Annotated in this window: 99 protein-coding genes and 4 pseudogenes (2 of these 103 running past the window's edge); 41 read left to right on the plus strand and 62 right to left on the minus strand. The window is 53.0% G+C overall.

Translation table 11 applies throughout. The features are described 5' to 3' along the window. Positions 1-779, minus strand: partial view of a fructokinase gene (gene mak, locus HV311_RS18910; RefSeq protein ID WP_047501951.1) — the 5' portion only. 130 nt of this gene lie to the left of the window's left edge; 779 of the gene's 909 nt are visible here — the first part of the coding sequence; its start codon is at positions 777-779; its stop codon lies off the left edge, out of view. Positions 780-870: 91 nt separating this feature from the next. Between mak and rdgC the strand changes: the two genes are divergently transcribed. Continuing rightward, the gene (gene rdgC, locus HV311_RS18915) at positions 871-1782 is read left to right on the plus strand and encodes a recombination-associated protein RdgC (RefSeq protein WP_003021479.1); all 912 of its coding nucleotides are present in this window, start codon (positions 871-873) and stop codon (positions 1780-1782) included. Between the two features lie 50 nt (positions 1783-1832). On the opposite strand, the gene ppnP is transcribed toward rdgC, so the two are convergent. From ppnP to HV311_RS18940, 5 genes are all read right to left on the minus strand, one after another. Next, the gene (gene ppnP, locus HV311_RS18920) at positions 1833-2117 is read right to left on the minus strand and encodes a pyrimidine/purine nucleoside phosphorylase (RefSeq protein ID WP_016152010.1); all 285 of its coding nucleotides are present in this window, start codon (positions 2115-2117) and stop codon (positions 1833-1835) included. 71 nt (positions 2118-2188) lie between these two features. Continuing rightward, positions 2189-2866, minus strand: coding sequence for an AroM family protein (locus HV311_RS18925; RefSeq protein ID WP_016155840.1), 678 nt, complete (start codon positions 2864-2866; stop codon positions 2189-2191). 247 nt (positions 2867-3113) lie between these two features. Next, a complete protein-coding gene (yaiA, locus tag HV311_RS18930) occupies positions 3114-3305 on the minus strand; it encodes a protein YaiA (protein WP_016155839.1) in 192 nt (63 codons plus the stop codon). 26 nt (positions 3306-3331) lie between these two features. Then, positions 3332-3877: a shikimate kinase AroL gene (gene aroL / locus HV311_RS18935; protein WP_016155838.1), complete on the minus strand. Its 546-nt coding sequence runs from the start codon at positions 3875-3877 to the stop codon at positions 3332-3334. Positions 3878-4062: 185 nt separating this feature from the next. Continuing rightward, positions 4063-4518 carry a YaiI/YqxD family protein gene (locus tag HV311_RS18940; RefSeq protein ID WP_016155837.1) on the minus strand — a complete coding sequence of 152 codons (456 nt, stop codon included), beginning with the start codon at positions 4516-4518 and terminating at the stop codon, positions 4063-4065. A 148-nt stretch (positions 4519-4666) separates the two neighbouring features. Between HV311_RS18940 and proC the strand changes: the two genes are divergently transcribed. Beyond that, positions 4667-5476 (plus strand): pyrroline-5-carboxylate reductase, encoded by an 810-nt coding sequence (gene proC / locus HV311_RS18945; protein WP_191220304.1) that lies wholly within the window; start codon positions 4667-4669, stop codon positions 5474-5476. Positions 5477-5493: 17 nt separating this feature from the next. On the opposite strand, the gene adrA is transcribed toward proC, so the two are convergent. The 5 genes from adrA to HV311_RS18970 form a co-directional block, all read right to left on the minus strand. Continuing rightward, a complete protein-coding gene (adrA, locus tag HV311_RS18950; protein ID WP_191220305.1) occupies positions 5494-6594 on the minus strand; it encodes a diguanylate cyclase AdrA in 1101 nt (366 codons plus the stop codon). A 106-nt stretch (positions 6595-6700) separates the two neighbouring features. Then, positions 6701-7021, minus strand: a complete 321-nt coding sequence (gene psiF / locus HV311_RS18955) for a phosphate starvation-inducible protein PsiF (RefSeq protein ID WP_003830956.1) — start codon at positions 7019-7021, stop codon at positions 6701-6703. Positions 7022-7118: 97 nt separating this feature from the next. Further along, on the minus strand, positions 7119-8534 hold the full coding sequence (phoA, locus tag HV311_RS18960; protein WP_019076143.1) for an alkaline phosphatase: 1416 nt from the start codon (positions 8532-8534) through the stop codon (positions 7119-7121). Positions 8535-8638: 104 nt separating this feature from the next. Continuing rightward, positions 8639-8881 carry a sigma-S stabilization anti-adapter protein IraP gene (locus HV311_RS18965; protein WP_016152002.1) on the minus strand — a complete coding sequence of 81 codons (243 nt, stop codon included), beginning with the start codon at positions 8879-8881 and terminating at the stop codon, positions 8639-8641. A gap of 249 nt (positions 8882-9130) precedes the next feature. Beyond that, the gene (locus tag HV311_RS18970) at positions 9131-10327 is read right to left on the minus strand and encodes a multidrug efflux MFS transporter (protein WP_191220306.1); all 1197 of its coding nucleotides are present in this window, start codon (positions 10325-10327) and stop codon (positions 9131-9133) included. A 301-nt stretch (positions 10328-10628) separates the two neighbouring features. Between HV311_RS18970 and ddlA the strand changes: the two genes are divergently transcribed. Continuing rightward, positions 10629-11723: a D-alanine--D-alanine ligase gene (gene ddlA / locus HV311_RS18975; protein WP_103766482.1), complete on the plus strand. Its 1095-nt coding sequence runs from the start codon at positions 10629-10631 to the stop codon at positions 11721-11723. A gap of 25 nt (positions 11724-11748) precedes the next feature. Here ddlA and HV311_RS18980 read toward each other — a convergent pair whose 3' ends face one another. Continuing rightward, positions 11749-11970 (minus strand): DUF2754 domain-containing protein, encoded by a 222-nt coding sequence (locus tag HV311_RS18980; protein WP_019076140.1) that lies wholly within the window; start codon positions 11968-11970, stop codon positions 11749-11751. A 264-nt stretch (positions 11971-12234) separates the two neighbouring features. On the opposite strand from HV311_RS18980, the gene HV311_RS18985 reads away from it, so the two are divergent. After that, positions 12235-12558, plus strand: a complete 324-nt coding sequence (locus HV311_RS18985; protein WP_016151998.1) for a DUF2755 family protein — start codon at positions 12235-12237, stop codon at positions 12556-12558. Here HV311_RS18985 and HV311_RS18990 read toward each other — a convergent pair. Together HV311_RS18990 and sbmA are read right to left on the minus strand one after the other, a co-directional pair. After that, positions 12543-13646 (minus strand): DUF1615 domain-containing protein, encoded by a 1104-nt coding sequence (locus HV311_RS18990; protein WP_153690679.1) that lies wholly within the window; start codon positions 13644-13646, stop codon positions 12543-12545. The genes HV311_RS18985 and HV311_RS18990 overlap by 16 nt on opposite strands. Positions 13647-13662: 16 nt before the next feature. Beyond that, complete coding sequence (gene sbmA, locus HV311_RS18995; RefSeq protein ID WP_016155831.1) at positions 13663-14883, minus strand: peptide antibiotic transporter SbmA; 1221 nt, start codon at positions 14881-14883, stop codon at positions 13663-13665. Positions 14884-15267: 384 nt separating this feature from the next. Here sbmA and ampH point away from each other — a divergent pair, with 384 nt between their 5' ends. Next, complete coding sequence (gene ampH / locus HV311_RS19000; RefSeq protein ID WP_191220307.1) at positions 15268-16425, plus strand: D-alanyl-D-alanine-carboxypeptidase/endopeptidase AmpH; 1158 nt, start codon at positions 15268-15270, stop codon at positions 16423-16425. Between the two features lies 1 nt (position 16426). Here ampH and iprA read toward each other — a convergent pair whose 3' ends face one another. After that, entirely contained in the window at positions 16427-17050 is a 624-nt protein-coding gene (iprA, locus tag HV311_RS19005) for a hydrogen peroxide resistance inhibitor IprA (protein WP_191220308.1), read from the minus strand. 89 nt (positions 17051-17139) lie between these two features. After that, positions 17140-20064 (minus strand): autotransporter adhesin EhaB, encoded by a 2925-nt coding sequence (gene ehaB, locus HV311_RS19010; protein WP_047416945.1) that lies wholly within the window; start codon positions 20062-20064, stop codon positions 17140-17142. A gap of 511 nt (positions 20065-20575) precedes the next feature. Here ehaB and hemB point away from each other — a divergent pair. After that, on the plus strand, positions 20576-21550 hold the full coding sequence (hemB, locus tag HV311_RS19015) for a porphobilinogen synthase (RefSeq protein ID WP_191220309.1): 975 nt from the start codon (positions 20576-20578) through the stop codon (positions 21548-21550). Positions 21551-21628: 78 nt separating this feature from the next. On the opposite strand, the gene tauD is transcribed toward hemB, so the two are convergent. Genes tauD through tauA form a run of 4 tightly spaced genes read right to left on the minus strand, consistent with a single transcriptional unit; the run spans position 21629 to position 25048 of the window. Beyond that, positions 21629-22480 carry a taurine dioxygenase gene (tauD, locus tag HV311_RS19020; RefSeq protein WP_049042258.1) on the minus strand — a complete coding sequence of 284 codons (852 nt, stop codon included), beginning with the start codon at positions 22478-22480 and terminating at the stop codon, positions 21629-21631. Beyond that, on the minus strand, positions 22477-23307 hold the full coding sequence (gene tauC, locus HV311_RS19025) for a taurine ABC transporter permease TauC (protein ID WP_016155826.1): 831 nt from the start codon (positions 23305-23307) through the stop codon (positions 22477-22479). The genes tauD and tauC overlap by 4 nt, the downstream gene beginning before the upstream one ends. Continuing rightward, the gene (gene tauB / locus HV311_RS19030) at positions 23304-24071 is read right to left on the minus strand and encodes a taurine ABC transporter ATP-binding subunit (RefSeq protein ID WP_103928963.1); all 768 of its coding nucleotides are present in this window, start codon (positions 24069-24071) and stop codon (positions 23304-23306) included. The genes tauC and tauB overlap by 4 nt, the downstream gene beginning before the upstream one ends. Positions 24072-24085: 14 nt before the next feature. Then, the gene (gene tauA, locus HV311_RS19035; protein WP_049042255.1) at positions 24086-25048 is read right to left on the minus strand and encodes a taurine ABC transporter substrate-binding protein; all 963 of its coding nucleotides are present in this window, start codon (positions 25046-25048) and stop codon (positions 24086-24088) included. A gap of 256 nt (positions 25049-25304) precedes the next feature. Here tauA and HV311_RS19040 point away from each other — a divergent pair, with 256 nt between their 5' ends. From HV311_RS19040 to fbpC, 6 genes are all read left to right on the plus strand, one after another. Continuing rightward, positions 25305-25934: a response regulator transcription factor gene (locus HV311_RS19040; RefSeq protein WP_029139427.1), complete on the plus strand. Its 630-nt coding sequence runs from the start codon at positions 25305-25307 to the stop codon at positions 25932-25934. After that, on the plus strand, positions 25934-27475 hold the full coding sequence (locus HV311_RS19045; protein ID WP_137366564.1) for an MASE1 domain-containing sensor histidine kinase: 1542 nt from the start codon (positions 25934-25936) through the stop codon (positions 27473-27475). The genes HV311_RS19040 and HV311_RS19045 overlap by 1 nt, the downstream gene beginning before the upstream one ends. Before the next feature lie 85 nt (positions 27476-27560). Next, a complete protein-coding gene (gene uhpC / locus HV311_RS19050) occupies positions 27561-28865 on the plus strand; it encodes an MFS transporter family glucose-6-phosphate receptor UhpC (RefSeq protein WP_049042254.1) in 1305 nt (434 codons plus the stop codon). Next, the gene (locus HV311_RS19055; protein ID WP_191220310.1) at positions 28862-29893 is read left to right on the plus strand and encodes an ABC transporter substrate-binding protein; all 1032 of its coding nucleotides are present in this window, start codon (positions 28862-28864) and stop codon (positions 29891-29893) included. Before uhpC ends, HV311_RS19055 begins: the two co-directional genes overlap by 4 nt. A 69-nt stretch (positions 29894-29962) precedes the next feature. After that, complete coding sequence (locus HV311_RS19060; RefSeq protein ID WP_191220311.1) at positions 29963-32041, plus strand: ABC transporter permease; 2079 nt, start codon at positions 29963-29965, stop codon at positions 32039-32041. A gap of 11 nt (positions 32042-32052) precedes the next feature. Further along, positions 32053-33099: a ferric ABC transporter ATP-binding protein gene (gene fbpC / locus HV311_RS19065; RefSeq protein ID WP_019076130.1), complete on the plus strand. Its 1047-nt coding sequence runs from the start codon at positions 32053-32055 to the stop codon at positions 33097-33099. Positions 33100-33168: 69 nt separating this feature from the next. Here fbpC and mmuM read toward each other — a convergent pair whose 3' ends face one another. The 9 genes from mmuM to HV311_RS19110 all read right to left on the minus strand — a co-directional run bounded on the left by mmuM (position 33169) and on the right by HV311_RS19110 (position 43336). Then, positions 33169-34110, minus strand: coding sequence for a homocysteine S-methyltransferase (mmuM, locus tag HV311_RS19070; RefSeq protein ID WP_191220312.1), 942 nt, complete (start codon positions 34108-34110; stop codon positions 33169-33171). Beyond that, positions 34097-35500 carry an S-methylmethionine permease gene (gene mmuP, locus HV311_RS19075; protein ID WP_191221204.1) on the minus strand — a complete coding sequence of 468 codons (1404 nt, stop codon included), beginning with the start codon at positions 35498-35500 and terminating at the stop codon, positions 34097-34099. Before mmuP ends, mmuM begins: the two co-directional genes overlap by 14 nt. A gap of 274 nt (positions 35501-35774) precedes the next feature. Continuing rightward, positions 35775-36986: a 3-(3-hydroxy-phenyl)propionate transporter MhpT gene (mhpT, locus tag HV311_RS19080; RefSeq protein WP_191220313.1), complete on the minus strand. Its 1212-nt coding sequence runs from the start codon at positions 36984-36986 to the stop codon at positions 35775-35777. 68 nt (positions 36987-37054) lie between these two features. Further along, complete coding sequence (gene mhpE, locus HV311_RS19085) at positions 37055-38068, minus strand: 4-hydroxy-2-oxovalerate aldolase (RefSeq protein ID WP_016151976.1); 1014 nt, start codon at positions 38066-38068, stop codon at positions 37055-37057. Next, positions 38065-39015, minus strand: coding sequence for an acetaldehyde dehydrogenase (gene mhpF, locus HV311_RS19090; RefSeq protein WP_191220314.1), 951 nt, complete (start codon positions 39013-39015; stop codon positions 38065-38067). Before mhpF ends, mhpE begins: the two co-directional genes overlap by 4 nt. Then, positions 39012-39821 (minus strand): 2-keto-4-pentenoate hydratase, encoded by an 810-nt coding sequence (gene mhpD, locus HV311_RS19095; protein WP_016151974.1) that lies wholly within the window; start codon positions 39819-39821, stop codon positions 39012-39014. Before mhpD ends, mhpF begins: the two co-directional genes overlap by 4 nt. Positions 39822-39830: 9 nt before the next feature. Next, a complete protein-coding gene (gene mhpC / locus HV311_RS19100) occupies positions 39831-40697 on the minus strand; it encodes a 2-hydroxy-6-oxonona-2,4-dienedioate hydrolase (RefSeq protein WP_016151973.1) in 867 nt (288 codons plus the stop codon). 28 nt (positions 40698-40725) lie between these two features. Continuing rightward, positions 40726-41670: a 2,3-dihydroxyphenylpropionate/2,3-dihydroxicinnamic acid 1,2-dioxygenase gene (gene mhpB / locus HV311_RS19105; protein WP_046275617.1), complete on the minus strand. Its 945-nt coding sequence runs from the start codon at positions 41668-41670 to the stop codon at positions 40726-40728. Between the two features lies 1 nt (position 41671). Continuing rightward, entirely contained in the window at positions 41672-43336 is a 1665-nt protein-coding gene (locus HV311_RS19110) for a bifunctional 3-(3-hydroxy-phenyl)propionate/3-hydroxycinnamic acid hydroxylase (protein ID WP_191220315.1), read from the minus strand. A gap of 193 nt (positions 43337-43529) precedes the next feature. Between HV311_RS19110 and HV311_RS19115 the strand changes: the two genes are divergently transcribed. Both HV311_RS19115 and HV311_RS19120 read left to right on the plus strand, forming a co-directional pair. Next, positions 43530-44342: a DNA-binding transcriptional regulator gene (locus HV311_RS19115; RefSeq protein WP_181629113.1), complete on the plus strand. Its 813-nt coding sequence runs from the start codon at positions 43530-43532 to the stop codon at positions 44340-44342. Between the two features lie 135 nt (positions 44343-44477). Next, positions 44478-44786, plus strand: coding sequence for a putative quinol monooxygenase (locus tag HV311_RS19120; RefSeq protein ID WP_046275619.1), 309 nt, complete (start codon positions 44478-44480; stop codon positions 44784-44786). 127 nt (positions 44787-44913) lie between these two features. Here HV311_RS19120 and HV311_RS19125 read toward each other — a convergent pair whose 3' ends face one another. From HV311_RS19125 to HV311_RS19140, 5 genes and pseudogenes are all read right to left on the minus strand, one after another. After that, entirely contained in the window at positions 44914-45390 is a 477-nt protein-coding gene (locus tag HV311_RS19125) for a cold-shock protein (RefSeq protein ID WP_016151966.1), read from the minus strand. Between the two features lie 86 nt (positions 45391-45476). Further along, positions 45477-45722, minus strand: coding sequence for a DUF2543 family protein (locus HV311_RS19130; protein WP_019076120.1), 246 nt, complete (start codon positions 45720-45722; stop codon positions 45477-45479). A gap of 392 nt (positions 45723-46114) precedes the next feature. Beyond that, a pseudogene (locus HV311_RS28295) lies at positions 46115-46705 on the minus strand (hypothetical protein); the annotation flags it as partial. Positions 46706-46713: 8 nt separating this feature from the next. After that, complete coding sequence (locus HV311_RS27875) at positions 46714-46965, minus strand: hypothetical protein (protein WP_220131806.1); 252 nt, start codon at positions 46963-46965, stop codon at positions 46714-46716. Beyond that, a complete protein-coding gene (locus tag HV311_RS19140) occupies positions 46962-47741 on the minus strand; it encodes a hypothetical protein (RefSeq protein ID WP_191220316.1) in 780 nt (259 codons plus the stop codon). Before HV311_RS19140 ends, HV311_RS27875 begins: the two co-directional genes overlap by 4 nt. Before the next feature lie 440 nt (positions 47742-48181). Between HV311_RS19140 and HV311_RS19145 the strand changes: the two genes are divergently transcribed. Continuing rightward, the gene (locus HV311_RS19145; RefSeq protein ID WP_103765927.1) at positions 48182-48367 is read left to right on the plus strand and encodes a SymE family type I addiction module toxin; all 186 of its coding nucleotides are present in this window, start codon (positions 48182-48184) and stop codon (positions 48365-48367) included. Between the two features lie 55 nt (positions 48368-48422). On the opposite strand, the gene HV311_RS19150 is transcribed toward HV311_RS19145, so the two are convergent. The 9 genes and pseudogenes from HV311_RS19150 to HV311_RS19190 form a co-directional block, all read right to left on the minus strand. Continuing rightward, positions 48423-48674: a MafI family immunity protein gene (locus tag HV311_RS19150; protein ID WP_059180798.1), complete on the minus strand. Its 252-nt coding sequence runs from the start codon at positions 48672-48674 to the stop codon at positions 48423-48425. Between the two features lie 10 nt (positions 48675-48684). Then, complete coding sequence (locus tag HV311_RS19155; protein WP_317985458.1) at positions 48685-49386, minus strand: EndoU domain-containing protein; 702 nt, start codon at positions 49384-49386, stop codon at positions 48685-48687. A 256-nt stretch (positions 49387-49642) separates the two neighbouring features. Further along, on the minus strand, positions 49643-49912 hold the full coding sequence (locus HV311_RS19160; protein ID WP_181626424.1) for a hypothetical protein: 270 nt from the start codon (positions 49910-49912) through the stop codon (positions 49643-49645). Continuing rightward, positions 49899-50225, minus strand: a pseudogene (locus HV311_RS19165) (VENN motif pre-toxin domain-containing protein); the annotation flags it as partial. The pseudogene HV311_RS19165 and the gene HV311_RS19160, both read right to left, overlap by 14 nt. A gap of 355 nt (positions 50226-50580) precedes the next feature. After that, on the minus strand, positions 50581-50952 hold the full coding sequence (locus HV311_RS19170; RefSeq protein WP_225622988.1) for a DUF6911 family protein: 372 nt from the start codon (positions 50950-50952) through the stop codon (positions 50581-50583). Between the two features lie 13 nt (positions 50953-50965). Then, positions 50966-51883: pseudogene (locus tag HV311_RS19175) on the minus strand (cytidine deaminase-like fold-containing protein); the annotation flags it as partial. A gap of 117 nt (positions 51884-52000) precedes the next feature. Continuing rightward, complete coding sequence (locus HV311_RS19180; protein WP_103765924.1) at positions 52001-52300, minus strand: hypothetical protein; 300 nt, start codon at positions 52298-52300, stop codon at positions 52001-52003. Between the two features lie 11 nt (positions 52301-52311). Then, positions 52312-63837: a hemagglutinin repeat-containing protein gene (locus HV311_RS19185; RefSeq protein WP_191220319.1), complete on the minus strand. Its 11526-nt coding sequence runs from the start codon at positions 63835-63837 to the stop codon at positions 52312-52314. Positions 63838-63849: 12 nt separating this feature from the next. After that, a complete protein-coding gene (locus tag HV311_RS19190) occupies positions 63850-65487 on the minus strand; it encodes a ShlB/FhaC/HecB family hemolysin secretion/activation protein (RefSeq protein ID WP_196406172.1) in 1638 nt (545 codons plus the stop codon). 413 nt (positions 65488-65900) lie between these two features. Between HV311_RS19190 and HV311_RS19195 the strand changes: the two genes are divergently transcribed. Next, on the plus strand, positions 65901-66152 hold the full coding sequence (locus HV311_RS19195) for a hypothetical protein (protein ID WP_223307928.1): 252 nt from the start codon (positions 65901-65903) through the stop codon (positions 66150-66152). Positions 66153-66155: 3 nt separating this feature from the next. Here HV311_RS19195 and HV311_RS19200 read toward each other — a convergent pair whose 3' ends face one another. After that, entirely contained in the window at positions 66156-66764 is a 609-nt protein-coding gene (locus tag HV311_RS19200; RefSeq protein WP_115190915.1) for a class I SAM-dependent DNA methyltransferase, read from the minus strand. Between the two features lie 164 nt (positions 66765-66928). On the opposite strand from HV311_RS19200, the gene HV311_RS19205 reads away from it, so the two are divergent. The 4 genes from HV311_RS19205 (at position 66929) to HV311_RS19220 (ending at position 72950) form a co-directional block, all read left to right on the plus strand. Beyond that, on the plus strand, positions 66929-68011 hold the full coding sequence (locus tag HV311_RS19205; RefSeq protein WP_047497888.1) for a LacI family DNA-binding transcriptional regulator: 1083 nt from the start codon (positions 66929-66931) through the stop codon (positions 68009-68011). A 121-nt stretch (positions 68012-68132) separates the two neighbouring features. After that, positions 68133-71216, plus strand: coding sequence for a beta-galactosidase (locus tag HV311_RS19210; protein WP_191220320.1), 3084 nt, complete (start codon positions 68133-68135; stop codon positions 71214-71216). Positions 71217-71268: 52 nt separating this feature from the next. After that, a complete protein-coding gene (locus tag HV311_RS19215) occupies positions 71269-72522 on the plus strand; it encodes an MFS transporter (protein ID WP_094761422.1) in 1254 nt (417 codons plus the stop codon). Between the two features lie 155 nt (positions 72523-72677). Further along, on the plus strand, positions 72678-72950 hold the full coding sequence (locus HV311_RS19220) for a YceK/YidQ family lipoprotein (RefSeq protein ID WP_016151950.1): 273 nt from the start codon (positions 72678-72680) through the stop codon (positions 72948-72950). A 44-nt stretch (positions 72951-72994) separates the two neighbouring features. Here HV311_RS19220 and prpE read toward each other — a convergent pair whose 3' ends face one another. From prpE to prpB, 4 genes are all read right to left on the minus strand, one after another. Next, entirely contained in the window at positions 72995-74881 is a 1887-nt protein-coding gene (prpE, locus tag HV311_RS19225; protein WP_047357650.1) for a propionate--CoA ligase, read from the minus strand. 39 nt (positions 74882-74920) lie between these two features. Then, positions 74921-76372 carry a bifunctional 2-methylcitrate dehydratase/aconitate hydratase gene (locus HV311_RS19230; protein ID WP_191220321.1) on the minus strand — a complete coding sequence of 484 codons (1452 nt, stop codon included), beginning with the start codon at positions 76370-76372 and terminating at the stop codon, positions 74921-74923. A gap of 38 nt (positions 76373-76410) precedes the next feature. Then, complete coding sequence (prpC, locus tag HV311_RS19235) at positions 76411-77580, minus strand: bifunctional 2-methylcitrate synthase/citrate synthase (protein WP_016151947.1); 1170 nt, start codon at positions 77578-77580, stop codon at positions 76411-76413. An 80-nt stretch (positions 77581-77660) separates the two neighbouring features. Beyond that, positions 77661-78542 (minus strand): methylisocitrate lyase, encoded by an 882-nt coding sequence (prpB, locus tag HV311_RS19240; RefSeq protein WP_016151946.1) that lies wholly within the window; start codon positions 78540-78542, stop codon positions 77661-77663. A 252-nt stretch (positions 78543-78794) separates the two neighbouring features. Here prpB and prpR point away from each other — a divergent pair, with 252 nt between their 5' ends. After that, positions 78795-80405 carry a propionate catabolism operon regulatory protein PrpR gene (gene prpR, locus HV311_RS19245; RefSeq protein ID WP_181220780.1) on the plus strand — a complete coding sequence of 537 codons (1611 nt, stop codon included), beginning with the start codon at positions 78795-78797 and terminating at the stop codon, positions 80403-80405. 32 nt (positions 80406-80437) lie between these two features. Here prpR and yahO read toward each other — a convergent pair whose 3' ends face one another. Beyond that, complete coding sequence (yahO, locus tag HV311_RS19250; protein ID WP_016151944.1) at positions 80438-80713, minus strand: DUF1471 family periplasmic protein YahO; 276 nt, start codon at positions 80711-80713, stop codon at positions 80438-80440. Positions 80714-80986: 273 nt separating this feature from the next. Here yahO and HV311_RS19255 point away from each other — a divergent pair, with 273 nt between their 5' ends. From HV311_RS19255 to HV311_RS19270, 4 genes are all read left to right on the plus strand, one after another. Further along, complete coding sequence (locus tag HV311_RS19255; RefSeq protein ID WP_065554254.1) at positions 80987-81619, plus strand: LysE family transporter; 633 nt, start codon at positions 80987-80989, stop codon at positions 81617-81619. Positions 81620-81698: 79 nt separating this feature from the next. Then, on the plus strand, positions 81699-83087 hold the full coding sequence (locus HV311_RS19260; protein WP_016151942.1) for a diguanylate cyclase: 1389 nt from the start codon (positions 81699-81701) through the stop codon (positions 83085-83087). A gap of 219 nt (positions 83088-83306) precedes the next feature. Next, positions 83307-84401, plus strand: a complete 1095-nt coding sequence (locus tag HV311_RS19265; RefSeq protein ID WP_032931024.1) for a 4Fe-4S binding protein — start codon at positions 83307-83309, stop codon at positions 84399-84401. Positions 84402-84584: 183 nt separating this feature from the next. Then, positions 84585-85094, plus strand: coding sequence for a hypothetical protein (locus tag HV311_RS19270; protein WP_223307927.1), 510 nt, complete (start codon positions 84585-84587; stop codon positions 85092-85094). 106 nt (positions 85095-85200) lie between these two features. Here HV311_RS19270 and foxA read toward each other — a convergent pair whose 3' ends face one another. The 8 genes and pseudogenes from foxA to pepT all read right to left on the minus strand — a co-directional run bounded on the left by foxA (position 85201) and on the right by pepT (position 94586). Beyond that, positions 85201-87309, minus strand: coding sequence for a ferrioxamine B receptor FoxA (gene foxA / locus HV311_RS19275; protein WP_191220322.1), 2109 nt, complete (start codon positions 87307-87309; stop codon positions 85201-85203). Between the two features lie 121 nt (positions 87310-87430). After that, entirely contained in the window at positions 87431-88414 is a 984-nt protein-coding gene (locus HV311_RS19280) for a helix-turn-helix transcriptional regulator (RefSeq protein ID WP_191221206.1), read from the minus strand. Positions 88415-88700: 286 nt separating this feature from the next. Then, positions 88701-89501 (minus strand): methyl-accepting chemotaxis protein, encoded by an 801-nt coding sequence (locus HV311_RS28300; protein WP_441549293.1) that lies wholly within the window; start codon positions 89499-89501, stop codon positions 88701-88703. Positions 89502-89540: 39 nt separating this feature from the next. Then, positions 89541-90269: pseudogene (locus tag HV311_RS28305) on the minus strand (Tar ligand binding domain-containing protein); the annotation flags it as partial. Between the two features lie 208 nt (positions 90270-90477). After that, complete coding sequence (locus HV311_RS19290) at positions 90478-90717, minus strand: hypothetical protein (RefSeq protein WP_016151936.1); 240 nt, start codon at positions 90715-90717, stop codon at positions 90478-90480. Positions 90718-90808: 91 nt separating this feature from the next. Then, on the minus strand, positions 90809-91366 hold the full coding sequence (locus HV311_RS19295) for a DUF2913 family protein (protein WP_326928871.1): 558 nt from the start codon (positions 91364-91366) through the stop codon (positions 90809-90811). 605 nt (positions 91367-91971) lie between these two features. Beyond that, complete coding sequence (dcuC, locus tag HV311_RS19300) at positions 91972-93333, minus strand: C4-dicarboxylate transporter DcuC (RefSeq protein ID WP_016151934.1); 1362 nt, start codon at positions 93331-93333, stop codon at positions 91972-91974. Continuing rightward, complete coding sequence (gene pepT, locus HV311_RS19305; RefSeq protein WP_094761428.1) at positions 93330-94586, minus strand: peptidase T; 1257 nt, start codon at positions 94584-94586, stop codon at positions 93330-93332. The genes dcuC and pepT overlap by 4 nt, the downstream gene beginning before the upstream one ends. Before the next feature lie 1318 nt (positions 94587-95904). Here pepT and HV311_RS19310 point away from each other — a divergent pair. Then, entirely contained in the window at positions 95905-96162 is a 258-nt protein-coding gene (locus tag HV311_RS19310) for a YjhX family toxin (RefSeq protein WP_016151932.1), read from the plus strand. A gap of 13 nt (positions 96163-96175) precedes the next feature. Continuing rightward, positions 96176-96922, plus strand: coding sequence for an SAM-dependent methyltransferase (locus HV311_RS19315; protein ID WP_047417017.1), 747 nt, complete (start codon positions 96176-96178; stop codon positions 96920-96922). 49 nt (positions 96923-96971) lie between these two features. Here the strand turns inward: HV311_RS19315 and HV311_RS19320 are convergent, their stop codons facing one another. The 3 genes from HV311_RS19320 to HV311_RS19330 all read right to left on the minus strand — a co-directional run bounded on the left by HV311_RS19320 (position 96972) and on the right by HV311_RS19330 (position 100894). Beyond that, the gene (locus tag HV311_RS19320; RefSeq protein ID WP_016151930.1) at positions 96972-97535 is read right to left on the minus strand and encodes a DJ-1/PfpI family protein; all 564 of its coding nucleotides are present in this window, start codon (positions 97533-97535) and stop codon (positions 96972-96974) included. A gap of 165 nt (positions 97536-97700) precedes the next feature. Then, on the minus strand, positions 97701-99089 hold the full coding sequence (locus HV311_RS19325; RefSeq protein ID WP_191220324.1) for an APC family permease: 1389 nt from the start codon (positions 99087-99089) through the stop codon (positions 97701-97703). A 386-nt stretch (positions 99090-99475) separates the two neighbouring features. Beyond that, on the minus strand, positions 99476-100894 hold the full coding sequence (locus HV311_RS19330; RefSeq protein WP_046276299.1) for a glutamine synthetase family protein: 1419 nt from the start codon (positions 100892-100894) through the stop codon (positions 99476-99478). Positions 100895-101105: 211 nt separating this feature from the next. Between HV311_RS19330 and puuD the strand changes: the two genes are divergently transcribed. The 14 genes from puuD to HV311_RS19400 all read left to right on the plus strand — a co-directional run bounded on the left by puuD (position 101106) and on the right by HV311_RS19400 (position 114691). Then, positions 101106-101870 carry a gamma-glutamyl-gamma-aminobutyrate hydrolase gene (puuD, locus tag HV311_RS19335; protein WP_016151914.1) on the plus strand — a complete coding sequence of 255 codons (765 nt, stop codon included), beginning with the start codon at positions 101106-101108 and terminating at the stop codon, positions 101868-101870. 25 nt (positions 101871-101895) lie between these two features. Beyond that, positions 101896-102453 carry an HTH-type transcriptional regulator PuuR gene (puuR, locus tag HV311_RS19340; protein ID WP_016151913.1) on the plus strand — a complete coding sequence of 186 codons (558 nt, stop codon included), beginning with the start codon at positions 101896-101898 and terminating at the stop codon, positions 102451-102453. Positions 102454-102590: 137 nt separating this feature from the next. Continuing rightward, on the plus strand, positions 102591-104078 hold the full coding sequence (puuC, locus tag HV311_RS19345) for an aldehyde dehydrogenase PuuC (RefSeq protein WP_016151912.1): 1488 nt from the start codon (positions 102591-102593) through the stop codon (positions 104076-104078). A 2-nt stretch (positions 104079-104080) separates the two neighbouring features. Then, entirely contained in the window at positions 104081-105361 is a 1281-nt protein-coding gene (locus HV311_RS19350) for an NAD(P)/FAD-dependent oxidoreductase (RefSeq protein ID WP_191220325.1), read from the plus strand. A 208-nt stretch (positions 105362-105569) separates the two neighbouring features. Next, the gene (hyaA, locus tag HV311_RS19355) at positions 105570-106697 is read left to right on the plus strand and encodes a hydrogenase 1 small subunit (RefSeq protein ID WP_046276297.1); all 1128 of its coding nucleotides are present in this window, start codon (positions 105570-105572) and stop codon (positions 106695-106697) included. Beyond that, positions 106694-108487 (plus strand): Ni/Fe-hydrogenase large subunit, encoded by a 1794-nt coding sequence (gene hyaB / locus HV311_RS19360; protein ID WP_016155782.1) that lies wholly within the window; start codon positions 106694-106696, stop codon positions 108485-108487. The genes hyaA and hyaB overlap by 4 nt, the downstream gene beginning before the upstream one ends. 18 nt (positions 108488-108505) lie before the next feature. Beyond that, the gene (gene hyaC / locus HV311_RS19365; RefSeq protein WP_016155781.1) at positions 108506-109240 is read left to right on the plus strand and encodes a Ni/Fe-hydrogenase b-type cytochrome subunit; all 735 of its coding nucleotides are present in this window, start codon (positions 108506-108508) and stop codon (positions 109238-109240) included. After that, positions 109237-109818 (plus strand): hydrogenase 1 maturation protease, encoded by a 582-nt coding sequence (gene hyaD / locus HV311_RS19370; protein ID WP_046276295.1) that lies wholly within the window; start codon positions 109237-109239, stop codon positions 109816-109818. The genes hyaC and hyaD overlap by 4 nt, the downstream gene beginning before the upstream one ends. Positions 109819-109823: 5 nt before the next feature. Then, positions 109824-110231, plus strand: coding sequence for a hydrogenase-1 operon protein HyaE (gene hyaE / locus HV311_RS19375; RefSeq protein ID WP_191220326.1), 408 nt, complete (start codon positions 109824-109826; stop codon positions 110229-110231). Further along, complete coding sequence (locus HV311_RS19380; RefSeq protein ID WP_191220327.1) at positions 110224-111081, plus strand: hydrogenase expression/formation protein; 858 nt, start codon at positions 110224-110226, stop codon at positions 111079-111081. Before hyaE ends, HV311_RS19380 begins: the two co-directional genes overlap by 8 nt. Before the next feature lie 89 nt (positions 111082-111170). Next, positions 111171-112715 carry a cytochrome bd-II oxidase subunit 1 gene (gene appC / locus HV311_RS19385; RefSeq protein ID WP_080859982.1) on the plus strand — a complete coding sequence of 515 codons (1545 nt, stop codon included), beginning with the start codon at positions 111171-111173 and terminating at the stop codon, positions 112713-112715. An 11-nt stretch (positions 112716-112726) separates the two neighbouring features. Continuing rightward, on the plus strand, positions 112727-113863 hold the full coding sequence (gene appB, locus HV311_RS19390; RefSeq protein ID WP_046276291.1) for a cytochrome d ubiquinol oxidase subunit II: 1137 nt from the start codon (positions 112727-112729) through the stop codon (positions 113861-113863). A gap of 13 nt (positions 113864-113876) precedes the next feature. Continuing rightward, entirely contained in the window at positions 113877-113966 is a 90-nt protein-coding gene (gene cbdX / locus HV311_RS19395; protein ID WP_016151902.1) for a cytochrome bd-II oxidase subunit CbdX, read from the plus strand. A 416-nt stretch (positions 113967-114382) separates the two neighbouring features. Continuing rightward, a complete protein-coding gene (locus tag HV311_RS19400; RefSeq protein WP_115190929.1) occupies positions 114383-114691 on the plus strand; it encodes a hypothetical protein in 309 nt (102 codons plus the stop codon). A 42-nt stretch (positions 114692-114733) separates the two neighbouring features. Here HV311_RS19400 and HV311_RS19405 read toward each other — a convergent pair whose 3' ends face one another. Beyond that, positions 114734-115228, minus strand: coding sequence for a helix-turn-helix transcriptional regulator (locus HV311_RS19405; RefSeq protein ID WP_191220328.1), 495 nt, complete (start codon positions 115226-115228; stop codon positions 114734-114736). A 34-nt stretch (positions 115229-115262) separates the two neighbouring features. Continuing rightward, a protein-coding gene (locus HV311_RS19410) for a type I restriction endonuclease subunit R (protein WP_191220329.1) crosses the window boundary here: on the minus strand, positions 115263-115343 show its 3' portion. The gene runs 3051 nt beyond the window's last position; 81 of the gene's 3132 nt are visible here — the last part of the coding sequence; its start codon lies beyond the right edge, outside the window; the stop codon is at positions 115263-115265.

Raw genomic sequence — 115343 nt, forward strand, 5'->3', positions numbered from 1 at the left:
AGTCGGTCGACATTACTCATTCCGCCGCCCAGCACGATTACGTCCGGATCGAGAATATTCACCACATGTGCCAGTGATTTCGCCAGACGCAGCTCGTACCGACTCAACGCCTGTTCCGCCAGGGTATCCCGGGCATTAACAAGACTGATAATTTCACTGCCCTTGAGCGGCTTACCGCTCAGACGCTGGTAGTCGGTGGCAAAACCGGTTCCGGAAATGAAGGTTTCAATACAGCCTTGCTTGCCGCAATAGCAGGGCACTTCCTGCCGATAACGCAGTTCGTCTTCGTCCATCCACGGCAGCGGATTATGCCCCCACTCGCCCGCAGTACCGTTCCCGCCCGTGTGCGCCCGTCCGTTCAGCGCCACTCCAGCGCCACATCCTGTACCGATAATCACCGCAAACACGGTTTGCGCCCCCGCCGCTGCACCATCAACGGCTTCAGAAACCGCCAGGCAGTTGGCATCATTTGCCAGCCGCACTTCGCGATTCAGACGCGTACTCAGGTCTTTGTCAAAAGGTTGCCCGTTAAGCCAGGTCGAGTTGGCATTCTTCACCACTCCGGTGTAGGGCGAAATTGAACCGGGAATGCCCATCCCGACGGTTCCCGACTGCCCGGTGGCCTTTTCCGCCATCTCCACCAGCGCGGCGATGGTTTCTATCGTTTGCCGATAATCATCACGCGGCGTGGGCAGGCGATGGCGAAAAAGCTGTTCGCCTGCATCGCCAAGCGCGATAACTTCCGTTTTCGTACCGCCTAAATCGATACCTATACGCACTGTTTGCTCCTCTTCCCGATTAACAATGCAAGCATAGCGACAATTCGCTATCATGCCCGCTGGATTTAACGACAAGGCCGTGGAAATTATCATGCTGTGGTTCAAAAATTTAATGGTTTACCGTCTTAGCCGCGATGTTTCTTTGCGTGCCGAAGAGATGGAAAAACAGCTGGCATCAATGACGTTCACCCCTTGCGGTAGCCAGGATATGGCAAAAATGGGCTGGGTTCCGCCGATGGGATCGCACAGCGATGCATTAACGCATACCGCCAATGGCCAAATTATTATCTGCGCCCGCAAAGAAGAAAAAATTCTGCCGTCGCCGGTTATTAAACAGGCGCTGGAAGCCAAAATTTTCAAACTGGAAGCTGAGCAAGGTCGCAAACTCAAGAAGACCGAAAAAGACTCGCTGAAAGATGAAGTTCTGCACTCATTGCTGCCGCGCGCCTTTAGCCGTTTCAGCCAGACGATGATGTGGATCGATACCGTCAACGATCTGATCATGGTTGATTGCGCGAGTGCGAAGAAAGCCGAAGATACGCTGGCGCTGCTGCGTAAGAGTCTCGGTTCGCTGCCGGTCGTTCCGCTGACGATGGAAAACCCCATTGAACTGACGCTGACCGAATGGGTTCGTTCCGGTACAACGGCACAGGGATTCCAGTTACTGGATGAAGCCGAACTAAAAGCGATCCTTGAAGACGGCGGCGTGATCCGCGCGAAAAAGCAGGATCTGGTCTGCGACGAAATCGCCGTGCATATCGAAGCGGGCAAACTAGTCACCAAGCTGGCCCTCGACTGGCAGCAGCGCATTCAGTTCGTGATGTGTGACGACGGCTCTATTAAGCGTTTGAAGTTTAGCGACGAGCTGCGCGATCAGAACGAAGATATTGACCGCGAAGATTATGCTCAGCGTTTTGATGCCGATTTCATCCTGATGACGGGTGAACTGGCGGCGCTGATTAAAAGTCTGGTGGAAGGATTAGGCGGCGAAGCGCAACGTTAAGCCGTACTTACCGAATGGCGGCATAATGTCGCCATTCGTCATTTCTATGCTTACAGATAGCGGCAAAGATAGGATGTTGGCTCTGCCACCTGCAGATGAAACTCACTGTTGCCCGGTACGTTGAACACGTCCCCTGCGGCATACACCTTCCACTCAGTTTCCCCCGGCAGCAGCACGTTCAGTGCGCCGCTAACGACAGTCATCTCTTCAGGCGCCGCAGTACTAAAGGTATATTCGCCTTCAGCCATCACGCCAACACTGGCGCGGCCAGTACTGCTGCTGGTAAAACCGATCGATTTTACTTTGCCGGAAAAGTATTCATTACTTTGAAGCATACAACTGGCCCTATCTCGTGATTAAGTTGAGAACCAATATAGGGGGCTGACGTTCCACCTGTCACGCAAAATTACGCCAACAGCTCCGAAGCCAGTCGGGCAATCAACACATTAGACAGAAGAACCGGGACATCCAGCGATTTTTGCAGTAAATCGCGATGGCGTTGATTGAACCCCAGACAATCCAGCATGATCACATCCGCGCCTTGCTCCAGCAGTTCTTTCCCGGCATCAATCAATTGTTGTTCGGTACCTTCGATCGGATTCGCCACGGCATACACTGGTGGAGTTTGTAACACCTGCCATTTTTGCGTCTGGGCTTTGAGCAATTCGGTGACGGGGACAATAACCCCGACCTGATGCCCATCGACAATCGAGGCCACCAGCGGGGGGATAATACGTAACGGCTCCAGCAGAATGCTATTGCGGGCGGTCAGGCGAGCGATTGAGGCGGTACTCATCAGCAGGATCACGTCAAAGCCCTGGTTATCCAGCACCTCCACGATACTTTGCAGCGAGCGCTCAACCTTCTGGCGTGAGACATGCGCAAGTTGGTGGTCGCTGAGCAGCGTTAATAAAGGCTCGTCACCGGGCGAAACGCCATACTCAGCCATCACATCTTCTCGCCGCATCTGTCCAAGCAGACTGTGGTGAGTAATGTGCTGTTCATCGATATATTCCGTCAGGAGCGGTAACACCTCACACATCGGCACCACGCCAATCGTGAGGATAGCCAACGACGCACTCATTTGTTGCTCCACCGTCTTCTTACTTTGCTGTGAAATCCCGGGCAAGTGCCGGGCGCTGACCTGCGCTACAAATGCTCAAAAGCGTAGCAGCTGATCGGCGGTGTATTGTGTAAAGATTCCAAATCATTCCGGTACTGGATTGTTATTGCTTAATTTTCAATTTTAACGGTATACGGCGAAATTTAAGAAAATGTGATGAACGCCCGTCGTGGCACTTTTCAGACTCGTGCCAGGACGGTGCTTAATATCAGGTTTTATCGGGGTCTTCGTAGCGTTTTTTGGCATCCATGGCTTCCTGCGCAGAAGGATGCTCACTGATCAACGTATTCGGTTTAGGGTGATCGGCTCGAAGTTGATACCAGGTTACCGTCTGGCCTGGCGTCCCCTTTTCAACCGTAACAATGTTCGCTTGACGTGGGTAAGGTGGTTTTGTCGGCATAGTTCTTCCTTTTCACTGGATGAACATTAAGTATAGACACCGCCCTGTAACCGTGGCGCTGCCTGCGCCAGTATCTCAAGAATGTCTTCCACCACCTGCGCAGGTTTATGGGTGGCATCAACGATGTAGTGCGCAGCTTCACGGTACAGAACATCGCGCTGAGCGAGCACTTCCTGCACCTCTTCAGTCAGCGGCTTACCGGTTAAGGTTGGGCGCAATCCCTCTTCAGGCGTGGCCTCCAGACGATCAACCAGTACTGATACCGGTGCGCTTAAATAGATAACCACGCCGTGGCTGCGCATGTAATGACGATTAAATTCGGTAAGAATGATGCCGCCGCCGGTCGCAACAACCGTTGCCGGGGCTGTGACGGCCTGCAGAGCGCTCGTCTCCTGGGCACGAAACCCTTCCCATCCTTCCCTTTCGACGATCTCCGCCACGGTCATCTGCACGTGCGATTGCAACCAGCGATCGGTATCGACAAACTGGAAATCGATAGCCTTCGCCAGCGCCATACCGGTAGTTGTCTTACCACACCCCCGGGGGCCGACAAGATAAAGAGGTTGCGTCATTACAGAAATTCCCCAGGGAGCCGCGAGCGAGCGGGATCTGATGCGGTTAAAGATATAATCATATCACCAAACTAGTACATCGCCAAAACGTAAAGAAAAAATTACATACAGGGTAGAGATACCTATTAACCCCTACTATAACAAGAATTCACCATGAATAAAGTGTAAATAATAAATTACACGTTTTATTTTCTGCGCTGTACTTCCAGCCACCACTTATCAAGCTCAGCAGCAAAATGCTGCCTGTCTCGTGGTGAAAGACTGTCCGGCCCGCCGGTCTGAATACCGCTGGCGCGTAGCGTATCCATAAAATCACGCATCATCAGACGCTCACGGATCGTGGCTTCGGTATAACGTTCACCGCGCGGATTAAGCGCCGCCGCACCTTTTTCAATGACTTCCGCCGCCAGCGGGATATCCGCTGTTATCACTAAATCACCGGCACTACACTGACGTACAATCTCGTTATCCGCCACGTCAAACCCGGCGGGAACACGTAATGTGCGGATAAACCGCGAAGACGGGACGCGCAAACTTTGGTTTGCTACCAAAATAAGCGGCATCTGCATGCGCTCAGAAGCGCGGTACAAAATATCTTTAATCACATTCGGACACGCATCGGCATCCACCCATATTGTCATAATTTCTCCCCACTGATGTGCAGTTGCACATTGTCGCGTGCTTTTACTTGCAGGCAAAGTGCTGTTTATCCTTCTGCACATATTCAATCCGCGCTAAGCTTAGCTTTCCCAGGTAAAACAATGAATATCACGCATAGGGAGTGACAAAATGGACAAGAAAATCGGTTTTATCGGCTGCGGTAATATGGGCAAAGCGATACTTGGCGGCATGCTCGCCAGCGGCCAGGTTCTCCCCGGACAAATCTGGGTCTACACCCCTTCCCCCGATAAAGTCGCTGCATTGCACGACCAGTACGGTATTAATGCGGCGCAATCTGCGCAAGAGGTCGCGCAAATCGCTGACATCGTTTTTGGGGCCGTAAAACCAGGCATCATGATTAAAGTGCTGAGCGAAATTACCTCCAGCCTGAACAAAGACTCCCTGGTCGTCTCGATTGCCGCTGGCGTCACCCTCGATCAGCTCGCCCGCGCGCTGGGCCATGACCGTAAAATCATTCGCGCGATGCCAAACACGCCGTCACTGGTGAATGCCGGAATGACCTCCGTCACACCGAACGCCTTAGTCACGCCAGAAGACACGGCCGACGTGCTGAATATCTTCCGCTGCTTTGGCGAAGCGGAAGTCATTGCGGAGGCAATGATTCATCCGGTCGTTGGCGTCAGTGGTTCAGCCCCGGCCTATGTCTTTATGTTTATTGAAGCGATGGCGGACGCCGCCGTTCAGGGTGGCATGCCTCGCGCGCAAGCTTATAAATTCGCGGCGCAGGCAGTAATGGGGTCGGCAAAGATGGTGCTGGATACGGGTAAACATCCCGGAGAACTGAAGGATATGGTGTGCTCGCCTGGCGGAACCACCATTGAAGCGGTACGCGTCCTGGAAGAACGTGGTTTCCGTTCATCAGTTATTGAAGCGATGATTAAGTGCATGGAGCAGTCGGAAAAACTCAGCCGCTCCTGAGTTAACACCGCCGGACGTCAGGCCGCCGCCTCAGTGCGGTTACGTCCGGAATTCTTTGCTTTGTAGAGCGCCATATCCGCCGACTTTAACCATTCTCGATAATGCTCGGTTTCTGCGGTCAGCGGCGCAACGCCCACGCTGATCCGCAGAGCAACCTGCGGCGCGCAGGATAAACGCAGTTGGCCAAGTCGTTCGTGAACACGAGACATCGCCGCAATCGCGCTGGTTGCCGGCGTGCCACACATAATCACCGCAAACTCATCACCGCCAAAGCGCCCGATCACGTCGCTACCGCGTAAGGTCATCTGCAACTGGCGGGTCAGCGCGACAATCGCCTGGTCCCCAACGTCATGACCCCAGGTATCATTGATGCTCTTAAAATGGTCGATATCGATAATCAGTAACGTGGCGTCACGCTGGTAGCGGCGGCAATTATCAAATTCATTACGCAGTAACAGTTCCCAATGGCGGCGGTTGTACACCCCAGTCATGCCATCTCGCGTACTCATCACCTGTAAACGGCGTTTATGTTCCGCCAGCTTGATGACCGTCTGGTAGCTGACCCAGGCAAACAGCAGCGGATAAATCACCAGCACCGGCAGCGTCAATAGCACGCTAAGTTGAGTACTGCTAAAAGTGACGGAGATATCGGTTAACTGTAACGTCACCAGGCATGAAACCATCATCAAAACGGCACCTGCGATGAATATTCGCATCCCGCCTGCGCCCATCAGGTTGATGCAGATAATCATCAGCAGCGCCGTGGATGGCAACAGGTTTACGCCCATAATCCCTATCCACATACCGGCAAGAATGGCATCGGCTTTTAAGTTGGTAAATTCGCTATGCAGAGGATCGTCGGCTTTGCTGGCCAACTGCCAGGCCAAATGCGGCCAGACAAACGCCCATCCCACCAGTAATAGCCACCAGCCACCGGTAATAGGCTGAGCAACTAATACCGACGCGATAGGGAAAAACATTCCCCCCAATCCCACCGCTCGCGGCAGCCTGATTCGTCGGGCGAATCGCAGACCGGAACGTTGGTGGTCATTTTGATGAAGCGATAAAAATGCTTCATTCGGGACGACCTTCTTTTGATAAAAGTTTTCATCATTCATTGTATTTGGGAATGTTCTGAAACAAATTTCCCAAATTATAGGAAGGGGTCTGGTGGCGGAAGTATGATATTTCGGGTGAGCGATTTTACCTGCTCACCCGTAAGTGCTACGCAGATTTTTTCAGGCAAGCGCTCATAAATTTATTACGATCATCACCTTTCAGAGACTGCTCCGTCGCCTTAACGTTACATTCACGCATTTTTTGCTGCTGCGGCGTCAGGCTCTTTTCCTCCGGCGCAGATTTACTGTTTTTCAGGCAATCACTCATATATGTCTTACGCGCATCCCCTTTTAAGGTCTGCGCCGTTGCCTGCTGATTGCAGGTGGTCATACGCTGTTGTTGCGGGGTTAAAGTCTTCTCGGCAGCACCGACGGTAGTTAAAAAAATCAGACCAAAAAGCAGCGTCATTAATAATGTAATTTTCATAGCATCCTTCTTTTCTGAACGACAACACACAGGTAAGTTTGGCTGCTAACGATAAAAATACCACCCGGCGGCAAAAGTATTGCCGCCGGGCGTCGGGTTATTTCAGTCCTAACGCCGCTTTCATGGTGTAAAACAGGTCGGTTTGATCGGTCAGGCCGACCACATTCGCCGCGTGCGGGCCATAGGCTGCAATTCGCAGCTGGCTGCCGGTGTGCTCCTGAGATTCCTCTTCAGAGTTGCCGTAGCTGATGACCATGACCGCGCCATCTTTGGTGTTCAGCGCCTGGGTCAGGCCAGGTGCTTTGGTATCCGGCGCGACAATCTGGCTGGCATGTGCGTGGTCAGCGGTTACCACCACCAGGGTGTTGCCATCTTTCTTCGCAAAGGCAAGCGCGCGCTGTACCGCTTCGTCCAGATCGACCGTTTCGCCAATCTGTCCGCACGGGTTGGCGGCGTGGTCCTGTTTATCGATTGACGCCCCTTCCACTTGCAGGAAGAAACCTTTCTCATTTTTGCTTAACAACTCAATCGCTTTATCCGTCATCTGCGCCAGCGTTGGCACGCTGTCGTCACGCTTTGGATTTGGCGTACAGGTCACAACCGGCTTATCCAGATTGCCATGATAAGACGCTTTCGGACCTTCCCAGCGCACGGGCATATTGCCGTCAGAGAACAGGCCCAGCAGCGGTTTATCCTGATTAGCTTCGGTAATCGCCGCCAGCGTCGCGGTATCACTCACCATCTGATAACCGCGGGCCAGGGCTTGTTCACGCAACGTTTTACCCTGCCACTCGCCTGCCGCAGCGGTTTCCGCAAACGTTTTGGCCCCGCCGCCCAGCGTAACGTCAGCCCTGGCATTCAGTAATTGTTCGGTGATTGACCCTTTACCGCCTTTTTCCAGCGCATTGGTTGGGCATTTTTCACGTGTCACGCCAGGGCCATAGCACTTACGCGAAGTCACATGGGCAACCAGCGCCGCCGGAGTAGCATCCTGCAATTCAGCGGTAGAAACGTTGCCCGTTGCCAGCCCCGCCGCTTTTGCCATTTCAAGAATTGTGGCGTGATCTTTTTCATGAATATCAACGCCCAGCGCGCCATTATAGGTTTTCACACCGGTGGTCCACGCCGTCGCGGATGCCGCAGAATCCGTCACATAATCGGGTTTACCCGTTTTCTTATCCAACGCATAGTGCGTGTATTGTCCGGTCAACGGTAAAGCATCAATCCCTTTAAAAAAGCCGCCTGCGCCTTCGGCATAATTTCGCGCGGCCGTTATTTCTGAGTCACCCATCCCATCGCCAATCAATAAAATAATATTTTTGGCAGGTTTATCGCTCAGAGATTCGCGCAGAGCCGCCGTTTGATCGGCAGACAATCGGCGGGCGCCGCCCGGCGTGGTGATATCACCCTGAGCGGCACGATTATCCATAACCGCTATGGCAGAGGTTTCTGCATTAATAACCGGGGTAAACAGCAAAGGTAACAGGGCAATAGCGAGTGCGCTTTGTTTCACTTTATTTTCTCCATGTATAAATACGGTAAAATTAAAACAAAGCGACTATAAGTATTTGATGTGACACTTTTATGATAATTTGTGGATGACGCACCACGGATTACTCAAAACGCTTTTGGCACACTCTCGCCAGCGTTATGAACGTTGGTCAGAAACGCAGGCATACGGCCTTCTCCAGCCAAAGCCCCCTCAATTTGGCGAATAAATATTTGCCGATCGTTACACGTCATATTGCGCAGCATTTCGATGATTACCTGCTCCAGCGTTTCAACCTGCGCCGTCAGTTCTTGCGACTCTTCTTCTTTTTGGGCGAGCTTAAGTAACAACTCAGTGACGAGATTTTTCATTTACGTATTCCCTTAACCAAATATAGGCCACGTTATCATTAAGACTCACAACTGCCTAGTGGATGAAAGTTGTATTTTCATAAGAAATAAAACGTTTTGCGAAAACAATCACAACACAAAATAAGGGAGAAGGAGTCTTAGCGCAGAATTATTCCATATAAAAGGGTAAGGGGATTAATAATCACCTGGATATATAAATGCATAATGATGGATTAACAACGCTGACTGGCAGCGTTGTTAATCAGGTACTCAGCGTGCGCAGCGCCGACGTCGCAACGCGATAGCCAGTTGCCAGATGTTGATAAGCACAATGCTCGCCGTGGCAATAAACACCCAGCGAAAGCCCGCCATTGCCGAAACTGTTGCCCCCATTAATGGCCCGGCTACGTTGCCGAGGTACATAAATGACTGGTTATAACCAAAAATGCGCCCGGTTATCTGGTCGCTGGAGTATTTTACCAGCAGCGTCTGCACCGCGGGCAACATCGCGCCGTCGGCAAAGCCGAGCAGAAAACGTAAGATCCCCAACTGCAACGGCGTAGTGACCCATGACATGGCGAAAAACAACACGACGGCGAAGATTAACGTTGCCATTAAAATCCGCTCGGTCCCAATACGATCGCCTAATTTACCTAGCCGGGGCGCAGAAATCAGCGCCGAGATGCCCGGAACCGAAGCAATCAGCCCGCTGAGAAAGGCAATATTAGAACTGTCTGGGACCATTGATTTAATAAACAGCGCCAGAATCGGCCCAATTGAGCCGTTACACAACTGGATCACCATCGTAGTAAAAAACAGGCTGATCACCAGCGTCGGATAAGGCAGCGAGGCAAAGACGGCCTTCCCGCTCAGGCGTTCGCTTTTTTTGATTGTCGGGCGCACACCTTCTTTGATAAAGAACAGCGTGACCAGAAAACTCACTACCAGCAAAGCCGCGGTAATACAGAATACCGCCGGTAAGCCAACGTGGTCGGCAATAAAGCCCCCCATCAGCGGTCCGCCAATAACGCCGCTAATTTGCGCCGTCGAGAGCGTACTCAGCGCCCACCCGCTGCGTTCGCGCGGAACCTGTGAGGCAACCAGCGCCATCGCATTGGGAATATAGCCAGACGTTAACCCCATGATCCCACGCAGCAGAAAAAGCTGCCAGACGTTAGTGGCAAAGGCCTGCAGTAAAATCGCAATCGCCATGCCCAAAGAGGCCCGCAGCAGCATCAGCTTGCGTCCTTTACGGTCGGCTAAACTCCCCCACATCGGAGAGACGATGGCTGAAATCAGGAAGGTGACGCTAAACGTTAAGCCGGACCACATTGAGAGTGCTTCATGGGAGCTTACCCCCAGTTGGGAGATATAGAGCGGTAAAAAAGGCAGGATTTGGCTGATTGCCAGGCCGGTGAAAAAGCAACCGAACCATACGGAAATGAGGTTGACTCTCCAGGATTCCATAGGGACTCATAACGATAAGTAGCTAAAAACTGTGAGTAGCTTAACAAATTACTTAGCCAAATAAGGGTCCACAGGTGCGATATATCACAGTTTAGGATTTTATCTTCCCGCTCATCATATTTGTGATATACCTCACATCAACCCCACAATATCAGCAGGGGTTTATGCTCCGCGTCCGTTCTGCGCGTTTGCGCTTATCTGTTCCTCTGTTGCCCATCAAAACAATCTGCCAGAAGCCGAGGAAACCTGCGTTTTGTCGTGGTAATGTATGTGCTTTGCATTCATGGAATGGGTTTTTAAGATGGCAAAGTTGCGGGTAGGAATCGTATTTGGTGGTAAATCAGCGGAACATGAAGTGTCATTGCAATCGGCAAAAAATATTGTCGATGCCATCGACAAGACTCGCTTTGACGTTGTGCTGTTAGGTATTGATAAGCAAGGGCAATGGCACATTAGCGATGCCAGTAACTATCTGCTCAATTCAGATGATCCAGCGCATATTGCGCTGCGTCCTTCCGCGACCAGCCTGGCTCAGGTCCCGGGTAAACAAGAGCACCAGTTGATCGATGCGCAAAACGGTCAGCCACTGCCAACGGTCGATGTTATTTTCCCGATCGTACACGGCACGTTGGGTGAAGATGGCTCTCTGCAGGGTATGCTGCGCGTGGCGAATCTGCCGTTCGTCGGTTCTGATGTCCTGGGTTCTGCGGCCTGTATGGATAAAGACGTGACCAAACGTCTACTGCGCGATGCCGGATTAAACATCGCGCCATTTATTACGCTCACTCGCGCTAATCGCAACCGCATCAGCTTTGCCGAGGTGGAATCCCGCCTTGGCCTGCCGCTGTTTGTGAAACCAGCCAACCAGGGCTCGTCCGTTGGCGTCAGTAAAGTGACCAGCGAAGCGCAATACGATCAGGCCGTCGCGCTGGCATTTGAATTCGACCATAAAGTCGTGGTGGAGCAAGGGATCAAGGGCCGCGAGATCGAATGCGCGGTGCTGGGCAACGATCAACCGCAGGCCAGTACCTGTGGCGAGATCGTGCTGAACAGTGATTTTTACGCTTACGACACCAAATACATTGACGATAACGGTGCCAAAGTGGTTGTTCCGGCAGCGATCGCACCGGAAGTTAACGATAAGATCCGCGACATTGCTATTCAGGCTTATCAGGCGCTGGGCTGCGCCGGTATGGCGCGCGTGGACGTTTTCTTAACCGCAGAGAACGATGTTGTGATCAATGAGATCAACACGCTGCCGGGCTTTACCAACATCAGCATGTATCCAAAATTGTGGCAGGCGAGCGGCTTAGGCTATACCGATTTGATCACTCGCCTGATCGAACTGGCACTGGAACGTCATGCGGCGGATAGCGCGTTGAAAACCAGTATGTAAACCCGCCTGGATGCCTGATCGATAGCTATTGGGCATCCTTTGCTTCTTCTTCATCTTCCACGCGGCGACGGATAATTAATCCGGCCAGCCAAAAGCTAATCACCCACGTCACCAACCCCACCGCATAGGTCTGCCATCCCTGCGCTTCAAAACCCAGTAAGCCGACCACACCGTTCAGAATAAAGATGAGCCCAATAGCGAAGGCATAGTAGTGCCAGTCTCGGCGGATTTTAACAGGCAGGTTCATAACGGCTCCGGTGGAAATACAACGTGAAAGCGCATCCTCGCACATTTCCTCATAGACGTCTGTGGCCTGTGCGGAATTTCTGAAATGTAACTTGATTTCACTTAAGGTTACGTAATTGTGACAACCAGCAAAAAACCGAGATCCAGGAATAATCTCTACCTGAAATTACCATCATTCTGATATTGACATTGCCGATCACCTGTCAGACTCACTGTCAGTTCCAGGCATCACGTCAAAAAAAGCAGGTTATTTCCGGAGGTCTTTATGGCTGATTTTACGCTCTCAAAATCCCTGTTTAAGGGCAAGCATCGGGATACCTCCTCCCTGCCCGGCAACATTGCGTATGCCGTATTTGTGCTGTTTTGCTTTTGGGCAGGCGCGCAGGTTTTAAATCTGTTGGCCCACGCTCCCGGCATCTATGAACAGCTGATGCAGTTGCAAATGCAAGAGACAGGACGCCCACGAGTTGAAATTGGCTTAGGCGTCGGTACCCTTTTTGGGCTGGTCCCTTTCCTTGCCGGAAGTCTGATTCTTGGCGCCATCGCGGCATTCGTGCGCTGGCGCCGCCGTCATCATAACGATGACTGACCCATACATTTCGCCCGACGATCGTCCACGCGTTTCGCAAACCACGCGGTGGTCAGATTACGTGTAATCTTCGGGCTTTCCAGCTGAATGCCTGGCAGCATTTCACGGGGTAGCGCTTTCCCAGTCTTCGCTTCCGCCAGCTTATAGACCTTCTCGTACAGCGCGGTATCTTCAAAAGCCAGACTGTCACCTTTTTGCAGTTGACGGTGGATCTCACTCTCGCTCATCCCCAGCTTCCCGGCCAGTTTACGTACCGCCAGCTCGGTTTTGCCCGGCTCGCTGCTGCCGTAGAGAATCAAGTCACCATCCATCACCAGCTTCACTCCGCTGGCTTTACTGACCGCATTCTGGAAAGCTGCATTGCGGCTGGCATACCATCCCGCATTGAAATCGGCGAAACGGAAGATTGGCGCGCTGTAATTCGCCGGGTAGTTAAGCAGATGATACGTACCGAACCACAGCCCACCGCGGCGGCTGAACACTTCCTGACGAACTGTTCCGGCCATTTTCCACGGATACCCGTCGGCGTGCTGCTCGGCAAACGCGATACTGACCTGCATTGGCCCACCGGTATGTACCGGATTAAGCGAACCAAACAGCGTCTGCCCCATCGGTACCATATTGATAAAATCATCAAAAATGGCGCTAAGCTGTTTTTCCGTTTTCACCGTATCCAGACGCTCGCTGTAGCTTTTGCCCGTTGGCGAGTTAATCTTCAGTGCGGTATGCACCACAAACTGCGGGATATGCATACGCTCGGCGCGCCGGTCGATCTCTTTCCAGGCGATTTTACTTAAGTTTGGAACGGCCGGATCCGCCTGATAGTTTGACTCCTGTTGCGCGACCGCCAGCACCGAACAGATATTTTCAACCGTCGGCGCCAGCTTCTGGCTTTCAAACGTCTTCGCTAAATCCTGCGCCCATGCGTCCCGGTCTTTCACGCTGGCGGGCATTTTCTGGCGCACCACGCTCGCCACATCGACGGCTTTCTCCCCTTTTTTTAGCGGCTGCGCGGGTTGGCTACTACATCCCACCAGCACCAGAGCGGCCAGACCGGACAAGGGGTAAAGACGGGAAACCGTCGACATAACATCTCCTTTTTTATTAACTAAGCGTATGGGTAACTTCCTGAATATCCTGGCCATCAAGCTCACGTTCAAAGCTGCGCAGACGCTTATAAATAGACATCAGTTCGACTAACGTTGTCCAGGAGTTAATCAAATACTGGAACGAGCCGCGCACCTGGCCAAACACGTTGGTGATTTGCGTCATCAGGCCGAGCGTAATCGTACCGGCAACAATCGACGGAAACAGCAGGAACAAGCCGAAAACGTTATCAACCTGCAGGTATAGAATACGGGCGATATTGAAGTACATATAGTGAAAATAGAGGCGGAAGTAGTTCTGGCGCACCGCATGGAACAGTTCACGCACCGTCGGCGGGGTCGCACGATTAGCGTCATCTTCACCGTAAACCAGTTCTTTACGGTAGGCCGCTTCCACGCGCTGGTTTTTAAACTCCAGCCCCGGAAGTTTGATGCCGACTACCGCCAGCAAGCCGGTTCCCATCAACGACCAGACAATCGCGGCAATCACCAGGCCATAAGGAACATGTCCAACAATTGGCAGGTCCGGCACATGGGCTGAGAGTGTGACCAGGACAGGTAAGAAGGCAATCAGCGTCATAATCGCATTGATAAAGCTGACCCCCATATCTTCAAGCGTGGAGGCAAAACGCATGGTATCTTCCTGCACACGCTGCGCCGCGCCTTCGATATGACGCAGATGCTGCCAGTGCGCCATATAGTGTTCGTTCATTGCGGTACGCCAGCGGAATACATAGTGGCTGACGAAGAAGTTGTTCATCACCCCAATGACCACGGCAATCAGCGCAATGCCAAGAAAGATGCCTACTTCATGATAGAACTGCTCAATCTTCACCTTATGCGGCGCACTCAACGCGGATTGAATCAGATCATAGAATGGCGCATACCAGGCGTTGACGGCGACGCCAACTTCAACCAGAAACCAGGTCACGAAAATAATCAGCGACGTGCCCAGTATGGACCAGTACTGCCAGCGGTGCGGACTGTAGATAAACCAGAACAGCGCGAACACACCAACACAAAGGATGTAATACGCATAAAAAATCAGGTAATCCAGTGACCAGAATCGGGCCGCGCTAATCGGTACGTCTCCCGACGCGCCGGTAATATGCGCAACCCAGGCTCCCCCACCTCCTTGCCAGAATACAACGGCGACCAGTGCCCAAATAAATGCCGAAATAAAGAACGGCCCCGGCTTTGGGAAAAAAGACTTAAACATAGTGCTCTCCTGCTAACTTCTTATCGTTATGACGACTGCTGTGTATTTGCCACCGTGGAGTGCGGCGGCCAGACGGCTTACGCCCAAAAACACAAGCTGAAACCGACAAGTGTGACCAAAACCGCGGCACTTAGTTCGCACCCGGGTATGAAGAATTGTTTCTGTGATTTTCACACTCGACAACGTTCCAGCAACGTGCAGATTATCACAGCGTGAGATCACAAAAGCGAACATCCGTAATCCGGGAAACGCTCGCGTTTACTCATCGTTACGTTTTTCACACTATCATTGGCTGATAAGCGCTTTGCAATACGCCGATGAGTAGTATAAATACGCATACGCACGACATCCTTTTTCACTTTCTCTAACTCATGGACACCACCGTTGAAACGTAGTCTGCTTTTTTCTGCCGCGCTGTGTGCGGCGTCATTGACATCTGTCCAGGCGGCACAGCCTATAACCGATCCGGTCTTCGCCTCTGATATCGTCGATCGTTATGCCGACCATATATTTTACGGCAGCGGTGCTACGGGGATGGCGCTCGTGGTGATTGATGGTAACCAGCGCGTATTTCGCAGCTTCGGCGAAACACGCCCTGGCAATAACGTTCATCCGCAGCTGGATTCCGTTATTCGAATTGCCTCTATTACTAAATTAATGACCAGCGAAATGCTGGTGAAATTACTCGATCAGGGTACGGTTAAACTCAACGATCCATTGAGCAAATATGCGCCGCCTGGCGCGCGCGTGCCAACTTATCAGGGCACGCCGATTACGCTGGTGAATTTGGCGACGCATACCAGCGCGCTGCCGCGCGAACAGCCTGGCGGCGCGGCGAAGCGCCCGGTGTTTGTCTGGCCAACCCGTGAACAGCGCTGGAGCTATCTCTCAACCGCCACTCTTAAAGTCGCACCGGGCTCGCAGGCTTCTTATTCCAACCTGGCGTTTGACCTGCTGGCCGATGCGCTGGGAACCGCATCCGGTAAGCCTTATCCACAGCTGTTTGAAGAAAAAATTACCCGTCCGCTGGGGATGAAAGACACCACTTTTACCCCATCCCCCGATCAATGCAGACGCCTGATGGTCGCGGAAAAAGGCGCCAGTCCTTGCAACAATACCCTGGCGGCGATGGGCAGCGGCGGTGTTTATTCAACGCCCGGCGATATGATGCGCTGGATGCAGCAGTATCTCTCATCTGATTTTTACCATCGTAGCCAGCAGGCCGACCGTATGCAGACGCTGATTTATCAGCGTACGCAGTTAACCAAAGTGATAGGGATGGATGTTCCAGGTAGAGCCGATGCGCTGGGTTTGGGCTGGGTCTATATGGCGCCGAAGAATGGGCGACCGGGAATTATTCAAAAAACCGGTGGTGGCGGCGGCTTCATTACCTATATGGCGATGATCCCGCAGCAAAACGTCGGGGCATTTATCGTGGTGACCCGCTCTCCGCTAACCCGCTTTACCAATATGAGCGACGGTATCAACGATCTGGTTGCAGAGCTGAGCGGGAACAAACCGCAGGTTATTCCTGCATCCTGACTTAATACTCAAAAGGCAAACGGTTAATGCTCACCAGTTTGCCTTTATTCATTTCAATATAACCACCTTTACGCAATGCCGCGAGAACCTCAGCGACAACTGAGCGTGAAATTCGCGTGCGTTGGTGAATATAGTTCATGACGCCGATACGCGAACGCAGTACGTCGTCCCATTTCGTCATGGATATCAGCGTCGCACGGATCTGATCGTAGGAGTTATTGCCGATCAGCTGCAGATCGCGCAACTCAAACATGGAGTTTTGCCATGCCAACCAGCAAAAGGCTTCACGCCAAAGCTGGCATTGTTCAATTATATTTATCGTTTGCGAAGCAGGCAGGTGGTATCCCGTACAATTACTTTCGGTTATTAATTTGTATTGTACATCTGTTTTCATCACGCCATCAGAAAGGCCCATAATAAAAGGCGCCTGTGCAATCCCGACCAGCACGCTTTCCCCTCTACGCAAGGAAACAACACCACTTAAAATAACGAAAGTATCATCACTATTTATATCACCGGAATAAATTATTTCTTTTTCGTTCCCACACTCAAAGTGTTTACCATATTTCGCCAAACATTTATCAAGCTTACCAAACTCAAGAAGAGGTTTATTTGAAGATAGCATGTGCGCATTCCTTGCAATAAATGCCCGTCAAATCCGTGACGGGCATTATTCTAAATTAAATTACCTTTTATTTCTCTGCGAGAAAGTTGTTACCAGGTATATTTAACACCAACGTTTGCAGACCAGTCTTGATCGACATCACCACCACCGAGGTAATTAGCATCAGTGTACGCGCTGAAGTTCTTGGTGAAGCTGAACTGAGTACCCAGCCCAACGCGTACCGCAGAACCTTCTACGCCGTTGTCGATAGAATCACCGTTTACATCAGAATCGTTGTTAGAGTCGTCGTAAACGTAGGCCAGTTTGAAGTACGGGGTCAGCGCCTGGTCATCGCTGTAGGCGAAGGTATAACCCGCATCTACACCAAGTTCATAACGCATGCTGTCATAAGACTGACCGTCAACTTTCATGTCGTTGCTCAGCTTATAGTCATCACCAGACTGGAACAGACCGGATACGCTACCGTAAGGGGTTACGTAACCTGCATCACCCAGCTTCAGGTCATAACCCAGTTTCAAGCCAAAGCCCCAGGCATCAGAAGAGGTGCTGCCATCAACATACTGACCGTTGCTCATGCTGGCAGACAGATCGTTGTTGAAGTGGGAGTAGCTTAAGTTACTGTCAACAAAGATGTTGTTCGCAAAACGAGCAGAAGAGTAGATATAGGCAGTCTGGCTATCCTGATCTACCTGGCCGGTACGATCACTCATGTCACCTTTCGCAAAGCCTGCCGCAGCACCGACAATCCACTTAGCGTTGTTACCATCGATTTTGGAATCAACACCGACCATGATGCCGTTAACATCCTGATCATAGTTAATGTTGCCGTTATCCGCATCGAAGCTGCCGCCGAAGTAGCTCACCCATGCACCACCGTTATCTACCAGACCATGACGCGCGTTAGTCAGACGAGTACCAACGGTGTCTTGTTCCAGGTTCCAGATATTCGTATTGGCAGACGGAATGCTCAGCGCCATGTTCGCGTAGTCGGTCAGCTCCATCTGCTGCAGAACAACGGTGTTACCCTGCTGCTGAGCCTGATAGGTGTAAGCACCCAGGTCTGCTTTGTTGGCTGCAGAGAAAGTTGCGGTGCTGTTCGTGTCGTTAACGTAGATCAGCTCGTTACCGTTGTAATCAGCAACAGAACCTGCGCCAGTGGCGTTATCGATGCGAACTTTATAGTTACCGGTTGCCGCTGCTACGTGATCACCGTAGTTATCAACTTCAGACTGATCGCCTGAGGTGTCAGAATCGCCGTTACCGTTGATAGTCAGATGACCATCAGAGTTCATCGCGATCACGCCATAACCGTAGTTAGCCTGGCGCGTATCGTTGGTACGATCGTTGGTCAGGTCAGCATTCAACACATAGTTAGCGCTGTTGATGTCGAAAACACCCGCATTAACATGGTTGTAAGCGTCGGTGTAGCTGGTCAGATTCAGGGTATCAACCTGCAGCGCGTTCCCGGTGCTGTTGCCCACATCCAGAACGCCGTTGTTGGTGACGTTAATGGTATTGGCATACAGCGCGGCATTAAGCACATTCCAGCCAGCAGAGACATCATCAGCAATCGTTACGGTACTGTTGTCAATAGACAGCGTATTAGTCGCAACACGACCATCTTCATTGATGTTCAGTGCGGAAGCACCGGTCAGAGTGATGGAGTCAGAAACCAGCGCAGAATCACCCACGTTGACAACGGAACCGCTGTTGATGCTCAAAGTGTCAATCAGAGAAGTTTTGGTGGTATCCCACTGGGAAGCGCCGTTCAGCGTCACGTTGAACAGACCGCTCTGATAAACGGTATTGCCAACCACATGACCATTTTCGTCATAGGAGGATGTGTCGCTATCGATACCGTAGGTTGAAGAAGGCCACAGGCTGTTGGCAGCGATATCAATCAGCGTAGCGGTGGCTTCAGTGCCCTCAGCATAGCTTTCGTAAACACCATCACCATCAACGTCAACCTGATGGACGGACATTGCCGCACCAACCCACTTGCTGCCGTGGTTCAGGGTCAGATCCAGACGGTCAGTACCATCCCAGCCGTTGGTATCCAGATCGGCATCAGTATCGCGGTAAGTATCAGCACCGTTCGGGAAGAAGTTCTCATCAAAGTTGCTGGAGAACAGCACATCGCCCATCAGCGTAGCGTTATCAAACGTGGCGGTGGTCTGCATCGCGTTATCTGCATTGGGATTAGCAATAACCGCCAATGCGATATCATTCGCGTTCCAACCGTTACCGTTGTAGTCGCTCGCATTGCTGGTGTTACCAAACCAGCCGGATCTTCCTTCATCAGACCAGGAACCTGAGGTCAGGGTAGAGTCGGTAACAGCGATAGTGTTGTTAAACACTTCGCCGCTGTTTACGCCGGTGATGACGGTATTATCGTCAATATCTTCCCACTCATAACCCTGAGTCAGGGTAATACCCGCGACGTGAGAGTTGTTGGAGATAGACAGATCAACTTCTTGATCCAGAGTGATAGCCGTACCCAGGTTATAAACGTCGACAACGTGCGTATCAGCCACGTCATTATAGGTACCGTTGTAGGTATAATGTTCGTAGTTGTCATCGATAGTGGAGTTGATGACATTCATCGCCAGACGGTCGTAGTAATAGTCGGTACCCGTTCGGTTAGTACAATCCGTGGTCATACATTCGGATGTCACCATTCCGTGAATGGTACTGTTTTTAATCGTCAGGCTGTTATAATTGCCGTTAGTTGACAGTCCATCATCCAGATAATAAGTAGAAATAACGCCGTTGACAGTAGCGTTATTGATTACCGGATAAATATCACCGTTATAAATGCTATCAGTGCCGTAATTGTTCCAACCGACATAGCCATCGAAGTAAACGTCATCAACATGTGATGCGTCATTATAATGGGTGAACGTTGTGTACGTAGTTCCAGAAATATCAGTAGAAGCATTCGCCTGAGAAGTGATTGCCAAAGTACAGGCTAATGCTAATTGTGAGACTACAAGTTTCTTTTTCCAAGTGTGCATTTGTCATCCCTCCTCAGGGACGTAATATAGTTGATCCATCAATTATCAATGCAAAGAAAACATTTTATGTTTCGCGGGGACGATTATGCGGTTTCACAAAGGAAAGGTTCAATTATTCTTTGCTAGTCGTCCGAAACCGGACAACACTACGAATACTCCCGCCTCTGACACAAAAAAACAAAAATACTTATTCTTTCAATGAAATACCGCACAACACACCTCTGAAACATATAATTAATAAATAACTCACCACACACCCAAACAAATAAACAATAAATAAAGAGAAATTATCACCAGCCCTACACAAATAAACACATCGATATTTAAAATAATAAAAACAGAAACAAGCAAAATAATGAATATAAATAACTTGCCATAAATGTGAATAAATTGCTCTAATGATTCAGCCTTCCACGATGGAAAATCCAGATATAACGCCAACTTTCGTAAACCACCCACCCTCAGGTTCGGGTATACTACGGCCTTCGATTCCACAAACATCAGGCATACCATGACAGACCTAATCCAACGCCCTCGCCGCCTGCGCAAATCACCTGCGCTGCGCGCTATGTTTGAAGAGACAACACTCAGCTTAAATGACCTGGTGTTGCCGATCTTTGTTGAAGAAGAACTCGACGATTACAAAGCTATCGAGGCCATGCCCGGCGTGATGCGCATTCCAGAGAATCATCTGGCGCGCGAAATTGAACGCATTGCTAATGCAGGCATCCGCTCGGTCATGACATTCGGCATTTCTCATCACACCGATGACACCGGCAGCGACGCCTGGAAAGAAGACGGTCTGGTGGCGCGCATGTCGCGTATCTGTAAGCAGACCGTACCGGAGATGATCGTCATGTCCGACACCTGCTTCTGTGAATACACCTCGCACGGTCACTGCGGCGTATTATGCGAGCACGGCGTTGATAACGATTTAACCCTTGCCAATCTCGGCAAACAGGCGGTCGTTGCCGCCGCTGCGGGCGCAGATTTCATCGCCCCTTCCGCCGCAATGGACGGCCAGGTACAGGCGATTCGCCAGGCGCTGGATGCCGCGGGCTTTACCGATACCGCGATCATGTCCTACTCCACCAAATTTGCCTCTTCTTTCTATGGCCCATTCCGTGAAGCCGCAGGTACTGCGCTGAAGGGCGATCGTAAAACCTATCAGATGAACCCGATGAACCGTCGGGAAGCGATCCGCGAATCGCTGCTGGATGAAGCCCAGGGCGCAGACTGCCTGATGGTCAAACCGGCTGGCGCATACCTCGATATTCTGCGCGATATCCGCGAGCGCACCGAGCTGCCGATTGGCGCTTATCAGGTCAGCGGTGAATACGCGATGATCAAGTTTGCAGCCCTTGGGGGTGCAATAGATGAAGAGAAAGTGGTGCTGGAAAGCTTAGGCTCGATCAAACGCGCTGGCGCGGATCTGATCTTCAGCTACTTCGCACTGGATCTGGCTGAGAAAAAAATCCTGCGCTAATCACTTTGTTGCCTAATGACGGCTTCGCTTTACCGGACCTACAGGTCGTAGGCCCGGTAAATGAAGCGTCTCCGATAATCACCCCGCCCGAAAAAACGGCTTGTCTCCCAAAATTGTCGCCCGGTGCATAATGCGCCGCAGGGGCAGATAATCCGCATTCGCATAATGCTGCGTCACGCGATTATCCCAAATCGCCACATCGTTGGGCTGCCAACGCCAGCGCACCTGGAACTCCGGTTTAGTGATATGCGCGAACAAAAAGCGCAGTAACGCCTCGCTCTCTTTTTCCGTCACATCGACAATTCGCGTGGTAAATCCTTCATTCACGAACAGCGCCTGCTTCCCGCTCACTGGATGCGTGCGCACCACCGGATGCAGCAGGGGCGGATGCTTTGCCACCGCCTCCAGCCAGCGCTGATGCTCCTCTGGCGTCTGGCGGTATTTATATTCCTGGAAGGATTTACGAAAATCATGCTCTGCCCGCAGGCCGCTCAGCAACTGGCGAAACGGCTCAGATAATGCGTCATAAGCGGCAATCCCGCTGGTCCACAGGGTGTCTCCCCCTGTCGATGGCAGCTCTTTTGCCGCCAGAATCGCGCCCGCTGGCGGCGTGTCGATAAAGGTCACATCGGTGTGCCAGTTGTCGTTATCCGGCGGATTATCGTTATGAGTATCCAGCACGATAATCTCTTCAACCCCTTCGGCATGCGGATAGACAGGGTGAATATGCAGATCGCCAAAACGCAGCGCCAGCGCCCGCTGTTGTTGCGGCGTAATCACCTGCTCACGCAGAAACACCACCTGATGACGCAGTACGGCGTGATAAAGCTGTTCAAACTGATTATCGCTCAGCGGGCGCGTCAAATCCGCACCGGTGATTTGTGCGCCAATGTTCGGCCCCAGCGGGGTAATGCTCAGACGTTCACTCATTGTACTTCTCCATGCCAGGGCGTCAGGCGGCGCTGAAGCGCGCGCAGACCCAGTTCTAAAATAAACGCGATAACGGCAATCACCGCGATCCCCGCCAGCACCACATCCGTTGCCAGAAACTCACCGGCTGACTGCACCATAAATCCTAAACCTCGCGTGGCGGCAATCAGCTCTGCTGCCACCAACGTCGACCAGCCCACGCCAAGTCCGATACGCAACCCTGTGAGTATCTCCGGCAATGCCCCCGGCAAAATAACAAACCACAGCACCTGCGTACGGCTGGCTCCCAGCGACTGTGCGGCACGCACTCTCACCTGCTGCGCGCTTTTAACCCCCGCCAGCGCCGACATCGCTACAGGGGCGAATATCGCCAGATAGATCAGCAGGATCTTGGAGGTCTCACCAATGCCAAACCAGATCACCATCAGCGGCAAATAGGCCAATGGCGGAACCGGACGATACAGTTCAATGATCGGATCGAGAATGCCGCGCATCGTCGGACTCAGCCCCATAGCGATCCCAACCGGAACGCCGAGCAGTACCGCCGCCAGCAGCGCGATAACAATACGCGTCAGGCTCGCCGCCAGATGCTGCCACAGCGTGGCATCCATAAACCCCTGCGGCCCGGCAATAACCATCAGTTTTTGCAAAACCTGGCCCGGCGGGGGTAAAAACAGCGGACTGATTAACTGCAGCGCCGCCACCGTCCACCACACAGCCAGAATGACGACCAGCGTACCGAAGCTTAAGGTAATCTGCCGCGAGAACGGCCAGCGCCAGTTCAGCGCGCGCTGGCGACGGGGTTTATCATTAATCACCACGCTCATGAGAATGCCTCCCGTTGTTCAAAGACACGACCTAACACATACTCGCGCATGGCGATAAACTGCGGGTCGGACTTAATGCTGCGGCTCGGCTCTCCGGCCACAAAGCGACGAGCGAAATTCAGCGGCAGACGCTCCAGTACCCGGCCAGGGCCTGGCGACAGCAATACCAGCTCCGTTGCCATAAAAACGGCTTCTTCAATATCGTGGGTAATCAACAGCACCTGTTTGCCAGTCTCATGCCACAACTTCAGCAGCAGGGTTTGCATCTGCTCGCGGGTAAAGGCGTCGAGCGCGCCAAAGGGTTCATCCAGCAACAACAGCTGCGGGTTGGCAGCCAACGCCCGCGCAATACCGACGCGCTGACGCTGACCACCAGAGAGCTGCCAGATAAAACGTTTTCCCGCATCCTCCAGCCCAACTTTCTGCAACATCTCCCGCGCGATTCGTTGACGTTGGGGCTTCTCCATCCCCGCCAGTTGCAGCCCGAAGGCCACGTTGTCCTGCACGTTGCGCCAGGGCAGCAGGCCTTCGTTCTGGAACACAACCCCGCGCTCTGCGCCTGGACCTTCAACCTTGTTGCCCGCCAGCATAATGCTGCCATGCTGATACGGCACAAACCCGGCAATCAGATTTAACAGCGTGGTTTTTCCGCAACCAGAAGGTCCGAGTACCACCAGCAGTTCGCCGCTATCGAGCGTCAGGTTGATATCTTCCAGCACCGGTTTTCCACCGTAGCTGGCGGCAAGATGAGAGATTTGCAGCATCAGTGCCTCCTTATTTATTGCACGAAGCGATCGGTCACATACTGGCTGTAATCCGTCGCGACGGCGGGGACTTTGCCCTGCTCTTTGAGGAACTGCGCGGTGTCGATAATCGCTTTATTCACCGGGCCGGTTAGCTCAGCGGTTTGCTGTTGTGCCGTCAAATAGGTGTTACCTTTCACCAGGCCCGGCACATCCGCCTCCGGTACGCCACTCAAACGCGACAGTTTGCTGATATTCTCCGGCTGTTTCAGCCATTCATCGGGATTAGCGATATAAGGCTGCTGGGCGTCGATGGCGCTTTTGGCAAAGGCTTTCACCACCTCAGGATGCTTCTCGGCAAAATCTTTGCGCACCACCCACACGTCCAGCGTCGGTGCGCCCCACTCGCCAACCTGCGATGAGTCGGTTAATACCTTGCCATCTTTTTCCAGCGCGTTTACCGCAGGCGCCCAGACATAAGCACCATCAATATCTCCGCGCTGCCAGGCGGCAATAATCGCGGGTGGCTGCAGGTTCACAATCTCCACCTGCCCTGCTTTGATACCCCAGTGTTTCAACGCCGCCAGCAGGCTGTAATGGGTAGTAGAAATAAACGGCACGGCAATGCGCTTACCAATCAAATCTTGCGGTTTACTGATGTTTTTCTTCACCACCAGCGCTTCAGAATTGCCGAGTTTTGACGCCAGCAGGAAAACCTCAATAGGCACCTGCTGGCTGGCAGCGACCGCCAGCGGGCTGGAGCCAAGATTACCGATCTGCACATCACCGGATGCCAGCGCACGGACGATGCTCGCACCGCTGTCGAATTTGCGCCAGTCAACGGTAGCCCCGCTCTCTTTAGCAAAGGTGTTATCCGCCTGAGCCACTTTGGCGGGTTCAGCGGAGGTCTGATAAGCAACGGTGACGTTCACCGCCTGTGCCTGAAATGCGATGAATGCCAGTGCGGCAAGTAGTGCGTTACGCGATGAAATAGCCATGATTGTCTGCTCCCCTGTCTTGTTATGGGGGCAGTATTTCGTTGCGGCACAATTTGATAAAGGAATTAAAAATTCTGGCTAATAGCGATCTGTTTTTAGAAAAAAAGCGGCAATGCTTAGCCCGGAAATGCATTTGATTGCAGGCCGGCAAATTATTGCGATTTTGTTACATTCGTTACATATCCGCGCCACGGGGATTGCCAGCGCGGCGCTGGCAGGCATCATAGATGCCATTGTCAGGCAAGAGAGCAAGATCATGATTCATGTTGTGCTGGTGGATGACCATGTGGTGGTGCGTTCCGGCTTTGCGCAATTACTCAGTCTCGAAGACGATCTCAACGTTGCTGGCCAGTACAGCAGCGCGGCACAGGCGTGGCCTGCATTACTGCATGATGACGTCAACGTTGCGGTGATGGATATCGCCATGCCGGATGAAAATGGCCTGAGCCTGTTAAAACGACTGCGGGCGCAGAAGCCCGGTTTTCGCGCCATTATTCTCAGCATCTATGACTCACCCACGTTTGTGCAAAGCGCACTGGATGCCGGTGCCAGCGGTTATCTGACCAAACGCTGCGGGCCAGAGGAACTGGTGCAGGCGGTACGTTCGGTTGGTATGGGCGGGCATTACCTGTGCGCCGACGCGCTGCGGGCGCTACGCGGCGGCGAACAGCCCGCGCAGGTACTGGAGGTATTGACCCCGCGCGAGCGTGAAGTGTTTGATCTGCTGGTCAAAGGCGACAGCGTAAAAGAGATCGCCTTCAAGCTCGACCTCAGCCATAAAACGGTGCACGTTCATCGTGCGAACGTGCTGGGCAAACTGCAATGCCACAGCACCATCGATCTGGTGCATTTTGCACTCGACCACCAGTTGCTGACGGGGCATTAATGTCACGCAGCCTTCGTCATGGGGTTATTTCTCTGTTTATTCTGCTGGCCTGGGGATCGGGCTGGCTGATGCTGTGGACGCTGGGGTTTTACCTGACCCACAACGGCCAGCAGGCAGCGCTATTCCTGCCGCACGGCGTCTATCTCGCCCTGCTAATCCTGCTTTCTCGCCGTTACTGGCCCGCGCTGGTACTGCCGCCGGTGCTGATGCTGTTCTGGCTGCACAGCGAGCAATTAGTGAATGGCTATATCCTGCTGGCTGCGCCGTTGATTAGCCTGATCCCGGCGAGTATCGGCCAGTCATACTGGCACCGCTTCCCCCTTTACTGGCAGCGCTTAACGTTGCTGCTGGCCGCGGTGACGATCACGTCATTGCTCAATACCCTCCTGCTTTCACCGTTTATCCAAAGCCCGGCAACGTTAATTGGCCTGGCGTCGTTTACCGGCGGCGTGCTGCTGACGCCGTTTGTCTATCTGATCTATGAATTTCTGCGCCAGCAGCACCGCTATCATTTGCTCGGACTGGATACCACCAATCCTCCCCTGCGTACCTCGCTTATCATCTGGTGCAGTCTGTTTTTCATTATCGGCATAGGTACCCAGATGGTGCTGTCACCAGAGATCGAGCGCCTGCTGCTAATCGTGGTGTTCTTACCAAACGTGGTGATGGCGTGGAAATTTGGCTGGCAGGGCGGCGTGTTGTCCGGACTGCTCGGCAGTATGATGATCACCATCGCCCGGCAAATCGGCGTCGGGTTCAGCAATTTACTGGAGCTGGAGATTTTCCTCGCCACCCAGGCGCTGCTGGGCATAGGGCTCGGGATCGCTATCAGCCGCCAGCAGCATCTGGCGCAAAACCTGCACCATTATCGCCAGCGTCTGGAAGCCGAACTGGCAGCGCGACGCGCGCTGACCGAACAACTGATCCGCACCGAGGAAAATACGCGCAAAAGCCTGGCGCGGGAGCTACACGACGAAATTGGTCAGAACATCACCGCCATTCAAATTCAGTCGCAACTGGTCAAGCGCGCGCCGGGTCGCGAGCAAACGCTTGAAGCGGCAAATCAGATCAACGACCTTGCCCGGCGCATTCACCACTCCACCCGCCAACTGTTGCGCCAGCTGCGACCGCCCGCGCTCGATGAACTGGCCTTTAAAGATGCACTGCATCATCTGGTGAATGAATTTGCCTTTGCCGAACGCGGCATTCGCTGTTGGTTTGACTATCAGCTTGAAAATACGCCAGAAAATGAAACGGTGCGTTTCACACTGTATCGCCTGCTGCAGGAGTTGCTCAATAACGTCTGTAAACATGCCGACGCCAGCGAAGTGTCGATTACGCTGCGCCAGCAGGAACACCGCGTGTTTCTGCACGTCGCTGACAACGGTGTAGGTATTCTCGCAGAGAAAATCCCCGGGTTCGGTATCCAGGGGATGCGTGAGCGGGTCAGCGCCCTTGGCGGCGAACTGACGCTCGAATCGAACAACGGCACGCGGGTAATTGTTAACCTGCCCACAAATTTGCAACAAATCAGCCGTTAACCAGGAAAAAGTCTTAGTCACTGCGGACTTTATCTCATCCCATTTTGCTTTCACTTTCCTATAGTCAGCACAAACGGAGGCTGCCATGCATGCACGTGCATCACGCGAGACAGACCAACAATACCGGGCGCTACGCCCCCGGCTGCTGATGTGTATGGTGATTGGGTACGCCGCGTTTTATCTGACGCGCAAAAGCGTTAACTACGTCCTCCCGGCGCTGCAAACGGATCTGGGTCTGGATAAAGGCGATATCGGCCTGCTGGGATCGCTGTTTTATCTGACCTATGGCCTGTCAAAATTCACCGCCGGGCTATGGCACGACAGCCACGGACAGCGCGCGTTTATGGGCATTGGCCTGTTTGCCACCGGCGTTTTAAACGTGCTGTTCGCCTTTGGTGAATCGCTGACGCTGCTCCTGGTGGTCTGGACGCTGAACGGATTTTTTCAGGGCTGGGGCTGGCCGCCCTGCGCCCGACTATTGACCCACTGGTACTCGCGCAACGAACGTGGCTTCTGGTGGGGCTGCTGGAATATGTCGATCAACATCGGTGGGGCCATCATTCCGCTGATTAGCGCCTTTGCCGCCCACTGGTGGGGTTGGCAGGCAGCCATGCTGGCTCCAGGAATAATCAGCATGGCGTTAGGAGTCTGGCTCACCCTGCAACTGAAAGGCACGCCCCGGGAAGAAGGCTTACCCACGGTTGGGGAATGGCGGCAAGACCCGCTGGAGTTGCGTCAGGAGCAGCAAAGCCCGCCGATGGGGCTGTGGCAAATGTTACGCACCACCATGCTGAAGAATCCGATGATCTGGCTACTCGGCGTGTCATATGTGTTGGTCTATTTGATCCGCATAGCGCTGAACGACTGGGGCAACATCTGGCTGACGGAAAGCCACGGTGTGAACCTGCTCAGCGCCAATGCCACGGTAATGCTGTTTGAAGTCGGCGGCTTGCTGGGGGCGCTGTTTGCCGGATGGGGATCGGATTTGCTGTTCAGCGGTCAGCGTGCCCCAATGATTTTGCTGTTCACACTGGGGCTGATGGTCTCCGTCGCCGCGCTGTGGCTGGCGCCGGTGCACCACTACGCGCTACTGGCAGTGTGTTTCTTTACCGTGGGCTTTTTTGTGTTTGGCCCACAGATGCTAATTGGCCTCGCGGCCGTGGAATGCGGACATAAAGCGGCGGCAGGTTCAATTACTGGTTTTCTCGGGCTGTTCGCCTATCTGGGGGCCGCGCTGGCGGGTTGGCCGCTGTCGCTGGTCATAGAACACTACGGCTGGTCGGGAATGTTCAGTTTGCTCTCGGTTGCCGCTGTCTTTATGGGTTTATTGCTGATGCCATTGCTCATTGCGGGCATTCCCCCTTCTCTCAGTCAAAGGATAAAACAATGAAACTGACGCTTACCTCTACCCTAATTGCCTCCGCTCTGACGCTGGCAGCCTTCAGCAGTGCAGCTCAGGCGCAGGGTCGTCTGGTGGTGTATTGCAGCGCCACCAACGAAATGTGCGAAACCGAAACCAAAGCCTTCGGTGAAAAATATGATGTGAAGACTTCATTCATTCGCAACGGCTCAGGCAGTACGCTGGCGAAAGTGGATGCCGAGAAGAAAAACCCGCAAGCGGATGTCTGGTACGGCGGTACGCTGGATCCACAGTCTCAGGCCGGTGAAATGGGCTTGCTGCAGCCGTATAAATCACCAAACCTCGAACAAATCATGGAGAAGTTTCGCGATCCGGCAAAAGTGAAAGGCAACCTCTCCTCGGCGGTTTATGTCGGTATTCTGGGCTTTGGCGTCAATACCCAGCGTCTGAAAGAGAAAAACCTACCGGTGCCAAAATGCTGGAAGGATCTGACCAAACCGGAATACAAAGGCGAAATCCAGATTGCTGATCCGCAAAGCTCCGGTACCGCCTATACCGCACTGGCGACCTTTGTCCAACTGTGGGGGGAAGATCAGGCCTTTGACTACCTGAAACAGCTCAACGCCAACGTCTCCCAGTACACCAAATCAGGTATTGCCCCGGCGCGTAACGCCGCCCGTGGCGAAACGGCTATCGGCATCGGTTTCTTGCACGACTACTCGCTGGAAAAAGAACAGGGCGCACCGCTGGAACTTGTCTCACCGTGCGAAGGTACCGGTTATGAAATCGGCGGTGTCAGCATCCTGAAAGGCGCGCGCAACCTCGATAACGCCAAACTGTTCGTTGACTGGGTACTGTCGAAAGACGCGCAGGAGCTGGCGTGGAAGAAAGGTAAATCCTATCAGATCCTGACCAACACCACCGCCGAGACGTCCCCTAACTCGCTGAAGCTCGACGACCTGAAGCTTATCAATTACGACATGGATAAGTACGGCTCGACCGACGTGCGTAAAGCCCTGATCAATAAGTGGGTCAGCGAAGTGAAGATGGGTAAATAACCCCAGATTTGCGTTCATTTGCCGGATACGGCCTCAATGCCATATCCGGCCTGAAATACCGGAACCGCTATGTCACACACACTTGCACTCCATCCCGTGAAAAAACGGGATGCGATATTTCTTTGGATTTTACTCGGCTGGCTGGCGTTTGCCCTGCTGCCGAGCTGGAGCCTGGACTACGGTCTGCTGGAGTCGACGCGCGAAGAAATTCTCGCCGCCTACGGCTGGTCACAGTTCAATATCAGTTGGCTCTGGTATCTGCTGCCAAGCCTGCTGCTGGTGCGCCCGTTCCATGAAGCCAGACGCGAACAGCGCAGCCGCCATTATTTTGACGCGGGCTGGGCGTTTTTCTGTATGGCCTTTATCGTCGCCAGCGCCACCCTTGAGGGGCGCGGCTTAGGCTATGCCACCATCGTGCTGTTTGTGGCACTTGGCGCGATCATGACCCTGGCGCTCACCCGTTTGGAATGGCTGGGCGGCGACCGTTTCGTCATCGGCTCGCTCACCGCGATTGTCGCGCTGATCGGTATTTTTATCGTCTGGCCAAGTATCGCTATTTTCATTCCGATGTTCACCAACGACGCCGGAGAATTTGCTCCGCTGGCGTTTATGAATGTGCTGTCGCAGGCGCATATCATTCAGGTGATCCTCAACTCGATTATGCTGTCGATTGCCGTCGGCGTCGGCTGTACCTTCTTTGGCCTGGTGCTGGCCATCTACACCACCCGTATTGCGAAACGCAGCGCCATTATTGGACGTATTTTCTCGATTCTGCCGATCGTCACCCCGCCGTTTGTTGTGGGTTTAGGCGTAACGCTGATGATGGGACGCTCCGGTTACATCACCGAATTTATGGTCGAATGTTTTGGTTTGACCAACACCAACTGGCTGTACGGTTTTACCGGCATCTGGCTGGCGCAGGTGCTGGCCTTCACTCCGATGGCGTTTATGATCCTCGACGGGGCGATCAAAACCATTCATCCGTCGCTGGAGGAGGCGTCATACACCCTGCGCGCCAGCCGCTGGCAAACCTTTAACGGCGTGTTTGTCCCGCTGCTAAAACCGGCGCTGGCAAACGCCTTTTTAATTGTGGTGGTGCAGTCGCTGGCCGACTTCAGTAACCCGCTGGTGCTTGGCGGTAACTTCGACGTGCTGGCAACGCAAATCTACTTCTATATCACCGGCTCCCAGCTCGACTACCAGGCCGCCAGTACGCTGGGTGCCTTCCTGTTGCTGTTCTCGCTGCTGGTGTTCTGCGTGCAGTACATGTGGATTGGTAAACGCTCGTACGTCACCGTTTCCGGTAAATCCTATCGGGGCGACGTGCAGCCGCTGCCGGTAACGCTGGTATGGAGCGTGGTCGCGCTGCTGGCGGTGTGGATTGCCTTTAACGCCCTGCTCTACGGCAGCATTTTCTACGGTAGTTTCACCGTAAACTGGGGCGTGGACTACACCCTGACGCTGGCGAACTTTACCAAACTGTTCGGTCAGGGAATGAGCGACGGCGCGTGGCCTTCACTGCTCGACACCCTGCTCTACGCCGGGATTGCCGCGCCGATCACCGCTATCTTTGGCCTGCTGATCGCATGGGTTGTGGTGCGTCAGCAGTTTAAAGGCAAAAAGACCATCGAGTTCACCACTATGCTGTGCTTTGCCGTTCCGGGCACCGTAGCGGGCGTATCGTACATTCTGGCCTTTAACAGCGCCCCGGTATACCTCACCGGCACCGCCGCCATCGTGATTATCTCAATGGTGATGCGTAACGTCCCGGTCGGTATCCGGGCGGGCATTGCGGGCTTAGGCCAAATCGATAAATCGCTGGATGAAGCCTCGCTCAGTCTGCGCGCCGGTTCCCTGCGCACTATTACGCACATCCTGTTGCCGCTGCTGCGCCCGGCGATCCTCTCAGCGCTGATCTACAGCTTTGTGCGCGCCATTACCACCGTCAGCGCCATTGTGTTCCTCGTCACGCCGGATACCCGCGTGGCCACAGCCTACATCCTGAACCGCGTAGAAGACGGCGAATACGGCGTGGCGATTGCCTACGGTTCCATTTTGATCGTGGTGATGCTGGCGATTATTTTCATCTTTGACTGGCTGATCGGTGAATCACGTACCTCCCGTTCAAAAGCCAAAAACCAGGCGTAATGGAGCGCACTATGACTCAGAAAAATTTCGTTGAACTGCGCAACGTCACTAAACGATTTGGCAGCAACACGGTTATCGACAATATCAATCTCACTATTCCGCAGGGGCAAATGGTAACGCTGCTCGGCCCGTCCGGCTGCGGTAAAACCACCATCTTGCGTCTGGTTGCCGGGCTGGAAAAACCGAGCGAAGGACAAATTTTCATTGATGGCGAAGACGTTACCCATCGTTCTATTCAGCAGCGCGATATCTGTATGGTGTTTCAGTCATATGCCCTGTTCCCGCACATGTCGTTAGGGGAGAACGTCGGTTATGGCCTGAAGATGCTCGGCGTGTCGCGCGCGGAGGTGAAAACCCGCGTCAAAGAGGCGCTGGCGATGGTGGATCTGGAGGGATTTGAAGACCGCTTTGTCGATCAGATCTCCGGCGGTCAGCAGCAGCGCGTGGCGCTAGCCCGTGCGTTGATCCTCAAACCGAAAGTGCTGCTGTTTGATGAGCCGTTAAGTAACCTGGACGCCAACCTGCGTCGCAGCATGCGCGACAAGATCCGCGAGCTGCAAAAGCAGTTTGATATCACTTCGCTGTACGTCACCCACGATCAAAGCGAAGCCTTTGCGGTTTCCGATACCGTACTGGTGATGAACAAGGGACACATCATGCAGATCGGCTCGCCGCAGGATCTCTATCGCCAGCCCGCCTCCCGCTTTATGGCGAGCTTTATGGGCGATTCTAACCTGTTCCCGGCCACCTTCAGCGACAGATACGTTGATATCTACGGCTATCATCTGCCGCGCCCACTGCACTTTAGCGATCAAGGCGAGGGCATGGTAGGCGTGCGCCCGGAAGCGATCACGCTCAGCGACCGCGGCGAAGAGAGCCAACGCTGCGTAATCAGCCATGTCGCGTATATGGGCCCCCAATATGAGGTCACGGTGGAGTGGCACGGACAGGAGATTTTATTGCAGGTCAACGCTACGCGTCTGCAGCCGGACGTCGGCGAGCAGTATTATCTCGAAATCCATCCGTACGGCATGTTTGTGCTGGCGGATGCGGCATAAAGTGTTACCCATGTTTCCGGTTCATACCGTATCGCCATCCGGCAAAAATGCCCGATGGCGGCTTACGTCTTATCGAGCCTGAACTTGAACTTTTAACGCGGCAATATCCGCGGGCGTGGTGCGACAGCACCCGCCAATCAATCGTGCGCCAGCGGCCTGCCACTGTGGCAGATAATCCGCCAGTTGCGCACAAGACTCACCGTGATGATGCCAGGTTTTGCTCGCGGCATCGTACTGCTCGCCCGAATTCGGATACACCACCAGAGGCAGCGCCGTTAAGCCGTGTAAATGCTGCAACGCAGCGGTGGTGTTTTCCAGCGCAATGCAGTTAATACCTAACGCCACCACCTGCGGATAATCCACCAGCAACGCGACCACGTCACGCAGCGGCGTACCGTCGCTCAGGTGCTCGCTGTCACGCAGAGTAAATGAGAACCAGGCACGCGCACGCGGGTACGCGGTCAACAGCTCAGCCAGTGCGCCAATCTCGACAAAATTCGGCAAGGTTTCGCAGGCCAGCAGATCGGCCCCGGCATCCAGCAATGCTTCCACGCGCGGGCGATGAAACGCCTGGAACGCCTCGGCGCTGCGCTGGTAATCGCCACGGTATTCAGAGCCGTCCGCCAGATACGCACCGTAAGGTCCGACAGATCCCGCCACCAGCAGCGTGCCCGCCTGCGGGTTCTCTGCCAGATACGCTTCACGCGCTTTACGCGCCAGCTCCACGCTTTTGCCAATCAGCGCTTTCGACTGCGCTTCATCCAGGCCACGCGCGGCAAAGCCCGCCGGTGTCGCCTGATAGCTGGCGGTGATCGCGCATTGCGCCCCCGCCCGGTAATAATCAAGATGCACTTCGCGGATAAGCTCCGGGTTTTCTACCAGCACTTTGGCTGACCACAGGCTGTCGGCTAAGTTACACCCTCGCGCTTCCAGCTCCGTCGCCATCGCGCCATCCAGTAACAGGAAATCCTGTTTCTCAAGGAGAGCGCGTAACGGATTATTCTGCGACATGTTCTGGCTCCTGTTTTGCGTTACGGGGTTGAGTAAGGAAATATGCACCATAGCACAACGCAACAAACGGTAACCCGCACCACAACGCAATTCTCTGCGCTGGATCGAATGCCAGCCCCACACAGGCCACCAGGCACAACACAAATCCTAATACCGGCACCAGCGGATACCACGGCGCACGATAATGTAATGCACTCAATGCCTTACCCTGTTGCAAATGACGGCGGCGAAAAACAAAGTGCGAGGCGCAGATGCTCAGCCACACCGCCACCACCGCAAACCCGGAGATTGCCGACAGCGCGACAAATACCGTGTCCGGGGCCACCACGCTGGAAAACAGCGCCAGTACGCCGCCGAGCATACTGACCGACAGCGCCGTCAGCGGCACGCCGTTTTTCGTTACTCGCGCAAAACAGGCTGGCAACGTACGTTCATTCGACAGCGACCAGAGCATGCGCCCGGAGGCATACAGCCCGGAGTTCGCCGCAGAAAGAATGGCTGTCAGGATCACGAAGTTAAAAATATCGGCAGCGTAAGGAATACCTACCTTCTCAAATACCAGCACAAACGGGCTTTTCTCCACGCCCGCCTGCTGCATCGGGATCAGCGCCGCCAGCACAAACACGGTGCCGATAAAGAAAATAATCAGTCGCGCGATGGTGGTACGAATCGCCACCGGGATCACCTTGCGCGGATTTTCCGTTTCACCGGCGGCAATACCGATAAGCTCAGTTCCCGAAAAAGCAAAGTTCACCGCCACCATAGTCATCAGGATCGGTAAGCCACCATGCGGGAACCAACCTTCCGCCGTGATATTACTCAGCCCCGGCGCGGGCGAGCCATCCTGCATCGGGATAAAGCCAAAAATCGCCGCCCCGCCGAGGATAATAAAGGCGATGATAGTGACCACTTTCACCAACGAGAACCAGAACTCCCCTTCGGCAAAAAAGCGCGTGGAGATAACGTTCAGGCCAAAAATAATCACACAGAACACCACGCACCAGACCCATACTGGCACCAACGGAAACCAGTACTGCATACAGAATCCGGCAGCGGTAAAACTCGAACCAAGCGCCACGGTCCAGGTCAGCCAGTAGAGCCAGGCCACGGTATACCCCGTCGCCGGGCCGAGATAGCGCGCGGCATAGACGTGAAACGCCCCGGTCTCCGGCATCGCGACCGACAGCTCGCCCAGACACTGCATAACCAGCCAGACCACCAGCGCGCCAATCAGATAGGCCAGCAGCGTTCCCGCGGCCCCGGTAGTGGAGATGATGTAGCCGGTATTGAAGAATAACCCTGTGCCAATCACGCCGCCTAAGGAGAGCATAATCAGGTGACGCGTTTTCATCGTGCGCTTCAGTGGCGCATTTTGTTGTGCTGTTTGCATATAACCTTCTAAACGTATGGACATCTAAACATCCAAAGAAGGTGTGTTATACCGCGTTTGTTAACACAATGCAAAGTCAACCCTGCACCAGACGCAGATGACCGCGCCGGGCGCTTAATACCGGGTGGGGGTTAATTATCAAATATAAAAAGGGTCGCCAGCTCATAACGCCTCCGTTGCCAGGCTTTACATAAACTCTGGCAACGTCATCGCCGGCTGGCGTTCACCCGGAAGTGGGAACCGTATCTCCCCACTCATACAACCGAACGATTGCTTATGAGCCACTGGTCGGGATCGGCATCTGCGATTTACGGTTCATCAGGAAAAATACCGCCAGCCCTGCCAGTAAAATGCCCGGCGCAGAAGCCGCCATCACGCCTACCGTTCCAGTGCCGAGCGCTAACATTTTTCCTGCCAGCAGCGGGCCGCTCATCGCCCCCAGACGCCCAACGGCGACGGCGGTACCCACGCCTGTCGCGCGGATCTGCGTACTGTAAAACAGCGGAGCCAGCGCATACAGCACGCTTTGTCCTCCAGTGGCAAACATCCCCGCCACAAATCCGGCCATCAGCATACCGCTCAATGACGACACCGTCCCCAGCGCCAGCAACGAAGCCAACATCCCGGTATAGATCAGAAGCGACATGACCACCGGGCGCAGTTTGTCCATTAACGCCCCGAGAATTAACGTGCCGCTGGCCGCGCCGATTTGCAGAGCAAACATCACGCCAGCCGCCTGCGAGGGCTGAAAGCCCTGCTCCACCAGCAGCATCGGCAGCCAGTTGATCAGCATATACACCACCAGCAGGGTGAAGAAATAGCACAACCACAGCAGCAGCGTGGCTGTGGCGGTAGCAGGTGCGAACAGGGCGCGCAACGGCGCGGCGGCCACCTGTGTTTGCTGGGCATAAACCTGTGATTCTGGCAGCCAGCGCATCAACAACGGCACCAGCAGCAGCGGGATCACTCCGCCAACCCAGAACACCGTTTGCCAGGCGGCGGCCAGACCGCTAAACCCGAGCGCCGCCGCTAACGCCGCGCCAATCGGCATGCCGCAGTACATCAGGCTCACCGCCGTACCGCGAAAACGCGGGCCCGCCGCTTCGGAGGTCAGCGCGATCAGATTCGGCAACGCCGCGCCCAACCCGACGCCGGTCATCAGACGGGCAAACACCAGCGACGAGAAATCCCAGGAAATCGCCGTCGCCAGCGAGAACAGGCCGAACAGCGCCACGGAGGCAATAAGAATGCGCTTGCGCCCATAGCGATCGGCCAGCATGCCGCCCACCAGCGCGCCGGGCAGCAGTCCGAGAATGCCCGCACTGAAGATCCAGCCCATCTGCATTTTATCCAACGCAAACGCCTGGGCGATACCGACGGCAGCGATCCCGGCGGCCTGTAGATCCAGCCCTTCCATCAGGGCAACTAAAAAGCAAAGCCCGACGGTTAACGTCAGGCGGTAAGATGTGGGGGTACGGGTAGTCATAAGATGTACCTCTGAGGTCACGATGCAGGTGAGTCGCGGCTGATACGTTGCCAGCCGCGTAATCATTTTTATTTGCTATTGCGCAGATCCAGCGCCACGTCGACGATCATATCTTCCTGGCCGCCCACCATTCGGCGTTTGCCCAGTTCAACCAGAATATCGACCGCGCTCAGGCCATAACGCGCCGCCGCCACTTCGCAGTGACGCAAGAAGCTGGAGTACACCCCGGCATAGCCCAGTGCCAGCGTTTCGCGATCCACCCGCACCGGACGGTCCTGCAATGGACGCACCAGATCGTCGGCGGCGTCCATCAGCGCATACAGATCGGTGCCGTGCTGCCAACCGAGCTTATCCGCAGCGGCGATAAACACTTCCAGCGGCGCGTTGCCCGCGCCAGCGCCCATACCCGCCAGGCTGGCGTCGATACGGTCGCAGCCCTCTTCCACCGCAGCAATCGAGTTCGCCACGCCGAGACTCAGGTTGTGATGCGCATGCATTCCGGTTTCTGTCTCTGGCTTCAGCACCGCTTTCAGGGCGCGGAAGCGGGCGCGAATATCGCTCATATTCATTGCCCCGCCGGAATCGACCACGTAGATACAAGTCGCACCGTAGTTTTCCATCAGCTTCGCCTGCTGCGCCAGATTCTCCGGCGTGGTCATATGGCTCATCATCAGAAAGCCGACGGTATCCATGCCAAGCTCACGCGCGTACTGAATATGCTGGGCCGACACGTCCGCTTCGGTGCAGTGGGTCGCCACGCGCACCACTCGCGCGCCGGCCTGATACGCGTTTTTCAAGTCATGAAGAGTGCCGATGCCCGGCAGCAACAGCGTGGCGATCTTTGCGTGTTTGACCACGTCTGCTGCCGCTTCAATCCACTCGAGATCGCTGTGCGCGCCAAAGCCGTAGTTAAAGCTGGAACCTTGTAAACCGTCGCCGTGGGCCACCTCAATGGAATCAACCCGCGCGTCGTCCAGCGCTTTGGCAATCTGGCGTACGTTTTCCAGCGAATACTGGTGACGAATCGCATGCATACCGTCGCGCAGGGTCACGTCAGAGATATAGAGTTTTTTACCGTTCATGCTGCTTCTCCTGCCTGACGGGTGAGTGACTGCGCCATCTGCTCAGCGGTCGCCAGCGCGCTGGAGGTCATAATGTCGAGGTTGCCCGCGTAGGCGGGTAAATAGTGCGCCGCACCTTCCACTTCCAGATACACCGCGGTTTTCAGCCCGCAAAACTGACCAATACCCGGCAGATTCACCGGTTTATCCTCCGGGATGACTTCAAACTGGACGCGCTGTTTCAGGCGATAGCCCGGCACATACGCCTGCACCGCCGCCGCCATGTCATTAATCGACGCTTCAACTTCAAGCTGGGAGGCCGCTTCGCTCAACACATACACCGTGTCGCGCATCATCAGCGGCGGCTCAGCCGGGTTAAGTACGATAATGGCTTTGCCTTTGGCCGCGCCCCCCACCACTTCAATCGCCTTCGAGGTGGTTTCGGTAAACTCGTCGATATTGGCGCGGGTGCCCGGTCCCGCAGATTTACTGGCGATCGAGGCGATAATTTCGGCGTAATGGACTTTTGCCACGCGAGAAACCGCCGCCACCATCGGGATGGTCGCCTGCCCGCCGCAGGTCACCATATTGACGTTCTGTTGGTCAACGTTAGCCTCCAGGTTCACCACCGGGACGCAGTACGGGCCGATCGCTGCGGGCGTCAGGTCGATCAGACGGATCCCCGGTTTTACGGCGCGCAGCGCGGCGTCATTTTTCACGTGCGCGCCCGCGCTGGTGGCATCAAACACGATGTCGATGTCGGCGAATTCTGGCATCGCAAGAAGCCCCGTCACCCCTTCATGGGTGGTGGCAACGCCCATACGCCGGGCGCGTGCCAGACCGTCGGATTGCGGATCAATCCCCACCATCACCGCCATCTCCAGACGTACGCCGTGACGCAGAATTTTAATCATCAAATCGGTGCCGATGTTGCCAGAGCCGATAATGGCGACTTTACGCTTACTCATGACTGACTTCCTTTTGTAACCGCCGCTGAAAAGGTGGCGGCAACTGAACCAATACCGTCGATATGGGCTTCGAAACGATCGCCCGCATTCACCGCCACCATCGGGCCTAACGCCCCGGTGAGAATAATGTCCCCGGCACGCAGCGGCTCGCCGAGGCTGGCCATTTTGCGCGCCAGCCACACGGCGGCGTTGATCGGATGTCCCAGACATTCGCTACCGCGCCCGCTGGAAACCTCTTCGTTATTGCGCGTCATTTTCATCGCGCAGTTTTTCAGATCTAATCCTGCCGGACGTTGTGCCGGGCCGCCGACCACATACACGCCACAGGAGGCGTTATCCGCCACGGTATCAACAAACTTGATCGACCAGTCGCGAATACGGCTGCCGACCACTTCCAGCGCGGGTAGCACCCACTCGATGGCGTTGTACAGCTCGTCAAAGGTGGTATCGGCATTGGGCAGATCGCGGTTCAGCACCAGCGCAATCTCCGCTTCAATACGCGGTTGTAGCACGCGGGCAAACGCAATGGTGTCGTTGTCGCCGTAGCACATGTCGGCGAACAGCGTGCCGAAGTCCGGCTGATCGACGCCCAGCTGCTGTTGCACTTTCGGGTGCGTCAGCCCCACTTTGCGCCCGACGACGCGACGCCCTCGCGCCACGTCATACTGCACATTGATACGCTGAATGGCGTAGGCCGCTTCGGCGTTATCCACGCCGATCAGTTCACGCAGTGGGGCGATAGCGTCCCCTTTTTCCTCAGCCTGACGTAAATCGGCGGCTAACTGCTCAAGATTAAGATTCGTCATGTCCGTTCCTTAAGGGCGTGCGAGGAAGTTCAGCACCAGCTGGTTAAAAGCATCCGCATGTTCCCACTGTGCCCAGTGCCCGCAGTCGCGGTAGATGTGCAGCTCAGACCCGGCAATCCCGGAGAGCAGGCGCAGGCCGGCGTCCATCGGCACGAAGCGGTCGTTGCGTCCCCAGACAATCAGGGTCTGGGCTTTGATTTCCCCCAGGCGCGGGCTGAAATCCGGAAACTGTTTCGGGTTGGCTTCAAGGCTGTGGACAAAGTTTTCCAGGTGATCGCGACGCGACAGCATGTTATTCAGACGCGCCTCAAACAGCGCCTCAGTCAGGTCGCTGGTGTCGAAGACAAAGATCTCCATCATCAGTTTCAGGTTCTCGATGGTCGGTTCGCGGTACAGCTGATTCAGGCGCTTGATGCCTTCGGTCGGCATCGGGGTAAACAGGCTCATACCCCCCGTCCCGCCGCCCATCAGCACCAGCTTGCCCACACGCTCCGGCCAGCTCAGGGTGAACGCCACGGCACTGTGGCCCCCCATCGAGTTGCCCAACAGATGGATTTTCTGAATATCCAACTGATCGACCACGCTTTTCAGGATGCGAGCATTAAGATCGGATCGCGAACCGCGGTTAACGATGCCATCGCTTTTGCCCCAGCCAGGACAATCCAGCAGGATCACCCGGTATCCAGCCTCCACCAGCGGATCGATATTGCGGCTGAAGTTCGCCCAGCCCGTCGCACCCGGACCAGATCCATGCAACAGCACGACGGTCTCTTCGCCCTGCCCACAGTCATTGAAATGCACGCGCAGCGTTTCGCCTGCTTCCTGCACCTGCAGAAAACGACTGGTTGCGGCTTCGGTTTGCGGTTGGTAAGTCATGATGTTCTCCTGCATATTCAGTTCTGTTTCAGTTCTGTGTGGTGGCGCTCAGGGAGCCGAATCCAGCGATCCACTCTGGGATCGGGCGGTAATAACGGCCTTCGCTGCGCCAGTTGCCAAAGGCAGAAATAGCGGCGAAGGCAGCAACCCAGGTTTTAACTTCGTGCGTTGATTTGCCCGCCATCGCGGACAGTTCTTCGTTACTGACCGCGTCCAGCTCCTGCAAACGCCCCTGTTCAAGCAGCGTCATAAAGCGGTTATCCCAGACTGGGTTAAGCGGATGCAGCGTGTGTTGATCGGCCACAAACTTCTCGGCGGCGCTGATCACCCGCTGCTGGCGCAGCTCGCGCTCGTTTTCAGGTAGTTGTTTGCCGCTGCCGAGCAGGCGGTCGCGCATATGGGCATCGGCCTTCGCCAGCTCCGGGACCGGCGGCTGATGCGACAGGCCGCCGGAGCCTAAAAACAGCACACGCTGATTCAGCGAGCTGGCGAATCGGCCAATCGCTTCACCGAGCATGCGGGTACGCTGAAAGCCCGGCAGCGGCGTGGCGACGCCGTTAATAAACACTGGCAGCACCGGCACGTTATCCAGACCGCCGAGCAAAAACTCCAGCGGCTGCGCGAAGCCGTGATCGACCTGCATGTTGTAGGACACGGCGAGATCGATGCCGCTTTTCATTACCGCGTGGGCGCAGGCTTCAGCGAGATCTGTCGGCACCGGCAGTTCCCCCGCCGCGCTACCGAAATCGCCGATCGCCGTAGCGCCTACGCCTAAACAGAACGGCGGCATCACGTCGTAGAAAAATCCGTTGTAGTGATCGGGGGCAAACAGCACCACCAGTTCAGGGTCGAACGCCGCAATACGTGCCCGGGCGCTGGCGATCACACCGTTAACCTCGTCGAGCACGGCCTGCGCCGGGTCGACGTAACCCACCAGCGGCGAGTGGGAAAGACAGTGAAGATAAGCGTGCATATCAGGCCACCTTTTCAGCGGGAATGTGGGCATTAACGCGGGTGAGCGTCATCACCGACGCCAGTTTATTCAGGGTACTGCCCAAGGTTTGCGGAATGGCGATGGCGGCCACAAAGCGGTCCGGGCGTATCACCACCAGCGCGGCGTTGTGCTGAGCAAACCACGCGCGCAGGCGGTTTTGCGTATCGCCAATGCGGGTAACGCCGTCGTGGTTATCCTGATCGGTTTGTATCTGTGTATCTGGCACCACCTGGATAAACTGCGCCCCCAGCGCCTGCCACTGTTGGATCTGCGCCTCGCTCATGCCCCACAGCGGGTTACAGCCCCAACCGATCACCGCGAAATTCGGTCCGATGACGTTGTCGAGCAGCGTCACTTCACCTGATTCCAGCGTTACCTTCGGCTGGATAAACATCTTGCCAACGGGGGAGGTTTTCGCATCGCCTTCACGCACCAGCGCCCCAACGTGGTACTGCGGCATCGGCTTAAAGCGCATTTCAAGGAAGTAGCGTTTGACCGGCGGAATGTAGTTCAGCAGCCAGGAAACCCCGTCGCGCACCGCGCCGTGCCAGCGTTTCGGCGGCGCAAGTACGTTGCCTGCGGTCACCGAGAGATCGATCATCGCTTTGGCGTGGTCGCGGCGTTCCTGCTGGTAGGTATCCAACAGCGCATCACCGGCTTTACCCTCAATCACCAGCGCCAGTTTCCACGCTAGATTGAAGGCATCGCGCATGCCACTGTTGTACCCCTGCCCCTGCCAGACCGGCATAATGTGCGCCGCATCGCCCGCCAGCAGCACGCGGTCAATGCGAAAACGTTCGGCCAGACGTGCGTTATGGGTATATACGCGCTGGCGGATCAGCTCGACGTTGTCCGGGTTCGGCAGCACTTTGCTCAAAAGCTGGCGCATATTCTGCGGTTCGCTGAGCTGCGCTTCGGTTTCCCCTGGCATTACCATAAATTCAAAGCGGCGCACCGCGTGCGGCAGCGCGGCGGAGACATACGGGCGCACCGGATCGCAGCACAGATACACATGCGGCGTGCTGAGCGGATCGTTAGCGATATCCACCACAATCCACTGATTCGGCGCGGTTTTGCCTTCAAATGGCACATTCAGCGAACGTCTGACGTTGCTGGCCCCACCGTCGCAGGCCACCAGCCACTGAGCTTTCACCGTTTCACGCTGGCCATCCGGCGCCTTCAGGTTCAACGTCACTTCACCATTTTGCTGGCTGAAAGCTTCCAGTTCGCGGGAGAACAGGCAGCGCACGTTGGGAAAACGCGACAGCCCTTCCAGCATCACCGCGTCCACCTGCGGCTGAATAAACGCGTTGCGGCGCGACCAGCCAAATTCGTCGGTCATCGGCTGGATATCAGCAAAACAGCGCCCTTTCGGGGTGAGAAAGCGCATCGCATGCCACGGCGTGGTGTGCGGCAGAACATTTTCGACCAGACCGACGGACTGCATGGTGCGCAGCGCTTCATCGTCAATGCCGATAGCGCGAGGATAGTCGATAAGGGTATCGAGCTTCTCCACCACCAACACCTCAATGCCCATCTGGCCAAGATAGTTCGCCATCATCAGCCCTACCGGACCGGCTCCGGCAATCGCTACCTGCACGGTGTGCTGCACAGCGGGTTGGATATCTGGATTTATTGTTGTCATTTCAGAACCTCACTACTCGGACAAAATGCAATTGCAGACCCTGGTGAGGCGCAATTGTTTTTTTGTTAAAAGAATGTGAATAATTTTTTATTGTGCGGTCAGTATAGAAGTGAGTTTTTGCGCTACAATCAAAACATGCCTGGATGTGCACTAAGTGCACAACGTTGTTTTAACTGTATATTTATCAATAAATATGAAAAGTGACGACAGTACCGAATACAAAACCGTGCGCGGGTTAACGCGCGGACTAATGTTATTAAATATGTTAAATCGCCTCGACGGCGGGGCCAGCGTTGGCCTGCTGGCAGAGCTGAGCGGCCTGCACCGCACCACGGTCAGGCGACTACTGGAAACCCTGCTGGATGAGGGTTACGTCCGGCGCAGTCTGTCCGATGACAGCTTTCGCTTAACCATTAAGGTCCGTCAGCTCAGTGAGGGATTTCGTGACGAGCAGTGGATTTCTGCGCTCGCCGCCCCGCTGTTGGGAGATTTGCTGCGCGAGGTCATCTGGCCGACCGACGTTTCCACGCTGGATGTGGACGCGATGGTGGTGCGTGAAACCACCCATCGCTTCAGCCGCCTGTCGTTTCATCGGGCGATGGTCGGGCGTCGTTTGCCGCTGCTGAAAACCGCATCCGGCCTGACCTGGCTGGCATTTAGCCCGGAGAATGAACGTCAGGAACTGATTGAAATGCTGGCTTCACGACCGGGAGATGAGTTCCAGTTGGCGCGCGAACCGCTGAAGCTCGACGCCATTTTGAGCCGTGCGCGAAAAGACGGTTTTGGCCAGAACTTTCGCGGTTGGGATCAGGAGGAGAAAATCGCCTCCATCGCCGTCCCCATTCGCAGTGAACAGCGGGTGATCGGCTGCCTGAATCTGGTGTATATGGCCAGCGCCATGACCATCGACCAGGCCGCGGAAAAACATCTTCCGGCCTTACAAAAGGTGGCGAAACAGATAGAGGACGGCGTTGAGTCGCAGGAGATTTTGGTTGCCGGGAGGTGAGATGGATCACATTTAAGCGGATCATCGGATTAATAGCTGAGATAACTCACTCACCGACCGATATAACACTGTGGCGTCTTGCCCTAAATATATCTTCATCACATAGTGTGCATTCGTTTTCTGCCAGGAGGCTGCATGTTAAAGGTCATTGCCGAAGATTTCATCAAACCTGAGTATATTGAAACCGTTCTCCCTTGGTACCGTGAGCTAATATCGGCGACGAAGAAAGAGCCGCAATGCATTGCTTATGACCTCTATATTGATGAAAAAGATCCGGGGCATTTTATTTTTATCGAAGAATGGCCAAACCACGCGGCTCTCGATGAACATTGTGCCAGTGAGCATTTCCGGCGACTTGTACCGTTAATCGATCAATACACACGCCAGGAAGCACGTTACATACTGATGGATGACGTGGTAATTCCAGGTGCCTCGTCAAAATAAAAAAACAGAATGGAATTTGCTATTTGGCTCAAATGGATATTCCCTTCTGACAAAAATACGCATAAAAAAACCGAAACCCCGCTTCTGAAAAGAGCAGGATTTCGGTTTTCATTCACTCTGAAGGGCTTCAGACCTTAAGCAGTTTCACCGTCTCGTCGATGTCGATTTCATCTTCCGAGAAGATCAGCGTCGTGCCCTGGAAGGTGGTGATGGCCAGCTTTTTCAGCGTGCGCATTTCACCAGGCTTCACGTCTGATTTCGGTCGGATGCTGTTCATCAGCACACCAACGGACAGCACCGCATTTTCTTTGTCGATACGAGTCTCAGCAGGGACTTCTTCGCTGTAGACCAGGTAAGACTTGATCGCCGTGAGCTTCAGACGCTCGCCGGCGATATAGATGTATTTGCTGTCGGGTATGACTTTTACCGCGTAGGCAGATAAGCCTTTGTTGTTGGTGGTAGGCTCAAAGGTCACCGCCGCGTCTTTCTTGATCAGCTCAGGATTAGCAACCTTAATCACATGAAAATAGCGGTTGTCGCCGTTTTCATCTTTGATAAATCCAAAGCCTTTATCTTTAAACCACGTTGTGATTGTTCCGTTCATTGCTGTTTCCGCCTGATTAAACCTATTACTTGTAGAGTATACCTACTCAATTTGCGCGCAGTGTAAAACACAGGCCATGTCTTTGGCTACTCGTTACCCCAACGATTGAGGAACTCCGCGATATCATCGATACGCTGTGCGTCGACTCCGGCCTCGGTTGCCATCTCCTGCTGCGCTTCTTCGCTGATCTCTTCATTGTTCATCAAACGAGTGATCAACTGCTGGAAGTAGAGTGCCAGTGCGTCGCGTTCTGTATCGCTCACCGGCTTTGCAGCTTCAGTCGCGTATTCGTCGGCGATATCATAAAATTTTAGCGGAATGTCGTTGTTCATCGGGTGCTCCGGGGTAAATGCGTGTGCCAGCAGTTGCCTGCCGCGTCTGGTGTGAATGATAGCATTCTTATTTCATGGTTCGCGATATGTTTTATTGGCTGCAATACGTTGCATATAACAACACTATTTTCTGGAGCCGCTTCGAATTTAATAAATCTACTCTTATTTAAATGACGTTTTATTCAGCTCGGTATAACAGCCACAGGTTAAATAGTGTAGTAACGAAGGAAAGTAGTTAAAGTCTTTTCCCGGAGCATTAAATGATTTAGGGGATATTCCGGTGATTAAACAGCAAAAAATAATGATTCCCCTGCTGGCCTGCTAAGCGAAGCGCCATCGAGCATTTATCCTCGCCGCCACTCCCCCTCCAGGATGGCGGCCAGACCGCGAGTCCATCCCTTCGATTGGCGTCCAATTATTTTTCCATTCCCTACGCTTGCTTCTAACCACCCAATTACAGGTGTAGAGTCAGCACCTAAATTACCTACAATATTTAGCGCCTTATTTCGAGCACTTTCCCAGTTTTTCTCAGACTTTAATATTGTTTCAATTCGAGTTACTGAGCCAGGTACTATCTAACCTGGCAATATAATGCAAGCCAGCAAACCACCTGGCGCTTCAAGCGCAACCTGGTTCCCTGATGAAGCGTCTTTAACTGTGTCCGCTATCGCCGACCAGGTTTCACTCTTCATCAGCGCAGTAACCGTATCCGCCACCACCTGATTCTTCCCGGCCAGGTCACTCATGGCCTTGCTGCAGTAACTATCACCCGCAGCACAGGCTGCCAGCGCCATGGCCGCATCAGCAACATAATCCGCTGAGCCTAGTGCTGCATCACCGGTATCAGCGAGGGCATTGATAATACCGTTCGCGATGGAAGAGGTTGTACCGTCACCCAGCTTTTCCCTGACTTGATTTTTCAGCGATTCAGCGGCCTGTTTCGCCGCTTCACGGGCCCGGTCACCACTGAGCGAGTTATTCTCAACAACTATTATTTCCTATGACGCTCATGCAATTTATTTTTCAACCATACTCCAGCACCTAATACTACTCCTGCGATGCTCCCTTTTTTCAATGCGATATATAATGCCTCTTCCCATGAAAAAAGGAATGCCCCATCCTTGAAGTAGAAAATTGTTGACACTCCTAGTTGGCATATGAAAAGAACAACAGAGATTAAGGCAGTACAGTACACAACCAATAAAAGAAGCCAAAGGGTACCAACCTTGCTGAAGAGATTCATTGCTTCTTCTCCCGCTTGTCTAACTCATCTTTTACAGCTTTTCCTGTAAGTTCAGAAGCAGTAGAACCTGTAACTGCACCAATAACATCCTTTGTCACTTGATCAGTTACCGGAGACAATGAATCAACAACTTTTCCCCCTAAACTACCAGCCGCACTACCAAAGCCAGTACTTATCACAGAGTTAGTCGGATCTTCCCCTTTAATCGCACTGCCAATCGCAGCACCTCCCATATTGATCGCTGCTGATGCCTGCCAACTTTTACCTGTAGTCGCGGCAACTGTCACACCGGCGAGAATTGCATCAACATAGCTGAAAGGATCATTCCCGCTAAGTTGTACGCCCGTATTCACGCCCACACCGATTGCCGCATTAAGCGCCATACCTTCTTTTATTGTGGTGCCAAGGACACTGCTGCCAAATAACAATACCGGGTCTCCAATACTGGCATTGGATTTATGATAACCCCATGTATTCATGATGGTTTGTGCTTTCTGCTGCGCCTCTGTCTGTGGCGCTGACTTCATATAATCCTGCCCAGTCAGCATTCCTGCGATCAGCTCTTTAGTTACTGCCTCACCATATTTAGCCTGCATGTCAGATGCATATATTTTCAAATAACTTACCAACTCGGTTCGCTCTGCCGTGCTCAACTCCGCTGGTTCTTTATTGAACTTAGCAACCAGTGCATCGCTACGTTTATCGGCATTCTCAAGTTGTAAAAACTCTTTCGCGGTTTGCAGGGATTTATCGCCTTTTAAGACTTTCTCTGCCAAAGCATCACGTTTTTCCGAGGAGGTACTGCTCAGGAAATTATTCTCAACAACAACTCGCTCCGGTGTACAGTCTGACGGTGAACACGCTTTTTCCCTGTCCTTTCCGTCAGTTACATCCGTTTTTTGATGAGGCGTTTCGCTGGCCGTTACTTTTTGCCCCGACGCGCTTTTTCAGCCCATTACGTAATCCTCCCAACGCCGCACAGTAGCGGAGTGAAGAGCGAGGTTTTAGGTTGTAGAAACACGCTCCCGAAGCGACCAGGGCTGTGCAATTACGGCTCTTCTGGCTTCCAACAATGCTTGTTGAAGCCAATCAAAATCTACCACCCTAATATTCGGTGAAAACTCAACTTTGATGTTATTCTCACCGTCTTCTTGCTGTAAAAGAGCCTGTAAACGCGATTCTACGCCAAAGATCTTTTTCCAAAGCACAGCGGCGGATGAAGATCGGCTATGTCAGTATCCGGCATTTTTACCACCACAACTACACTGCCACCTGGTTTTCCCGCAGCCCCAGCCTGCGCCTGAACGGTAACTGGCTGGCAGAAGTGGGATTCAGCACCGACACGCCGGTCATTGTCAGCGTGGAACAGAGACGACTGGTAATCGAGCCGGTTAAGGGCTGACGGTTAAGAAGAAGATCCCGGCCTGAGGCAGGGATTAGTCATAGCTATCAGGATGTTATTTCTCTGGATTGATATATGTATATCTACTATCTATTTCTAGTCCAAGATCATTAGCTATTTTAAGCACTTGTGTGTATTCATCTTTGCTAATCACAACATCATAATCAGCGATGTGATCACATAGCGTTTCGAATGCTAATACGTTCTCTGAGAACCCAATATAATCTAGGGCAAAGTCAACTAGCGAAGGATCCAACCGATCCTTTAACCCTTCACCTAAAGATCTAATTTTGTCATTAATATCCATTGCGCCCACACTATTTCTTAATTGGCTTTAAAGCTGGAGGAGTCGGATTATTATCCGGGAACGCTGTTACTATTTTCCCACTAGCTGGCTCGTATACCACACGAACTCTAACACCCTCTCGCTCTTCCCAGGCAACCCATCTTGCTGGTCTTCCTGCATTTGTATACGTCCCGCCCGTTCCGGTCTGGGCAAACCATTTGGTATCGGGTGAAGTAGCTATATCACCAACAGTATGAACAACCTTGTCTGCTGACCAACTTTGAGGGAAAACTGTTTTTCCTGGATTTCCGTGATACAGATGTCCACCTTGTGTAGGGCTATCCCCATATAAAATATGCTGTTTCGCTTCCGGCGAAAGGATATCCACATATTTCTGGTTTGCAGGTGATATTCCAAGATCGGAGCTTTTCGCAACAGATAAAAACGCTTTAGCTGCTACATACTGAATCAGTTTTGCTTCACTGGTCGGCACACCACTCGCCAGGATTTCCGCAGCTTGTTGCGGTGTCATTTCTCCATTTGCGGTCAACGCACTGGCCGGAACCCCAAAGAATTCGCCCCAGGCAGTCAACAGACCTTTAACGGCATCCTGCCCTTCAGGTATCTGACCCTGTAAGTTTTTAATCAGTGCTTCTGTTAACTCATCTGCTGTAGCGCCACTCTGGATCATACTGGCTGCAAGTGACTGCTGGGATAACCCCATATCAGCCATGCCTTTTCCGAAGCTGTTCGGACCCAGCGCGTTATTCTCAACAACAACTCGATCCGACGTACACTCCAGTGAGGATGCCCATTTTTCCCTGTGCTTTCCGTGAGTTACAACAGATTTTACCTGCTGTACTTCCGGAACGGCAACTTTTTGCGCTGTTAAGCGTTTTTAGCTCCGCAGACGCTACCGCCCGGCCACGGTACCTAGTGCATTGTTACGTCTTATAAAATGATCCCGGTTCCAACTTCGGGATCTAAAACTATAGATATTTTACTGGGATATGAGATAACTGTTCTTCAGCAGACCAGTTTTCAGGCTCAGATTTTTTATGATGCCACTTAGCACCACCATCTAGCCATTTTTGCCGATATTTCTTAACTCCTTGCAATGTTGAATCTTCGTAACCGAACTCGACCCCACAACAATCACATATATCGTATGTTGGTGATTCTCCATCATCGCCCCAAGGGGCATCTAATTGCTCAGCACCACATACCCGGCAAATATATAGTTCATTATTTTTGTGCATTGAAATAGTCCAAATTTGTTGGATAACCATGATCTGCGGGATCTGGCCTGAACATTGTTTTAGGAACACCATCAGCATTTTTGACTGCAAACGTGTTTGACGATGGATTGTAGTAAATCGTATCACCGTTTTTACGTGTTGTGGAAAGTGTGCCTATTGGCGGATTTGTTACAAAATTATGTGCTGCATCTACATATTGTTTTGAGTTCTGATACTCTGGGAACTCAGATTTGTGTTTATCCCAATGTGAATAAGCATTGGAAACTGGTTCATTCTTCTTAGTTTCTGTCCAAATCTGAGTATCTTTTGGCTTTCCATTCTTAGAGACTCCACCTCCACCCTTCAGTAGCTCGCCATCAGCCCCTTCAATCCTGATTTTCAGCATTGGATTGATATCAAAGATACCGGGCTTATCCTTGCTCAGCGAGTTATTCTCCACAACAACTCGCTCCGGTGCGAACTCAGCCGCCGTAACCACTTTTCCCCTGTACTTTCCGTGGGTTACAACTGCTTTTTCCTGTTGTACTTTATGCCTAGGATTTTTGCGCTGTTAAGCGTTTTTGGGGCCACAGACGCTACCGCCCTGCCGTGACACAAGGTTTATCGCGCCACCATCATATAAGCAAACTACAGTACCACTTAGGATGCTGAAGTCTTGGATTTATATTTCAATTAAGAAGTTCTTTTGATACGTTGCCAGTATCAAAAAACTCTTTTAAGATTTTTACAATAAGTTCACAGTCTTTTGTAAGCTGAGATTCCGGCCAGTAATCTCCAAGAATCACCATTCCTATATCAGGTTTAGATGAATCCCAGTACGTTCTTACTTGGTATTCATCTTCAACAATTTCACCTAATGTTATCAAGTAATAATCATTCTCCGTTCTGACCTGAAGCATTTCAGCGCTATCATCGCCACTGTTCAGTATATCAAGAGTAAGGGTTCCTTTTTTCCCCTGAATTTGTTTAAACTGATTTAATACCATATCCCAATTTGAGATCTGTTTATTGCCACCTGTTTCGTCCAGTGTCCAACTCATTTTAAATTTCATTTTAATCCCTAACCTTGAGAGATTTCATGCCAGGCTGCCAGTAGAGGACAGAACCTGTAGCCTCTTCATAAATTGTTAAAGATTTTAGCCCCGCTTTATCAGCCATAGCTGCTATATCACCGCGGCAATAACCACATACAGGCTCTTTAGATACACTCATTGTCATCTCACGCCCTTGAGACATACCCTTTTCAAAAGCTTGCTGTATAACACCTACTTCAGCATGAGCTGTAGCCATATTGCCATTAGGAAGAGGCTTGTTTTGCTTATCTATTTTAGCTTGGATTCGTCCATCAATGAGTGTTGGCTTATTCACATCTGCTAAGTTGGAAGGCCTTGCCCCCTGATTAGTATCAGTGAACTTAGCTCCATCAACATTACCTTTCGCCACGACCTTAAGACTAGCATCAACTATTTTACTTAATTGTTTTGCTGCAGCAGAACCCAAAATTGGTGTTACCGAAGCCGCAATAATCTCCAGGCCCTGCTTTGTTTCGGTGTAGCTTTCTGCGGTCTGACGATCCACCCCTTTGGTGACCATGAAGTAGTTAATCATGGCGTCTTTCACCTGCTGCTGATTCTGTGCATCAACACTGGTGATATTCAACAGGTTTACTATCTGACCATAAGCATCCGCATATTGTTGGCTCACCTTCGAGTTATACGGCCCGGTTTCATACTCACCTTTGGCCGCGATGACCTCCAGTCTCGCACTCGCGCAAGCCGCACTGCCTGCCGCACCATTTCCGCAGGCCTCGATCACCTTCTGGTCGCTGGCGATATCTTTTTCGCGCAGCTTATTAACTGTTTGCTGTGCTTTCTCACGCTCTGCCGGGTCGTTACTGTTGAGTTTGAGCTTCGCTAACTCAAGCTCTGTCTTCTCTGACACACTCAAGAAGTTATTCTCAACAACAACTCGTTCCGACACGACTATCGAGAACGAACGAGCATTTTTCCTGTTCTGTCAGCAGGTTACAGCCTGTTTTTGCTGACGAACTTTAACGCGAGCAACATTTTTCCCTGACGCACGTTTGAACTATTCCTTTCTTAAATAGACCAAAAATCCATTGAAATTTTTAATGGGTTGAGGATAATCAAGCCTCATAGCAATCGCTTCTATAGCAAAATCCTCATCAAAATCAGCGATCACTTCAGCTTCGACCACTGACACCGATTCTTGATCGCTGTCATCTGGCTCGCCATCGAAATAAAAATGCAAACTTATATTTTTATTTTTTAATTCAACAGTAACAGCTCGAATATTTGAAGTTACATTCCCTAACAAAGCCCTTTGCAATGAGAGCCTTACATACGAATTTAAATCAGAAGAAATCATCACATTTCCCTTCATTTTTCTGATGGCCTCGCTGGAACAATGTGGACGCCATTTTTTCCATAGTGCACGATACCATTTGTTGTTGGTGTGGAGACGCCTGTTTGGGGATCTATATAATTTCCAATAGGCTGTCCATAATTTATGCGTTCCTTCGAGCCTGGCGTTCCAACGGGAGCATTACCTACTTGTTGACCAGTCCCTAATTTGGAAAGCAATGAATCTGCGGAAACGGAAAGAGTACTCTTATTCAACCCTGCTTCAGACGCAATTTTATACTCATTCGTACCAGGAATATGCTTATTCTGCTGGCCCTTGTTAATTGATGTTTTCCCTTTACCAATCCCACCACCGCCGGGCAGTAGCTCGCCATCAGCCCCTTCAATCCCGATTTTCAGCATTGGATTGATATCAAAGATACCGGGCTTATCCTTGCTCAGCGAGTTATTCTCAACTGAATTTTTACCAGACTGCGCCCCTGTTGTCGTGCTTTTCGAATCCCCCCCGGCCAGATTACCTGCCAGCCCGGATGCAATAGTCGCAAGATTGCTGACTAACTGCCTGTCACTTTCATCCAGTTCGCTGACGCGCTTGCCCGGATACATCGTTTTCAGTATCGCATTAGCAGCAAGCTCTCCTGCCGCTGCGCCAGCCGCTCCGGCTGCTACATTGTTCCCCTGCATAGCCGCCGCAGCACCACCCAGTATCGCATGCGCGATGGCTTTAGCCGCGATATCATCCTCGCTGAGGCCCGCCTTATGGCCTATGATATTGGCAAGCTCCGGTGCCGATGCCCCCGCCAGCGCCGCGCCAATATTACCGCCAGCCAGCCCTTGCAGAGCGCCTACTGCAGCCTGAATACCCCGCTGCAAGTCACTGCCCGTACCGTATTTCGTCTGCTCGGTTTTATATGCCGCGGAGTTCCGTAGTTGCGTCTGGTATCTTGCTTTTTCTTCATCACTGGCGTTCACATCCGGCTCAGGAATGCCTTCCTTTGCCAGTGCTTTTTTACCCGCGTTCAGGCCATTTATCTCACCTTGCGTCCGCGCGATATCCGCCGCCTGGTTACCTATCTGGGCTATCAGTTGCACTTCTTGCAGACGTCTCTGCTCTTTTTCCTTGTCAAAAATAGGACTGATGCTGCCGTTTGCATGCTCCGCATCCCGGCTCAGACCGGCGACATCCTGCTTCTGGTTTTCCGTGTCGCGAACAGTTAACGTCCCCTCACTCACCGCCGCCTGCGTTGTTCCTTCCGCATGCCCGCTGCTGCCACCTCCTGCAATCAGGGCGTTCGCCAGATTACCCGCGAACTGTTGACCAATACTGCCTCCCGTACTGATCCCTCCCCCCTGGTGCTCCACTTTGTAATCTGCCTGATTGTGGATATCGCCAAAGCCCAGCGTGCCCGTATCCAGACTGTTTTTATCCACTGAACCGGTAGAAGCAATGACCGCGCCATCCAGTTGGGTGTGCTTGCCCACAGTGATATCAAAGCCACCGTCTCCCGCGAATATCCCGCTCTGCTCCTGCACCGAGTCATAGTCGCTCTTCATCCTGTCGCGGCTGGCATTGATACTCGCAGAAGCCGTCCCCGCGCCGAAGGTATATCCCACTCCTCCGCTCACGCTGTTCTGTTTGCTATCGTAGTGGTCGCTGTCCTGCGTACTGGTAATCGTCAGATCGCGGCCTACATCTGCCGTCACTTGATTGCCGTTGACCTGCGCACCAGCAAGCGTAGTGTCCCGCCCGCTGTTTATCGTGACCTGATTACCCGCATCCACCGTGGTTTCATTCTGCCAGGTGCCGTTGCCTTTCTCACGCCCTTTACTGCTGTTGGCGTTCGCCGAGACGCTGATCCCCGCGCCACCGGAACCCACACCGATACCCACGCCAATACTGCCACCGCTGCTGCTGTTTTTACCGGTCGTCAGTTGCGTATCCTGCGAAGCGATAAGATTCACGTCACGTGTGGCATCCAGCACCACATCCTTACCGGCCTTCACTTCACTGCCTGCAATAGTAATATCGCTTCCTGTGGACGTGATATTGACGCTGTTGCCTGCGTTCAGAGTACTTCCCGTCGTTGAATCCTGCTCACTGTGGGAGGTCGATTTTGAGGACTGTGAGCCCAGAGAAGCACTGACACCTATCGTATTGGTATTGTCTTTAGCGGTCCCTTTCGCCTGATCCAGAGCCACAGCCTGCCCGGCCTGTACTCCGGAGAGAACTGCCTGCGTACCCTGCAGTGCCGCTAGTCGGGAATCGCTGCTTTGTTTTGCTCCCTGTGCTGCTGAAACCGCGCTGTTCACCGCACTGCCCGCAGCCCCCGACAGCGCCACCGTCAGTCCGCTGGTTTTCTGCTCAAACTTCTCATCACGTGTGCGTTTGTCATGACCCGGTTCAATAAGTACGCTGTCGCCGCGAACAGCAATATCTTTCTGGGCGATGATATCCGCGCCGCCGATATGTGCCTGCTGGCCTGCGGTGATACTGACGTTGCCCGCCGTTGAGCCGACAGTACTGAAGCTCTCGCTTTGGGTGGTGCCTTTTTCGCGCAGATCGTGCGTGGTTTTGCTGCTACCGATGGTGAAGCCGATCCCGCCTGACCCCATCAGGCCGCTCTTTTTAGTCTCTTTAAAGCGCCATGAGGTATCGGTATTGGTGGCGGCAACGATATCCACATTGTTGCCAGCCCCCAGCGCCACATTGCCGTCACCGGCAACGGCTGAGCCCTGTACCAAAATGTTATTCCCGGCGGTGACAGTTACATTGTTCCCACTCAGCAGCGCGCCTTTTTCCCGCGTAGCGCTGTCTTCTTCAATCGTATGGGTAGTCTTTTTACTGAGGAATCCTTTTTTGGTTTTCGTGGTTTCCTGGTAGTGATAATCGCTCTCTGTGGCGGTCGTGAGATTCACATCCCGGCCTGCCGTTACGCCGATATCGGCCTGTGCCGTAACATCTGCTGCCTGTGCGTTTACATCACGCCCGGCAATAATGACGGCATCGCCGCCGCTGGCAATTTCCGTTCCCTGCTGGCGTACGGCGTCATTGACCACGGTTTTCTTCTTCGCACGATAGCTGTCGCCGTCGGTCGTTGCTTCAGCCAGCAGGTTGACATCTCGCCCGGCCAGCAGACCGACATCATTCTCCGCAGCCAGCCCAGCCGCATGGGAATTAATATCCTGACCCGCTTTCAACACCAGATTGTCACCCGCTGAAACGGTAGTACGGGAAAGCCCGGTGCTGTGCGATTCACTGCCCCCGTTACGGCTACTTTGCTGAGTGGTAGCCGCATTCAGATTGAGATCGTTACCCGCTGTTAGCTGAGCATTCCCTCCCGCTTTAACATCGCTGGCGGTGATATTGAGGTTATTCCCGGCATTGATACCGAGGTTACCGCCCGCGCTGATGGCGCTACCCTGCCAGTCCACTGACGACCGACCAGTCTCAGTTATCCAGCGTCCGGAGCGACTCCGGGCATCGTTAATCTGGTTGGCATTTACCGCAATATCCCCCCACGCATCCATCAGCAATGAGCCGCCTGCAGAGAGATTCGCGCCAGTAACAGTGATATCTTTGCCTGCCGAGAGCGACAATCCGTCCTGCGCGGTTATCGATGCCGTAGACCCCAGCAGAGTATCTTTAAAGCTCACATTGCGGTATTTGTCCCTGGCACTCACATCAATCTGTTCCGCCAGCGTCAGATTATTGATGTTGCCGCCCAGGCTTTCCAGCGCTACCGTTTTTCCGCTGATGGCGGAGCTGACGTTATTGATATCACCAATCGCGCTCAGGTCGAGGTTGCCCCCGGCCTGCATCAGACCATTGTTAAGGTTGTTAATACTGTTTTGGCTGTCGAGAGTGAGGTCGTTTCTCGCCAACAGCGTACTGCCGGAGTTGGTGATATTCCCGCTGGTAAGCTGAACATTATTCCCGGCAATGACGCTACCGTTGTTCACGGTGATATCTTTCGGCGAGAGATACAGCTTCGGTATCATTACCGTCTCACCGTTGACGGTGGCGGCTTCCCACCACAGCATGCTGTGCTCAAGGGACGCTATCTGATCTGCCGTCAGCGCCACCCCAAATTTCAGTCCCAGCGACTGCTGAGTGCTTGCAGCGCTATCCATCAGATAACGCATCTGGTCAAGGTCAGAACCAATGCCGTTGATGTATCGACTTCCCGTCTTATTCAGCAGGGCGTTACTAACATAGCGGGTATCGAACGCCGCATCACCGAGGAAACGGTAGTCATATTCAGGGTTCAGTTTGAGACGATCGAGCATATAGGCCGATCCCAGGAACTGGTTTTGATCGGTATACGCAATATTGGTTTCACGCGGCGCTTCGCCAGGTTTGATACCCAGCATTGCATTCAAATCACCAAACAGGCTGGGATCGAGCTGACCAAGACCATTCAATTTCGGGTTAACGTTGATCAGATACGGGCTTTTCGGATCGTCAGAGACGACGAAATACCCGTTCTTTCCGGAAGGCAACGGATAAGCGCTGGTATCCACCGTTTTGCCCTGATTTATCCCGGCGGCATTCACGCCCTTCTCGCCTGGGTTAATCAGGCCATTGAGTTGGCCGAGGCTGGCGTTACCTTTCTGCGTGGTAGAAACAGGGTTGAGCGTAGCGTCTGATACGCCGCTGCTTTCCAGTGCGCCGCCGCCGTTAATCTTCTGCAATACGTCATGCAGTCGATCGTTCCACTGTGGAGAGCTGACACTTACCGTGTCATTGCCTGCCAACGCCTGCTTTTGCACCCCATTACTGATGGTTTGGTTGCTGAGGGTGTTGAGAGTAGGGGTAACGATGGTATTGCTAACTCGCCCTGCGTTAGAAGTTGTGTTTTCGTTACCAATAGAGTCAGTAAAATTTGCTGTAACTTTGCCGCCTGCCTGAATCACCGAACGGTAAGTTTCACCTCCTTCCTGAACACGGTCATGCCCTTCAAGGCTAAATGATATTGTGCGTTCTTTAGGAAGCACAATAGTTTCACCTTTACTGTTTCTTCCCTCATTATAACGCGGAGGTAACACATCTATATTATTTACGGCAAATTTCTGACGTGAGTATTTCTCTGGGGTATAGGTATAAACCAGATAATCAGTAAGCGTCCCGGACTGCCAGCTCTGGTTATTTAATGTGCTTCCTGAAAGGTCGATATTATTATTTGCCAGAATAGTACTGGCTGCGTTATCCAGCGCGTTTGCGCCAATTGACAGATTTCGCCCTGATGAAATACGACCGGCGCCGCCAGAGCTGGAAACCTCTGTTTTTACCTGGCTGGAAATGAATTTTTGCGTCGCGGTATCTTTGAACGGCGCGTAGTAATACTGATAATAATGGTGGTAGCTACAGGCTCCATGTGCGTTACAGGCTCCTGATTCTGTTGTGTAGGAATAACCATTAACACCATAGGATTCTGACGGTAATTGGCTTATATCAACTTTTATTGTCGCATCACCTATCCCAGGAATACTGTTTGATCCAGCTATTTGTGTCTGGTTTGTTTTCAGCCCATCCCGCTGATTCAGCAGATGCCCGGTTTTGATGGTGATATCACCGTTCTGGGTTTCGATATTACCGGAGGTGTTGACCACTTCGCTGTTGGCATTTCCCGCCGCATCTCGCTGCATCCACAGATTGTTTCCCGCGAGGATATCGCCGCGCTGGTTGGTAATGGTGTTAGCATATAGCGCCAGATTATTTGCCGCGTACAACAGCGCCGTATTGACGATGGCACCCGGTGCATTGAGCGTCAGAGAGCCACGCGTTCCGGTGAAACCAGAGACTGAAATATTACCGCGACTGGTCAGCGTAATATCGCCGCCGCCCTGTAACGTTCCGGCGGTATTGAGCGCTACGCTGTCGCCGCTGAGATAACTGGCGCCGTTGCCAGTGGTGATTTGTCCATTATTGCTGAGCTGTCCGCCCGCCGTCAGGTTGAGCGATTGCCCCTGAAGCACGCTACGGTTGTCGATAGCGCCATCACTGGTAATGGTCAGCGTTTTACCCGCGGCAAAAGCGCTTTGCACAGTAAAGTCATTCACCAGTTTCAGCGTCAGATTACCCAGCGCAACCACCTGCCCCAACGCACCCAGCCCGTGACTTTCAACGGACAGATCGCCGCCGCTGAACAGTGTCCCTGCCGCATTCTGATTAATCTGGCTGGCATTAACACTCAGTTGCGAGGTGCCCAACAGCGTACCGTTATTTGTTAGTTGCGTGTATTTCACCGCCAGTTGACCGGCCTGCGCGGTTCCCAGGTTGGTAAAACTGGTCCCTGCAAGCGTGGCGCTGTCAGCCAGCCAGTTCCCGCTATTGGTGGCCGTTGCTGCATTCAGAATGAGGTTTGCCGCCTGTAACCAGCCTGCGCCGGAATACTGCGGCGTGGTCAGCTTCATTCCCGCGCCAGAAAGCAGTTTGCCGTCATTGAGTGCGCGAGTTGTGGCATTAAGATGGGTCTCTCCACCGCCCTGCATTAAACCGTAGTTGGACAGCACTGGCGTAGAAAGCGTCAGCCCCTGGCGGCTGACAATCTCCCCGGAAGCCTGGTTTATCAAATCACCGCTCAGCGACAGCGTTGCGCCATTATCCCCTTGCAGTCGTCCGCTGTTGGTCAATGCGCCGGTCGTCATGCCCAGCGTCGCCCCCTGAATTTTGCCCTCATTGGTGACTGACGCCGCAGTCAGATCCAACGCGCCCCCGCTCAGCATACTGCCCGCTTTCTGCTGCCTGACCGCGCCGTTCATGGCAAGCGTAAACGCATTTACGCCGCTAATCTCCGCACTGTTATCAAGGGTTGTCCCCTTCAGCGTAAGATTTTTCGCCGTCCATTGCCCGGCGTTAGCCAGAGAAAGCGCCTGTAGCGTCGCGTTACCAAGGGCAGTAATTTTGCTGCCCGCCGCAGACGTCAGGTTATTTGCGAGCGTAAGCTGCAGAGCGTCGGCGCTTTGTATTGCCCCGTTGTTTGTCAGCGTTTGCGCATTGAGCAGAACAGACTGCCCTTGCCACACGCCGTTATTCGTCACCTCGCCAGAAGAGAGTTTCAGCGTCCCCTGCGTCAGCAGTGAACCACCTGCTGCGTTAATCAATTTCTGTTGCGGTGAAGCCATCGCCATGCGCGCCATCAGACGCTGACGAGCCTCTAGCGTCAGGCTTTGCAGACCGGTCAGCGTCCCCTGATTGTGGATCCGGTTTTGCTGCAGGGTCAGGGTATTTCCCTGTACCGTGCCACTGTTATTAAGCTGCACGCCGTCTAGCGTTACGTCGCTTTCGCTGAGCAGCTTGCCGCTGTTATCAAGCTGCTGCGCGGTCAGTGACATTCCGCCATGACTCATCACTTCGCCTGGTGTAGTAAGGCCGTTGTTTACATCAGCCGTCAGATTACCCAGGCTTATCAGCGATCCTTTGTGCAGCCAGTCATCTGCGGTCAGCGTAAGTTGCTGCCCCTGCAGCGTTCCCTGCGTCGTGATAGTGCCGGCATTGACGCTCAACGCGCCGCCGCTCAGCGTACGGGACGTAATGCCCGTCGTGAGCACATCGCCAGCCAGCGTAAGCCCATTCGTCCCCTGCCACAGGCCTGTATTGTTTAACGTCGAGGCTGCAAGTGTCAGCCTGTCACCGGTAATACGCCCGGCGCTGTTGATATCATCAGCCGTAAGCGTCAGTGCGCCGCCACTTTGAATGTGTCCGGGGTTGGTAAGTCGCCCGGACAGCTTGCCTTCCAGGCCATGCAAACCGTTAAACACGCCGCTGTTATTCAGCGAGTCGGCAGTGAATGTCAGGGTATCGCCTTGCAGTACGCCGGCGTTTTCCATCGCACCGGAATGCACCAGCAGCGCATTACCGGCCAGCCATTTACCTGCGGTATCCGTGATGAAGGTATTCGCAGAAACCGAGGTATTGTCGTTGCTCTGTACCAGACCGCTGTTACGGATTGATTTTCCATCCAGAGTGACACTTTTCGCCGCCAGCGTACCGCGGTTATCCAGGGATGCAGTATTCATCGACGCCCCCTGTTTCGCCACCATACTCCCCTGGTTTCCAACCGAGTTCGCCAGCGTCAGGTTCAGGGAATCGGCCTGAATATCACCTGCGTTAATTAATTTGCTGCCGCGCAGTGTGAAGTCGGTATTTGTCAGCAGCAGACCGTGGTTTTCCAGCGTGTCGAGGCCTAAATCCAACCCCGCGCCGCTAACCAGTTGTCCCTGCTGACCATTGAACATATTGCGGGTGGTGAGTTGTAGCGCCGAATTACCCTGCACAATGCCGTTATTCACCAGCTCCGGTGCGGAAATGCTCAGGGATTTTGCAGCAATCATTTCGTCGTTAAACAACTGTGCCGCAGCCAACTCAAACAGGTTGAGACTGCGCAGCGATCCCTGATTATCCAGTCGCCCGTTAGCCTTAATCTTCAGACTGTCCAGTGCCTGAACGCTGCCGCTATTGCGCAGGTTATCCAGTCTAATCGCCGCGGTACGGCCCTCTAGTTGGCCATCATTTTCAAAACGCTTTCCGCTGAGCTGTAGATCTTCACCGCTGGTCACCTGCCCACCAGCAAGGTTTGTAAAGCGATTCCCATCCCAGGCGAGCGCCTGATTCCCCTGCAGGATCCCACTGTTGCTGAGATCGCCGTGTAATGCCAGCACCTTCGCTGCCAGCATTCCGCTGTTATTCACGCTGGCGGCATGCACGCTCATACCTTGTTGACTGAGTACTTTTCCCTGGTTAGTGAACGCGTTGTGTACTGTTGCCGTTACCCCCGTTTCTCCCAACGCATTACCGCTATTTTGCCACGTATTTGCTTCCAGATTCAGCGTACCGCCCTGCAGCAAGCCAGTGTTGTGGAGAGTCTGATTCTTAAGACTTAATTCACCCACCGACAACACATTACCGTCGTTATTCACGTCCTGACTGTTCAGTGCGAGCGTATCGGCGGCCATGAGTCCGAGGTTATCTGTCTGCTGTCCGTGAACAGATAATGACGTGTCAGCCAGCAGGCGTCCCGCGGCTTCGTTTTTTATCGTCGCATATTCACTTTGCAGATTAACGCCGTTAATTTCTCCGCCGTTAACCAACTGGCTACCGTTGAGGTGCAATGAACCGTCGGTTGTAATCAACCCATGGTTAGCCAGATACGGTATATCCAGCGCTAGAGATGCTTTGCTGTAGAGTGAGCCGCCGCTGAGGTTTTCCAGTCTGTCGGTATGCAGGTTCAGCGCGGTGTTGCCCTGCATCAAACCGCTGTTCACGACATGCTGACTCTGGAGAGTTAACGTGTCGGCGATCAGAGAGCCGCTGCTGGCGAGTCCATCAGATGCAATAATCGAGATGCGTTCGGCGCTGGCGCTACCGCTATGGGTCAGCGTTGTCCCACTGAGCGCCAGAGTATCGGCCAGCAGCTCTCCATGGTTATCAACTGACTGCTGCGCGCTGAAACCGACGCGTTCCCCAGTGGATTTCCCGCCATGACTGAGCCTGTCAGCCGTCACATCCAACGAACCTTTAGCCGCCTGTACGCCGTTCAGCGTCACGTTGTTGCCCGTAATCGCAAGGTCCAGACCGCTCTGCAAATGACCGTCTTTGCCAGTAGTCAACTGCTTTGCGTCGACATTAAGCGCACCAGCGGCATTAACCTGACCGTTCAGATTAAGGTTTTGCGTAACGTTTAACTGTATGTCCTGTTGCCCGGCGATCAGCGAATCTTTCGCGGTGGTGAGGTTTTCAGCATTGACCGTTACCCCCTGGTTGCCAGAGAGGACGCCATGTTGTTCAACTGTCGCGGCCTGCACCGTTAATGTGCCATCAGAGAGCAACTTCCCACCATTACTCAGCGTGGCATCAGCCCGGATATCCGCATCGTTTTTCGCGCTCAGGATCCCCTGCTGGTTCAGCGCTACCGTTTGTACTGAAAGCTGGCCGCCGCTCGCCAGCGTACCCATATTATCCAGCGCCCCGCTGTTGACCGATACGCTGTTACCCTGCATCAGACCTGCGTTGTTAAGGCTGCTGACAGAAACATCAAGACTGCCATTTGCAGCCAGTTGACCACCATTAACGAGGTGCCCACCAGAAAGGGACAACGCGCCTCCCGCATTGACCTGTCCCTGGTTGTTCATGTCGCTACCGGTCAGGCTTAATGCGCCCTTCGCATCGGCACGACTGGCGTTATTCAGAGCTATGCGCTGTGCCTTCAGCGTTAATCCGTTACCTGCTGAGAGCAATCCCCCCTGCGCCGACAGTTCGCCTTGACTGTTAAGGCTGACATCAGTATCACTCCCCAGCGTGGAACGGGTCAGCGCCAGCCCATTAGTACCCGTAACATGCATTTTTTCTTTACTGGTCAGGCTGCCGTCGGTGATTTTCAGCGAACCGTCACTGCGCAGTGAGGTGTTTTTCTGGCTAACCAAAGTGGTTGCCGCAATGGCTACATCCTGTTTAGCAGCCACCTGCAACTCGCCAGCTGCGGCAACCCCGCCCCCCTCGATCGTCACCTTGCCATCGCTGCCCAGTTGCACGCCTGCGCCGCTGGAGAGATTTGCATTCTGTAACGCTAACGCCCCGGTGCTGTTGATGACCATCCCGCTTCCGGTCTTATGACTGCCGGTCAACGTGACGCCTTCGCCACTGGCGGATAGACCACCATTTGCCAGACTGTTGCCGATCGTTAATTTCCCGTTAGCATTGAGGGTGATATCACCCTGACGGGCATTCAGATTCCCGAGGTTGACCCCCAGCCCTTTCTCGCTGGAGACCAGATGAATTCGATTAGCATACATGCCGCCTAACGCACCGGTGTCTACCGCAATTTTCGGTGCTTCCCCTTCGCCATTCAGCGGGCTCACCTGGCCATTCGCCGCCACGCGATTCGCGCCGGCGATAACCGTCAGATCCTTGGCGTGCAGCGCAGCATTAATTTCCGTGGCACGGGCAATAATCGACACCGCATCGCTCTGACTACCATCCAGCCCCTTACCTTCTATGGTAATGCTGCCCTTGCTTACATCCAGCGACTGTAGGTTGCCGTTGGCATCCAACACGGGTTTACCGGTGGTCAGCGTGGCGTTAGGCGTGTTGATAAATCCACAACCATTACAGGTAATGCCATAGGGGTTGGCAACCATGACGTTGGCAGCTTTCCCCGCGACTTCGGTATAGCCCTGAAGCTGCGAACGGTTAGCGCCGGTAACTTCGTTGATGATCCCTGAAGCTTCCTTTCCCGGTTGCAGGTTCGGGTTATTCTGGATGATGCCGCCGAGCTGGGTCTGGGTAAATTGCCCGGTCGCGTTGTTGAGGATCAGCCCCTCTTTTCCCACGTTGTAGTCGTTATATTTATTGTGTGAAATCCCGGACTGGTTCGGCGTGGCAATATTCACCACCGGAACACCATTGGCGGCTTTATCCATCTGCGTATTGCCTTCAGGCGTGATGGCGGCGGCCATCGCTGGGAGCAGTGGTTGGGTAGCCAACAGGAAACTCAACATGCCACTTAGCAAACGCTGGGAAAAACGAACCTGATCCTTTTTCATCACCCTTATTCCTTAAAATGCCACCGCAACGCGGTAATACACATTGAGATGATCCGGCGCCAGCCAGTCCGGATAGTTAACTGGCGTTCCTACGGTAAACTGACTGGAAAACCAGCGCCCTGAACTGGTTAATCCCAGCGCAGCCCCCCACAACGTGCCGGAGGCATAGCTATCAACGTTATCCTGTTTCAGCCAGCCGCCGTCGAATGCCGCTATCGCGCCAATCTGTCCCAGCACCGGCAGCGTAAATAGCGAATAATTCACTTCATTGCGCCAGTAGCCGCCGTTATCTCCAGAAATGTACTGTTCTTTAAAACCGCGAACGGAGGTTTCTCCGCCCAGCGTCAGGCGTTCACTTCCATAGAGTCGGTCTGGAGACCATTGAAAATACACGCTGCTTAGCCACCACAGTTTCTCTGCCAACGGGCGCTGGAAACTACCGCTGACGCTCCATTTGCGAAATTCCGCCCTTGGCACATCACCCTGTTTATCGTTGTCATCCTCTGCGCCAAACCATGGCACGCCCTGGGTGAATGAAGGGTTAAACGTCGCAACGCCGGAAGCAATTTTTTGCGTATGGTTGATGCCCAGCGAAACGCTGGAAAGCTTGCGACTACTGGTTTCCAGCAGGATATCATTCAATTTGTTACGGTTAATTCGATGCGTCAAACCCAGCGATGCAGCGGTTTTGACATCACCATTGCGAAACAAAACCCAGGATCCGTTCAGACGATGGGTTTCGCTATCTCCGGTGGAACGCCAGAGATAACCATTGTTATCAATCGTGCTGAGGTAGTTACTCCAGCTGTAGTTGTAATCAAGCAGTCCGTAGCCGTAAGGAATACTCACGCCGGCCGCAAAGTTCTGCGCATCTTTGCTGCTGGAAAAATCGCTACTGCGTCCGCCGCTAATAAACCATTTATCCGCCAGGCCGAGCATGTTATTGAAAAATAGCGCACCACTGAGCTGTCCGGTTCCGGTGCTCTTTTGTCCACTGTTATCAAAACTAACTGAGCCATTGAGTGGAAATTCAGGCGTGGCGGTGAGGTTAACTATTGAGAACCCCTGCTGACTGCCCGGCAAAATTTCAATTTCCACCGGCGTCTGGCGAACCCGGTTCAACTGCTCCATCCCCTGTTCAATGTCACGCAGATTGAGAATTTTTCCTTCCATTCCGGGAAAGGTCATCAGCAGAGTGCGCGATGGGACGCCTTCCAGACGTATTTGCTGCAATTTACCCTCAAGCACCGCAATGTGCAGCACCCCGGATGAGAGATCCTGTTCGGTTAAAAAGGCACGACTGGTGATGTAGCCTCGACTGATATACCAGTCGGAAATTGCATTTGTCAGTTCCGTAAGGCGGGGAATATTCAGGCATTGATTCACCCATGGCGCGGTAAGCTTTGCCGAGGCAGCGGCGGACAACTTCGTTGCGCCGTCAATATCAATACGCGAAATCATAAAACACGGCCCTTCAGTCTGGGCTGGCGTTTTCGGCGTTACGATTTCGGGTAGCGTAACGCTACGCTCCAGCTCTTCACGCTGGCGCTGGTTTTCATTAAGTCGCTGCTGCTGTTGCTGCTGAATGGTATTCCGATCCGCAGGAGAGAGTGGCGCCGCAGAAACAGTTGTGAACGGCAAAATTAACATCCCAATTAATATTGCCAACTTTCTTTCATCCCTGAACTTCACCCCACCCCCCATAAAAGTACGAAAGCGAACTTGACTGTAAAGCACAGCCGATCCTTGTAAAAAAGCACAAAATGTAAACAAAAGTAAAGACATTAAGTGCTATTTCACTTCATTCCAATTGCATTTTAGGATTTCTTATGCTCTTAAGTTAAATTATTCTTACTCTGTTGACCTAATCCCATCGCAAATTGCCCATTTACCCACATTAACGCTCTGGACAATACGCTACGATGACGCCACTCGCATCGTGCTAACAGACACACCTCCCCGGCACTAAATAAGCGGAATCCGCAATACCTGGAAATTGTACTATTATCGCTTAACTTAATTGTCGTAAAGTAATAGCGTTAAAAAACATGGAATAATTAGAAATGAATACCAGCATAATTAAACCTTCCGCGATCGTTCTTTTCTTCCTTATTCTGGCAATACTCAATGGTTTTATTGCAACCCTGGGTTTATTCTTGTCGATTTATACCCTGTGTAAATTTCGTTCCGACGAATACAGCCCATATCAGTATTTTTTAGCAACCACCTCCCTTATTTTAACAATTATGCCTTTTGTTTTAATAGGGCTCACCAAAGCAGAAGGGAAGGAAGAGAAGGGAACGCTTAACGTTTAGAATTTAGCCACGTTTTTGCGCCAGCCAGATGGTATGCCCGGCGCAGTGCGGATCTTCCATCACCATCTCTACCACCACAAAACCGTGCGCTGACAGCAATGCGCGGTATTCATCCGGCGCGAGGCTGGCGTGAAACAGCGACTCGCCCTCAAATTGCCCCATCGCGATACCGTTTTCCGTCCCGCTGGTAAACATCAGCGCGCTGCCGGGACGGCTGAGTCGGTCAAAAATCGGGAACATCTTTTGCTGATCCTGCTGAGTTAAATGGAAAAAGCTGTCCCAGGCGATCAGACCATCGAAAGTCTCGTTAAGTCCCAGCTCGCGCATATCCTGCTCCAGCCAGCGCTGTGCGGGAAAAGAGTGCCGGGCCCGCGCCAGCATCGCCGCAGAACCATCAATTCCCGTAAGCTGAAAGCCTTGCTGAATAAAATAACCAGCAATCGGCTGACCGTTGCCGCAGCCAATATCCACAATGCTGCCCTGCCCGCCCATCACGGTGATGAACTTATCCAGCCAGCTTTTCTCGAACAGTGCGCGTGAACGCTGGCTGGCAAAGGCCTCCGCATGACGTTGGTAGATGGACAGAATGTTGTTTGCCGCAGAGTCGCTCACGATGTCCTCACTTTTTTATGCTGTTAAGCATCACGACGATAAATCCTCCAGCACACGATCCGCAACCCTGGAATGCGCCTCGCAGAACCAATGCGCAAATACCCCAAAACCGTCCCGCTGTGGCATCATAGCGCGCAGATAACGTCATGACAGGGGTGATAAACGTGAAACCGGTAACGCTATACGATGTGGCAGACCATGCAGGAGTCTCTTACCAGACCGTCTCGCGCGTCGTGAATCAGGCCAGCCACGTTTCCGCAAAAACCCGACAGAAAGTTGAGGCCGCGATGGCGGAGCTCAATTACATCCCCAACCGTGTCGCACAGCAGCTGGCGGGCAAACAGACGCCGCTGATTGGCGTCGTGACGGCGAACCTTGCCCTGCACGCCCCCTCGCAAATCGTTGCCGCCATAAAATCCCGCGCCGACCAGTCCGGGGCCAGCGTGGTGATCGCCATGGTCGAACGTAGCGGCGTTGAGGCATGTAAAGCCGCAGTCCACAACCTGCTTTCTCAACGCGTAACCGGGCTTATCATCAACTACCCGCTGGATGAAGAAGACGCCATTGCCGTGGCTGCCGCCTGCGGTACGGTGCCGGTGCTGTTTCTCGATGTCTCAGATCAGACGCCAATTAACAGCGTGATTTTCTCCCATGACGACGGCGCACGTCTCGGCGTTGAACATCTGGTGCAGCATGGGCATCAGCGTATCGCCCTGCTGAGCGGGCCACACACTTCGGTTTCGGCAAGGCTTCGCCATGCGGGGTGGCATAAATATCTGGCGCACTACCAGCTGCAACCCACCGCGGAGCTGGAAGGCGACTGGAGCGCGATGTCAGGTTTTCAGCAAACGCTGCATATGCTTAATGGTGGTAATCTCCCCACGGCCATGCTGGTCGCTAACGATCAAATGGCGCTGGGCGCGATGCGGGCAATCAGCGAGTTCGGTCTGCGGGTGGCGGTTGATATCTCGGTGATCGGCTACGATGACACCGAAGACAGCGCCTGCTACATCCCACCACTGACCACCATCAGGCAGGATTTTCCGTTACTGGGTGAAACCAGCGTCGACAGACTGCTGCAACTTCCCCGTGGGACCTCAAGCGTGGGCAACCAACTGCTGCCCGTAACCCTGGTTAAGCGCAATACGGTTCTGCCTCCCGATACGCAAACCCTCTCACCCCAGGTGCTGGCCGACTCACTGATCCAGCTAGCGCGGCAAGTTTCGCAGCTCACACCCAAATTGTGAACGCATAACAATTGTGTGAGTCAGTTCACTCATTGAGCGCCCCATCCTTTACAGTTGGGATCGCTTATTCGTATTTTGATTGAAATTGTGAGCGAATAACAAATTCAAACAGGATACCGTTATGAACCTGAACACAGATTCACTCTCCGCTGTACTGGCCCGCCGTGACTGGGAAAATCCCGGCGTCACGCAGCTCAACCGCCTGGAGGCGCACCCGCCGTTTTGTAGCTGGCGCTCAGCGGATGATGCGCGCACCAATCAGCGATCAACTCAGTTACGCTCGCTGAATGGCAAGTGGCTGTTCGCCTGGTTTTCCGCGCCTGAGGCCGTGCCGGAAAGCTGGCTGACGAGCGATCTGCCACAGGCTGATACTATCAACGTCCCCTCTAACTGGCAGATGGACGGTTACGACGCGCCAATTTATACCAACGTCACCTACCCGATCCCGGTTAACCCCCCGTACGTTCCAGCGCAGAATCCGACAGGATGTTACTCGCTCACATTTAATATCGAAGACGCGTGGTTAGATGAAGGTCAGACGCGCATTATTTTTGACGGGGTGAATTCCGCGTTTCATCTGTGGTGCAATGGTCGCTGGGTTGGCTACGGTCAGGACAGCCGCCTGCCGTCTGAATTCGATCTTAGCGATTATCTGCTGCCAGGCGAAAACCGCCTGGCTGTGATGGTGCTGCGCTGGAGCGATGGCAGTTATCTGGAAGACCAGGACATGTGGCGCATGAGCGGGATCTTTCGCGATGTATCTTTGCTGCATAAGCCCACTACGCAAATCCGCGACCTGCGCATTAACACCCGTTTTAACGACGATTTCAGCCACGCCACGCTGGAAACAGAAGTCAGAGTGGCGGGCAACGAGAGCGAAGATTTACGCGTCACCCTGCAATTGTGGGACGGTGAAACGCTCACTCACGAAACGACTTCCCCGCTCGGCAGCGAAATTATTGATGAACGCGGCGCTTATCATGATCGGGTTACCCTGCGTCTGAACGTCGAAAACCCGGCGCTGTGGAGTGCCGAAACGCCTAATCTGTACCGCGCTGTGGTCCAGTTACGTACCGCTGACGGAGTGCTGATTGAAGCGGAAGCCTGTGATGTCGGCTTTCGTCAGGTTCGTATTGAAAACGGCCTGCTGTTACTCAACGGTAAGCCGCTGTTGATTCGCGGCACCAACCGTCATGAGCACCATCCGGTCAACGGTCAGGTGATGGACGAGGCGACGATGGTGCAGGATATTCTGCTGATGAAGCAGAATAACTTTAACGCCGTGCGCTGCTCCCATTACCCGAACCATCCATTGTGGTACACCCTGTGCGATCGCTACGGCCTGTATGTGGTCGACGAAGCCAACATTGAAACCCATGGCATGGTGCCGATGAATCGCCTCACCGACGATCCCGCATGGCTGCCAGCCATGAGCCAGCGCGTCACGCGCATGGTGCAACGCGATCGCAACCACCCGAGCATCATCATCTGGTCACTGGGCAATGAATCCGGGCATGGCGCCAACCATGACGCGCTCTACCTCTGGATAAAATCAGAAGATCCGTCCCGCCCGGTACAGTATGAAGGCGGCGGCGCAAATACCACAGCGACCGACATTATTTGCCCAATGTACGCCCGCGTCGATCAGGATCAGCCCTTCCCCGCGGTACCCAAATGGTCGATTAAAAAGTGGCTGTCGATGCCCGGCGAGCAGCGTCCGCTCATCCTCTGCGAATACGCCCACGCCATGGGCAACAGTTTTGGCGGCTTCGCCAAATACTGGCAAGCGTTCCGTCAATTTCCGCGCCTACAGGGCGGGTTTGTCTGGGACTGGGTAGATCAGTCGCTGATTAAATATGATGAGAACGGCAAAGCATGGTCTGCCTACGGTGGTGATTTTGGCGACACGCCTAACGATCGTCAATTTTGCATGAACGGCCTGGTGTTCGCCGATCGCACCCCGCATCCGGCATTATACGAGGCCAAACATGTGCAGCAGTTTTTCCAGTTTACGCTGCTGCCGGGACCTAAACGCCAGATTGAAGTAACCAGCGAATATCTGTTCCGCCACAGCGATAACGAGGTTCTGCACTGGTCGATTGCCCAGGATGGCAACCCGCTGGCCGCCGGAGAAATCGTGCTGGATATCGCCCCACAGAGTCGCCAGGTGATTACCTTACCAGATGTCCCGATGCCGGAAACCGCCGGCCAGTTATGGCTAACGGTACACGTAGAGCAACCTCAGGCCACCGCATGGTCAGACGCCGGGCACATTAGCGCCTGGCAGCAATGGAAGCTGGAAGAGAAACTCAGCCTGGCGCCACGGCCAACTGCCCGTACCGCACCACAGCTGAACGTGAGCGAAAACACCTTTACTGTTGAGATCAACGACAAGCGCTGGCAATTCGACCGTCAGTCTGGCCTGCTGACACAGTACTGGATTGGCGACGCAGCCCAGCTGTTAACCCCGCTTACTGACCAGTTCACCCGCGCGCCGCTGGACAACGACATCGGCGTGAGCGAGTCAACCCGCATCGACCCTAACGCCTGGGTCGAACGCTGGAAAGCCGCCGGTCATTATCTGGTCGAAGCAACGTTACTGCACTGTGCTGCCGACACGCTGAGCAATGCGGTACTGATCGCCACCGAACATGCGTGGCAGTATCAGGGCGAAACGCTGTTCGTCAGCCGAAAAAGCTACCGTATTGACGGCAATGGTGAGATGCAGATAACGGTGGATGTCGACGTCGCCAGCGGCACGCCACATCCGGCCCGCATCGGCCTGAGCTGCCAGTTGGCGCAGGTCGCTGAGCGCGTGAACTGGTTAGGTCTCGGCCCACATGAGAACTACCCGGATCGCCTGAGCGCCGCCTGTTTTGATCGTTGGGATTTGTCGCTTGATGAGATGTACACCCCGTATGTTTTCCCTGGCGAAAACGGTCTGCGCTGCAACACGCGTGAGCTACGCTACGGCGCGCATCAATGGCGAGGGGACTTCCTGTTCAACATCAGCCGCTTTAGCCAGAAGCAACTGATGGAAACCAGCCACCGCCATCTGCTGCAACCGGAGGCAGGTACCTGGGTCAATATTGATGGCTTCCATATGGGCGTGGGCGGTGACGACTCCTGGAGTCCTTCCGTTTCACCAGAGTTCCTGCTGAGTGCCGGACGCTACCACTACCAGCTGGTCTGGGGTCAAAAATAATAATAATCGGGCAGGTTCCCCCCTGCCCGCATTCATCGTAAGGAAGTCCATTATGTATTATTTGAAAAACACTAACTTTTGGATGTTCGGCTTCTTCTTTTTCTTTTACTTTTTCATTATGGGTGCCTATTTCCCCTTCTTCCCTATCTGGTTACACGATGTAAACCATATCAGTAAAGGTGACACCGGGATCATTTTCGCCTGTATTTCACTATTTTCATTATTATTCCAGCCTGTTTTCGGACTGCTTTCCGATAAGCTTGGCCTGCGTAAACACCTGCTGTGGGTAATTACCGGAATGCTGGTAATGTTTGCCCCATTCTTTATTTACGTCTTTGGCCCGTTATTACAGGCTAATATTTTACTGGGTTCGATTGTCGGCGGGATTTACCTTGGCTTTATCTACAATGCCGGCGCTCCGGCGATTGAAGCCTATATTGAAAAAGCCAGCCGCCGAAGCAATTTTGAATTTGGTCGCGCGCGCATGTTTGGCTGCGTGGGCTGGGCGCTGTGCGCCTCAATTGCCGGGATTATGTTCACCATCAATAACCAGTTTGTCTTCTGGTTAGGTTCAGGCTGTGCGGTCATTCTGGCATTGCTGCTGCTCTTTTCAAAAACAGATGTCCCCTCTTCTGCAAAAGTTGCGGATGCGGTAGGCGCCAACAACTCAGCATTCAGTCTGAAGCTGGCGCTGGAGTTATTTAAACAACCGAAACTCTGGTTCCTCTCCCTGTACGTGGTCGGCGTTTCCTGTACGTATGATGTGTTTGACCAGCAGTTCGCCAACTTCTTTACCTCGTTCTTTGCCACCGGCGAACAGGGTACCCGTGTGTTTGGCTACGTCACGACCATGGGGGAATTACTTAATGCCTCTATCATGTTCTTTGCGCCGCTGATTGTGAACCGCATTGGCGGAAAGAACGCCTTACTGCTGGCCGGTACGATAATGTCGGTGCGGATCATCGGCTCCTCCTTCGCCACCTCTGCGCTGGAGGTCGTCATTCTCAAAACGCTGCATATGTTTGAAATACCGTTCCTGATCGTCGGTTGCTTCAAATACATCACCAGTCAGTTTGAAGTGCGCTTCTCGGCCACAATTTACCTGGTGTGCTTCTGTTTCTTCAAACAGTTAGCAATGATTTTCATGTCAGTTCTGGCCGGAAAAATGTATGAGAGTATTGGTTTCCAGGGGGCGTATCTGGTGCTGGGGATAATTGCGCTAAGCTTCACGTTGATTTCCGTATTTACCCTAAGTGGACCGGGGCCGTTTTCTCTGCTGCGTCGTCGCGAAAGCGTCACGCTGTAAAAGCCTCTTTGCCGGATACACCACTCACGTGGTTTATCCGGCCTTCGATGTGCCATCCTCACACGATGAGTCCTGACCTGGTGGTTTAAGTTCCGAGGACAACACGCCGCTTTTTTATCGTTATGGTAAAACGGGGCGAGAAGCCAGGTCATAGCATGAGCAAAAAGACGGTTGCGGTAACAACGCTCTTTATCAGCGTATTACTTACAGGATGTGGCAGCATTGATGCGCGCACGGCAGGCGAGGATTCAGATACGTATTACGTGGGAATGCGCCATGATATTGATAAACTAAAAAACCCGGGCGCTTACGATTATAACTATTTCGATTTAGCGCTGTTATTTGTTGATGTGCCGTTATCGTTCGTGGCCGATACGGTTTATGCGCCGTTTGATTACTATCACGGGCCGTATAAGAAAGTTGATTAGAACGTAGGCCCGGTAAGCATTGCGCCACCGGGCATCACACGACGTTACTCCTCGATCGCCTGACGGATTTGCTGCAACGATGCGGGATCGTCAATGGTCGTCAGATCGCCAGGATCGCGGCCTTCGCAGATCGCCTGAATCGTCCGTCTGAGCATTTTGCCGGAGCGTGTTTTCGGCAGCTGCGACACAAACCAGACGTGCGCCGGACGACCAAAATTACCAATTTGACTGTCCACCAGCGCCATAATCGCCTTCTCTTCCGAATGGGCAATGTCGCTGTCTTCCAGACTGTCGCTCTGTTTTGGAATAACAAACGCGACCGCCACCTGCCCTTTCAGCGCATCCTTCACGCCAACTACCGCCACTTCAGCGACATTTGGATAGCTGGAAATACTCTCCTCTATCTCGCGCGTCCCCAGCCGGTGTCCGGCCACGTTGATCACGTCATCCGTACGGCCCAGAATGAAGTAATAGCCATCGGCATCGCGAATGCCCCAGTCAAAGGTGGCGTACACCTGGCGGGAAAACAGCGACCAGTAGGTATTCACAAACCGCGCGTCATCCCCCCAGATAGTCTGAATACAGCCCGGCGGCAGCGGCCCTTCAATCACCAGCATCCCCTTCTCGTTCGCCGCACAAGGTTCACCGGTCACCTCATTGAGCAACTGCACGTTATAGCCGTACATCGGCACGCCAGGACTGCCCAGCCGCGACGGTCGGTCGTCCAGCCCGCGGGCGATAGCCATAATCGGCCAGCCGGATTCAGTCTGCCAATAGTTGTCGATAACCGGGACGCCCAGCGTTTCCGTTACCCAACTGGCGGTCGGTTCGTCCAGCGGCTCACCCGCCAGATACAGCACCTCCAGCGAGGAGAGATCGTGATTGCGGATTTGCGCGGTCGGGAATTTTTTCAGCACGCGGATGGCGGTCGGGGCCGAGAACATCCGGCTGACCTGATACTTCTCAACAATTTTCCACCATACGCCGCAGTCCGGATACGTTGGCAGCCCTTCGTAAACCACCGTCGCCATCCCCGCCAGCAGCGGCGCATACACGATATAGGAATGCCCAACCACCCAGCCGATATCCGACGCGCAGAAGAACACGCCGCCCGCTTTGCCGCCGAAAATGGTGTCCATCGAGGTCGCCAGCGCGACCGCGTAACCACCAACGTCTCGCTGGACGCCTTTCGGTTTACCGGTTGTCCCGGAGGTGTAGAGAATGCAGGACGTTTCGTTCGACTCCAGCCAGACAACCGGCACCCGTGCGCCGAGATGCTGTTGGCGTAGCGCGGCAAAGTCGAGGTCACGCCCCTCCACCCGCGCCATTTTCGCCAGACCGCGGTCGACCAGCACCACATGACGCGGCTGATGCTGAGCCTGATCGATCGCATCATCGAGTAGCTTTTTATAGGGCAGGATCTTGCCGCCGCGCGCCCCGGCATCCGCCGAAACGATAACCACCGGTCGGGCGTCATCGATGCGCGCCGCCACGCTGTGCGAAGCAAAACCACCGAACACCACCGAATGGATCGCCCCAATGCGCGCGCAGGCCAGCAGCGTAATGTGCGCTTCGGCGATCATCGGCATATAAACCAGTACCCGATCCCCGCGCTGTACGCCGAGCGACAACAGCATCGCTGCCACAATATTCACTTCGTCATACAACTGACGAAAGGTAAACGTGCGTTCTTCTTCGGTTTCTGATGACACCGCAATCAGCGCCAGCGCCTCGGGCTGTTTCTCCAGCCAGCGGTCGATGGCGTTATGGCACAGATTGGTCGTCCCGCCGCAAAACCAGCGGGCAAACGGCGGATTGCTGTGGTCCAGTACCTGCGTATACGGCTGCTGCCAGTCAATACGCTGGGCCTGCTCGGCCCAGAACGACTCCGGCTGCGTAATAGAACGTTGATAAAACTCGCTATAAGACATAATGCTCTCCTGTTGAACTTACGCCTGATGAGTCGGGTTTCAGATAACAAACAAATCCATATACTCATTGACCGGCATCTGCTCCAGGCGAGTTCTGTCCAGGGAGACATCCAGAATGCGCTGCTGCTGACGGGTCGGGAACTGACGCGCCAGGTTGATTTTGAACTTCTCGACCAGCTTCGGCATCCCGTCGTTACGACGGCGCGCATGGCCGATTGGGTACTCCACCACCACTTCTTCAAAACGTGAGCCGTCGGTGAATTCCAGGGTGATGGCATTCGCGATGGCGCGTTTTTCAGGATCGTGGTAATCGGCTGTAAAGGCCGGATCTTCAAAGCAGTTGATCTTCTCGCGCAGGGCATCAATGCGTTTGTCCTGCGCCACGCCGTCTTCATAATCTGCCGCGGTTAAGCGCCCGAACAGCAGCGGAATGGCGACCATATACTGGATGCAGTGATCGCGATCCGCCGGGTTATTCAGCGGGCCTTTTTTATCGATGATGCGGATACAGGCTTCGTGCGTACGAATGGTCACTTTTTCGATATCCGCTGCCGTTTTCCCTGCAGCCTGTAGCTGCTCGTACAGCTTCATCGCCGCCTCTACCGCAGTCTGCGAGTGGAACTCGGCCGGGAAGGAGATTTTAAACAGCACGTTTTCCATCACATAAGAGCCGTACGGGCGCTGGAAGCGGAACGATTCGCCTTTGAAAGAGACGTCATAAAAGCCCCAGGTTTTCGCCGTCAGCGCAGACGGATACCCCATCTCACCGGTTTTCGCCATCAGTGCCAGACGTACCGCGCGCGAAGTTGCATCGCCAGCTGCCCAGGATTTACGCGTGCCGGTATTTGGCGCATGGCGATAGGTACGCAGCGACTGCCCGTCAACCCACGCCAGCGATACGGCGTTGAGAATTTCATCCCGGTTCAGGCCAAGCATCTCGGCGACCACCGCCGTGGAGGCCACTTTGACCAGCAGGACGTGATCGAGACCGACGCGGTTAAAAGAGTTTTCCAGCGCGATGCAGCCCTGAATTTCATGGGCTTTAATCATTCCGGTGAGCACTTTTTTCATGGTTAACGGCGCTTTCCCCACCGCTACCGCATTGCGTGACAGCCAGTCAGCCGTGGCCAGAATGCCGCCGAGGTTATCGGAAGGATGCCCCCATTCCGCGGCCAGCCAGGTATCGTTAAAGTCCAGCCAGCGGATCATCGCGCCGATGTTAAACGCCGCCTGCACCGGATCGAGCTGGAACTGGGTACCCGGAACGCGCACGCCGTTCGGCACCACAGTCCCTGGGACTACCGGCCCCAGCAGTTTTTTACAGGCCGGATATTCCAGCGCTTCCAGGCCGCAGCCTAAGGTATCAAGCAGGCAATAATGCGCGGTGTCATACGCTACCGTCGAAGTGATCTCGTAATTCATGACGTAATCAACGATATCAACGATTTCACGGTCAAATTCCGGGCGGACGTTCGAAATATGTGCAGACATAACAAGGGTTCCTGTTTTTTATATTTAGAGGTTTTGCATTAGCAACGCTGATCTATCGCGACAAAGACACGATCTTCCGGGCCGGTGTAATTGGCGGAAGGACGGATAATTTTGTTGTCCTGGCGCTGTTCAATGATGTGCGCCGCCCAGCCGGTGACGCGGGCGATGACAAACAGCGGTGTGAACATTTCGGTCGGGACGCCCATCATGTTGTAGGAGACTGCCGAGAACCAGTCGAGGTTGGGGAACATCTTTTTCGTTTCCCACATCACGTCTTCCAGACGGTCGGCGATGTTGTACATTTTCAGCGAACCGCCTTCCTGAGAAAGCTGTTTCGCCACGCGCTTTATCACCTGATGGCGCGGGTCGGCGATGGTGTAAACCGGATGACCAAAGCCAATCACCACTTCTTTGTTTTCAACGCGTTTACGGATATCCGCTTCCGCTTCGTCTGGCGTTTCGTAGCGCTGTTGGATCTCCAGCGATACTTCATTCGCCCCGCCGTGTTTCGGACCACGCAGTGCGCCAATCGCGCCGATAATCGCGGAATACATATCGGATCCGGTCCCTGCAATCACGCGGCTGGTGAAGGTGGAGGCGTTGAATTCGTGTTCGGCGTACAGCACCAGCGAAATATGCATCGCTTTTTCCCAGCTTCGCGACGGCTTTTCGCCATGCAGCAGATGCAGGAAGTGTCCACCAATGGAATCATCGTCAGTTTCCGGCTGAATACGCTCGCCGTTATGGCTGTAGTGATACCAGTACAGGAGAATAGAACTGAGCGATGCCAGCAGCTTATCGGCAATATCGCGTGCGCCGGAGACGGTATGCCCTTCTTTTTCCGGCAACGTACAGCCCAGCGCGGAGACGCCGGTGCGCATCACGTCCATCGGGTGCGAGGCAGCAGGCAGCGCTTCCAGAACGGTACGCACGTTTGCGGGCAGTCCGCGCAGCGCTTTTAATTTGCTTTTATAGGCGGTGAGCTCATCACGGGTGGGCAATTTCCCGTGGATCAGCAGGTGCGCGACTTCTTCAAATTCGCACTGCTGCGCCAGATCGAGAATATCGTAGCCGCGATAGTGCAGGTCGTTACCGCTTTTGCCTACGGTACACAGCGCGGTATTTCCGGCGGCGACGCCTGACAGCGCAACCGATTTTTTAGGTTTAATGACATGGGTACTATTTTGCAGGATCGTTGTGTCGCTCATGTTGTCCTCGTCATTTTTATAATATGTAGGGTACAAATTTATTGCCGGATGGCGGCTACGCCTTATCCGGCCTACGACGGTTACTTCTTGGTATACAACGCGTCGAGTTTCTCTTCGAACTGGTAGTAATTGATGCTTTCGTACAGCTCGTTGCGCGTCTGCATAATGTCGATAACGCTCTTTTGCGTTCCTTCCTGGCGCAGCACGTTGTAAACCTTTTCCGCAGCGCGGTTCATGGCGCGGAAGGCCGACAGTGGATACAGCGCCATCGCGACGTTCGCGCTGCGCAGTTCATCAGTGGTGAACAGTGGCGTAGCGCCAAATTCGGTAATGTTGGCGAGGATCGGCACCTGTACCGCATCAGCAAACTGACGGTACATGGCAAGCTCGGTAATGGCTTCCGGGAACAACATATCCGCGCCTGCTTCGACGTACGCCTGGGCACGATCGATGGCGGCCTCTAACCCTTCCACCGCCAATGCATCGGTCCGCGCCATGATCACAAAGTTGGGATCGGTACGCGCATCGACGGCAGCGCGGATCCTGTCGACCATCTCTTCTTTCGAGACGATCGCCTTGTTCGGGCGATGACCGCAGCGTTTGGCGCCGATCTGATCTTCAATATGCAGCGCGGCGGCACCGGCTTTGGAAATTGACTTCACGGTCCGCGCCACGTTGAAAGCTGACGATCCAAAACCGATATCCGCATCCACCAGCAATGGCAGCGGGCAAACATCAGTAATGCGGCGAATATCGGTTAGCACATCATCAAGGGTAGAAATACCGAGATCCGGCAGACCCAGAGACCCAGCCGCGACGCCGCCGCCGGAGAGATAAATCGCCTGATATCCGGCGCGTTGGGCCAGCAGAGCGTGGTTGGCGTTGATGGTGCCAACGATTTGTAATGGGTTTTCTTTGCTGAGCGCGGCGCGAAACGCCTGCCCTGGGGAGTGTAGAGACATATCCCGTCCTTTTGTTATCAACTTGTTATCGTTCGTTGATTTATTTAAAGCAAGGGGTATGCCAAAGACCTTAATTTTTAATTATTTTATATATTTACCTTTAAAAACAATATATTAAATTAAATCATTGTATCTTTGTTGCACAAAAGCGTGTCAGCTATCGTTTCATGAAACGTTCCTTCACGTTTCATTGCAACATTCATGAAACACAACTAAACCCTAATACTCGGTGCCTTATTTTTTAGGATGGTTATGGCTGATACGCATCTTCCGCCGCGGGTGAACGACGACAAACCGGTTATCTGGACCGTTTCGGTCACGCGCCTGTTCGAACTGTTTCGCGACATCAGCCTGGAGTTCGACCACCTGGCAACCATCACCCCTATTCAGCTTGGTTTTGAAAAAGCGGTGACGTATATCCGCAAGAAGTTAGCCACCGAGCGTTGTGATGCCATCATTGCCGCGGGTTCCAACGGGGCGTATCTGAAAAGCCGTTTATCGATTCCGGTGATCCTGATTAAACCCAGCGGGTTTGACGTGCTACAGGCGCTGGCCAAAGCGGGAAAGCTCACCTCGTCGATTGGCGTCATTACCTATCAGGAAACCCTCCCCGCGCTGCTCGCTTTTCAAAAAACCTTCAATTTGCAGCTTGAACAACGCAGCTATATAACGGAAGAAGATGCCCGTGGACAAATCAACGAGCTGAAAGCCAGCGGCACGCAGGCGGTCGTCGGCGCGGGGTTGATTACCGACCTGGCAGAAGAAGCAGGCATGACCGGCATCTTTATCTATTCGGCGGCCACCGTGCGCCAGGCCTTTGTCGATGCGCTCGATATGACTCGTCTGACGCTGCGCAGAAACGGTCCGTACGTTTCCGGCGATACGCTGCGCACCCGCTATGCATTGGGGGATATGCGCGGTCACTCGGCACAGATGGAACAGGTGCGGCACACCATTATGCTTTATGCCCGTTCGCGTGCACCGGTGCTGATTCAGGGCGAAACAGGCACGGGCAAAGAGCTGGCGGCGCAGGCAATTCATCGTGAGTTTTTCACCCGTCAGGAGAACCGGCGCGGTAAACCTTCGCCGCCGTTTGTTGCCGTCAACTGCGGGGCAATCACCGAATCATTACTGGAAGCGGAGCTGTTCGGCTATGAGGATGGTGCCTTTACCGGCTCCCGTCGGGGAGGACGCGCGGGCCTGTTTGAAATCGCCCACGGCGGAACGCTGTTTCTTGATGAGATAGGCGAAATGCCGCTGCCGTTACAAACCCGACTGCTGCGCGTACTGGAAGAAAAAGAGGTCACCCGGGTCGGAGGACATCAGCCGATTCCGGTCGATGTACGGGTGATTAGCGCCACCCACTGTCATCTGGAGCAGGAGATAAAACAGGGAGAATTTCGCACCGATCTGTTTTATCGCCTGAGTATTTTGCGCCTCACGCTACCGCCGCTACGCGAGCGATTGCCCGATATCCTGCCGCTGGCGGAAGGCTTTTTAAAACAGTCGCTGGCGGAACTGGAGGTGCCTTTTTCTGAACCTGTGCGCAAAGGGCTGGGTCTGAGTCAACCGACGTTACTGAATTATGGCTGGCCAGGGAATATCCGTGAACTGCGTAATATGATGGAGCGCCTGGCGCTGTTTTTAAGCGTCGAGCCGCAGCCGGAGCTGAACGTACAATTCCTGCAGCAGCTGTTACCGGAACTGGCCGTTGCTGCTGACGCGCCGCAGGTATCCTCATTGCTCACGCCGCAGCAGGTGCTGGCGCAATTCAATGGCGATAAAACCGCGGCTGCACGATATCTCGGGGTAAGCCGAACCACCTTCTGGCGCAGATTAAAAGAAAACCCGCCGATACAATGACCGGCGGGTATCGTGATTTTTACAGTAGCGTATTATTTTTTCTTGTAGATATTGGCTGTGCCATGGATTTTATTATCCGTTTGACCGGAGGTTAATACCACCACATCGGCCCCTTTCTCTTCTGCTTTCTTCAGCAGCTCTTCTTTAGCGTCTGAGACAGAAACTTCATTACTCGTTGAGATATCACCGATTTTTGTGTACTGCGACTCAACCTTTTCAAATTCAAGTTTTGTCATAAATTCCGCGGCATATGCGTTGGTCACGACAAAAGCTAATGCACCAATAAGTACTTTAATTCCAGTTTTCATAGACCAGCTCCAGGTTTTGTTATTACGCCATCATCGATCCCTGAACATTACATAACGCGATTCAAGGATGATTAATAACTAGTCCAGCCTGGATAAAAAATCCACATTCAGCAGGAATATATAGAGATTTTGCGGCGCAGAAAAAACCGGTCACCGGGTAGCAGCGCGTCAACCTGTTCAAAGTTTCAATAGCCAGTGTGAGTTGATCCTCAGAACAGACAGCGCACTGAAATTATAGTGTTAACTTTATGAGAATCTGAGGAATTGTTGTCTATGGAACCTCTGCACGCCGTCGTACTCACCGTCAGCCTGTTTGTTTTAACTTTTTTTAACCCCGGCGCGAACCTGTTTGTGGTGGTGCAAACCAGCCTGGCGTCAGGGCGACGCGCGGGCGTGATAACCGGTCTGGGCGTCGCCTTAGGCGATGCGTTCTACTCCGGCCTCGGGCTCTTTGGCATGGCGACGCTTATCACTCAGTGTGAAGAGATTTTTTCGTTGATTAAGATTGTCGGCGGCGCCTATCTGCTGTGGTTCGCCTGGAACAGCATCCGGCATCAGGCGACACCGCAAATGCCAACGCTACAGCAGCCGCTTTCCGCCCCCTGGTATGTGTTTTTCCGCCGTGGGTTATTAACGGATTTATCTAATCCGCAAACCGTGCTGTTTTTTATTAGTATCTTCTCGGTCACCTTAAGCGCAGACACGCCAACGTGGGCCAGGTTGATGGCCTGGGCCGGCATTGTGTTGTCTTCCGTTATCTGGCGTATTTTTCTCAGCCAGGCGTTTTCGTTGCCCGCCGTGCGCCGTGCGTATGGCCGAATCCAACGGATTGCCAGCCGGGTGATTGGCGCCATTATTGGTGTCTTCGCGCTCAGGCTTATTTATGAAGGTATTAGCCATCGATAAGAGAGTTTAACTTGACCATCGTGAGGTAATTGTCCGTAATACCGCCTGAATTTTTAATCGCACGTTGAGTGGCAGTAAGATGGAACAGGTTGAACCGGTAAACGACACATTACTCCTTACAGAATGGCAGGCGCTGTTACGTCAAACATCGCCTGAAGTTCACACGCTCCTGACATCGTTAAGCGATGAAGAGATCCGCCATTTAGTAACCGTTTTTTATGACTATATGCTCTCCCATGCGGAGAGCGCATTGTTCCTCAATACAGAACAGGTCAGTACCCGCCTCAGCGGCAGCATGTTTGACTGGCTGCGCAGCGTACTTGGCAGCGCCCACGAAGATCTCTCACAACTGCTGGCCAAACAGCGCAAAATTGGTGTGGTGCATGCCCGTATCGGCCTGCCCATCGATCTGGTAAACCGCGGCGCGCGCAAGCTGAAAGATGAGCTGTACAGGGTGTTAAAAACAAAGGCAGATTCCACTCCCGCCCTGCTGAGCGATGCTATCTGTTTCAGCAGTCTGGCAATGGATACTGCGCTGGAAGCCATGACGGTCTCCTATTCCCCCAGTTTTCAAAACTCTATGCACACACAGGAGCAGTACCGTCTGCAGACTATTTACGATGACGTAAACGTCGAGCGCGAGCGGCAAATCCGTTCGTTTACCGACTGGGAAAACCAGTTTATTTATAACATCGCCACCGGAATGCCTTTCGGTGAGATGGTGTTTCTGGCGAATTCTGACTTCGGTATGTGGTTATCACATAAGGGAAAACATATCCTCGGCAACAGCAATCTGCTGAATAAGATGGAATCACTGATTGCAGAGATCGACAGTCGTCTGACAACAACCCTGTCGCATCAGCATCAGCCGACAGAACCCGAGCGGATGAGCTTATTGCAGGATGTACGCCAGCTATCGGCAAAAATCCATTTCCTTCTCGCCTCAATGTTCGACGCGCTGGTTAAGCAGGAAAATGGTAAAGATTCGCTGACCCAGTTGCTTAATCGCCGCTTTATTCCGACCATCATGCGGCGCGAGATCTCGCTGGCGTTACATACGCGTAAGCCTTTTACCCTGGCGATGCTGGATATCGACTACTTCAAGCAAATTAACGATAACTTCGGGCATAATACTGGCGATCTGACGCTCAAAAACGTCGCGGCGGTCATTTACGATCATATCCGCAGCAGCGATTACGTGTTCCGCTACGGTGGCGAAGAATTTATGATTCTGCTCGTCGAGTCAGATGAAACACAGGCCAGTATTATTCTGGAAACGCTGCGTATGAAAATTGCCGAGATGCGCATGGCAGCCTCAGCGACAGAAACGTTTTCTATTACCGTCAGTATTGGTATTGCCGAATATGACTATCATCCCGACTATAAACAGTTGGTTGATAAAGCCGATCGCGCACTTTATCTGGCGAAAAGTAATGGCCGCGACCGCGTTGAGGTTTATCAGGAATAATCGTTGCCCTGCAGAGAAATAAATACCCCGTTCAGGGTATTTATCTGACCTGTGATAAATATCGGGCTGTTATTATTTTTCAGGCATATTGGCATGAAGAAAATAACAGCCGCGTAATAAGATGCAAATCAAATACACCAAATCTGAATAGCGCTAGCATATCCCGGTGATGACGCCTTCTGAATGCAGAAGGGGAAATATGAGGGATACTATAAAACCATGAACGGGAAGATGAGAACGCGCTGGCAGCGCCGCCCAGGCACGACCGGGGGCAAACTGCCGTGGAATGACTGGCGCAACGCCAGCAGCTGGCGAAAAGCCACCCAGTTTCTCCTGCTGGCTATCAATATTTATATTGGCGTGGCGTTCTGGTATTGGGTCCGCTATTTCGAAACCGCCGGCACCAGCGTTTATATTCCAAGGCCCGGCGGTATTGAGGGATGGCTGCCGATAGCGGGTTTGATGAATTTCCGCTATACGCTAGAGACCGGTTTTCTTCCGCCCATCCATGCCGCCTCTATGCTGCTGTTAGTTGCGTTTATCCTGATTAGCCTGTTGTTAAAAAAAGCTTTCTGTTCATGGTTATGCCCGGTGGGGACGCTTTCCGAACTGCTCGGTAATCTGGGGAGAAAATTATTCGGTCGTAACTTTACGCTGCCGCGCTGGCTGGATATCCCGCTGCTCAGCCTGAAGTATCTGCTGCTGGGGTTTTTCTTGTATATCGCCCTGTCGATGCCCGCCCAGGGGATTCAGTACTTTCTGACGTCAGCCTATGGAATCATCATCGATGTGAAGATGCTCGATTTCTTTCGCCATATTGGCTCCGCCACGCTCATCTCCGTGGTGGTTATCAGCCTCCTGAGCCTGTTTATTCGCAACGCCTGGTGTCGTTATCTGTGCCCTTACGGCGCACTGCTTGGTCTGTTCTCGCTGTTCTCGCCGTTTAAAATCCGCCGCAACGCCGACAGTTGCATTGATTGCGGGAAATGCGCGAAAAATTGCCCATCGAAAATCCCGGTCGACAGACTGATTCAGGTGCGTACTGTGGAATGCACTGGCTGCATGACCTGTGTTGAATCCTGCCCGGTGGCTTCAACATTGAGCTTTTCCCTGCAGACACCGCCGGGTGCAAAAGGCAGCGGTAAAGCGTTATGGCGACAAACGGCACTGTCGGGTGTTGCCATGACAATACTGGTGCTGGGGATTCTGTTTGCCACCATTGGTTATGCGGTATATGCCAATGTCTGGGATACACCGGTGCCGGATCACCTGTATTTCCAGTTGATCCCGAAAGCAAAAATGATCGGCCATTAATTATTTACCAGTATGTTCAAAACCCCTGCCAATTCTGGCAGGGTTTCCTGCCTGTAACGCCATTTTAAGACTATTGCACTTGTGTCATCGTGCCCCCGTTTATACAACCTTAAATATCACCCGTAATCATTTTTTTATTATGTTATGGGCGACTGGGACCACAATAATGAACGGGATAACATCATGACTAAAATAAAACTGGCGCTGCTTTTACCTCTGTTTCTGGCGGGTTGTACGGTGAGCGATGGAGAATTAAGAAACGCTTACGCTCAGCGTTATCAGCAGCCCGCCGCTTATGTCGATATCTATAAACAGAAAATAGCAGGCATGGATATTAATGCGTTGGCCCAATATGCCGCCGCAGAAGATAAGAAAAAAATGCGTGGGCAGCCAAGACTGAAAATCGACGAATTCATTACCATTGAAAATGTGCAGGCGAAAGGAAACCGGGTGGTCTACGATTACTCGCTGTCCGAGAGCTGGCTGGCGCTGTCCGCAGATAAACAGCGTGAAAAGCAGACCAATATGAATAAAGACCTGATCTACCGTACCTGCTCGCTGGAAACGGTACGTCTGGCGCAGGCGAAAGGGTTGGAAGAAGAGCATAACTATTACAGCCAGTACCCAGACAAAGTCGCCTTTACCCTGAGAACCAGCGCGCAGATTTGTATGCAAAACGGTTTTACGCAATAACCGCAATCCCCCAGCCTGATGGCGCTGCGCTTATCAGGCCTACAATTTGCACGCATCTGTAGGCTTGATAAGACGCCAGCGCCGCCATCCGGCTAAAAAACGATACTCAGAACTTCCATGAAACGCTGCCGACAATGCTGCGCTCGGCGCCGAAGTAGCAGTATGAGAGCGAATTACAAGCCGCAACGTAGCGCTTGTCGGTCAGGTTGTTGACGTTCAACTGGGCGCTCAACCCTTTAATACCGATATTCGTTAAGTCGTAGCCAATTGCCATATCCACCAGCGTGTAGGACGGCAGAGTGTGAGTATTCAGGCGATCGCTGGCAATACCGTTGACATAACGCACGCCTGAGCCCAGCGTCAGGCCATCCAGCGGACCGCTTTTCACATCGTAGCTCAGCCAGGTACTGGCCTGGTTACGCGGCGCGTACACTGCACGCTTACCCTGCTCTTCCGGGCTGCTTTTCTTATAGCGAATGTCAGTATAGGTATACGCCGCCTGCAGACGGAAGCTCTCCGTCAGTTGGCTAATGGCCTCCAGCTCTACCCCTTCAGACTCAATTTCCCCAATCGAGCGGTACGGATCGGTCGGCTCTTCTTTGGTGGCGATATTCGTCTGATTGATACGGAATACCGACGCGCTGAACTGACTGTTGAGTCCTTCCGGCTCATATTTCAGCCCGGCTTCCCACTGCTTGCCTTTCATCGGATCCAGCAAATTGCCGTTCTCATCGGCAAAGCTGGTTGGCGTAAAGGCGGTGGAATAACTCACATACGGCGCAAAGCCGTTATCGAACAAATAGAGCAGCGCAGCACGGGTGCTGAAGTTGTTTTTGTCCAGATCGCTACGGGTATCATTGATCTTATCAATGTTAGAAACGCTCACCTGATCGTAGCGACCGCCGAGCGTAATACGCCAGCGATCCCATGACATCTGATCCTGCAAATAGTAGCCTGTCTGGCGCAGCTTGTGCTTCTCACGCGCATACATGTTGATGTAATCAGGCTTCGCGCCGTATACCGGGTTAAAGGCGTCAATCGGCGGGAATGCACCGTAGTAACCGGTGGTATTGTTGCTGCGATCCTGATAGTCGATCCCCACCAGCACACGGTGGTTGACCTGCCAGGTATCAAAGCTGCCGTCGAGTTGGTTATCCAGCGTAATCGCTGACATTTTTTCATCGGAGCCGGAGTAGCCGCGGTTAAGCTCGGTTTCATTCAGCCAGCCCGCCGCATACACCTGATTCAGCTCAACGTCCGTATGCAGGTAGCGCAGTTTTTGCCGCACCGACCAGCCATTATCAAACAGGTGCTCAACGTTGTAGCCCACCATGTTTTCACGGCGATCGTATTTGTCGTAATCATCCTCGCCTTCGTAAAAGGTGTTGGAGATCTTTTGCCCGTAATGTGGAACCACGGTGCCGTCATACGGCAGACCGGAGTGGCTTCCGCCTTCCGGGTCACGGTGCAGATAAGCCATCAGATCCAGACGCGTCTGGTCGGTGATGCGCCAGGTCAGGCTTGGCATCAGCGCATAACGTTCTTCTTTCAATGGACCAAACTGCGAGTCTGCGTAACGCGTCATTCCACTCAGTCGTGCCGCCACGCGATCGTTATCATCCAGCGCCCCGGTGACGTCAAACGCCGCGCCGCGCTGGTTATTGTTGCCAGCAAACAGTTTCACTTCTCCACCGGCATCAAACGACGGCTTACGTGATGTCAGCGCGACAATACCGCCCGGAGAAGAACGGCCATACAGTACGGAAGCCGGGCCGCGTACCACTTCGATATCTTCGAGGAACCACGGATCGACCACCAGCGAGCTGTGTGAGTTGGTGTCCCCCATCATCTTCAGGCCATCGAGATAGACGTTGTCCAGGCTACCATCCGAGAAACCACGCAGCACAATATAGTCAAAGCGGTTTGAGGCACCAATCTGATTGCTGTACACCCCCGGCGTATAGCTCACGGCCTGGCGCACGCTGGTTGCGCCCTGCTCTTCAAACTGTTCACGGGTAATGATCGATACCGACTGAGGCGTTTCAAGATCCGGCGTGGCGAGCTTCGTGGCCCCGCTTTGCATTTGCGAGGTGACAACCACCGTATCGTTTTTTGTTGTTTCCTGCGCCAGCAGTGGAAAAACCACGCTACCGGTCACCCATCCCACCAATAGCGCCAACCGAGTCTTCGCGAACATGAATATCTCCAAAGGCATGTCTAATTGTAAGTGAGAATTATTACCTTTTTGCTAACGGAGATAGCTATGCAGGATGCCAGGTTGCCTATGCGCAGTGCCAAATTGTCGGGAAGGCACGTGCGCAAAACGTAAAAATGGATTAGCAAAGTTTGAGCACATCGCCAGGCGAAAAGCCGTAACGACGCCGAAATGCGGTGGAGAAGTTGGTAGCATGTTGATAACCCGACATCCAGGCCGCCTGCTGTACGCTGTATCCTTCCAGTAAATAGCCGCGCGCGCGTTCCAGACGGCAATCACGCAGATAGTCAAAGACGGAACAGCCATAGGCCGCACGGAACTTGCTGCGCAGGCTGCTGGGGCTCATCGCCGCACGTTGGGCCAGGGCATTGAGGGTGTAGTCATTCTCGGGACTCTGCTCCAGCAGACGACGAACGACCTCCAGCCGCTGCTGTTCACCGCTTGCCGCAAGCCGCTTGCCACTCTCAACCTGACACACGCTGAGGCCGTGGCCGAACAGTTGTAATATCAGCCCTTCCAGCATCAGTTGGCGAGAAACATGACCGATCGTGCTCCGCTGCGCATACTGCAGGCCGCTGAGTAAAAACCCCGGCACCTGCCAGATAAGCGTCGGCGTTTCGCATCTTTCCCACTCACGCATCAACGATTCGAGCAACCCCGTGCGCCACGCGCCGTCGGGATACAGACCGAGCGATAACGTGCGCAGTTTGCAGTCAGCATGATGGCGGGCACGCATCGTCTGATGCTCGCTCAGGCGTGAGCTAAACGCCATCCCGGAACGTACCACATGCTCCTGCCCGTTGAGCGTCAGGATGACGCAGCCTTCCAGAACCACCAGCATATACAGAGGACTGCTGTGGCGGGAGGTGGTTTCGTAGGGTTGTAGCACCTGCACATCAGAGTGCGTGACACACATCCCACAGGGGAGCGTCATCTCCTCAACCTCACCCTGCAGAACGGGGCTGCAAGACGACAAATCCGGCTTTTGCGCCAGCAGGGGAAAGCGGTAATCGATCCCGTAACGCTCACCAAAATCCATAAACTCGCTGACGGAGAAGGTGCGGGTTACGCGTCTGGACGTATTCAGGGCGGTGGTGTTGTTCATGCTGTCTTCTGCACAGGAAATGGGATTAACGGTTGATAACTGAAGCAACATTACCATTACCTGTACAACACAACAATAATAATGAGAATTATTATCAATATGACGTATGCGATTTCAAATCGCGCTGGAGAACGTCATTCCCGACATTCTTCTCGCGCAGCTCATCAGGCAACATTGACACCTGATGAGCTGCGGTCTGTGAGCCATGTGCAGCTCAACCTTTCTCACTGTCATAAACGGGCACGTCAAACGCACCACGATACCCGCCGAGTTTGTACTCTACTTATTATGCTGAAGGCTGGTTTTCCTCCACCTGGAACACCGCCACAGCCTGGGATAGCATTGCTGACTGCTCTTCCACACTGCCTGTCGTGGCGGCTATCTCCTCAACCAGCGAGGCGTTTTGCTGAGTCACTTGCTCCATTTGCGTTACCGCAACCCGGATCTGTTCGATGCCGCGACTCTGTTCCCCCGAGGCTCCGGAGATATCTTCCATTAAGACATTAATGTTGCGTATTGCCTTGGCAATATCCGCCATCATGGCGCCACTGTTTTCAGCTATCTCTACCCCTTCCTTAACGCTAATTGCCGCTTTGGCAACCAGTTCACTGATTTCTTTCGCCGAGGAGGCGCTGCGCTGAGCAAGCGTTCGGACTTCGCTCGCCACAACGGCAAACCCACGCCCGGACTCACCAGCGCGTGCAGCTTCCACCGCCGCGTTTAATGCCAGGATATTGGTTTGAAAAGCTATACTATCAATAACATTGGATATTTCGTTCACGCCTTGCGCATTACGGCTGATCAGGTGAATTTTCTCAACCATATCACTCATTAAACGCTCGCCACGCAATGCCATTTCCGTGCTTTCGCTGGTCATGACGGATGCCTGATGTGACTTATCAGTATTATTTTTTGTTGTGACTGAAATCTGTTCCATACTGGCCGCCGTTTCAACGACTGCCGCAGCCTGCTGTTCCGTTCTGGTTGATAAATCGGAATTACCGGAAGCAATTTCCTGCATACCGATATTAATAGACTCAACGCCATCGCGAATAGTGCTGACAGTCTCCCGCAGGCCTTTTTGCATATTATGCAAATTTAAGCACAGTACGCCGATTTCATTGTTACCCGACACCTTAACAGGATGGCTGAGATCGCCTTTACCAATCCGCGCAAAATGCTCAGAAACGATTTTTAAAGGCTGAATGATGGTCCGGTTCAACCAGAAATTACAGATAAAGAAGATAAGTACCGTAATGACCAGGATCACGGATACTTTCAGGATCGAGGTATTAAACTGAACGTGTGTTTGTGCAACGATCTTCTCACCAATCAGCATTGTTGATTTGTAATAATTCGTCACTTCGTTATCGAAATTTTTGCGAGCCGCGAGCAATTCCGCATTAGCATTTTCTTGTGCATTAATAATACTGTTGCTGGAAAGCGTCTGATTTAATGTATCAATAGACTTTTGCTCAGCATTCATTTGTTGCTCAAAAGCCGTTCTGATGACTTTACCGATTTGCGGATCGTCAGCCGTCAATCCAGGAATACCCCAGAAAATATCGAACTGTTTTCTGGCATACGCCATCTGATCTTGCATTTGATTCACTGTCTGTCGGGCATCGGTCGCATTATGTTGTTGAATATTATCACGAACGCTTCTGACTTTATAAACAGCCTCAACGACCTTATGCAGGGTATCCTGCTCCTTAATGATGTTATGTAGTAATAACGTATTTTTTTGATTTCCTTTGAGATCAACTAACTCAAATCCATTGGAAAAGAACTGCATGAAGGTAAATAACAACAGCAATAATAACAGGCTGGTTTTAATTCTCATGTTCTTTAACATTTAAACATCTCCATAACAATAAAAATCCTCTACGACTTAATTGTTATCGACACATCACGCAATACCTTAACCTGTAAAATGGTTAATTATTAGAAAGTTTCCGCATTCATTCTCACGTAATAAATTAATTACTCAGGGGGACATACTGCGATAAACAGCAGCCCTCTAACATTGGCAAAAATAAGGCCAAAACTATTCAATATTAATATTATTTATGGATGTAAACGGTAATGTCTTTCTGACTATCGACAGGCACCCGCACCCAGGACAACGAATCGACGGTGATCGGTGCCATTTCATTTTCTAAACGTAACAAAGGCGTGCTGGCGTCTGGCACACCTGTACTTTCAGTTATCTCGAGAACGCCCCGAAAAGAAATGGACACACTGTCTGGAATATCAGACAACCTTATCCATTCGTTGGCAATCACTAACTTTCGAGTAAACATTCGCTGTCCTTGGCGCGTGGTTTCTATCCGATAAATTTACAAGTTGATCAATCTATTCTTTGCATTAACAGCACATTGTTCACATCGTCAGTTAAGCATTTCTTACCAGAATAAAATGGAAGTGATAAAACTCATTTGAAACGTGTTTTACAAATTCAGCCGGAAGGTTATGTTTAATGAACGTTAACTTTGCAAACTCAACATCGCCATATACCCGGATACAGAAGGGTTTGACAATCTCACCCTGCAAGCCAAAACACGCCTGCAGCCGAGTGTCATCCATAAAAATAAAATTACCTTCTCTTACCTTAATCTTTTCATGCAGATCTCGCCATTTCTCTGGCGTAAGCAGAAAGCTTTCCCAGCCATTATTTCTCAACACCTCAATCGTATGAGTAAACTTAAAATAGTCGTTTTGCATCGATACATCGCCACTCGAAGTCGAGTATAGATATTCTATTTTAAATTTAAGTTGTGCATTGAGGCTTTTTTTCTTCCCTTCATCTATTAGCCATTGAAGTTCATTGATTACGTTCCTTGAGAAGAGCTTTCTTTTTTTAGCGATGGCCAGCCATTGCATGATAAAAAGATGCTCTGACATTTTAGAATGAATCTTACGGTCCCGTATTGCGATACCAATTGCTACCAATGCACTCCAGGTAAACGCTTCCAGGTCATCCTGATAATGGTGTCGTAACGTACTAACTTTTCCTGAATCCCTTACCACTTAAACCTGCCCAAATAAATCATTATTACATGTAAATCTTGCATTATTTCATTTTAAAAAATACTACAACTAAAAACATCAAAATATGATCCAGATTAATTTATCCCTATGTAATAAAATTGCAAACTTAACACATCACTCTTATTAATCATTGATGCCCGGATGGCTCAGCGATAAATAATAAGAATTATACGATAGAGATAAAAACTAATAATACTCACAGGTTATCAATTCCACCTACTGTTAAAAATATGATCATCATAAAACTTCAAAAATTGCTGATTAGAAGAAATATCCTGATAGTTTTGACCAGACACCCAAGACAAACACCCATTCCAACGCTAAACAGCCATTAAACATCCTAATGGAATCGCATTTTATCCTCCGCTGAGCGACAGACAGCCTCACAGCAGCAGGCAAGGCTTTTTATACAGGTATCAGTAATATTAACACTTTTAAATTTCGCCTAATTCAAAAAGCCAACCTCCGGATTCAATAAACCGGAGGTTGGCTTGTCGCTGGTACGGTTAATAGAAAATACCGATGATCAGGGTGTGAGTAACGAACCCCACAATCAGCGGTACGGCGGTACGCTTCACCACATCGAATGGGGTTATTTTCGCTCCGCTGGAAACGGCAATCACGACGCCGGATACCGGTGAAATGGCCCGTCCCATATGCGATGCCTGCTGCATCGGCAGGATCATGGCAACGGCGTTAGCGCCCATACTGGCGGCAATTTGCGGGATGAGCTCAACGAAGGCGAGGAATGGCGCATTCCCCGACCCCATAATGATCGCCGCGGCCAGCGTCACCAGCGCAAATACTACCGCCATGGCAAACGGCGGTAATCCCACGTGTTCTGCCATCAGAATGAGCTGATCGATCGCACCGATGACTTTAATTCCGTGAGCAAAAACCCCTGCCGCAACCAACAGTCCAACCACACCGGTAAACGCAGTGCCCATTCCTTTCAGGAAATGGCTGAAACCTTCGCATACCGACTTTAAATCACGCACTCGCAGCCATTCAATCAGCATACAGATGGTCATTGAAATGAGGACAATGGTGATAATATTCAGGTTGATACCCCTGACGAACATTTCGGATGATCCTACTGCCATCAGTATCGGAAGCATGGGGAGCAGCGCGTAAAAAGCCGGGGATTTTCCTGAATCAGTCACTTCTGCGCTACCGATTTCCCGCGGTAACGTCCCTGCTTTACGGTCGCAATGCCGCTGCCAGAAAAAATGGCACACGCCGACAACCAGAACCGTTGCCAGCGCGGCGGGCCCCTGGTGGTAAACAACATATTCCACTACATCCATATTCACTGCTTTAGAGCCCCTGATAGCATCGATTGCCGTCGGGGTGTAAGCCACGCCAAGCGAAGTAGCAATGACCCCGGCAGCCGAGGCCGCTGAGAGCCCTAACCCCAGCATAATGGGGAACATCGTCCCCATCAGCAACACGGCAAGCCCGGTTGCAGAAGGAATGGCCAACTGCAGGAGGCTAGCGAGCAGGTAGGAGAAAAAGAGGAGCACATAGGGTGAACGCAGCGCCCGTAAGGGTTTCGTTACTACCCGCACGACCGCCTCATTTGCGCCGATATGATCCATGTAATGCGCAAATCCCATTAACGCCATGATCATCAGGCCGAGATCGGCGGCGCGCGTGCTGAAGAGATCGCGCATTACCTCGAAAGGATCGAGAAAGGAAATTCCCGTACTGGCAACCCCCTTCGGTAATACGGACCCCCATCCGGTTAACGCGGTGCAAATCATCAAGACTAAGCCCGCAATGAAGAGCACCGGTTCAGCGCGATAACCTTTCAGAATCAGACGCGCGACCACCACGATAACCAGAAGTGCGATTAACACCTGAATCATGACTGAGCTCTCCGCTGCGCGAACTCAGTATAAGTTTCCTCAATCACCGCCACCACCACATCACTGGCGGCCCGCAGAGAACGCACCGGCAGATACTCATAAATTGAATGGAAGTTATGAGCACCGGTAAAAATATTCGGGCACGGCAATCCTTTCTGCGACAGTACCGCGCCATCATACCCGCCACGCATGGCGACAGGTGCGGGCGTTATGCCGCATTTCTGATACGCGCGGAATGCAATATCAATCGGGTAGTGAGCGTCCCCCTGCAAACTGTTCAACACATTCGCGTAGCGATCGGCTAAATGACAGACCACGCTGTTTTCCCCCCACAGGGCACAGGTGCTGACGGCAAGCTGGCGAATAAACGCCATACGCGCCTTATAACCTTCTTCACTGAAATCGCGGATATCCAGCTTAAGTACCGTGCGGGCACTGTTACCCTGTAGCTGTTTTACCCAGTAATACCCTTCTCGCCCTTCCGTATATTCAGGCGCTTCTCCCCCTGGGAGCATGGCAATAAACTTATGCGCCATCAGCAGCGAATTCTTTAACTTACCTTTGGCCGACATCGGGTGTGCGGACTGGCCGGTAAAGATGATTTCCGCATCGCCCGCATTCCAGTTCTCGTAAACAAACTCACCGATACCGCAGCAATCCAGGGTATAGCCAAAATCAGCACCAAACGCGGCAACATCAAACGCTTTTGCGCCACGCAAGCCCTGTTCCTCATCCGGGACAAAACCCACTTTTACCGGCCCATGTTTTATTTCCGGGTGTGCGACCAGATACTCAAGAGCATTCATAATCGCGGCGATGGCTGCTTTATCATCAGCGCCCAACAGACTGGTCCCGTCGGTCACCAGTAGGTCATCACCGATATAATTTTTCAGTTCCGGAAATTCACTTTCGCGCAGGTAAATATTCAGCTCTTTGTTCAGGCATAAATCCCCGCCGCGATAATGCAGGCGCTGTGCTTTGGTGTCTGCCGTCTGTTCCGCACTGGTATCCAGATGACCAAAAAAAGAGACCACCGGGATCGTGTCATCGGTATTTGCAGGTAAGGTTGCCGTCACTATAGCGGTATCCCTGACCTCAATGTTTTCCATTCCTAATGCTTCAAGTTCTGCTGCAAGCAGTTTTGCCAGTTCCATTTGACCAGGAGAAGAAGGCATTATCCCATTAGCGCCGTTTTCCCTTGATGTCGTGGTATTGATTTTCGTGTAGTTAATAAAGCGTTCAACAATATCCATTCCAGGAGATCCTTTAATGTATCATTTATGAGGTACTGCGAGAGGTGTTCTGCATGCAGCGTGGGGTAAGTAATCTGAGAACCAAATAAAATCAGCGCTCATCCCAGAACGCTGATTTTATGGGCATTACGACAACGATTTATATAAAGGAAGATAAAAAGGCCAGTGATTATACCTGCGATTAAAAAACTCCTTTCTGATTGATAAAATCATATTCCCTGTCTGTTTTTACTGCTATTTCCCATGGTGTTAAGCTAACAGAAGTCATAAACGGCATCCCTATACCTATGAGATAATAGAAATCATTTAGATTCCTGTACTCTGTACTGGCATAAGACATACCATCGCTATATTTTTTTAATGAACGAATACTGTATCAGCAACATGCAACCGTTTGCACCTCTCTACAAATAGCCACTTCGCGCACTAAAATCCGTGAACAAAATCACAATTACCTCAAAAGCAAAAAACTTCTATCGCGCTGAAAAAAAGGCAGTTATAAGGAAAGCTATATAATACCCACATAAACATAGCCAGAATTATACTATTCACCATGAAATAGATTCAGGCTGATACTATTTCAATATTGCCGTAGGAGTCAGTAGAGCTAAATCGTCGTAATCAATAATGTTTAACATCAATAACGATAATATTAAAATCTCTATTTATGACGATAAGCCAAATAATATGCAGGCAAAAAAAACCTCTCCCCCGAGAAGAGATTCAGGGCAGAGGTAATACGGGTGTTAAGGACATACTTATAGTTTTAATGATAACAGAAGCGCTTCTTGCAGGACCGAGTATACACACTTAGCCACGTTAAGAAAATTCTTAAAAACATTAAATTGCAAATTTCATTTAAAACCACAATTATGATAAAGGAGCATTTATCAAAGAACAAAATTAACCAGCAAAAAGAGTAAATCATACTAATCAATGAGGTGATAAAAAAAGAATAGCAATGCTGTATGGCTACCGATAGCGTTTCTGGCGACGCTGAAACATTAAATTAATTTAATGAATAAATGCGATTTACATAACGAGAATTAAAAAGTCATTAAATAAAAGAAATACAATTTTTCGTTACAGATCACACTTCCACTACAAGGAAGTTCCTCTACTGTTTCTTGCAGGTATGATTCAGCATGTAAATACCTTTCAACTCAACCCGAGGCTTTGATGCTGGAGAATGTAATCATCTGATAATCAGCTTCCCGACCTTTTCAGGCCGGACTGGTTATCAATGCGCCGAATTCGAATGCGGACACCGCTGTGTGTTTGCACGTTTTGCACATGATGATTAAACAGGTTTTCCAGTATGAATTTATCCCGTCAGGAACAACGTACCTTACACGTTCTCGCCAAAGGTGGCCGTATTGCTCACGTCCGCGATGCCTCTGGCCGCGTCACTTCCGTCGAATGCTATAGCCGTGAAGGGTTGCTGCTCTGCGACTGCACGCTCGAGGTGTTCAAAAAGCTCAGAACCAAGAAACTGATCAAATCCGTCAATGGTCAGCCCTACCGTATTAATACGACCGGCCTGAACAACGTTCGCGCCCAACTTGATAATCGCTAAAGGAGAGAGAGAGATGGATATCCCGAAGATTTTTACCATCAGCGAAAGCGCACATCGCATTCATAATCCGTTCACCGCACAGAAATACGCCACGTTAGGCCAGGTTTTACGGATGGCACCGGGAACACGCATTCTGGACCTCGGCAGCGGTTCGGGTGAGATGTTGTGCACCTGGGCACGCGATCACGGTATTTCCGGCGTGGGTATCGATATGAGCCGGCTGTTCAGTGAGCAAGCCACCCTGCGGGCCAAAGAGTTAGGTGTCAATGAGCACGTGCGTTTTATTCATGCCGATGCAACAGGTTATATCGCCGAAGAAAAATTCGATATTGCCGCCTGCGTTGGTGCGACCTGGATTGCCGGCGGCGTCGCTGGAACGATCAGACAACTGGAACAAAGTCTCAAACCAGGTGGGATCATACTCATCGGCGAACCGTACTGGCGTCAAATACCCGCCACGGAGAAGATCGCCCAGGCTTGCGGCGCGACTTCAGTGACCGATTTTCTTTCTCTGCCAGAGCTCGTTTCATCTTTCGACCTGCTCGGTTATGACGTGGTTGAAATGGTACTGGCTGACCAGGAGGGTTGGGACAGATACGAGGCGGCCAAATGGCTGACGATGCGCCGGTGGCTGGAGGCAAATCCGGACGATGAATTTGCCCCGGAAGTCAGAGAGCAACTGAGGAGTTCACCAGCACGCCACGTAGCCTTCACCCGGGAGTACATTGGTTGGGGCGTGTTCGCACTCATACAGAGGTAATATGTCCAGTCGGTATAACCAGGCAAGTTATACCGACTTTTTTCATTGCTTACTTCATTAATACTTCAACAAATTTAGCCAGCCATTGCGGATGCGCGGGCCATGCAGGCGCGGTAATCAGATTGCCATCCACGTGGGCTTGATCAATACCAATATCTGCGTAATGCCCGCCGCTCAGACGAACTTCTGGCGCACAGGCCGGATAGGCGCTACAGGTCCGGTTTTCTAACACCCCCGCCGCCGCTAATAGCTGAGGCCCATGACAGACCGCGGCGATAGGCTTACCGGCAGCGTTGAAATCTTGCACCAGCTTAATAACATCCGGATTCAGCCGGAGATATTCCGGAGCACGTCCGCCGGGGATCAGCAGCGCGTCGTAATCGGTGGCCCGCGCCTCGGCAAAATTTGCATTCAGCGTAAAACGATGACCCGGTTTTTCACTGTAGGTCTGGGCCCCATCAAAATCATGAATAGCGGTTTGAACGTAGTCCCCCTGACTTTTATCCGGACAGACGGCATCAACACGATGGCCCAGCATCTGCAATGCCTGAAAAGGCACCATCGTTTCATAATCTTCGACATAATCGCCGACCAGCATCAGTATCTTCTTCATTCACATCCCCCGCTCACGGTTATTAATGATGAGAAATAACGGCCATCTTTACTATAGCCCACGCATTTCACGACATTAATAAATACAGCAGAACACGCCGTCACCGGACGTCTGAAGGTAGTTGCCCCTGACGGCGTGCCCTGTTGTTAATACCTGAAGTTTCTATCACTCCCAGGCCTGCTCAGATTTCGCGGCGTCAAACTGCGGCGGCGGCTTGCGGAAACGTCCGGTCAGGTAGGCGAGATACACCAACCCCACGCCAGCCCATACCAGTCCCAGCGTCAGCGATGTCACCTCCAGGTTCACCCACAGTACGGCAACGGTGGCGGCGCCGACCATTGGCAATACCAGGTAGTGCAACTTTTCCTGCCAGGTATGCTTACGCCCTTCACGACGCCAGAAGTGGTTAAACACGGACAAATTAACGAACGTAAAGGCCACCAGCGCGCCAAAGTTAATCAACGCCGTGGCGGTCACCAGGTCAAAAAACAGGGCCGAGAGTGCCACAATCCCGACCATAATGACGTTCAGCGCGGGTGTACGCCATTTCGGATGGACATAGCCGAAGTACTTCTCCGGAAAGACGTTATCGCGGCCCATCACGTACAGCAGACGCGAAACGCTGGCATGGGACGCCAGACCTGACGCCAGCGTATTCACAAAGGTCGTACACAAGAAAATAGACTGGAACAGTTTGCCGCCGACGTACAGCGCAATCTCCGGCAGCGCCGCGTCCGGGTCTTTAAATCGGCTAATATCTGGAAAAAACAGCTGCATAAAGAACGAGGCAGCAATGAAGATCAGTCCACCGTAAAGCGCGGTAAGGAAAATAGCTTTTGGAATAGTACGCGCGGCATCCGGTGTCTCTTCAGAGAGCGTGGTTACCGCATCAAAACCGAGAAACGAGAAGCAGACGATGGTCGCCCCGGTGATAATCGGGATCAAATGCGCATTCTGGCTGATAAACGGTTGCAGCGACCAGACGGTCCCAACCCCTTCGCCTTTGTGCAGCCCCTGCACCACGAGAAAAATGAACACCACGATTATCGCGACCTGCACCAGTACAAACAGCGCATTGAAGTTCGCCACCAGATTAACGCTTTTCAAATTGGCCGCGGTGAGGATCGCTACAAACATCACTACCCAAATCCATGGCGCAACGCCCGGGAACAGCGCGGAAAGGTAAATTTTCGCCAGCAGGACGTTAATCATCGGCAGGAACAGGTAATCAAGCAGTGACGACCAGCCGACCATAAACCCCACATGCGGGTTGATCGCTTTTTGCGCATAGGTGTAGGCCGAACCGGCTTGTGGAAACTGGCGTACCAGCTTTCCGTAACTGATGGCGGTAAACAGCACGCCCGCCAGGGCCAGCAGATAGGAGGCCGGAACATGGCCATTACTGATACCCGAAACAATACCAAAGGTGTCAAATACCGTCATCGGTGTGAGATAGGCCAGCCCCATCACCACCACCTGCCACAGCTTGAGGGATTTACGCAGCTGTGCTTTGCCCGGCTGGGCCGCGAGATCCACAGAAGAATTAGTCGACATAGCTTTCCTCCCCGCCACGGGCCCAGATCTGCGTTCGAAACGTGGGTACAGCAGACCTGGGTCGTGTCGGGGTGGAAAGCCAAAAGAAAGGCGTCAATGTTGCACGGCACAGATGCGGTCCGTACTTACTGCGGGAGCCATGGATGCTCACGCGGGGCGGGTTTTTAAACATTGGCATCATCACATTTCCTCGTCACAAACTCTGTCGGTTATCTGAAGACCCGTTGTCGCAAGCCGCTCCATTACGCGACATCCGGGAAATGGCAGGTGATCCTGCAATATTGACGGGCTGGCTCCGCTCAGACCGCATGATGCGACTTCTTTTTTTCAATGACTAAACAATGCGACAGGCCCGACAAACATTCCGCCGCCGGGCCACTTTCCTGTCAGGCGTTTTTCAGCATCCACTCAATTTCAGTGTCGGTAATCAGGCGTTCAAACTGGATCAGTTCATCGTGTTTACAGGCGTGATACACATGGCTAAAACGCTCCCCGAGCAACTCGCGCAGACTGTCATTTTGCATGAACTCCCACAGCGCATCGCTCTGGCGGATCGGGAACGGTAGCCCTTCCTGCTCCAGGCCGTTGCCTTCCACCTCTTCCTGCAACGGCAGCTCGTTATCCAGACCATGCAGGATCCCCGCCAGAATGGTTGACATCACCAGATACGGGTTGGCGTCAGCCCCCGCCACGCGATATTCAACCCGATGGTTATCACGATCGCCGCAGGGAATGCGCAGCGCCACCGTACGGTTGTTGTGCCCCCAGGAAGCCTGGGTCGGAACATACATCCCCGGCTGGAAGCGGCGATAAGAGTTCACATTCGGCGCCAGCAGCGCCATTGACGCGGGCATCAGATCAATCATCCCGGCAAGCGCACGCTTTAGTAACGCGGAATCATCGCCATTCGCATCGGCCAACACGTTCTCGCCTTTATTATTCATAATGCTGATGTGGATATGCATTCCGCTACCGGCATGCTCCTCATAAGGTTTTGCCATAAACGTGGCATGCATCTTATGTTTCTCCGCCACCAGCCGTACCAGCCGTTTCAGCGCCAGCGCGTCATCGCAGGCGTCGAGTACGTTATCGGTATGGTAGAGGTTGATTTCAAACTGCCCAGGGGAGGCTTCAGCCACCGCGCCGTCAGCCGGGATCAGCTGCAAACGGGCCAGTTCATCGATATCGTTCAGCACATCAGCAAAGTGGTTCAGGTTATCAACCGAGTAAACCTGACTTTGCGTATTCCGATCGTCCGTTCCCGGCGCGCACGGCGGCTGCAGATAACCTTCGGGATCGCGCTTACGATCGAGTAAATAGAACTCCAGCTCTACCGCTACGACGGGGAACAGACCGCGCTGGCGAAGTTTCTGCCAGAGTCGGTTAAGTACGTTCCGCGGCTCAACGTCAAAGGGAGCGCCATCTTCATCCAGCATCGTCAGCATCATCTGCGCAATACATTCCGGATCGGCGGCCGAAGGCGTTAACGTGCCAGGCACCGGGACACAGGTCCGATCCGGTTCGCCAAGCTCCTGGCCTAATCCCGCCTCTTCGACCACATTGCCAAGAATATCCATCGCGAAAACGGATGCCGGGAAATAGCAGCCTTTCTCTAACTTGTGTAACCCTGCAACGGGAATGCGTTTACCACGAAAGCAACCATTCAGGTCGGTTAACAGCACATCCACGAACTGCGTGTTGGGATAGCGCTCCAGATACTGCTTAACTTCACGCGCAAACGCGCTACTTCGTCTCTCTTCAGAATGCTGAACAAAATTCTCAACTTCTACGATATTGGTTTCCATGATTCACCGCCGTTGGCCTGTAAGCTGTTCTGTGATTTGACTGTTAAATATAATGTCCACCCTTCGACTCTGGATGCAAACAAATTGTTTGTCAAATGTTAAATTAAGTTTGCTAGAAGGTTATTCCGCTGCTAGATTGAGAAAATAATGAACGGAATGGCATAACAAGGAACCGTTTGGCAATAATTTATTCCAAAACGTGAGGTCGATCATGGGCAATATATTTGACAAGCCAGTTATTGGTGTAGTGATGTGTAGGAACAGGCTTAAGGGTCACGAGACCCAGACTCTGCAAGAAAAGTACCTGAATGCAGTATTGAACGCCGGTGGATTACCGATAGCGATTCCCCATGCGCTTGCGGAACCCGAATTACTGAACGCGCTGTTACCGAAACTGGATGGTATCTTCCTGCCAGGAAGCCCAAGCAATGTGCAGCCGCACCTTTATGGTGAAAATGGCGATGAGTCTGACGCCGATCCCGGGCGTGATCTTCTGAGCATGGCGCTAATTACCGCCGGGCTCGAAAGGCGCATTCCCATTTTCGCCATCTGCCGGGGCTTACAGGAATTAGTTGTCGCCACTGGCGGGACTCTGTATCGTCGCCTGTGCGATCACTCACAGTTCCTGGAACATCGTGAAGATGCGGAACTCCCGGTGGAGCAGCAATATGCGCCATCTCATGAAGTCCAGGTTCAACAGGGAGGATTGCTATCTCAGCTAATACCAGGTTGCAGCACGTTTTGGGTTAACTCCTTGCATGGTCAGGGCGCAAAAACCCTTGGCCCGCAACTGCGCGTTGAAGCACGCTCGCAGGATGGATTAGTGGAAGCAGCCAGCGTTCACGACCATCCTTTCGCGCTCGGCGTGCAATGGCACCCGGAATGGAACAGTAGCGAATACGCCCTGTCGCGTTTGTTACTTGAAGGTTTTATCACCGCTTGTCAGAACCACCTCGCTGAAAAACAGCGACTCTGACCACTACAGTTAAGGAAATGCAATTATGAGCGATGACGGCCTGGCGCCGGGTAAACGTTTGTCAGAGATCCGCCAGCAATTGGGTCTTTCACAGCGTCGTGCCGCCGAACTGTCTGGGTTAACGCATAGCGCCATCAGCACCATAGAGCAGGATAAAGTCAGTCCTGCCATCAGTACGCTGCAGAAGCTATTGAAAGTTTATGGGCTGTCGCTCTCCGAGTTCTTCGCGGAACCGGAAAAGCCTGACGAACCGCAGGTGGTTATCAATCAGGATGATTTGATTGAGATCGGGAGTCAGGGAGTATCCATGAAGCTGGTACACAACGGAAATCCGAATCGTACGCTGGCCATGATGTTTGAAACCTATCAGCCAGGTACGACAACCGGGGAGAGAATTAAACACCAGGGTGAAGAGATTGGGACAATACTAGAAGGTGAAGTGATACTGACCATCAACGGTCAAACGTATCATCTTGTTGCAGGACAAAGTTATGCCATTAACACCGGTATACCACATAGCTTCAGCAACACCTCGGCAGGGATCTGCCGCATCATCAGTGCCCACACTCCTACCACTTTCTAATAAGTAGCGGCCTGAGTTTCTCAGGCCTTCTTAAATAACGCGCATTAACAGGGTACATCCCTGGGGCATCGTGCAGCCTGATTTTGCCTGAAAAGATCAGCAACGAACTTTATCTTATTGATATAAAAGGAGTAGCTATGAACTTTCAGAATCTTAAATATTGGCGTGAAAAAGCCAGCCATTATTCGCCGGAGACCCGTTTATTTATTAACGGCGAATATTGCGCAGCCGCCGATAACGAAACCTTTATTACGCAGGATCCGGCAGGACAACGTCCGCTCGCCAAAGTCGCCCGCGGCAAAAAAGCGGATGTAGACCGCGCGGTCACCGCAGCCCGCACCGTGTTTGAACGCGGAGACTGGTCGCAAGCATCACCCGCAGAGCGCAAGGCAGTCCTGCACAAGTTCGCCGATTTAATGGAGCAGCATCACGAGGAGCTGGCGCTACTGGAAACGCTCGACACCGGTAAACCGATTCGCCATAGCCTGCGTGATGATATTCCAGGCGCGGCACGCGCCATCCGTTGGTACGCCGAAGCAATAGATAAAGTCTATGGCGAAGTGGCCACCACCTCGGTGAGCGATCTGGCGCTGATTGTGCGCGAGCCGGTGGGCGTCATTGCGGCCATCGTGCCGTGGAATTTTCCCCTGCTGCTGGCCTGCTGGAAACTTGGCCCGGCACTGGCTGCAGGCAACAGCGTAATCCTCAAGCCTTCAGAAAAATCACCGCTGACCGCCATTCGCCTTGCTGCGTTGGCAAAAAAAGCAGGTTTGCCAGATGGCGTTCTCAGCGTGGTGAGCGGATATGGCCACGAAGCGGGCCAGGCGTTGTCGCAGCATCCGGATGTTGATGTGATCACCTTTACCGGCTCGACCCGCACCGGCAAGCAACTGCTCAAAGACGCTGGCGACAGCAATATGAAACGCGTCTGGCTGGAGGCCGGTGGTAAAAGTGCCAACATCGTTTTTGCCGACTGCCCGGATCTGCCGAAAGCCGCCGCCAATGCTGCAGCAGGCATCTTCTATAACCAGGGTCAGGTCTGTATCGCCGGTACGCGTCTGTTACTGGAAGAGAGTATTGCCGACGAGTTCATCGCCCTGCTGAAAGAGCAGGCGAAAAACTGGCAGCCGGGCAACCCGCTGGATCCGGAAACCACGATGGGCACGCTTATCGACAACGCGCATGCCGACACCGTGCACGGTTTTATTCGCGACGGTGAAGCGCAAGGCACGCTGGCGCTGGATGGTCGCAGCCACGTACACCCAGCGGCTATCGGCCCGACTATTTTTGTCGATACAGCCCCGCAAGCCCACGTCAGCCGCGATGAGATCTTCGGCCCGGTACTGGTCGTCACCCGTTTTAGCAGCGAAGCCGAAGCCCTGGCGCTGGCCAACGACAGTGACTACGGCCTGGGGGCCGCGGTCTGGACCCGCGATCTGTCGCGCGCCCACCGCATGAGTCGTCGCCTGAAGGCCGGTTCAGTCTTCGTTAATAACTACAACGACGGTGATATGACTGTGCCGTTCGGCGGTTATAAGCAAAGCGGCAACGGGCGCGATAAGTCCCTGCATGCGCTGGAAAAATTTAGCGAACTGAAAACCATTTGGATCTCCCTGGAGCCTTAATCATGACTGAACATACCAGCAGTTATTACGCCGCAAGCGCCAATCAGTACGAACCGTTTCCCACCCTTAGCGAGTCGGTTAGCTGTGATGTTTGCGTCGTGGGCGGTGGATATACCGGTCTCTCCTCCGCCCTGCACTTAGCGGAGATGGGTTACGACGTAGTGCTACTGGAATCCGCGCGTATCGGCTTCGGGGCCAGCGGACGTAACGGCGGTCAGTTGGTGAACTCCTACAGTCGCGATATCGACGTCATCGAGCGCACCTATGGCCCGGACGCCGCCAAAATGCTTGGCAGCATGATGTTTGAAGGCGGTAATATCATCCGCGAACGTATCAAGCGTTATCAGATCGAATGCGACTATCGCCCCGGCGGACTGTTTGTGGCGCTGAACCACAAGCAGATGGAAACGCTGGAAGAGCAGAAGTCAAACTGGGAACGCTACGGCAACACGCAGCTTGAACTGTTAGACAGCAGCGAAATTCGTCGCGAAGTCAGCACCGATCGTTATGTCGGCGCGCTGCTCGACCACAGCGGTGGTCATATTCATCCGCTGAACCTGGCGATTGGCGAAGCTAACGCCATTCGTCTGAACGGCGGGCGCGTCTTCGAACAGTCGCCGGTCACCCGTATCCAGCACACCAGCCCGGCGGTGGTCAGCACCGAAAAAGGTCAGGTTACGGCCCGCTTTGTGATCGTCGCGGGCAACGCCTACCTCGGCGACAAACTGGAGCCTGCGCTGGCAAAAAGCAGCATGCCATGCGGCACACAGGTATTAACCACCGAACCGTTGTCTGCGGAGATGGCGCGCTCGCTGATTCCTAAAAACTACTGCGTGGAAGATTGTAACTATCTGCTGGATTACTACCGTCTGACCGGTGATAACCGCCTGTTGTACGGCGGCGGCGTGGTCTACGGCGCCCGCGATCCAGACGATATTGAACGTCTGGTAATGCCGAAACTGCTGAAAACCTTCCCGCAATTGCAGGGGGTAAAAATTGATTACCGCTGGACCGGTAATTTCCTGTTAACGCTATCTCGCATGCCGCAGTTCGGCCGTCTTGATACCAACATTTACTATATGCAGGGCTACAGCGGCCACGGCGTGACCTGTACCCACCTGGCAGGACGTCTGATTTCTGAACTGCTGCGCGGGGATGCCGAGCGCTTTGACGCTTTCGCCAAACTGCCGCACTACCCGTTCCCGGGGGGGCGCAGCCTGCGCATTCCGTTTACCGCCATGGGGGCGGCATATTACAGCTTACGCGATCGCCTTGGGGTTTAAGTTCTTCCGCAATAAACCCGACGCACAGGGCGGTCTCCCCTGTGCGTTTTTTTATTCCCGGACAGTGAAAAACAGGTAACGGGCACGAAAATATCGCAATAGGACATAACCCTACACTTTGCATTGTTTCTCCCTGCTGATCGGATAGGCTTTTTTAGATTATCGCTGGCGACGTGGCCAGAACTCAACGGGGGAAGAAACGCGTGTTATGAATACGAATAACGAGGAGACCTTTTATCAGGCGATGCGCCGCAAAGGGGTGAGTCGACGCAGTTTTCTCAAATATTGCAGCCTCGCAGCAACATCGCTTGGGCTGGGAGCCGCAATGACGCCCAGAATAGCCTGGGCGCTGGAAAACAAACCCCGGATCCCGGTCGTCTGGATCCACGGGCTGGAATGCACCTGTTGCACTGAATCATTTATCCGCTCCTCTCACCCACTCGCCAAAGACGTCATCCTCTCCCTGATTTCTCTTGATTACGACGACACCCTGATGGCCGCCGCCGGAACGCAGGCCGAAGAGGTATTTGAAGACATTCTGAGCCGCTACCACGGCCGATACATTCTGGCCGTCGAGGGCAATCCTCCGCTGGGTGAACAAGGAATGTTCTGCATCAGCGGCGGGCGACCGTTTATTGAAAAGCTAAAAAGAGCCGCGGCAGGCGCCAGCGCGATTATCGCCTGGGGAACCTGTGCCTCCTGGGGCTGCGTGCAGGCCGCCCGGCCTAATCCAACCCAGGCAACGCCGATCGATAAGGTGATCACCGATAAACCAATCGTGAAAGTGCCCGGCTGCCCGCCGATTCCGGATGTCATGAGCGCCATCATTACCTATATGGTGACGTTTGATCGTCTGCCTGAACTCGATCGTTTGGGGCGTCCGCTGATGTTCTATGGTCAGCGTATTCACGACAAATGCTACCGCCGCGCCCACTTTGACGCCGGGGAGTTCGTTGAGAGTTGGGACGATGACGCTGCCCGAAAAGGCTATTGCCTGTACAAAATGGGCTGCAAAGGGCCTACCACTTATAACGCCTGCTCCACCACCCGCTGGAATGGCGGCGTTTCTTTCCCCATCCAGTCCGGTCATGGGTGTCTGGGATGTTCAGAGAACGGCTTCTGGGATCGCGGTTCGTTCTACAGCCGCGTGGTCGATATCCCGCAGATGGGGACGCATTCAACCGCCGATACCGTGGGCCTCACCGCGCTTGGCGTGGTGGCTGCCAGCGTCGGTGTCCACGCAGTCGCCAGCGCCGTCAATCAACATAACCGCCACAAACAGCAATTAGCCGACGCCGGACAACAGTCGCCAGACAATGAGGATAAACAGGCATGAGCAATTCGTATCAAACCCAGGGATATACGGTCAATAATGCCGGCCGGCGCCTGGTTGTCGACCCCATTACGCGCATTGAAGGCCATATGCGTTGTGAGGTGAACATTGATGAGCAGAACATCATCACCAACGCGGTGTCCTGCGGCACCATGTTCCGTGGACTGGAAATTATTCTGCAAGGGCGCGACCCGCGCGATGCCTGGGCGTTTGTCGAACGAATTTGCGGGGTGTGCACTGGCGTACATGCGCTCGCATCGGTCTATGCCATTGAAGATGCCATTGGCATCAAGGTGCCCGATAACGCCAACATCATTCGCAATATTATGCTGGCGACGCTGTGGTGCCACGACCACCTGGTCCACTTTTACCAGCTAGCCGGAATGGACTGGATTGACGTTCTGAATGCCCTTAAAGCCGACCCGCGCGCAACATCACAGTTGGCACAAAGCCTTTCAGCCTGGCCGATGTCCTCCCCGGGCTACTTCTTTGACGTACAAAACCGCCTGAAGAAATTTGTCGATGGCGGTCAGTTGGGGATTTTCCGCAACGGTTATTGGGGGCATCCGCAGTACAAACTGTCGCCAGAGGCTAACCTGATGGGCTTTGCCCATTATCTGGAAGCGCTCGATTTTCAGCGCGAGATTATCAAAATCCATACGGTGTTTGGCGGCAAGAATCCGCATCCTAACTGGATTGTCGGCGGCATGCCATGCGCTATCAATATCGATCAGAGCGGCGCGGTTGGCGCGGTCGATATGGAACGCCTTAACCTGGTACAGTCAATCATCACCCGCACCGCCGACTTCATCAACAACGTCATGGTTCCTGACGCGCTGGCTATCGGCCAGTTCAACAAACCCTGGAGCCAGATTGGCACCGGGCTGTCTGATAAGTGCGTCTTAAGCTACGGCGCGTTCCCAGATATTGCCAACGACTTCAGCGCGAAGAGCCTGTTGATGCCTGGCGGCGCGGTCATTAACGGTGATTTTAACAACGTCATGCCGGTGGATCTGGCCGATCAGCAGCAAATTCAGGAGTTTGTCGATCATGCCTGGTACCGTTATCCGGACGATCAATTAGGTCGTCACCCGTTCGAGGGGATTACTGAACCCTGGTACAACCCCGGCGATGTCAAAGGCAGCGATACCGATATCCAGCAGCTCAACGAACAGGAACGCTACTCGTGGATTAAAGCCCCGCGCTGGCGCGGACACGCCATGGAAGTTGGACCGTTGGCGCGTACGCTGATTGCCTATCACAAAGGGGATGCCGCCACGATTGAATCCGTCGATCGCATGATGTCCGCACTCAAACTGCCGCTGTCGGGTATGCAGTCGACGCTGGGGCGTATTTTATGCCGCGCGCACGAGGCGCAGTGGGCCGTGAGCAAGCTGCAATATTTCTTCGACAAGCTGATGACCAATCTGAAAAACGGCAATCTGGCTACGGCGAATACCGAAAAATGGGAGCCTGCAAGCTGGCCGCAACAGTGCCGTGGGATCGGTTTTACCGAGGCGCCGCGCGGAGCACTCGGTCACTGGGCGTCGATTCGCGACCAGAAGATCGACGTGTATCAGTGCGTAGTGCCGACCACCTGGAATGCCAGCCCGCGCGATCCGAAGGGGCAAATTGGCGCCTACGAGGCGGCGTTGATGGGCACCCAAATGGCGATACCGGATCAACCGCTGGAGATCCTGCGCACCTTGCACAGCTTCGACCCCTGCCTGGCATGTTCAACCCACGTCCTCGGCGACGACGGCAGCGAACTTATCGCAGTCCAGGTTCGCTAAGCGTTAAGGAACGGAACGATGACTGGAAAGATATCCCCACGCGTCGGGGAGGCGCGTGATACCGCCGTCAGCCACTATGTGTTTGAAGCGCCCGTACGCTTGTGGCACTGGCTGACAGTGGGCTGCATGTTGGTTTTGATGGTAACCGGATACTTCATTGGCCGACCACTGCCGTCGGTCAACGGCGAAGCCACTTACCTGTTCTACATGGGCGACATCCGGTTAGTGCATTTCGCCGCAGCCATGGTGTTTACGGTGATACTGCTGGGTCGCATTTACTGGGCCTTCGTCGGCAATCGCTATTCACGCGAGCTGTTTATCGTGCCGGTCTGGCGTCGCAGTTGGTGGCAGGGTGCCTTTTCGGTGGTGCGCTGGTATCTGTTTCTGGAAAAAAAACCGGGAGAAGATATCGGCCATAACCCCGTCGCGCAGGCGGCGATGTTCGGTTATTTCCTGCTCTCAGTTTTTATGATCCTCACCGGTTTTGCCTTATACAGCGAGCATAGCCAGTACGCCATTTTTACCCCCTTCCGCTATGTGACGGAGTTTTTCTACTGGACCGGCGGTAACTCTCTCGATATCCACAGCTGGCATCGGTTGGGGATGTGGTTCATCGCAGCCTTCATCATCGGTCATGTGTATATGGCTATCCGCGAGGACATCATGTCTGACGATACCGTCATCTCAACCATGATCAACGGCTACCGTAGCCACAAATTTGCCAAACGCCAGCGCGATAAGGAGGCGTCATGAGCGAACCTAACGTCATCGTGATGGGCTTAGGCAACCTGCTGTGGGCAGATGAAGGATTTGGCATTCGCGTTGCCGAACGCCTGTACGCCCACTATCACTGGCCGGAATGGGTAGAGATTGTCGACGGCGGCACGCAAGGGCTGAATCTGCTGGGCTACGTTGAGCAGGCCAGCCATTTGTTGCTGCTGGACGCCATCGACTACGGACTCGCGCCAGGCACTTTGCAATCCTACGCTGGTGAACAAGTCCCCAGTTACCTCAGCGCCAAAAAAATGAGTCTGCATCAGAACAGCTTCTCCGAAGTGCTTGCTCTGGCGGAGATTCGCGGTCATCTGCCCGCCCACATCGCCCTCGTAGGACTACAGCCGGTGCAGCTGGACGACTATGGCGGCAGCCTGACCGACATCGCGCGCGCCCAGCTCCCGGCGGCAGAACAAGCCGCGCTAAGGCAACTGGCCGCGTGGGGCATCGCGCCACAGACAATCGATGAAACGCGTTGCCTGAACTATGAATGCCTGTCGCTGGAAAACTATGAAGGCGTGCGTATTCGCCAGTATCGTGTAACGCTGGAGAGATAAGCAACATGTTGAATGACAAACCATTTTCCGTGCTATGGCAACGCATGCTGGCGCGCGGCTGGCAACCGCTGACCGCATCTGAACTGGATGACTGGGTAACGCGTGTGCGTGATGGCGTGGTGCTGCTCAGTAGCGATCCCCGCCGCACGCCAGAAGTCAGCGATAACCCGGTAATGATTGCCGAGTTGCTCCGCGAGTTTCCCCAGTTTGACTGGCAAATCGCTATGGCGGATCTCGAGCACAGCGAGGCTATCGGCGATCGTTTTGGCGTATTCCGCTTCCCGGCCACGCTGGTATTTATCCACGGCGAGCTGCGCGGCATTCTCAGCGGCATCCATCCGTGGGCCGACCTGCTCAACCTGATGCACCCCCTCGTTGAAGAACGCATCCCCCGGAGCCTGCAAGATGAGTGATACCTTTTTTCATCTGCTGGGACCGGGAACCCAGCCGGGCGATGACAGCTTCAGCATGAATCCCTTGCCCCTCACCTGCCAGGTCAACAGCAGCCCCAGCATGGCGAGGCTGGAAAACTGTCCGCACAGCCCGGCGGTGATGGCATTGTTAGCCGACGTGCGCCACCAGCTTAGCCAGAAAATCCCCGTAAAACAGGACGTGCTGGGATGGGATTTATCCACGCTCAACGCAGACGACCTCACGTTTTTGAATACGCTGCTCGGCGAAGGCGAAGTTTCCGTGCGTATCCAGCAGGCCGACGGCAGGGCGAGCGAGATTCAGGAGTCTATTTTCTGCGGAATCTGGCGGGTGCGTTGCCAGAATGACTTGGGTCAATGGGAGGAGCATCTGGAGGCAGGCAGTGCGCCACGGGCGCTTTGGCAGGCAGCAACAATCACGACGCTGCCAGACGATAGCCTGTTGCCTCCGCCCGTCGATGGGTTGATGAATGGCCTGACGCTGGCTCAGGAACTGCTAGCGCACGTTCGCGATCCGGCCACGCAACCTCATAGCATTAACCTCACCCAACTCCCGGTTAGCGATGCGGATCGCCAGTTCCTCTCCCGCCTGTGTGGCGAAGGGCACATTCAGATCCGCACCATCGGCTACGGCGAGAGCCAAATCGACGCCACGGCGCTGCGCCATGTCTGGCATGTGCGCTGTCTGGATACCCTGAAAGGGCTTCTGCTCGAGAGTTATGAGATCTGTCCATTACCGGAACTGGTACTGGCTGCTCCAGAGGATCTGCTCGACTCGCTCCAGCGCCTGGATGAAGTCTGTAGCTGGCTGGCATCCGGCCCGCCGGCCTGATCCCCTTCTCCCGGCCCGCATACTTTTCTGCTGCGGGTCTGGCGTTTTCTTCCTTATCTATTCACTCTCTAATGCCTGATGGAGTTCGCATGTGGGACGTCATTGACTTATCGCGCTGGCAGTTTGCGCTGACCGCGCTGTACCATTTTCTGTTTGTTCCCCTGACGCTGGGGCTGATTTTTTTGCTGGCCATCATGGAAACCCTGTTCGTGGTGACGGGCAAAACAGTCTACCGTGACATGACGCGTTTCTGGGGAAAGTTATTCGGTATTAACTTTGCGCTCGGTGTGGCGACCGGCCTGACCATGGAGTTTCAGTTCGGGACTAACTGGTCGCTCTATTCCAACTATGTGGGCGATATTTTCGGTGCCCCGCTGGCGATGGAAGCCTTGATGGCTTTCTTTCTTGAATCCACATTCGTGGGGCTGTTCTTCTTCGGCTGGCAGCGCTTAAACAAGTACCAGCATTTACTGGTGACCTGGCTGGTAGCGTTTGGCTCCAATATCTCGGCCCTGTGGATCCTCAACGCCAACGGCTGGATGCAATATCCAACAGGCGCTCACTTTAATATTGATACCCTGCGCATGGAGATGAGCAGCTTTAGCGAGCTGGTTTTTAACCCCATCAGCCAGGTGAAATTTGTGCATACCGTGATGTCTGGTTATGTCACAGGCGCCATGTTTGTAATGTCCATCAGCGCCTGGTATCTGCTGCGTGGTCGCGCTCGCGAGTTCGCCCTGCGCTCCTTCGCGGTAGGTTCCGTCTTTGGCACACTGGCTATCCTCGGCACTCTGCAACTGGGAGATAGCTCAGCCTATGAGGTCGCCCAACGCCAGCCGGTAAAACTGGCGGCAATGGAAGGGGAATGGCAAACCGAACCGGCACCTGCGCCCTTTCATGTGATAGCCTGGCCGCAGCAGGAGCAAGAGCGTAACGCCTTTTCCGTGAAGATACCGGCCCTGCTGGGTATCCTGGCGACTCACTCTTTAGATACGCCAGTTCCGGGGCTGAAGAACCTGATGGCAGACGCGCTACCCCGCCTGCAGCGGGGCCGGGAAGCATGGTTGCTGATGCAGGAAATCGCCAAAGGTAACCGCACGCCTCAGCTACTGCACGCTTTTCACGCCGTGGAAAAAGATCTGGGTTACGGCATCCTGTTAGCAAACTACGCCCCTGACATGAACCATGTCACGCCAGCGCAATATCAGGCCGCACAACGCGGCGCTATTCCGCAAGTCGCCCCCGTGTTCTGGAGCTTTCGCATCATGATTGGGTGCGGTTCCCTTCTGCTGCTGGTGATGGCGATTGCGCTGATACAGACCTTACGCTGGCGTATCGACCAGCATCGCTGGGTACTGCACATAACGCTGTGGAGCCTGCCACTACCGTGGATTGCCATTGAAGCAGGCTGGTTTATGACGGAGTTTGGCCGCCAGCCGTGGGCGATTCAGGATATTTTGCCGACCTGGTACGCCCACTCTGCGCTGAGCGCGGGCCAACTGGCCTTCTCCATGGGGCTAATCCTCACGCTTTACACCCTGTTTTTAATTGCCGAAGTCTACCTGATGCAAAAATACGCGCGTCTTGGTCCAGATGCGATGCAACGTCAACAACCGGCACAACAACAGGAATAAAGGAGAGCATCATGTTGGATTATGAAACGTTGCGGCTCATTTGGTGGCTGCTGATTGGCATTATTCTGGTGGCCTTTATGGTCACTGACGGGTTTGATATGGGGGTCGGCTGCCTGTTACCGCTGATCGCGCGCAACGATGATGAACGTCGGGTGTTAATCAATAGCGTAGGGGCGCACTGGGAGGGTAACCAGGTGTGGCTCATTCTGGCGGGCGGCGCATTATTCGCAGCCTGGCCGCGCGTCTATGCTGCCGCATTTTCGGGGTTTTATGTGGCGATGATTCTGGTGCTGTGCGCCCTTTTCTTTCGTCCATTGGCCTTTGATTATCGCGGTAAAATAGCGAATGCACGCTGGCGCGCCATGTGGGACACCGGGTTGGTTATCGGCAGCCTGGTGCCACCGGTTATCTTCGGCGTCGCCTTCGGCAATCTGTTCCTGGGGGTGCCTTTTGTGTTCACACCACAATTACACGTGCAATATCTGGGCACTTTCTGGGATTTGCTCTCTCCTTTTGCCCTACTGTGCGGCGCATTAAGCCTGATGTTGGTCATTATGCAGGGGGGCGTGTGGCTCCAGCTGAAAACCGACGGCATTCTTCACCTGCGCGCGCTGTCTGCCACCCGCCGCAGCGCGATGTTAGTGGTGCTCTGCTTCCTGTTAGCCGGGTATTGGCTGTGGACGGGGATCGACGGCTATGTGCTGCTTAGCCAGGATCCTAATGGTCCGTCCAATCCGCTATTAAAGGCAGTAACGACCGCACCGGGCGCGTGGATGGCGCACTTTGAAAATTCACCACTACTGTTGGTTATTCCGCTGTTGGGCATGATTTTTCCAATGCTCGCGATCTATGCCTGCGGGCAACGTCGGGCCGTGTGGGGATTTCTGTTTGCTTCATTGACCCAGACCTGCGTGATCTTCACCGCTGGAATCACCCTGTTTCCATTTGTGATGCCATCCAGCGCATATCCACTCTCTAGCCTGACGGTGTGGGACAGTACCTCCAGCCAGATGACGCTCAGTATCATGCTGGTTATCGTGCTGATTTTCCTACCGATAGTTCTGCTTTATACCTTGTGGAGTTATTACAAGATGCTGGGACGAATCAACGTAGAAACCATCCGCCGCCACAACCACGAACTTTATTAGGGAGGACTGTACGATGTGGTATCTGTTTTGGTTTGTCGGCATTCTGCTGATGTGCACGCTCTCCACGCTGGCGCTGGTCTGGCTTGAGTCACGGCAGAAATAGCCCTGCGCGTGCGTTACGCTTCCTGGCTCCCTTGTTTATTCGGGGAGTCTTTATTCGTTCGCACAAAAGCAGCATGGCTGTACCCAAACCCTGGTTAGCACCAAGCTTTTCTATAAACCGCAGAGTGGTGCTGCAATGGACGTGTTCGAAGAGCGGAAAGGAAATGAGAAGCTATAGAGTGCTAAACCAGTGCGCGAGCAAGTACGCGAGAAAGAGATGGAACAGCCGAAGGTAATCACCCAAGACCGACAAGTTGCCTGCAGGAGTCCGGAAAAGTCTCATCATCTTAAACATGACTCCAGTCTCCAGAGGCTCATCGACCACAACCCAGCGAGCATCTATGGGTAAACTTCGTGAATGTTGGTTACCAAAAGATGAATTGAAGATGCTCTGGCATTCCCTTGATGAAGCGGACAATGTACGGAATTCCTGAAAATCTTCACAACGTCATCAATGTTGAAATGACTGCTGGGCAGCCAATTCAGATTAAAGTCACAAACGTTAGTTGGGATGGACATAACCCGATCCCAAATGAAGTCGTATTTGTCGAACTACCAGCAGACTCAACAGAAAAGCAAATCACTGCTCAGGTGAAGAAGCTGCTGAAAAGAAAAACATATATCAGGCAGTGCGAACAATACAGCCAGTACAAAATTAACGGTTGGATGCACAGCAACTCATGCTGCCAGTCTTGTGCTGAAAAATACTTTGGCGTTGTTTATTGATTCATTTGCTGGCAGATCGCACATCTCATTGAAATTGTTGGGCTATAGCCCAACAATTTCATCCCCCAAATTAGTCAAAATCATTAATTCTTTGATCTCTCGTTGTGCCACCTGTAATTCAAATTGCTCTTGAATTAACATCCATTTTGACCAACTTCCACCGACCACATGCGATAAGCGGAGCGCCATAGCTTTAGTCAGAGAAACTGAACCGATTAACAATTCAACTATCTCTTGCTCGCAACATCCCATGTAAACCGAAAATTTATTCAGTCCTATATGTGAGGTCGCAAGTATTTCGGCGAGTTTAATGCCGGGATAGTCAGGAAGTAAGGTCATGCCATACTCTTCCTGATAAATATCATAAATAGAACAGCCAGTGTCTCTCAGTTCTCGTAAATTTTTCCCTGCAAACTTCAGCTCGTGTGAAAGCCCGAGAAACTCACCAGTAAATTCATATTCCGCTTCAGGCCTATGGTGGCATTTGATCAATGCAAATGCCGCACCTACTTTTTCAACTGTCACAGTAACCGACATTGAACCACCTCCGCCAAGATAATCGATGAACGTTTTAGACAGTCCAGCTATTAGACACCACTTCGGCCTGCTTCAAAATCAGCTCCACAGCACCTGCCGTTTTATCCGGTGGATA

It is taken from the genome of Citrobacter sp. RHBSTW-00881, from assembly GCF_013728515.1.
GTDB classification, from domain to species: Bacteria; Pseudomonadota; Gammaproteobacteria; order Enterobacterales; family Enterobacteriaceae; genus Citrobacter; species Citrobacter braakii.

What these genes read in the sequence shown, in the direction of transcription:
- rdgC (WP_003021479.1), top strand. Translation starts at nt 871, where the DNA reads ATGCTGTGGTTCAAAAATTTAATGGTTTACCGTCTTAGCCGCGATGTT.
- ppnP (WP_016152010.1), bottom strand. Translation starts at nt 2,117, where the DNA reads ATGCTTCAAAGTAATGAATACTTTTCCGGCAAAGTAAAATCGATCGGT.
- HV311_RS18925 (WP_016155840.1), bottom strand. Translation starts at nt 2,866, where the DNA reads ATGAGTGCGTCGTTGGCTATCCTCACGATTGGCGTGGTGCCGATGTGT.
- yaiA (WP_016155839.1), bottom strand. Translation starts at nt 3,305, where the DNA reads ATGCCGACAAAACCACCTTACCCACGTCAAGCGAACATTGTTACGGTT.
- aroL (WP_016155838.1), bottom strand. Translation starts at nt 3,877, where the DNA reads ATGACGCAACCTCTTTATCTTGTCGGCCCCCGGGGGTGTGGTAAGACA.
- HV311_RS18940 (WP_016155837.1), bottom strand. Translation starts at nt 4,518, where the DNA reads ATGACAATATGGGTGGATGCCGATGCGTGTCCGAATGTGATTAAAGAT.
- proC (WP_191220304.1), top strand. Translation starts at nt 4,667, where the DNA reads ATGGACAAGAAAATCGGTTTTATCGGCTGCGGTAATATGGGCAAAGCG.
- adrA (WP_191220305.1), bottom strand. Translation starts at nt 6,594, where the DNA reads ATGAATGATGAAAACTTTTATCAAAAGAAGGTCGTCCCGAATGAAGCA.
- psiF (WP_003830956.1), bottom strand. Translation starts at nt 7,021, where the DNA reads ATGAAAATTACATTATTAATGACGCTGCTTTTTGGTCTGATTTTTTTA.
- HV311_RS18965 (WP_016152002.1), bottom strand. Translation starts at nt 8,881, where the DNA reads ATGAAAAATCTCGTCACTGAGTTGTTACTTAAGCTCGCCCAAAAAGAA.
- HV311_RS18970 (WP_191220306.1), bottom strand. Translation starts at nt 10,327, where the DNA reads ATGGAATCCTGGAGAGTCAACCTCATTTCCGTATGGTTCGGTTGCTTT.
- ddlA (WP_103766482.1), top strand. Translation starts at nt 10,629, where the DNA reads ATGGCAAAGTTGCGGGTAGGAATCGTATTTGGTGGTAAATCAGCGGAA.
- HV311_RS18980 (WP_019076140.1), bottom strand. Translation starts at nt 11,970, where the DNA reads ATGAACCTGCCTGTTAAAATCCGCCGAGACTGGCACTACTATGCCTTC.
- HV311_RS18985 (WP_016151998.1), top strand. Translation starts at nt 12,235, where the DNA reads ATGGCTGATTTTACGCTCTCAAAATCCCTGTTTAAGGGCAAGCATCGG.
- HV311_RS18990 (WP_153690679.1), bottom strand. Translation starts at nt 13,646, where the DNA reads ATGTCGACGGTTTCCCGTCTTTACCCCTTGTCCGGTCTGGCCGCTCTG.
- sbmA (WP_016155831.1), bottom strand. Translation starts at nt 14,883, where the DNA reads ATGTTTAAGTCTTTTTTCCCAAAGCCGGGGCCGTTCTTTATTTCGGCA.
- iprA (WP_191220308.1), bottom strand. Translation starts at nt 17,050, where the DNA reads ATGCTATCTTCAAATAAACCTCTTCTTGAGTTTGGTAAGCTTGATAAA.
- ehaB (WP_047416945.1), bottom strand. Translation starts at nt 20,064, where the DNA reads ATGCACACTTGGAAAAAGAAACTTGTAGTCTCACAATTAGCATTAGCC.
- hemB (WP_191220309.1), top strand. Translation starts at nt 20,576, where the DNA reads ATGACAGACCTAATCCAACGCCCTCGCCGCCTGCGCAAATCACCTGCG.
- tauD (WP_049042258.1), bottom strand. Translation starts at nt 22,480, where the DNA reads ATGAGTGAACGTCTGAGCATTACCCCGCTGGGGCCGAACATTGGCGCA.
- tauC (WP_016155826.1), bottom strand. Translation starts at nt 23,307, where the DNA reads ATGAGCGTGGTGATTAATGATAAACCCCGTCGCCAGCGCGCGCTGAAC.
- tauB (WP_103928963.1), bottom strand. Translation starts at nt 24,071, where the DNA reads ATGCTGCAAATCTCTCATCTTGCCGCCAGCTACGGTGGAAAACCGGTG.
- tauA (WP_049042255.1), bottom strand. Translation starts at nt 25,048, where the DNA reads ATGGCTATTTCATCGCGTAACGCACTACTTGCCGCACTGGCATTCATC.
- HV311_RS19040 (WP_029139427.1), top strand. Translation starts at nt 25,305, where the DNA reads ATGATTCATGTTGTGCTGGTGGATGACCATGTGGTGGTGCGTTCCGGC.
- HV311_RS19045 (WP_137366564.1), top strand. Translation starts at nt 25,934, where the DNA reads ATGTCACGCAGCCTTCGTCATGGGGTTATTTCTCTGTTTATTCTGCTG.
- uhpC (WP_049042254.1), top strand. Translation starts at nt 27,561, where the DNA reads ATGCATGCACGTGCATCACGCGAGACAGACCAACAATACCGGGCGCTA.
- HV311_RS19055 (WP_191220310.1), top strand. Translation starts at nt 28,862, where the DNA reads ATGAAACTGACGCTTACCTCTACCCTAATTGCCTCCGCTCTGACGCTG.
- HV311_RS19060 (WP_191220311.1), top strand. Translation starts at nt 29,963, where the DNA reads ATGTCACACACACTTGCACTCCATCCCGTGAAAAAACGGGATGCGATA.
- fbpC (WP_019076130.1), top strand. Translation starts at nt 32,053, where the DNA reads ATGACTCAGAAAAATTTCGTTGAACTGCGCAACGTCACTAAACGATTT.
- mmuM (WP_191220312.1), bottom strand. Translation starts at nt 34,110, where the DNA reads ATGTCGCAGAATAATCCGTTACGCGCTCTCCTTGAGAAACAGGATTTC.
- mmuP (WP_191221204.1), bottom strand. Translation starts at nt 35,500, where the DNA reads ATGCAAACAGCACAACAAAATGCGCCACTGAAGCGCACGATGAAAACG.
- mhpT (WP_191220313.1), bottom strand. Translation starts at nt 36,986, where the DNA reads ATGACTACCCGTACCCCCACATCTTACCGCCTGACGTTAACCGTCGGG.
- mhpE (WP_016151976.1), bottom strand. Translation starts at nt 38,068, where the DNA reads ATGAACGGTAAAAAACTCTATATCTCTGACGTGACCCTGCGCGACGGT.
- mhpF (WP_191220314.1), bottom strand. Translation starts at nt 39,015, where the DNA reads ATGAGTAAGCGTAAAGTCGCCATTATCGGCTCTGGCAACATCGGCACC.
- mhpD (WP_016151974.1), bottom strand. Translation starts at nt 39,821, where the DNA reads ATGACGAATCTTAATCTTGAGCAGTTAGCCGCCGATTTACGTCAGGCT.
- mhpC (WP_016151973.1), bottom strand. Translation starts at nt 40,697, where the DNA reads ATGACTTACCAACCGCAAACCGAAGCCGCAACCAGTCGTTTTCTGCAG.
- mhpB (WP_046275617.1), bottom strand. Translation starts at nt 41,670, where the DNA reads ATGCACGCTTATCTTCACTGTCTTTCCCACTCGCCGCTGGTGGGTTAC.
- HV311_RS19110 (WP_191220315.1), bottom strand. Translation starts at nt 43,336, where the DNA reads ATGACAACAATAAATCCAGATATCCAACCCGCTGTGCAGCACACCGTG.
- HV311_RS19115 (WP_181629113.1), top strand. Translation starts at nt 43,530, where the DNA reads ATGAAAAGTGACGACAGTACCGAATACAAAACCGTGCGCGGGTTAACG.
- HV311_RS19120 (WP_046275619.1), top strand. Translation starts at nt 44,478, where the DNA reads ATGTTAAAGGTCATTGCCGAAGATTTCATCAAACCTGAGTATATTGAA.
- HV311_RS19125 (WP_016151966.1), bottom strand. Translation starts at nt 45,390, where the DNA reads ATGAACGGAACAATCACAACGTGGTTTAAAGATAAAGGCTTTGGATTT.
- HV311_RS19130 (WP_019076120.1), bottom strand. Translation starts at nt 45,722, where the DNA reads ATGAACAACGACATTCCGCTAAAATTTTATGATATCGCCGACGAATAC.
- HV311_RS27875 (WP_220131806.1), bottom strand. Translation starts at nt 46,965, where the DNA reads ATGAATCTCTTCAGCAAGGTTGGTACCCTTTGGCTTCTTTTATTGGTT.
- HV311_RS19145 (WP_103765927.1), top strand. Translation starts at nt 48,182, where the DNA reads ATGAAGATCGGCTATGTCAGTATCCGGCATTTTTACCACCACAACTAC.
- HV311_RS19150 (WP_059180798.1), bottom strand. Translation starts at nt 48,674, where the DNA reads ATGGATATTAATGACAAAATTAGATCTTTAGGTGAAGGGTTAAAGGAT.
- HV311_RS19155 (WP_317985458.1), bottom strand. Translation starts at nt 49,386, where the DNA reads ATGGCTGATATGGGGTTATCCCAGCAGTCACTTGCAGCCAGTATGATC.
- HV311_RS19160 (WP_181626424.1), bottom strand. Translation starts at nt 49,912, where the DNA reads ATGCACAAAAATAATGAACTATATATTTGCCGGGTATGTGGTGCTGAG.
- HV311_RS19170 (WP_225622988.1), bottom strand. Translation starts at nt 50,952, where the DNA reads ATGAGTTGGACACTGGACGAAACAGGTGGCAATAAACAGATCTCAAAT.
- HV311_RS19180 (WP_103765924.1), bottom strand. Translation starts at nt 52,300, where the DNA reads ATGATTTCTTCTGATTTAAATTCGTATGTAAGGCTCTCATTGCAAAGG.
- HV311_RS19185 (WP_191220319.1), bottom strand. Translation starts at nt 63,837, where the DNA reads ATGAAAAAGGATCAGGTTCGTTTTTCCCAGCGTTTGCTAAGTGGCATG.
- HV311_RS19190 (WP_196406172.1), bottom strand. Translation starts at nt 65,487, where the DNA reads ATGTTAATTTTGCCGTTCACAACTGTTTCTGCGGCGCCACTCTCTCCT.
- HV311_RS19195 (WP_223307928.1), top strand. Translation starts at nt 65,901, where the DNA reads ATGAATACCAGCATAATTAAACCTTCCGCGATCGTTCTTTTCTTCCTT.
- HV311_RS19210 (WP_191220320.1), top strand. Translation starts at nt 68,133, where the DNA reads ATGAACCTGAACACAGATTCACTCTCCGCTGTACTGGCCCGCCGTGAC.
- HV311_RS19215 (WP_094761422.1), top strand. Translation starts at nt 71,269, where the DNA reads ATGTATTATTTGAAAAACACTAACTTTTGGATGTTCGGCTTCTTCTTT.
- HV311_RS19220 (WP_016151950.1), top strand. Translation starts at nt 72,678, where the DNA reads ATGAGCAAAAAGACGGTTGCGGTAACAACGCTCTTTATCAGCGTATTA.
- prpE (WP_047357650.1), bottom strand. Translation starts at nt 74,881, where the DNA reads ATGTCTTATAGCGAGTTTTATCAACGTTCTATTACGCAGCCGGAGTCG.
- HV311_RS19230 (WP_191220321.1), bottom strand. Translation starts at nt 76,372, where the DNA reads ATGTCTGCACATATTTCGAACGTCCGCCCGGAATTTGACCGTGAAATC.
- prpC (WP_016151947.1), bottom strand. Translation starts at nt 77,580, where the DNA reads ATGAGCGACACAACGATCCTGCAAAATAGTACCCATGTCATTAAACCT.
- prpB (WP_016151946.1), bottom strand. Translation starts at nt 78,542, where the DNA reads ATGTCTCTACACTCCCCAGGGCAGGCGTTTCGCGCCGCGCTCAGCAAA.
- prpR (WP_181220780.1), top strand. Translation starts at nt 78,795, where the DNA reads ATGGCTGATACGCATCTTCCGCCGCGGGTGAACGACGACAAACCGGTT.
- yahO (WP_016151944.1), bottom strand. Translation starts at nt 80,713, where the DNA reads ATGAAAACTGGAATTAAAGTACTTATTGGTGCATTAGCTTTTGTCGTG.
- HV311_RS19255 (WP_065554254.1), top strand. Translation starts at nt 80,987, where the DNA reads ATGGAACCTCTGCACGCCGTCGTACTCACCGTCAGCCTGTTTGTTTTA.
- HV311_RS19260 (WP_016151942.1), top strand. Translation starts at nt 81,699, where the DNA reads ATGGAACAGGTTGAACCGGTAAACGACACATTACTCCTTACAGAATGG.
- HV311_RS19265 (WP_032931024.1), top strand. Translation starts at nt 83,307, where the DNA reads ATGAACGGGAAGATGAGAACGCGCTGGCAGCGCCGCCCAGGCACGACC.
- HV311_RS19270 (WP_223307927.1), top strand. Translation starts at nt 84,585, where the DNA reads ATGACTAAAATAAAACTGGCGCTGCTTTTACCTCTGTTTCTGGCGGGT.
- foxA (WP_191220322.1), bottom strand. Translation starts at nt 87,309, where the DNA reads ATGCCTTTGGAGATATTCATGTTCGCGAAGACTCGGTTGGCGCTATTG.
- HV311_RS19280 (WP_191221206.1), bottom strand. Translation starts at nt 88,414, where the DNA reads ATGAACAACACCACCGCCCTGAATACGTCCAGACGCGTAACCCGCACC.
- HV311_RS28300 (WP_441549293.1), bottom strand. Translation starts at nt 89,501, where the DNA reads ATGCAAAAAGGCCTGCGGGAGACTGTCAGCACTATTCGCGATGGCGTT.
- HV311_RS19290 (WP_016151936.1), bottom strand. Translation starts at nt 90,717, where the DNA reads ATGTTTACTCGAAAGTTAGTGATTGCCAACGAATGGATAAGGTTGTCT.
- dcuC (WP_016151934.1), bottom strand. Translation starts at nt 93,333, where the DNA reads ATGATTCAGGTGTTAATCGCACTTCTGGTTATCGTGGTGGTCGCGCGT.
- pepT (WP_094761428.1), bottom strand. Translation starts at nt 94,586, where the DNA reads ATGGATATTGTTGAACGCTTTATTAACTACACGAAAATCAATACCACG.
- HV311_RS19310 (WP_016151932.1), top strand. Translation starts at nt 95,905, where the DNA reads ATGAATTTATCCCGTCAGGAACAACGTACCTTACACGTTCTCGCCAAA.
- HV311_RS19315 (WP_047417017.1), top strand. Translation starts at nt 96,176, where the DNA reads ATGGATATCCCGAAGATTTTTACCATCAGCGAAAGCGCACATCGCATT.
- HV311_RS19320 (WP_016151930.1), bottom strand. Translation starts at nt 97,535, where the DNA reads ATGAAGAAGATACTGATGCTGGTCGGCGATTATGTCGAAGATTATGAA.
- HV311_RS19325 (WP_191220324.1), bottom strand. Translation starts at nt 99,089, where the DNA reads ATGTCGACTAATTCTTCTGTGGATCTCGCGGCCCAGCCGGGCAAAGCA.
- HV311_RS19330 (WP_046276299.1), bottom strand. Translation starts at nt 100,894, where the DNA reads ATGGAAACCAATATCGTAGAAGTTGAGAATTTTGTTCAGCATTCTGAA.
- puuD (WP_016151914.1), top strand. Translation starts at nt 101,106, where the DNA reads ATGGGCAATATATTTGACAAGCCAGTTATTGGTGTAGTGATGTGTAGG.
- puuR (WP_016151913.1), top strand. Translation starts at nt 101,896, where the DNA reads ATGAGCGATGACGGCCTGGCGCCGGGTAAACGTTTGTCAGAGATCCGC.
- puuC (WP_016151912.1), top strand. Translation starts at nt 102,591, where the DNA reads ATGAACTTTCAGAATCTTAAATATTGGCGTGAAAAAGCCAGCCATTAT.
- HV311_RS19350 (WP_191220325.1), top strand. Translation starts at nt 104,081, where the DNA reads ATGACTGAACATACCAGCAGTTATTACGCCGCAAGCGCCAATCAGTAC.
- hyaA (WP_046276297.1), top strand. Translation starts at nt 105,570, where the DNA reads ATGAATACGAATAACGAGGAGACCTTTTATCAGGCGATGCGCCGCAAA.
- hyaB (WP_016155782.1), top strand. Translation starts at nt 106,694, where the DNA reads ATGAGCAATTCGTATCAAACCCAGGGATATACGGTCAATAATGCCGGC.
- hyaC (WP_016155781.1), top strand. Translation starts at nt 108,506, where the DNA reads ATGACTGGAAAGATATCCCCACGCGTCGGGGAGGCGCGTGATACCGCC.
- hyaD (WP_046276295.1), top strand. Translation starts at nt 109,237, where the DNA reads ATGAGCGAACCTAACGTCATCGTGATGGGCTTAGGCAACCTGCTGTGG.
- hyaE (WP_191220326.1), top strand. Translation starts at nt 109,824, where the DNA reads ATGTTGAATGACAAACCATTTTCCGTGCTATGGCAACGCATGCTGGCG.
- HV311_RS19380 (WP_191220327.1), top strand. Translation starts at nt 110,224, where the DNA reads ATGAGTGATACCTTTTTTCATCTGCTGGGACCGGGAACCCAGCCGGGC.
- appC (WP_080859982.1), top strand. Translation starts at nt 111,171, where the DNA reads ATGTGGGACGTCATTGACTTATCGCGCTGGCAGTTTGCGCTGACCGCG.
- appB (WP_046276291.1), top strand. Translation starts at nt 112,727, where the DNA reads ATGTTGGATTATGAAACGTTGCGGCTCATTTGGTGGCTGCTGATTGGC.
- cbdX (WP_016151902.1), top strand. Translation starts at nt 113,877, where the DNA reads ATGTGGTATCTGTTTTGGTTTGTCGGCATTCTGCTGATGTGCACGCTC.
- HV311_RS19400 (WP_115190929.1), top strand. Translation starts at nt 114,383, where the DNA reads ATGTACGGAATTCCTGAAAATCTTCACAACGTCATCAATGTTGAAATG.
- HV311_RS19405 (WP_191220328.1), bottom strand. Translation starts at nt 115,228, where the DNA reads ATGTCGGTTACTGTGACAGTTGAAAAAGTAGGTGCGGCATTTGCATTG.